Below are 115,343 nucleotides of genomic sequence, written 5' to 3'. Positions count from 1 at the left end.
CTTCTACTGTGGCGGACACGGCGCCGCGGATGGCGTCGGCGTCGGCGCTGTCGGCCTTGATTGCCAGGGCCTTGCCGCCCTTGGCGATGATGCTGTCTTGCAGTTCTTCGGCTTTGGCCGTGGAGCTGACGTAGGTGAAGGCAACGGTGGCGCCTTCAGCAGCCAGGCGCTTGACGATGGCTGCGCCGATGCCGCGGGAACCACCTTGAATCAAGGCCACTTTACCGCTGAGGTTCTGAGTAGTCATATCGATCTCCAAGTCCCGAGGCGAGATGTCCCGGTTGATGGAGGCTAGTATCGATTCAGGATTACGTGCTGTGTAGACCATAGTTGCGATAGTCTGTGTAAACCAAAAGTTTATAGTGGCATCTATGGAAACCTTCAGCAGTATCGAATGCTTTGTGCGCAGTGCCGAGGTCGGCAGCTTTGCAGAGGCGGCGCGGCGCTTGAGCCTGACACCGGCGGCGGTGGGCAAGAGCGTTGCCAAGCTCGAAGCGCGCCTGGGTGTCAGATTGTTCCAGCGCAGCACTCGCAGCCTGACCCTGACGGAAGCCGGTCAGTTGTTTCTCGGCGAAGTCAGCGGCAGCCTGCACACGATCCAGAATGCCGTGGCCAATCTCGCCAGCGCCGGAGGGCAGCCGGCGGGTACCTTGAAAGTCAGCATGGGGACAGTATTTGGCTGCCTGTACATTGTACCGATGCTCGGCGAGTTTCTGCGGCGATTCCCGGCCATCAACCCGGACTGGCACTTCGACAACCGCCAGGTCGATCTGATCGGGCAGGGTTTCGACGCGGCCATCGGCGGCGGCTTCGAATTACCCCAGGGCGTGGTGGCACGCCAGCTGAGTCCCGCGCATCGGGTGTTGGTGGCTACGCAGGACTACCTGGAGACACATGCAGCGATCAGCGAGCCGGATGACCTCAAGCACCATGACGGGATTCTGATCCGCTCACCGCAGACCGGTCGGGTACGCTCCTGGCAGTTGACCCATCGCAATCAGCAACACAGCCCGTTGATGCTCAAGGCGCGGATGACCATGAGCGATTCCGAGGCTGCCTGCGCCACGGCCGCGCAGGGTCTGGGCATTGCGCTGGTGAGCATGCCGTTTGCCGCGGGTTATCTGGAGTCGGGCAGGCTGCAACGGGTGTTGCCGGACTGGTACATCGACGACGGCTACACCTCCATCTATTACGCCGAACACAAACTGCTGCCGGGCAAGACCCGGGCGTTTGTCGAATTCGTCATTGAGCAGTTTGCCGAACGGGGGTTGGGGCAGAGGTTCAGTGCGGTTTGAGTCAGGCTCAGGTCCGAGTTGCCTCCTTCGCGAGCAAGCCCGCTCCCACATTTGATCTGTTGTAGACACAATGTCTGTATTCAACGGAGATCCAGTGTGGGAGCGGGCTTGCTCGCGAAGGGGGCACCGCGGTCTACCGGGCAAACCGCCCCGGCCAACCAATGATGTTTTTCGGCCGTGGCGTCGCATAAGTTCGCACCTTCGATGTCGACAGCCCCAGTCGCACCAATGATTCGGCAATGGTCACCGCCGCTGTCACCCCATCCACCACCGGTACCCCGGTACGTCGGCGAATCTGCTCGTCCAGCCCGGCCATGCCGCCGCAGCCCAGGCAAATCACTTCGGCCTTGTCCTGGGTCACCGCCAGTTCTGCCTGATGGACGATGGCCTCCAGTGCGCGCTGCGGTTGGTGTTCCAGCTCCAGTACGGCCAGCCCACTGGCCCGCACCGAGGCGCAACGATCCCAGAGGCCGGAGAGCTTGAGGCGATCTTCGATCAGCGGCACGGTGCGGTCGAGGGTGGTGACCACGGAATAGGCGTGACCGAGGAACATCGCCGTGCTGGCGGCGGCGTCGGTGATGTCCACCACCGGCACATTGAGCAGTTCCTGCAAGCCTTCACGGCCATGTTCGCCATAACCGGCCTGGATCACCGCATCGAAGGGTTGGTCGTAGGACATCACCCGGTCCATGACCGCGATGGCCGCCAGGTAACTCTCGAAATTGCCTTCGATGGAGTCGGCACCGAAGTGCGGGGTGAGGCCGACGATTTCCGTGCCGGGTGACGCGACGGCCTGCGCCGATCGGGCGATGGCCTGGGTGATGGATTCGGTGGTGTTGACGTTGACCACGAGAATGCGCATGGGGAGTCCTTATTGCAGTTGGTTCTGCGGCCCGACAACGCCGGGCCGCGACAGGATCAGTGGCTGACGTTGTCGACCGCGATGGCTTCGCCGCTAACATCGACGTAATGCGGTTGGCGCTTGGCGATGATCAGGTAGAGCATCCCGGCGATACCGGCCCCAATCAGCCAGGAGAATGGCGATACGCTGTGGAAACCCGGTACCAATGCCAGGACGATGGCGATCAACGCTGCAGGAATGAACGCTGCCACCGCGCGCAAATTGACACCGTGGCTGTAGTAATACGCGCCGTCAGGGTCTTCGCTGTACAACTGCGGTACGTTGATCCGGCCTTTGCGTACCAGCCAGTAGTCGACCATGATCACCCCGTACAATGGGCCGAGCAGGGCACCGAGGCCGGACAGGAAGTACACGATCACCAGCGGGCTGTTGTAGAGGTTCCACGGCAGGATCAGTACGGCGATGGTCGCGCTGATCAAGCCGGCGCGGCGGAAGGTCAGGTACTTGGGTGCCAGGTTGCTGAGTACGAACGCCGGGGCGACGAAGTTGGCCATGATGTTCACCGCCACGGTGACGATCAGGAATGCCAGGCAGCCGAGCACCAGGAAGAAGGTGTTGGGGATCGAGGCGATGATTTCGGTCGGGCTTTCGATGATCCGGCCATTGATCTGAAATTGTGCGCCGCACAGCAGGACGGTAATGCCGGCGAACACCAGGATATTCACCGGCAAGCCCCAGAAATTTCCGACCTTGATGGTTTTGCGGCACGGCGAAGAACGGGCAAAGTCGCAGAAGTTGAGGATCAAGGTGCCGTAGATCGCCAGCCACAGTGCGCCACCGGCAAAGATGTTGCGCCACATCTCACCTCCAGTCAGCGGCTCACGGATAGACCAGGCGATGGTCGCATCGGCCTGGGTGTACATCCACGCGGCAAGGGCGGCGACGGTCAGCAGAATCACCGGGCCGGCAAATGCCTCATAGCGCCGCACCATCTCCATGCCATAGGCCAGGATCGCCAGTTGCACGAACCAGATCGCGACGAAACACACCCAGCCCAGGGTCGACAGGCCGAGGATCGAGTCGTGGTCGTAGTCGGCGAACCCGGGATGGACCGCCGTTAACAGCACGCGAAAGACCACGGACGCAAGATACGTCTGGATACCGAACCAGGCGATGGCGATAACGGCGCGGATCAATGCAGGAATCTGCGCACCGTGAATGCCGAAACTGATCCGGCTGATGACCGGAAACGGCACCCCGGTTTTCTGGCCCATGTAGCCAGACAGGTTCATGAAAAAGTAAACCAGCGCGGCGCCGATCCCCAGGGACAGGAGAATTTGCCAGCCACCCAGACCCAAGGCGTACAGGCCTATGGCAAACGAGTAGTTGGCAATGTTGTGCACGTCGTTGGTCCACAGGGCAAAGATGCTGTAGCGGCCCCAGCGCCGACCTTCGGACTTGGTCGGTGCCAGGTCTTTGTTGTGCAATCGGGGGCTGAGCACCACGGGAGCGTGATGCGCCTGATTGTCGACGGTGTGGATGGAATGGGAGGAGGGTAGATCCAGCGCGATGTTGTTATTGGAGAGACTAGTACGCATTCCGGCAGGCTCCTGATGCTCGACATCGCGATGACTGTGCATGAGCGTTGGCTCGACAAATCTTCGTCGCGGATGGTGAATATCATTGGTTACGGGGCATCTGCAGCCTGTACGGGATAGGGCGCTTCAGGCTTGCGGATCTAAAGTGTGTGTATGTTTTGAATTGATTGTATACAAAACATGTATGCACTTAAGCCAGAACTGTGCCAGCTGGCAGTTCTATGAAACGCGCTGCTCATTTCGTTTTGTTATGGTTTTTCGCCAAATTACTGAAAAATAGGCAATTAAAATTGACCGATTGAACAGGTATTTATTTTCCGGAGGGGATTCAGGAGGGCATGGCGGTGTATGTCAGGCAGGGGGATGTAACTTTTGGGGGCGCAGAAACGAAAAGTGCACACATAAATGGCACCGATGGTGACATTCCTGTGTACACATTTTTGTGGGGGCGAGCTTGCTCGCGATGGTCGTCAATGAAAACGCTGTATTCCTGACACCCCATGGCGCTCTTGGGTTTATCGCGAGCAAGCTCGCTCCTACAGGGGCATTTACGCTTTCGACTTGCTGATGATATTCCCCGCATGCAGCCCGCATTCCTTCTGCGTCGCTTCTTCCCACCACCAACGGCCTTCACGCTCATGCTGGTTCGGCAGTACCGGGCGGGTGCAGGGTTCGCAGCCGATGCTAATGAAGCCGCGCTCGTGCAGGCTGTTGTAAGGCAGTTCCAGCATGCGGATGTAGCCCCAGATCTCTTCACTGGTCATTTGCGCCAGTGGGTTGAACTTGTACAGAGTGCGTTCCGGGGTGGAGAACGCGGTGTCGATTTCCATCACCGCGACTGCGCTGCGGGTGCCGGGGCTTTGGTCCCGACGCTGGCCGGTCGCCCAGGCCCTCACGCCTGACAGCTTGCGGCGCAGCGGTTCGATCTTGCGTATGCCGCAGCATTCGCCATGGCCGTCCTTGTAGAAGCTGAACAGGCCTTTTTCCTTCACGAACGGCTCAAGTTTCGTGTAGTCCGGCGACACCAGTTCGATGTCGATCTTGTAGTGCTCGCGCACCTGATCGATGAAGCGGTAGGTCTCGGGGTGCAAGCGACCGGTGTCGAGGCTGAACACTTTGACGTTCTTGTTCAGCTTCCAGGCCATGTCCACCAGCACCACGTCTTCGGCGCCGCTGAAAGATATCCACAGGTCATCGCCGAACTCGGCAAACGCGAGTTTCAGAATGTCCTGGGCGGATTTGTTGGCATAGGTCGTGGCGAGTTCCACGACGTCGAACGTTGGGCTCATCAGGGCGGCTTCCTACAGGTCGGTGGCGCTGGGCGCTCTATATGGGGTCGATGGTAACAAAAAGCTGCACGGGCCGGGGCATCCTCTGCGTTGCGCAGGCAGGCCCGAATCGCTAGAGTTCGGCAGTCTTTTTGCTCGCTCGACTCAATAATCAATACAAATGGGAGTGTCTTGTGGAAATTGCCTGTCTGGATCTTGAAGGTGTGCTGGTTCCGGAAATCTGGATCGCCTTCGCCGAAAAAACCGGGATCGAATCCCTCAGGGCCACTACCCGGGACATTCCCGACTACGACGTGCTGATGAAGCAACGCCTGCGCATTCTCGACGAGCACGGCCTGAAGCTCTCCGACATTCAGGAAGTGATCGCCACGCTCAAGCCGCTCGATGGTGCCATCGAGTTCGTCGACTGGCTGCGCGAGCGCTTCCAGGTGGTGATCCTGTCGGACACCTTCTATGAATTCTCCCAGCCGCTGATGCGTCAGCTGGGCTTCCCGACCTTGCTCTGCCATCGCCTGATTACGGACGACACTGGGCGAGTCACTGACTATCAACTGCGTCAGAAAGATCCCAAGCGTCAGTCGGTACTGGCCTTCAAGAGTCTCTACTACCGGGTGATCGCGGCGGGGGATTCCTACAACGACACCACGATGCTGGGCGAGGCCGATGCCGGGATTCTGTTCCATGCACCGGACAACGTGATTGCGCAGTTCCCGCAGTTCCCGGCGGTGCACACGTTTGAAGCGTTGAAGCAGGAGTTCATCAAGGCATCAAACCGGACCCTGAGCTTGTAATCACATTCCCTGTATGTAGGAGCGAGCCTGCTCGCGATGGTCGTCAACGATAACGCGGGGCACCAGACAGCCCGCGTCGTCAGTTGCTCCATCGCGAGCAGGCTCGCTCCTACAGGTTTTGCAGGGTATCGAGCAGCACCTTCACCTTGGTAATCGACTCCTGATATTCGGCCTGCCACTGCGAGTCCGCGACAATCCCGCCACCGCCCCAGCAACACACCTGCCCGTCCTTGACCAGCAAACTACGGATGGCGATGGAGCTGTCCATTTCGCCGCGTACGTCCAGGTACAGCAACGAACCGCAATACAGGCCGCGCCGGGTCGGCTCCAGTTCGTCGATGATCTGCATGGCACGAATCTTTGGCGCGCCGGTAATCGAGCCGCCGGGGAAGCTGCCGGCGATCAGGTCCAAGGCATCGCGCTCATCCGCCAGTTCACCGGTGACGCTGCTCACCAGGTGGTGCACGTTCGGATAGCTTTCCAGGCTGAACAATTCCGGCACCCGCACCGAGCCTGTGCGGCAGGTGCGACCGAGGTCATTGCGCAGCAGGTCGACAATCATCAGGTTTTCCGCGCGGTCCTTGGGGCTGGCCAGCAATTCGGCGGCGTTCGCGGCGTCCTGCTCGGGCGTCAGGCCCCGGGGGCGGGTGCCCTTGATCGGGCGGGTTTCCACATGGCCGTGGCTGACTTTGACGAAGCGTTCCGGCGACAAGCTGAGTACGGCATCGCCATCAGGCAAGTTCTGGAAACCGGAAAAAGGCGTCGGGCAAGCAGCGCGTAGCGCACAGTAAGCGGCCCACGGATCACCCAGGCAGGGTGCGCGAAACCGTTGGGCGAAATTGACCTGATAACAGTCGCCAGCCTGAATGTATTGCTGGATGCGCTCGATGGCCTGTTGATACTCATCGGCGCTCAAGTCGGCAGTCATCGGGGTGAGCAGCTTGAAGGGCGCGCTCGTTTGCGGCGCAGGCTGGCTGAGCAGTTCGATCAGGCGCTGACGCTCGCTGTCGGGCAGGGTCGGGTGGAACACCAATTGACTGGTCTGCAAAAGGTGATCGCTGATCAAGGCCCAACCGTACAAGCCGAAGCGCGCGTCAGGCAGATGCAGGTCGTCACTGGCCTGGCTCGGCAGGCGCTCCAGATGTCGGCCGAAGTCGTAACTCAGGTACCCAATCAACCCACCGGCAAACGGCAACTCATAATTTGCCGGCAGAATGGCTTCGCCCAGACGTGTCAGGTTGTCGCGCAGGCGTTGCAGGAAAGCATCGCCACTTTCGTCGGGCGACACCGTCAGTTGCTCCAATGGCCAGGCGCTGAGCAGGTCATAGCGACCGCGGTCGGCGCTGGGGCGGCCACTGTCGAGCAGGACGGCACCAGGTGCATGGCGAATCGCCGCGAAATATTCGGCGGGGTTGGCGCGATAGGGCAGCGGGTGTACGGAACAGGTCAACATGGGCGGGGGAAGTCAGCCATCGAGGCGGGTTGGCGATTGTAGTCCCCTCGGAGAATTGCTCCTAGAGGGGATTGTAGGAGCGAGCTTGCTCGCGATGGTCGTCAACGATGACGTGGGCTGTCTGAATCCCCGCGTTGTCCTGGCGTTTTTCGCGAGCAAGCTCGCTCCTACAAGAGATGGGCCTCAGCCCTCGACCGCAGGAATATGCCCAAACATCTCCTGCACAAACGCCACGCGCTCTTCGACCGATTCACTCACGCCACGCGCCTTCAGGTCTTCCAGCCGTGCTTCCACCGCATGAGTGCGCAACGTCAGGCCGCAGTCATTGGCAATCTGGATATTCAGCCCCGGCCGGGCATTGAGCTCCAGAATCAGCGGGCCTTTTTCCTGGTCCAGGACCATGTCGACACCGATGTAGCCCAGGCCGCACAACTCATAGCAACCCGCGGCGAGTTTCATGAAACCGTCCCAGTAGGGCAGTTGCACGCCATCCACCGCATTGGTGGTGTCCGGGTGTTTGTTGATGATGTTGTTCAGCCAGGTGCCGCGCAGGGTCAAGCCGGTGGCCAGGTCCACACCGACGCCGATGGCGCCCTGGTGCAGGTTGGCCTTGCCGTTGGACTGGCGCGTCGGCAGGCGCAACATGGCCATCACCGGGTAGCCCATCAAAACAATGATGCGAATGTCCGGAACGCCTTCGTAACTGATACTCTTGAAGATCTGGTCCGGAATCACGCGGTATTCGATCAGCGCCCGGTCGCGGTGACCGCCCAGGGAGTACAGGCCGGTCAGGATGCTGGAAACCTGGTGTTCGATTTCTTCATGGCTGATGATCCGGCCGGACACCGTGCGATAACGCCCTTCAAAGCGGTCGGCGATGACCAGGATGCCATCTCCGCCAGCGCCCTGGGCCGGTTTGATCACGAAGTCATTGCGTGCGCCGATGATCTCTTCGAGATTGTCGATTTCTTTCTCGGTGGAGATCACGCCATACAGTTCGGGCACATGGATGCCGGCGGCGATGGCGCGTTCCTTGGTGATGATCTTGTCATCGACGATCGGGTACAGGCTGCGCTTGTTGTATTTGAGCACGTAGTCTGCGTTGCGCCGATTGATCCCCATGATGCCCCGGGCTTCCAGGGCCTTCCAGGTCTTCCAGAGGCCGAACATCAGGCGTCAGCCTTTTTCAGGAAGGCCTTGAAGCGCACCAGTTCGGTCAGGCGGTAACCGCGATAACGACCCATGGCCAGCATGAAGCCCACCAGGATCAGCAGGATCGCCGGGAAAGTGAACACGAAGTACACCAGTTCCGGCACGCTCATGATCAGGTGCGCCAGGGACGCGGCGAACAGCGTGCCGACGGCCACTTTCATGGCATGGCCACCGCCGCGCTCTTCCCAGGTGATCGACAGGCGTTCGATGGTCATGGTCAGGATCACCATCGGGAACAGCGCCACCGACAAACCGCGTTCCAGGCCGAGTTTATGGCTGAGCAGGCTGATGGCCGCAATCAGCACCACCACGAACGTCAGCACCACCGACAGCCGCGGCAGCATTTGCAGTTTCAGGTGTTCGAGATAGGAGCGCAGCGACAAGCCCAGCGCCGTAATGATGGTAAACAGCACGATACCGAAGCCGAGCTGGGTTTCGCGGAAGGCCAGGGCGATCAGCACCGGGGTGAAGGTGCCCAGGGTCTGTATGCCGATCAGGTTGCGCAGGATCAGGATCACCAGCACGCCGATCGGGATCATCACCATGATCATGAAGGTCTGCTGGGTTTGCAGCGGCAGGCCGTACAGCGAGTACTCAAGGAAATTGGCGTCGGTGTTTTCGTCGGTCAGCTTGGCCAGGCGAATGGCGTTCATTTCGCTGTTGTTCAGGCTGAAGGTCACGTTGGCTTTCTTGCCACCATCGACGGTGATCAGGTTTTCGTCGCCGGTCCACCACAGCAGGCGGTCGGTCGGCAGGCCCTGTTCACCGGTTTCCGGGTTGAAGTACAGCCAGTCGGCGCCATTGAAGCTGCGCAGCCACAGTTCCGGCATTTGCGGCTGGTCGGCCACCAGGCGGATGGTGTGGACCTTCTCGATCGGCACGTGGGCGATGGACAGCAGCAGCTCGACGATTTTCGCCTTGTGCGCCGCGGATGGGTCACCAGCCAGCAGCAGCTTCACGTTGTCGTCATTGAGGTTGTTGACCCGCTTGATGGCTTCGCCAACGAAAGTTTCGACATCGGCTGAGTGTTGGCGAATCGGTGCGAGCAGGGCTTCGGCGGCGATTTTTTCCGGGCCTTCGATGGTCATGCTGTCGCGAAAGGTCGGGCCTTTGATCTTGGCTTTCTCACCGGAATAACGCTTGGTCAGCACCAGGCGGTAATACAGCGTCTGATTGCCTTTGGCCCGGCGTGCCGACCAGGTGACCTTGCGGTTGCCGTCGACCCGATTCACGGCCACGCCGTAGTTGTTGGAGATGAAGCTCTCGTTGAGGCTCACGAAGTCGCGGCTCAGCGGAGGCACGAACATCTGGATCTTGACCGGGTCCTTGGCACTGGCGACGAACTCGACCTTGGCGTCGATGTTCCACAGGTCGTCGGTGGCGTCTTCGGTCACCGGGATGCCCAGCACGAAGATCTGATAGGCCGTAACTGAAATGCCCAGCACCACCAGGATGGCGATCAGCAGTTTCAGGTGAAGGGTAAGAGAGCGCATTTGAATTACTCGGCGGTATGAGCGTCGGTGGTGCAGGCAGGTTTGCCGGCAGCATATTTAAGGCTGGGGTCAACCAGAGCATCGAAACGTTTGAGGGCTTCGGAGCCAATCAGTAACGGGTATTGGAAAGCGCTGCGGTCGGTCAGGTTCACTTCGATGCTGCGCAGGGCCGAGCCCATGCAGATGTCCAGTTCGATCACCGGGCGGGCGGTGTACTTCTTGCCTTCCTCCGGATCGTAGTCGCCGGCCCGGCGCTTGATCTTGCTGACACGGGCCAGCGGGCGTTCGATCGGGTGCGAATGGGCGGCGTCGATGGCCAGGTAAAAGCGCACCCACGACTCGCCGTTGCGTTTGAAACGTTTGATATCCCGTGCACTCAGGGATGCGGTTTTCGCCCCGGTGTCGAGTTTGGCCGCCACTTCCAGATCGATGCCATTGAGCGATGCGTACTCGTTAAGGCCATACACGGTCTTTTCCCCGGCCATTGCGAAGCCGGGCAGGCAAAGGAAAAAAAGGAAGGTGGGGTAGGGCTTGAGTCTCATAAATCCTGATGCGCAGCGGTCCGACTTGATTCAAGGCCCTGGCATCGCTGCGCAAGCTCCCTCGTATGCCTGTCAGGTTTTTATGACAGGCAGTGCAGATGTGACAAACAAATGCGGGCGGCATTCTAGCACGGTGGTTTGATGGCGCCAGCGCTGGCCGGTGGCTATAAATAGACCGGTTGCTTCGTGATGCTGCAACCGGTTATCAGAAGATTGTCGACAATATCGATTTATGCTTTGACTGTTACGCCAGTATTCGCTAGTTTTTGCGGCACTGGCTTACAAGGTGTCGACAATATGCTGGATCAACTCGATCCCCCGGTTTCTACGCAAGACGATACGGAGACGCTTTCCGAGAACGTCTTCCGACGCATTCAGGCGGCTATCGTCAAAGGCGATATCGCGCCGGGCAGCAAAATCTCCGAACCGGAACTGGCGCGCACCTATGGCATCAGCCGAGGCCCGTTGCGCGAGGCCATCCACCGTCTGGAAGGCCAGCGCCTGCTGGTTCGCGTGCCGCACGTCGGCGCACGGGTGGTGTCGCTCAATCACGCCGAATTGATCGAGCTGTACGAAATCCGCGAATCCCTGGAAGGGATGGCCTGTCGCCTGGCCGCCGAGCGCATGAGCCTCGAAGAAATCGACGAGCTGCGTCGAGTCCTGGAAACCCACGAGCGCGATGAGGCGTTTCAGGCAGGTCGGGGCTACTACCAGCAGGAAGGCGATTTCGACTTCCACTACCGAATCATCCAGGGCAGCGGCAACCGCACGCTGACCCAAATGCTCTGTGGCGAGCTGTATCAACTGGTGCGCATGTACCGCATCCAGTTTTCCACCACGCCCAATCGCCCGCACCAGGCGTTTGCCGAGCACCACCGAATTCTCGATGCCATCGCCGACCGTGACGGTGAACTGGCCGAGTTGTTGATGCGTCGTCACATCGGCGCCTCCAAACGCAACATCGCCCGTCATTACCAGGACGGCGCTAACCCGACAGCCAAACGAGGTGAGTCATGAGTTTGAACAAGAGCACTCCAGGCCAGCGTTTCCGCGATGCGGTCGCCAGCGAGCATCCATTGCAAGTGGTCGGCGCGATCAATGCCAACCATGCGCTGCTGGCCAAGCGCGCCGGTTTCAAGGCGATCTACCTGTCGGGTGGTGGGGTGGCTGCCGGCTCCCTGGGCGTGCCTGACCTGGGTATCACCGGTCTGGATGACGTGCTGACTGACGTGCGCCGTATTACCGACGTTTGCGACCTGCCGTTGCTGGTGGACGTGGACACCGGTTTCGGTTCCTCGGCGTTCAACGTCGCTCGCACCGTCAAGTCGATGATCAAGTTCGGCGCGGCAGCGATTCACATCGAAGACCAGGTTGGCGCCAAGCGTTGCGGTCACCGCCCTAACAAGGAGATCGTGACCCAGCAGGAAATGGTCGACCGCATCAAGGCTGCCGTCGATGCGCGTACCGATGACAGCTTCGTGATCATGGCCCGTACCGACGCCCTGGCGGTGGAAGGTCTGGAGTCTGCCCTGGATCGCGCCGCCGCGTGCATCGAGGCCGGCGCTGACATGGTGTTCCCGGAAGCCATCACTGAACTGGAAATGTACAAGCTGTTCGCCAATCGCGTGAAAGCACCGATCCTGGCCAACATCACCGAATTCGGCGCGACGCCGCTGTACACCACCGAGCAACTGGCCGCTGCCGACGTATCGCTGGTGCTGTACCCGCTGTCGGCGTTCCGTGCCATGAACAAGGCTGCAGAAAACGTCTACACCGCGATCCGTCGCGATGGCACACAACAGAACGTCATCGACACCATGCAGACCCGCATGGAGCTTTACGATCGCATCGACTACCACACCTTCGAGCAGAAGCTCGATGCGTTGTTCGCCGCGAAAAAATAATGAACACCGTGTACCTGTAGGAGCGAGCCCGCTCGCGATGGTCGCCAACGATAACGCGGGAAATCTGATGCCCCGCGGCGATTTGATGTTTATCGCGAGCAAGCTCGCTCCTACAGGCTAGTTTCCCTAAAAAATTCAAGAATTGGAGACAGCAATGGCCGAAGCAAAAATACTCAGTGGCGCCGGGCTCCGTGGCCAGGTAGCCGGGCAAACCGCACTGTCCACCGTGGGCCAGTCGGGTGCCGGTCTGACCTATCGTGGTTATGACGTACGTGAACTGGCGGCTGACGCACAGTTCGAAGAAGTTGCCTACCTGCTGCTGTACGGTGAACTGCCGAGCAAGGCGCAACTGGCAGCCTACGTTGCCAAACTGAGCAAGCTGCGCGACCTGCCGCAAGCGCTCAAAGAAGTGCTGGAACGCATCCCCGCCGACGCTCACCCGATGGACGTGATGCGCACTGGCTGCTCGTTCCTGGGCAACCTGGAGCCGGAGAACAACTTCTCCGAGCAACACGACAAGACCGACCGCCTGCTGGCCGCGTTCCCGGCGATCATGACCTACTGGTATCGCTTCAGCCACGAAGGCAAGCGCATCGATTGCGTGAGTGACGAGCAGTCCATCGGCGGCCACTTCCTGCACCTGCTGCACGGCAAGAAGCCGAGCGAGCTGCACGTCAAGGTGATGAACGTTTCGCTGATCCTCTACGCGGAGCATGAGTTCAACGCGTCGACCTTCACCGCACGGGTTTGCGCATCGACCCTGTCCGACCTGTATTCGTGCATCACCGCGGCCATTGGCTCGCTGCGCGGTCCGCTGCACGGCGGCGCCAACGAAGCGGCGATGGAAATGATCGAGCGTTTCTCGTCGCCGGAAGACGCGATCAAGGGCACCCTCGGCATGCTCGAGCGCAAGGACAAGATCATGGGCTTCGGCCACGCGATCTATAAGGACAACGATCCACGCAACGAGGTGATCAAGGGCTGGTCGAAGAAGCTCGCTGACGAAGTGGGTGACACGGTGTTGTTCCCGGTATCCGAAGCCATCGACAAGACCATGTGGGAGCAGAAGAAACTGTTCCCGAACGCCGACTTCTATCATGCCTCGGCTTACCACTTCATGGGCATCCCAACCAAGTTGTTCACACCGATCTTCGTCTGCTCGCGCCTGACCGGCTGGGCCGCCCATGTGTACGAACAACGTGCCAACAACCGCATCATCCGTCCAAGCGCCGAATACACCGGCGTTGAGCAGCGCAAGTTCGTACCAATCGAACAACGCTGAATGGTGGAGGCCGGCACCGGGATCTGAAATCAACGCAGATCCCTGTAGGAGCGAGCAAGCTCGCTCCTACAGTGGAATGCATTGGCTTCGAAACCAGTGCCAGGCCCCACCTTTTGTAACTACCGTGACCGAGTCCTGACGATGAACACACAATTCCGCAAACCGCTGCCCGGCAGCCACCTGGATTACTTCGATGTCCGCGCAGCGGTCGAGGCGATCCAGCCTGGCGCCTACGACACCCTGCCGTACACTTCCCGTGTGCTGGCGGAAAACCTTGTGCGTCGCTGCGACCCGGCCACGCTCACTGAATCCCTGAAGCAATTCATCGAGCGCAAGCGCGACCTCGACTTCCCGTGGTTCCCGGCCCGCGTGGTGTGCCACGACATTCTCGGCCAGACCGCGCTGGTCGACCTCGCCGGCCTGCGTGACGCCATCGCCTTGCAGGGCGGTGATCCAGCGCAAGTGAACCCGGTGGTACCGACCCAACTGATCGTCGACCACTCCCTGGCCGTCGAGCGCGGTGGCTTCGATCCGGAAGCGTTCGAGAAGAACCGCGCCATCGAAGACCGTCGCAACGAAGACCGTTTCCACTTCATCAACTGGACCAAGAAGGCGTTCAAGAACGTCGACGTGATCCCGCCGGGCAACGGCATCATGCACCAGATCAACCTGGAGAAAATGTCTCCGGTGATCCAGGTGCGTGACGGCGTGGCCTTCCCTGATACCTGCGTCGGCACCGACAGCCACACCCCTCACGTCGATGCGTTGGGCGTGATTGCCATCGGTGTCGGTGGCCTGGAAGCCGAAAGCGTAATGCTCGGCCGCGCATCGTGGATGCGTCTGCCGGAAAGCGTCGGCGTCGAGCTGACCGGCAAGCTGCAGCCGGGCATCACCGCCACCGACATGGTGCTGGCGCTGACCGAGTTCCTGCGCAAGCAAAAAGTGGTTGGCGCGTGGCTGGAATTCTTCGGTGAGGGTGCTGCGGCGCTGACCCTCGGCGACCGCGCGACCATCTCCAACATGGCCCCGGAATACGGCGCCACCGCGGCGATGTTCTACATCGATCAGCAGACTATCGACTACCTCAAACTCACCGGACGTGAAGACGAGCAGGTGCAGTTGGTCGAGAACTACGCCAAGACCACTGGTCTGTGGGCCGACAGCCTGAAAGGCGCGCAATACGAGCGCGGCCTGACGTTCGATCTGTCCTCGGTAGTGCGCAACATGGCTGGCCCGAGCAACCCGCACGCCCGAGTGGCGGTTTCGGATCTGGCCGCCAAAGGCATCTCCGGTCAGTGGGACGACGTACCGGGCCAAATGCCGGACGGCGCGGTGATCATCGCCGCCATTACCAGCTGCACCAACACCAGCAACCCGCGCAACGTGATCGCCGCCGGCCTGCTGGCGCGCAACGCCAACAAGCTCGGCCTGACCCGCAAGCCGTGGGTCAAGTCGTCCCTGGCACCGGGTTCCAAAACCGTGGCGCTGTACCTCGATGAAGCCGGTTTGACCGATGAGCTGGAACAGCTCGGTTTCGGCGTCGTGGCCTTCGCCTGCACCACCTGCAACGGCATGTCCGGCGCACTGGACCCGGTGATCCAGCAAGAGATCATCGACCGTGACCTGTACGCCACTGCTGTGTTGTCCGGTAACCGTAACTTCGACGGCCGGATTCACCCGTACGCCAAGCAGGCGTTCCTCGCATCGCCGCCATTGGTCGTTGCTTACGCCATTGCCGGTACCATCCGTTTCGACATCGAAAAAGATGTGCTGGGCGTGGTGGATGGCAAGGAAATCCGCCTGAAAGACATCTGGCCGAGCGACGAAGAAATCGACGCAGTGGTGAAAGCCTCGGTCAAACCTGAGCAGTTCCGTCAGGTCTACATCCCGATGTTCGCGATTCACGAAGACACAGGTCCCAAAGTCGCGCCGCTGTACGAGTGGCGCGAGATGAGCACCTACATCCGCCGCCCGCCTTACTGGGAAGGTGCGTTGGCCGGCGCCCGCCCGCTCAAGGGCATGCGCCCGCTGGCGGTGCTGCCGGACAACATCACCACCGATCACCTGTCGCCGTCCAACGCCATCATGCTCGACAGCGCCGCGGGCGAATACCTGGCGAAAATGGGCCTGCCGGAAGAGGACTTCAACTCCTACGCGACTCACCGTGGTGACCACCTGACCGCGCAGCGCGCGACCTTCGCCAACCCGAAACTGTTCAACGAAATGGTTCAGGAAAACGGCAAGGTCAAGCAGGGTTCGCTGGCCCGTGTCGAGCCGGAAGGCAAAGTGATGCGCATGTGGGAAGCCATCGAGACCTACATGGATCGCAAGCAGCCGCTGATCATCATCGCAGGTGCCGACTACGGTCAGGGTTCGTCCCGCGATTGGGCGGCCAAGGGCGTGCGCCTGGCGGGTGTGGAAGCGATTGCCGCCGAAGGTTTCGAGCGCATTCACCGCACCAACCTGGTGGGCATGGGCGTGTTGCCGCTGGAATTCAAGCCGGGCACCAACCGCCACACCCTGGCCATCGACGGCAGCGAAACCTACGACGTGATTGGCGACCGCACCCCGCGTGCCGAGCTGACCCTGGTGATCCATCGCAAGAATGGCGAGCGCGTCGATGTGCCGGTGACCTGCCGCCTCGACACTGCTGAAGAAGTGTCGATCTACGAAGCCGGTGGCGTGCTGCAACGCTTCGCCCAGGACTTCCTCGAAGAATCGGCGGTTGCTGTTTAACACACGCTTTGCAGACACGGGACTTTGAGTCCCGTGTCTGTTTTCAGATTAGGAGTAACGAGCACCATGGCTCATGCACCGCAGATCAAAATTCCAGCGACATACATGCGCGGCGGCACCAGCAAAGGCGTGTTTTTCAGCCTGAAGGATTTACCTGAAGCTGCACAGGTCCCGGGCCAGGCCCGCGACGCTTTGCTGCTGCGGGTGATTGGCAGCCCCGACCCGTACGACAAACAAATCGACGGCATGGGTGGCGCGACTTCCAGCACCAGCAAAACCGTGATCCTGTCGAAAAGCATCAAGGCCGATCACGATGTCGATTATCTGTTCGGTCAGGTGTCCATCGACAAGCCCTTCGTGGACTGGAGCGGCAACTGCGGCAACCTGTCGGCGGCGGTCGGTTCGTTCGCCGTCAGCAATGGCCTGGTGGACGCCAGCCGCATCCCGCACAACGGCGTGGCAGTGGTTCGCGTGTGGCAGGCCAACATTGGCAAGACCATCATCGCCCACGTGCCGATCACCAATGGTGAAGTACAGGAAACCGGCGATTTCGAACTCGACGGCGTGACCTTCCCGGCGGCCGAAGTGCAGATCGAGTTCCTCGATCCGGCGGCGGACGAAGAGGGCGGCGGCGGTTCGATGTTCCCTACCGGCAACCTGGTGGACGACCTGGAAGTGCCCGGCGTCGGCACTTTCAAGGCGACCATGATCAACGCCGGCATCCCGACGATTTTCGTCAATGCCGAAGACATCGGCTACAAGGGTACCGAGTTGCAGGGCGCGATCAACGGCGACCCGAAAGCCTTGCTGATGTTCGAAACCATCCGCGCTTACGGCGCATTGCGCATGGGCCTGATTTCGAATATTGACGAAGCGGCCAAGCGCCAGCACACGCCAAAAGTGGCCTTCGTCGCCAAACCGGCGGATTACGTATCGTCCAGTGGCAAAGCCATTGCGGCGGGTGATGTCGACCTGCTGGTGCGTGCGCTGTCCATGGGCAAATTGCACCACGCGATGATGGGTACTGCTGCGGTGGCAATCGGCACGGCGGCAGCGATCACCGGTACGCTGGTTAACCTCGCGGCAGGCGGTATCGAACGCAACGCGGTGCGTTTCGGCCACCCGTCCGGTACCTTGCGCGTCGGCGCCGAGGCCAGCCAGGTCAACGGTGAGTGGACCGTGAACAAGGCGATCATGAGCCGCAGTGCACGGGTGTTGATGGAAGGTTTTGTGCGGGTGCCGGGGGATTCTTTCTGACCCATACCCTATGTAGGAGCGAGCCTGCTCGCGATGGACCTGAGAGCACCACGGGGTGTCAGGCACCCAGCGTTATCGTTGACGACCATCGCGAGCAAGGCTCGCTCCTACAAGAGTGAATCGAACATGAGTGCCAACGTCGACCTGAACAACCGCCCCGACTACGACAAGGTCCTGCAGGACATTGCCGATTACGTCCTCAACTACAAGATCGAGTCAAAAGAGGCGCTGGATACTGCGCGCAACTGCCTGATCGATACCTTGGGTTGCGGCCTGCTGGCCTTGCGTTTTCCCGAGTGCACCAAGCATCTGGGGCCAGTGGTAGAAGGCACTGTCGTGCCGTTCGGCGCCCGGGTGCCGGGGACCAGTTACCGACTCGATCCTGTGAAGGCGGCGTGGGACATCGGCTGCATCGTGCGCTGGCTCGACTACAACGATACCTGGCTCGCTGCGGAGTGGGGGCATCCATCGGACAACCTCGGCGGTATTCTCGCGGTAGCCGACCATTTATCACAAAAGCACCTGGCTAATGGTGTGGCACCGCTGACCGTGCGTACAGTGCTTGAAGCGATGATCATGGCCCATGAGATTCAAGGCGTGATTGCCCTGGAAAACTCGTTCAACCGTGTCGGCCTCGATCACGTCATTCTGGTGAAAGTGGCCTCGACCGCAGTCACCGCCAAGCTGATGGGTGCCAATCGCGAGCAGTTGTTGTCGGCGTTGTCGCACGCCTTTGCTGACGGTCAGGCATTGCGCACCTATCGACATGCGCCGAATGCCGGTTCGCGTAAATCCTGGGCGGCGGGGGATGCGTCCAGTCGTGGCGTGCGTTTGGCGGACATGGCGATGCGCGGCGAAATGGGTATTCCCGGTGTATTGAGTGCCCGGCAGTGGGGGTTTTACGACGTATTGTTCAGCCACACCAACAATGATCTGGCGCTCAAGCCTGAAGACAAGCGTGTGTTCAGTTTCTCGCGACCGTACGGCAGTTATGTGATGGAAAACGTGTTGTTCAAGATCAGTTTTCCGGCCGAGTTCCATGCGCAAACGGCCTGTGAGGCGGCGGTAACCCTGCATCCACAGGTGCGCAATCGTCTGCACGAAATCGACCGGATCGTGATCACCACTCACGAGTCGGCGATTCGCATCATTTCCAAGGTCGGCCCGCTGGCCAATGCCGCTGATCGCGATCACTGCATCCAGTACATGACTGCAGTGCCGCTGGCCTTTGGCAATCTGGTTGCCGAGTATTACGAAGATGATTTCCACAAGGCGCATCCGATCATCGATGTGCTGCGCGACAAAATGGTGATAGTTGAGGAGCCGCGTTTCACCCGTGAGTATCTGGAGCCCGACAAGCGCTCCATTGCCAATGCGGTGCAGGTGTTTTTCAAGGACGGGTCGAGTACGGAAAACGTGGTGGTGGAATACCCGATTGGGCATCGTCGACGTCGGGTCGAAGGCATTCCGTTGCTGGAAGACAAGTTCAAGACGAACTTGCTGACGCGATTCACCGGACAGCGCAGCGGGGAGATTTTTGAGTTGTGCAAGGATCAGGCGAAGCTTGAGGCGACGCCGGTGAACCGGTTTGTGGATTTGTTTGTTATCTAGGAGACCGAGTTATCGTTCATCGCGGGCAAGCTCGCTCCCACAGGAGATCTGCGGTGAACACAAATCAACTGTGGGAGCGAGCTTGCTCGCGATGAGGGCCGAACAGGCAAAAAAGAACTACTTGAAACGCCGCTCCACACCTTTCTCCACGAGAATCTTCGCGGAGATTTCTTCTACGGAAAAGTGCGTGGAGTTGATGTTCGGAATGTTCTCGCGGCGGAACAGGTTTTCCACTTCGCGCACTTCGAACTCGCACTGGGCGTAGCTCGAATAGCGGCTGTTGGGCTTGCGCTCGTTGCGGATCGCGGTGAGGCGGTCCGGGTCGATGGTCAGGCCGAACAGCTTGTGCTGGTGGGCGCGCAGGGCAGACGGCAGTTGCAGGCGCTCCATGTCGTCTTCGGTCAGCGGGTAGTTGGCTGCGCGGATACCGAACTGCATCGCCATGTACAGGCACGTCGGCGTCTTACCACATCGCGACACGCCCACTAGTATCAGGTCGGCCTTGTCGTAATAGTGCGTGCGGGCGCCGTCGTCGTTGTCGAGGGCGAAGTTAACGGCCTCGATACGCTCCATGTAATTGGTGTTGGCGCCGATGGAGTGGGACTTGCCCACAGTGTAGGAAGAATGCTCGGTCAGTTCCTGTTCAAGCGGTGCCAGGAACGTCGAGAAAATGTCGATCATGAAACCATTCGAGGTTGCGAGAATCTCACGAATGTCCTGATTGACGATGGTGTCGAAGATAATCGGACGGAAGCCGTCGGTTTCGGCGGCTTTGTTGATTTGTTGTACCATGGCCCGCGCTTTGTCCACGTTGTCGATGTACGGCCGCGTGACTTTGCTGAAGGTAATGTTTTCGAACTGCGCCAGAAGGCTTTGACCCAGGGTTTCGGCGGTAATGCCGGTACCATCGGAGATAAAGAAAGCAGATCGTTTCATTTGCACCTTGGGCCTTAAGTGAGTGTCATGTATCACAAATGCGTTCCCTTTTGACGGCGCCTGTTGTCGCCATACTGCGTTGCCGCTCCTCGCCATAGCCAGCTATGACTCGTCGCGGCGCCTTGTCTGGCAACAACAGTCACTCGACAAAAGGAAACGCATTTGCGACACAGGACACTTGTGACGAATCTTGGATATGATAGGCGCGATTTGCCGGCCGCCATTGGCCCGCATTCTCACTTATTTTCCAGGTCCAGGCCATATAACCGGCAAATGCTCACTTAAGCAGCCGGTTTCTGAGCTTTTCCAACACAGTTAGTGGAGAGATCACCTTGGTAGAGTACGTAGTTTCCCTCGATAAGCTCGGCAAACACGATGTTGAGCATGTGGGGGGCAAGAACGCATCCCTGGGCGAGATGATCAGCAACCTTGCAGGTGCCGGTGTATCGGTGCCCGGCGGCTTCGCCACGACCGCTCAGGCTTATCGTGATTTCCTGGAACTGAGCGGCCTGAATCAGCAGATTCATGATGCGCTCGATGCCCTGGACGTCGATGACGTGAATGCGCTGGCCAAGACCGGTGCCCAGATCCGCCAATGGATCATGGAAGCCGAGTTCCCTGAAAAACTGAATGCCGAAATTCGTACCGCGTTCGCCACGCTGTCCGCCGGTAACCCTGACATGGCCGTGGCCGTGCGTTCTTCCGCCACTGCCGAAGACTTGCCCGACGCATCCTTTGCCGGTCAGCAGGAAACCTTCCTGAACATCCGTGGTGTCGAAAACGTCATTCGCGCCGCCAAAGAGGTGTTCGCCTCGCTGTTCAACGACCGTGCCATTTCCTATCGCGTGCACCAGGGCTTCGACCACAAGCTGGTTGCCCTGTCCGCTGGCGTGCAGCGCATGGTCCGTTCCGAAACCGGCACCGCCGGCGTGATGTTCACCCTCGATACCGAGTCGGGCTTCCGTGACGTGGTGTTCATCACCGGCGCCTACGGCCTGGGTGAAACCGTCGTACAAGGCGCGGTGAACCCGGATGAGTTCTACGTTCACAAAGGCACGCTGGCCGCGGGTCGCCCGGCGATCCTGCGCCGCAACCTGGGCAGCAAGGCCATCAAGATGATCTACGGCGACGAGGCCAAGGCCGGTCGTTCGGTCAAGACCGTCGACGTGGACAAGGCTGAGCGCGCACGTTTCTGCCTGACCGACGCGGAAGTCAGCGAACTGGCCAAGCAGGCGATGATCATCGAGAAGCACTACCAGTGCCCGATGGACATCGAGTGGGCCAAGGACGGTGACGACGGCAAGCTGTACATCGTGCAGGCCCGTCCGGAAACCGTGAAGAGCCGCACCCAGGCCAACGTCATGGAACGTTACCTGTTGAAAGAAACCGGCACCGTGCTGGTGGAAGGTCGCGCCATCGGCCAGCGCATCGGCGCCGGCAAGGTCCGCATCATCAAGGACGTGTCCGAGATGGACAAGGTCCAGCCAGGCGACGTACTGGTGTCCGACATGACCGACCCGGACTGGGAACCGGTCATGAAGCGCGCCAGCGCGATCGTCACCAACCGTGGCGGTCGTACCTGCCACGCGGCGATCATCGCCCGTGAGCTGGGTATTCCAGCGGTAGTAGGTTGCGGCAACGCCACCCAGCTGTTGAAAGATGGTCAGGGCGTGACCGTTTCCTGCGCTGAAGGCGACACCGGCTTCATCTTCGAAGGCGAACTGGGCTTCGACATCAAGAAGAACTCCGTGGACGCCATGCCGGAGCTGCCGTTCAAGATCATGATGAACGTCGGTAACCCGGACCGCGCTTTCGACTTCGCGCAGTTGCCGAACGCCGGTGTGGGCCTGGCCCGCCTGGAGTTCATCATCAACCGTATGATCGGCGTGCACCCCAAGGCACTGCTGAACTACGACGGCCTGCCGCTGGACATCAAGGAAAGCGTCGACAAGCGCATCGCCGGCTACAACGATCCGGTGGGTTTCTACGTCGAGAAACTGGTCGAAGGCATCAGCACCCTGGCGGCGGCGTTCTGGCCGAAAAAGGTCATCGTGCGTCTGTCGGACTTCAAGTCCAACGAATACGCCAACCTGATCGGCGGCAAGCTGTACGAGCCGGAAGAAGAGAACCCGATGTTGGGCTTCCGCGGTGCCTCGCGTTACATCAGCGAATCGTTCCGCGACTGCTTCGAGCTCGAATGCCGCGCCCTCAAGCGCGTGCGCAACGAGATGGGCCTGACCAACGTCGAAATCATGGTGCCGTTCGTCCGTACCCTGGGCGAAGCGAGCCAGGTGGTGGATCTGCTGGCGGAAAATGGTCTGGCTCGTGGCCAGAACGGCCTGCGCGTGATCATGATGTGCGAACTGCCGTCCAACGCCATCCTGGCTGAAGAGTTCCTCGAGTTCTTCGACGGTTTCTCCATCGGCTCCAACGACCTGACCCAGCTGACCCTGGGCCTGGACCGTGACTCCGGCATCATCGCCCACCTGTTCGACGAGCGTAATCCGGCGGTCAAGAAGCTGCTGGCCAATGCGATTGCCGCGTGCAACAAGGCCGGCAAATACATCGGTATCTGCGGTCAGGGTCCTTCGGACCACCCGGACCTGGCCAAGTGGCTGATGGAGCAGGGCATTGAAAGCGTTTCGTTGAACCCTGACTCCGTACTGGAAACCTGGTTCTTCCTGGCGGAAGGTCAAGCTTCGGCCTGATCCGGTGTAAACGGGCCGCTCTCTCTGTAGGAGCGAGCTTGCTCGCGAAAAAACTCAGGACACCGCGTTTATCCAGGATGAACGCGTTATCGTTGACGTCCATCGCGAGCAAGCTCGCTCCTACAGGGAGCGGTCTTTATGAGATTCAAGCAGGGCGGGCTCCATCTGGATGCCGCCCTTTTTTGTGCAAGAGATTATGCAAAGCAGCAGCAACCTATTTCCTGTCGCCCTGATCAGTGCCGAACGGCGCGGTGATCTGAGCGAAGATGTGTATCGTTTGAAACCCGGTAACAGTCCCGACTTCACCGTCGAATTGGCTGTGACACGCCTTGGCATGGCCGATGAGTCGTCCTCCCGTGGCGTGCCGGTGATCCTGCTGCACGGCAGCTTTTCCAATCGCCGGTTCTGGTTTTCTCCCAAAGGCCTGGGGCTGGGCGCTTATCTGGCCCGTCTGGGGTTCGATGTCTGGATTCCGGAAATGCGCGGTCACGGCCTGTCCCAGCGTAATCACGACTACCGCAAGAACCGTGTTGCCGACTACGCACGCTATGACCTGCCGGCCATTGGCGCATTCGTGCGCGAACAGAGTGGGCAGGTGCCACACTGGATCGGTCACTCACTGGGCGGTATTACACTGGCCGCAGCGTTGGGTGGCGAGTACATCGGTGAGCCGGTCGTGGCCTCGGCGGCGTTTTTCGGTACACAAGTCAGTCGAACCTACTGGCCATTGAAGATTCCGCCGGTGGAGTGGAGCGGTCGCTTCATTCTCAAGCGTTTTGCCCAGTTGTCCGGCTCAAGGCTCAAGCGCGGTCCGGAGGACGAGCCCATCGGCCTGGCCCTGGAAGGCATGCGCTGGTACGGTCTGTTCGGGCGCTTTGGCGATGCCGATAAAAACTGGTGGGCGGGTTTGGCTGAGGTCAAGTTGCCAGTGCTTGCCGTGAGCGCTGCGGGTGATCATCAGGATCCTGCGTGGGCGTGTCGCAAGCTGTTCGAGCAGTTCGGTTCCGAGCACAAGCAATTCATCAACCTGGGGCGCGAGCAGGGTTTCGGCGACAATTTCGGTCACGTGGAAATGCTCGTCAGCAAGGCAGCCCAGGCTGAAGTCTGGCCTTTGGTGACTCGCTGGTTGGCCGATCAGCAGACACCTTTGCCAGGAGCGCAACAGGATTTGGTCGCGGCAGTCCGAGCCTGACGCTCTAAGAAGGGCATTTCGCTCCGGTCGGCTTGCGGCTAAGATATGACGCATTGAGCTGTTCTGGTCACTTTCCGACATCCTCGATTGTCTTCCTCTTACAGGAGTTTCTCGATGAACCATTACATCACGCCTGACCTGTGCGACGCCTATCCGGAGCTGGTGCAGGTGCTGGAACCGATGTTCAGCAATTTCGGCGGCCGTGATTCCTTCGGCGGCGAAATCGTGACCATCAAATGCTTTGAAGACAACTCGCGGGTCAAGGAGCAGGTCGAGCTCAAGGGGAATGGCAAAGTGCTGGTGGTAGACGGTGGCGGTTCCCTGCGCCATGCGTTGCTCGGTGACATGCTGGCCGAGAAAGCCGCGAAAAACGGTTGGGAAGGGCTGGTAATCTACGGTTGCATCCGCGACGTCGATATCATCGCGCAGACCGATCTGGGCGTTCAGGCCCTCGCCAGCCACCCGAGGAAATCCGACAGGCGCGGGCTCGGCGATCTCAACGTTGTGGTGACGTTTGCCGGCGTGACGTTCCGTCCAGGCGAATACATTTATGCGGACAACAACGGCGTGATCATCTCGCCCAGCCCGCTGAAAATGCCTGAATAAAGCGCCGGTTGACCAAAGGAGTGCGGATGTTCGAGGAAGAAAACGCGCAATGGGGGCTGGTGCATGCCCTGGTGCTGGACGGTAAAGGCAGCGCGCGTTCGATTGCCCGGACTGAACTCGATGACTTGCAGCTGCAGGCCCATGAAAGCCTGTGGCTGCACTGGGATCGCAGTCATCCACAAACCCGGACTTGGTTGCGCAAATCCAGCGGTCTGAGCGAATTCAGCTGTGACCTGTTACTTGAAGAAAACACCCGTCCGCGACTTTTGCAGCTTTCGGACAGCGAACTGCTGCTATTTTTGCGCGGGGTCAATCTGAACCCTGGCGCCGAACCGGAAGACATGGTGTCGGTGCGGATTTTCGGCTCTGCCCAGCGTGTCATTTCCCTGCGTTTGCGTCCGTTGCGTGCCACTGACGAGTTGCTGGTGCAACTGTCCGAGGGCAAGGGGCCGAAAACTGCCTCCGAACTCATCCTTTGCATGGCGCAGTACCTCACCAACAAGGTGCAGGATCTGGTCAGCTGCCTCTCGGAAGTGGTCGATGAGGAAGAAGAAAAGCTGGATGCCGACGAACGGTATACTCCTGAGCACGGGGCGGTTCTGCAGATTCGTCGCCGGGCCGCTGCGTTGAAGCGCTTTCTGGCTCCGCAGCGGGACATTTTCGGGCAGTTGACGCGAATCAAGTTGCCCTGGTTCGTCGAGGATGACGGTGATTACTGGAACGAATTGAACAACAGCCTGACCCGCTACCTCGAAGAGCTCGAATTGACCCGGGAGCGGGTGGGACTGGTCCTTGAGGCTGAGGACCGTCGATTAAGCGTGCGCATGAACCGCACGATGTATCGATTCGGGATCATCACCGGGATCTTTTTGCCGATGAGTTTTCTGGCCGGGCTTTTGGGGATCAACGTCGGTGGAATTCCATTCTCTGCCAGCCCTTACGGCTTTCTGATCGCTTGCCTGATGATGGTCTCGGTGGCGCTGGGGCAGTGGTGGTTGTTCCGACGCTTGCGCTGGGTCTGAGGGAAACCATGTGACCCGACCAAAACTGACCGCGTCTCCCACAGACATCACGAGAGGTGCGTATGCACGATCCGTTTGAACAGTCTTTACGCGACATGCTCAATGCCTCACCGTCCACCCGGGACGACGATGCGTGCTTGGGGCGTGTGCTGAAAACCGCCAACCGCCAGGTCGGCGCAGGTGATCTGTTCAGCCTGCTGGGGCGCTGGTTGCCCGCACTGATGATCGCCCTGAATAATGGATCGGCCCATGTCGCGCCGGTATCCCGTCTTCGTAAACCTACTGCTCGCACTGCTGATAAGGCTGATTGAATATGGAACTTGATCTCTGGACTCAGAGCCTCGTCACTGCAATGACTGCGTTGTGGACCAAGGTTGCGAACTTCATTCCGAACCTGTTCGGCGCACTGGTTGTGCTGCTGTTGGGTTTTGTTGTGGCCAAACTGCTGGACACCTTGCTCTCGAAGTTGCTCGCCAAACTGGGCCTTGATCGCTTGATGGGTGGCACCGGCCTGACCAAATTGCTGTCCCGTGCAGGGTTGCAAGTTCCTATTTCGACGCTGATCGGCAAAATCGTCTATTGGTTCGTTCTGCTGATTTTTCTGGTTTCTGCCGCAGAATCCCTTGGCCTTGAGCGAGTTTCAGCTACGCTGGACATGCTTGCGTTGTATTTGCCGAAAGTGTTCGGTGCGGCGCTGGTGTTGCTGGTCGGTGTCTTGCTGGCGCAACTGGCCAACGGGCTGGTGCGCGGAGCGGCAGAAGGCGTGGGGCTGGACTATGCTTCAGGGCTTGGACGGATTGCCCAAGGCTTGGTGATCATCATCAGTATTTCTGTTGCGATCAGCCAGCTGGAGGTCAAGACTGACCTGCTGAATCATGTGATCGTGATTGTGTTGATAACCGTTGGTCTGGCAGTAGCGCTGGCCATGGGGTTGGGAAGCCGGGAAATTGCCGGCCAGATTCTTGCGGGAATCTACGTGCGTGAGCTGTACCAGGTTGGGCAACAAGTGCGTGTTGGCGAGGTCGAAGGCCAGATCGAAGAGATCGGCACGGTTAAAACCACATTGCTGACCGATGAGGGTGAGCTAGTCTCTCTTTCCAATCGGATCCTCCTTGAGCAGCATGTGAGTAGCCGCTAACCCGGCAAACCCTGCTAATGTATGCCGCCGCAAAATGCCTGCTCACGCTGGCTGCGGCGGACATTGACCTGACTGTCGGCCCGACTTGTTTTGAATAAAGCCCAATCGTTATCCATGCGCTACGACCCCCGCGAGCTCTCTGATGAGGAGTTGGTCGCGCGCTCGCATACCGAGCTGTTTCACGTAACACGCGCCTATGAAGAACTGATGCGGCGTTACCAGCGAACATTATTTAACGTGTGCGCACGATATCTAGGGAACGATCGCGACGCAGACGATGTCTGTCAGGAGGTCATGTTGAAGGTGCTGTATGGCCTGAAGAACTTCGAAGGTAAATCGAAGTTCAAGACGTGGCTATATAGCATCACGTACAACGAGTGCATCACACAGTATCGAAAGGAACGGCGAAAGCGTCGCTTGATGGACGCATTGAGTCTTGACCCCCTCGAGGAAGCGTCCGAAGAAAAGACGCCGAAACCTGAGGAAAAAGGCGGACTTGATCGCTGGTTGGTGTATGTGAATCCGATTGACCGTGAAATTCTGGTGCTACGATTTGTCGCAGAACTGGAGTTTCAGGAAATCGCAGACATCATGCATATGGGCTTGAGCGCAACAAAAATGCGGTACAAACGCGCTCTAGATAAATTGCGTGAGAAATTTGCAGGCATTGCTGAAACTTAGTTCAGCGCAAATATCTCTTACGTGTAGGCAAGTTCTGTTAGACTTGCCGCCGAGTTGTCCCCCGGTTTGCGGGACTGCTTCACAATCACCAGATGGGGATTTAACGGATGAAACTGAAAAACACCTTGGGCTTGGCCATTGGTTCTCTTATTGCCGCCACTTCCATCGGCGCTCTGGCACAGGGCCAAGGCGCAGTTGAAATCGAAGGCTACGCAAAGAAGCAATATTTCGATAGCGACCGTAACTTCAAGAACGACGGCATCCTGCCGGGTGGTTCGATCGGTTACTTCCTGACAGACGACGTAGAACTGCGTCTGGCCTACGACGAAGTGCACAACGCCCGTGCAAACGACGGCAAGAACGTTAAGGGCGCGAACACCGCTCTGGACGCTCTGTACCACTTCAACAACCCAGGCGACATGCTGCGTCCTTACGTCTCGGGCGGTTTCTCCGACCAGAGCATCGACCAGAACGGCTCGAACGGTCGTAACCGTTCCACCTTCGCCAACGTTGGCGGCGGTGCCAAGCTGTACTTCACTGACAACTTCTACGCCCGTGCTGGCGTTGAAGCTCAGTACAACATCGACCAGGGCAACACCGAGTGGGCTCCTAGCGTCGGTATCGGTGTGAACTTCGGCGGCGGCAGCAAGCCAGCTGCTGCTCCAGTTCCAGCTCCGGAAGTTTGCTCTGACAGCGACAACGATGGCGTTTGCGACAACGTTGACAAGTGCCCAGACACCCCAGCCAACGTAACTGTTGACGCTGACGGCTGCCCGGCAGTTGCTGAAGTTGTTCGTGTTGAGCTGGACGTGAAGTTCGACTTCGACAAGTCGGTAGTCAAGCCAAACAGCTACGGCGACATCAAGAACCTGGCTGACTTCATGAAGCAGTATCCATCCACCACCACTACTGTTGAAGGTCACACTGACTCCGTCGGTCCTGACGCTTACAACCAGAAACTGTCCGAGCGTCGTGCAAACGCCGTTAAACAAGTTCTGACCAACCAGTACGGTGTTGAATCGTCCCGCGTTCAGTCTGTTGGCTACGGCGAATCCCGCCCAGTTGCTGACAACAAAACTGACGCTGGTCGTGCAGTTAACCGTCGCGTAGAAGCGCAGGTTGAAGCTCAAGCTAAGTAATTAGCTCGCAGCTCTGAAAAGCCCGGCTCAGGCCGGGCTTTTCTTTGTCTGCAATTTGGTGAAACAGCTGAAACTACGCTGACTGATCTGCCGCCATCACAGGCAATTCACGCTCCCACAGCGATTGAGTTGCACAGGCTGCCACTGCACCGATCACCATTATGGCAGGGCTTTTCAGTTGGAATCTGTAGGCCGCTTCATCCATGTCTGTGAGAGTGCTCCGACATTCCCGTTGATGGGGCAAAGAGGCATTTTCAATCATGGCCACGGGCGTATCCGTCGCCATGCCGCCGGCCAATAGCTGCTCACGGATTTCACCGAGCTTGGCCACTCCCATGTAAATCACCAACGTCGTTCCACCTTGGGCCAATGCCTGCCAGTTCAATTGGCTGTCGTCCTGGGTGTGTGCAGTGACCAGCGTGACACCACGGGCTACACCGCGCAAAGTCAGCGGAATATCGCATTGCGTTGCCCCTGCCAGTCCGGCAGTGATGCCGTTGACCAACTCGGCTTCGACCCCACGCTCACGCAGCCACTGCGCCTCTTCACCACCGCGTCCGAAAATGCATGGATCGCCGCCCTTGAGTCGCGCTACGCATTTACCCTGACGGGCATAACGAAGCATCAGGCGATGGATGAACGCTTGCGGGGTAGAGCGGCAGCCGCCACGCTTGCCCACCGGAATGATCCGCGCCCCAGGGCAATGCTCGAGTACCGCGACATTGACCAGGTCATCGATCAGCACCACATCTGCCTCGCGCAAGGCACGTACCGCCTTCAACGTGAGCAACTCCGGATCACCCGGGCCCGCACCTACCAGCCAGACTTTTGCACTCATAGTGTTTTCCTCACGAGAAGACGGTGACTGGCTGCGCCGTAGCAGCCAGCAGGCGTTTGATTTCCGGAACGCAGGACCCGCATTGAGTGCCGCAACCCAGTTCTTGCTTGAGCCCCTGCAAGTCCAGGCCACGGCTGATGCCGGCGCAGATCGCGTTCTGGCCGACGTTCTTGCAATTGCACAGGATCTTGTTCGAGTTGAAGGGTGTGTCGAGATTGCCCGGTGGTGCGCTCAGCGGCGCAAGCAGCCAGCGCCGCAGTTGCTGGTCCGCGCGACCTTCGAGCCACAGCCCCTGTAGCCAGTGCTGGGCAAGGGTCTCACCGGCCAGTCGAATGGCAGTGATCCGACCATTTTCGATCCGCACGCGCTTGCCTATGGCCCGTCGAGGGTCGTCGTAAGCCAGTACCGGGCCGTCATCGAGCGCCAGGGTTTTATCGATTTCGCTTAGCAACTCTGCCGAAGGTGCTGAAGTATTGGCAGCCCGTACAAGCAGGGCAGGGCGCTCACGGCCAACCAGACTGAGACTGACGTAGGAAAACGCCTCGCAGAGCGGTCGTAGCGTCTCAAAATGCCGTTGAACATCGCCCTCGATCAGTGCGAATAGTTTCCAGGGCAAATCCACCGGATCCAGGCGAACGCCGCTGTGTTTAAGTTCGGGCTGTTTCGACAAAGGATCGAATGCGGGCAGGGTGAGGCTGTTCACCCCGCCCTTGAGAAAACGGTCGCCCCAATGCATCGGCAAAAAGGCCTGGCCCGGACGCACGCTGTCATCGCTGGCAACCGCGACGACGATTGCACCGCGCCTGCTTTTCAGGCTGACCAGATCCCCCGGCTGCAGGCGATGGCGGCGCAGTTCGTCCGGGTGCAGGCTCAACTCCGCTTCGCTGACATGACCGAACAGCTGCGCAGCGGTGCCGGTGCGGCTCATGCCGTGCCATTGATCGCGCAGGCGACCGGTGATCAGGGTCAGCGGAAAGCGTGCATCGCGTTGCTCTTTGGCGGCACGGTATGGATCGGCAACGAACTGCGCGCGCCCATTGGCAGTGGCAAATACTCCGTCGACGTACAGCCGGGCCGTGCCTTCAACGGCACCCGCAGGGAAGGGCCACTGTTGCGGGCCGAGACGATCGATCAGTGCATGGCTGATACCGGACAGATCCAGGTCGCGACCTTGAGTCAGTTGTTTATATTCGTCAAAGACCTGAGCGGGATTATCAAATTCAAACAGGCTGGCTTGGCCGGGACGCAGGTGTTTTTCCAGGCGTTGTGCGAAATCTACGGTGATTGCCCAGTCCGGCCGCGCCTCACCCGGTGCGACAATTGCCTGGCGTACGTGGGAAATGCGCCGCTCTGAGTTGGTCACGCTACCTTCCTTTTCCCCCCAACTGGCGGCGGGCAGCAGAAGGTCGGCGAACTTCGCGGTTTCAGTGGTGCTGAAGGCTTCCTGCAACACCACGAACGGGCAGGCTTGCAGAGCTGCGCGCACGGCCGCCTGGTCCGGCATGGATTGCGCGGGGTTGGTGCAGGCGATCCACAACGCCTTGATCTTGCCGTTACGCACTTGCTCGAACAATTCGATCGCAGAGAGCCCGGGGCTTTCCGGTAGTTGCTCGACGCCCCAGTAGGACGCCACTTGCGCACGGTGTTGTGCATTGGCAGCGTCACGGTGACCGGGCAGCAGGTTGGACAAACTGCCGGTTTCCCGTCCGCCCATGGCGTTTGGCTGACCGGTGAGGGAGAAAGGTCCGGCGCCGGGACGACCGATCTGCCCGGTGGCCAGGTGCAGATTGATCAATGCACTGTTTTTCGCGCTGCCGGCGGTGGATTGGTTAAGCCCCATGCACCACAGCGACAGAAAGCTCGGTGATGTGCCGATCCACTCGGCACATTGCTGCAATTGCCCGAGGCTGATACCGCAGAGCTGTGAAACCATTTGCGGCGTGTAGTCACGCACCAGGTTTTTCAGCTCGGCCAGGCCTTCGGTGTGGTCCCTGATGAAGTCACGATCTATCCAGTCTTCCCACAGCAGCAGATGTAAAATCCCATGGAACAAGGCGACATCGGTGCCCGGCAAGATCGCCAGGTGCAGATCAGCCAGATCGCAGGTATCTGTGCGACGTGGGTCAATGACGATGACCTTCATCTGCGGCCGGCGGGATTTGGCTGCTTCCAGGCGGCGAAACAGCACCGGGTGGGCGTAGGCCATGTTGCTGCCGACGATCATCACGCAATCGCTCAGTTCCAGGTCTTCGTAGCTGCAGGGCGGGGCGTCTGCACCCAGGCTGCGCTTGTAGCCGACCACCGCCGAGGACATGCACAGGCGCGAATTGCTGTCGATGTTGTTGGTGCCTACCAGGGCTCGCGCCAGCTTGTTGAAGGCGTAGTAGTCCTCGGTCAACAGTTGCCCGGAAATGTAGAACGCCACGCTGTCCGGGCCATGTTCGGCAATGGTCGCGGCAAACATGCTGGTGGCGTGATCGAGGGCGGTATCCCAATCGGTGCGGTGGCGGGCCAGGCTTTTACCGAGGCGCAGTTCGGGGTACAACGCCCGCGCCGTCAAGTCACCGGTCAGGTGCAGGGTCGAACCCTTGCTGCACAGTTTGCCGAAATTGGCCGGGTGCACCGGGTCGCCGCTGACGCCGAGGATGCGTGAACCGTCGTGCTCGATCAGCACCCCGCAGCCGACCCCGCAGTAACAGCAGGTGGACGCAGTGATCTGGCGGTCCATCAGCCTGCATCCCGCAGTGCCAGCATCACCCGCCCATTTTCCACCCGGGCGAGATGGTGATGGGCACAGCCGATGTCCGGGGCCAGGGCTTCGCCGCTTTCCAGGTCGATCTGCCAGTTGTGCAGCGGGCAGGCCACACGCTTGCCGTAGACCAGACCTTGGGACAACGGGCCGCCCTTGTGCGGGCAGCGGTCGTCGAGGGCGAACACTTCGTCGTCGCTGGTACGGAAAATCGCGATGTCTCCCTTTGGCCCGGCGATGATCCGCGAGCCCAGGGCATTGATCTCTTCCAGTGCACAGATATCCAGCCAGTTCATGCCAGCACCTCCAGGTTTTTCACGGGGATGACGTCGAATTCTTTTTTCAGCTGAGGCTGCTCGAGGCGCTCTTTCCACGGGTCCTGTTCGAACGACAGGGAGAATTGCAGACGATCGTTGAGCGCCTTGCGACGCTCCGGATCTTCCAGCACGGCTTTCTTGATGTGTTCCATGCCGACCCGTTGCAGGTAGTGCACGGTGCGTTCGAGGTAGAAGGCTTCTTCGCGATAGAGCTGCAGGAATGCACCGTTGTATTCGCGCACTTCTTCGGCGGTTTTCAGTTTGACGAAGAATTCCGCGACTTCGGTCTTGATCCCGCCGTTGCCACCGATGTACATCTCCCAGCCGGAGTCCACACCGATAATTCCCACATCCTTGATACCGGCTTCCGAGCAGTTGCGCGGGCAACCGGAGACAGCCAGCTTCACTTTGTGTGGCGACCACATGTTGAACAGGTCATGTTCCAGTTCAATGCCCAACTGTGTGGAGTTCTGTGTGCCAAAGCGGCAGAACTCGCTGCCGACGCAGGTTTTCACTGTGCGGATGGATTTGCCGTAGGCGTGGCCGGATGGCATGTCCAGGTCTTTCCACACCCCGGGCAGGTCTTGCTTGCGGATGCCCAGCAAGTCGATGCGCTGGCCACCGGTGACCTTGACCATTGGTACGTTGTACTTGTCGGCGACGTCGGCAATGCGCCGCAGCTCTGAAGGGTTGGTCACACCGCCCCACATCCGCGGGACTACAGAGTAGGTGCCGTCTTTCTGAATATTGGCGTGTGCGCGTTCATTGATCAGGCGCGATTGCGGATCGTCCTTGGCTTCCCCAGGCCAGGTGGAAATCAGGTAGTAGTTGAGCGCCGGGCGGCAGGTGGCGCAGCCGTTGGGTGTGTGCCAGTTCAGGTAGCTCATGGTGCCGGCGATGGTCAGCAGGTGCTGCTCGCGGATGGCCTGGCGGATCTGCCCGTGGTTGAGATCGCTGCAGCCGCAGATGGCCTTTTCGCTTTTCGGCTTGACGTCGGCGGCGCCGCCCACGGTGTTGATCAGGATCTGCTCCACCAAACCCGCGCACGAGCCGCAGGAGCTGGCAGCCTTGGTGTGTTTCTTGACTTCGTCGACACTGAACAGCCCGTGCTCCTGGATCGCCTTGACGATGGTGCCTTTGCACACACCGTTGCAGCCGCAGACTTCGGCGTTGTCGGCCATGCTCATGGCTTTGTCCTGGCCTTGATGTCCTACGTCGCCAAGCGCATTTTCACCGAACATCAAGTGATCGCGAATCTCACTGATGGCATGGTTTTCACGGATCTGCCGGAAATACCAGCCGCCATCCGCCGTATCGCCATACAGGCAGGCGCCCACCAGCACGTCATCCTTGATCACCAGTTTTTTGTAGACGCCGCCAATCGGGTCCGAGAGGGTGATGGTCTCGGTGCCTTCACCGCCCATGAAGTCGCCGGCGGAAAACAGGTCGATACCGGTAACCTTCAATTTGGTCGAGGTCACTGAACCCTTGTAGGTGGCAAAACCCAGTTGGGCCAGGTGGTTGGCGCAGACTTTGGCCTGTTCGAACAGCGGCGCCACCAAACCATAGGCGATACCGCGGTGGCTGGCACACTCGCCGATGGCATAGATCCGTGGGTCGTAGGTTTGCATTGTGTCGTTGACCAGAATCCCGCGGCTGCACGGAATGCCGGATTTCTCCGCCAGTTCGGTATTGGGGCGAATGCCGGCGGCCATCACTACCAGGTCAGCGGGAATGATGTCGCCGTTCTTGAATTGCACCGAACCGACCCGGCCGTTGCCAGCGTCGTGCAAGGCCTGGGTCTGCTCGCACAGGCGAAAGTGCAGGCCGCGAGATTCCAGCGCGGTTTGCAGCAACTGGCCGCTGGTCTTGTCCAGTTGCCGCTCCAGCAACCACTCGCCGATATGCACCACGGTGACGTGCATGCCCCGCAGCATCAGGCCGTTGGCGGCCTCCAGGCCGAGCAGGCCGCCGCCGATCACCACGGCGTGCCGGTGGGTTTTCGCGGTGTCGATCATGGCCTGGGTGTCGGCGATGTCGCGGTAGCCAATCACGCCGTCAAGGGTGTTGCCGGGAATGGGCAGGATGAAAGGCGTCGAGCCGGTGGCGATCAGCAGGCGATCGTATTCGGCTTCGCTGCCGTCTTCGGCAATGACCCGGCGCTTGACCCGGTCGATCTCCACCACCTTGCGGTTGAGCAGCAGCTTGATGTTGTTTTCCAGGTACCAGTCCAGGTCGTTGAGCACGATTTCTTCGAAGGTCTGTTCGCCCGCCAGCACCGGCGACAGAAGGATGCGGTTGTAGTTGGTGTGCGGTTCGGCACCGAAGACCGTGATGTCGTACAGCTCCGTGCTCAGTTTGAGCAGCTCTTCCAGGGTCCGGACCCCGGCCATGCCGTTACCGATCATCACCAGTTTTAGTTTTTTCATCAGGTTCTCCGGGGAGCTCGGGCCTGCCTCATCAGGGTCAGGCCGTGCTCGACAAATTTTGCGCAAACAAAAAAAGGCGTCCCGCTAGTTGCCTAGCGAGGACGCCTTTGTCCTGGTCCCGTTCTCTCGGGAAGTGCAACCTTCGTCGTTGAAGCCTGCGCTGTATGTCTGTTGAAGGAGGTAATGCAGTGGTTATGCCAAGTCGCTCATATCCCGTGTTTGTTGGCATTTTCCCCGTTCACAAGGGCAGAACCGTGAGGGAGTGCACCGATTCAAGGCGCTTTGCCCGCTAATGGAGCGCAACCATCAGCAGCACCAGATTGAGCAGCAACGATATCAGCGCCAATGTTCGCCAGACTTTCAGCGGTTCGCGCTCCAGCAAGGGCCTGGGGCGCACGCTCAAGCTGTGGCGCTCGCCCTGTTCGATCAGCAGCAGCCATTCTTCCGCTGTTTCGAAACGCTGGTCGGGGGCCGCCGCCACGGCGCGCTCCAGGCTATGGGCGATCCAGTCCGGCAGGTCGGGCCGGTAGCGGCTGGCATTGACCGGGAGGCCAAACCTCGGGCGCTGGAAGGCTTCGATTTCGCCATAGGGGTAATGCCCGGTGAGCAGGAAATACAGGGTTACTCCGACGGCGTACAAGTCCTGCTGTGGCGTTGGTACTTCGCCGCGAAAGGCTTCGGGTGCGATGTAACTGGGTGTACCCGGCAGCGCCCAGGGCAGATCTTGCGAAAGCCCGGGGCAGTAGGCGAGGCCGAAATCCAGCAGGCGCAACTCACCATCGTCCCCCAGCAGCAGGTTTTCCGGTTTGATATCGCGATGCAGGATCTGTCGTCGATGCAACAGGCCGACCGCTCGCAGCAAGCGTTCGGCGATGTCTTGCCACTGGGGCAGCGGCAGCGGTCCGCCTTGCTCATGTCGTTGGGCCAGGGTAGCGCCCGAATATTCACGCATCACGTAGTACAAATGCTGACGCTGACTGGCGGAGTGGACTTCAGGAAAATGTCGACCGGCCACGCGTTTGAGAAACCATTCTTCCGACAGTAACGCTTGCCCGGCCTGGTGATCGTCGTGCAGGCGACCGGGCAGGGTTTTCAACAGCCAGGGTTGTTGCTGGCTGTCGCGAACGCGATAAAGCAGCGATTGCTGGCTCTGTGCGACGATCCCCTCGACCTGCCAGCCCTCGAACGCCTGACCCGGTTTCAGGGCAGGCGGCAGTGGCCATTGCTGTAAGTGCATCAACGCATCGCCAATGCTCGCTTCGCCGAGGGCATCGACCCGCACCAGCAGGGCGCTGGCGTTGTCCTGGCTGCCCGCCAAGTGCGCAGCATTGACCAGGGTGTTCGCAGCACTGTGCAAGTCCGGTTGATCGCGCAGGATCGCGGCAATGGCGGTATCGCCCAGGACGGCCCAGACGCCGTCGCTGAGCAGGACGAAGCTCTCATCGGGGCGCAACTCACCGTCGAGAAAATCCAGCACCAGGTGTTGATCGAGCCCCAGCGCCCGTTTCAGCACATGCTGCATGCCCGGCTGGTCCCAGACGTGATCCTCGCTGATTCGCTGCAATCGATCGGCGTGCCAGCGATACACCCGACAATCGCCGACATGGGCCAGGGTAAAACGCCGGCCACGCAGGACCAGTGCACTGAGGGTGGTCAGTAGCGGTTGTCCGCCGCCATTGGCTTGCAACCAGCGGTTTTGCGCCAACAACAGACGATCAAGTGCCTGTGCAACGCTCCAGGTTTCCGGCGTGGCGTAGTAATCCAATGCCAGCGCCTGCAACGTCGAACGAGCAGCCAGACCGCCATCGGCGCACTGACTGACACCGTCGGCAATCGCGAACAGGTAACCCTTGCTCGCGGCCAGCGCCGGAGCCGGCGTGACCAGGCGCAGGGCATCCTGGTTTTCCTCGCGAGGACCGATGGCGCTGGCTTCGGCGAAACTCAGTTGCAGGCTCATCGGGGCGTCAGACTCGCGCTGCCGTCACGGCGGCCGAACCCCAGGTGGTTCTCCAGCGGCGTTTTACGCCGTGCAGACCGAACCAGGCCAGAATGCCGAGACTGGCGAACAACCACAGTGCCAGTTGATAGCTGCCGGTGCTTTGCTTGATCGCGCCCATGCCGGCCGCGAGGGCAAAGCCACCGATACCGCCGGCCATGCCGATCAGGCCGGTCATCACGCCGATTTCCCGGCGAAAACGCTGGGGCACCAATTGGAATACCGCGCCATTGCCTGCGCCCAGACCGAGCATGGTGCAGACGAAAAGTGCCAGTGCGGCGTAGGAACTCGGCAGATTGAAGCCGACCACGGCAATGCAGATCGCTGCGACTGTGTACATGGCCAGCAGAGTCCGAATGCCGCCGAACCGGTCAGCCAGCGCGCCACCCAAGGGACGCATCAGGCTGCCGCCGAACACGCAGGCTGCGGTGTAGTAGCCAGCAGTCACCGGGCTCAAGCCGTACTGGTCGTTGAAATAACCGGGCAGGGCACTGGCCAGACCGATGAAGCCGCCGAATGTCACGCTGTAGAAAAACATGAACCACCAGCTGTCACGATCGCCCAAGGCCTTGAAGTAGTCGGCCATGGATTTGGCTTTTGGCCGCTCGGGGGCATTGCGGGCCAGCCAGGCGAAGACGATCAGGGTCAGAATCAGCGGAATCAGGGCGAAACCGAACACGTTGCTCCAGCCAACCGCCGCCGCCAGCACCGGGGCGATCAATGCGGCGAGGACCGTGCCCGAGTTCCCCGCGCCGGCGATGCCCATGGCCTTGCCTTGATGCTGCGGCGGATACCACTGCGAGGCCAGGGGCAGGGCGACGGCGAACGAAGCACCGGCCATGCCGAGGAACAGGCCCAGCAGCAACGCCTGCTCGTAGCTGTGGATTCCGAGTTTCCAGGCGCCGAACAGCGCGCAGATCACGATGACCTGACCGATCAGGCCGGCGGTTTTGGGCGACAGGCGATCAGCCAGCATCCCCATCACAAAGCGCAACACCGCCCCGGCCAGAATCGGCGTGGCGACCACCAGCCCCCGTTGCTGCGTTGTCAGGTGCAGGTCGGCGGCGATCTGTACCGCCAAAGGACCGAGCAGGTACCAGACCATGAAGCTCAGGTCGAAATAGAGGAAGGCTGCGAACAATGTGGGTGTATGGCCGGATTTCCAGAAGCTTGAATTCATTGCGCACCTCAGCTGTGAAGAGTCTCGAAAGGAGTCATGAGCTTGCAGGTGGGGAGCCGATACGGCCGCACCACCGGCCCCGTGCTGTGGGGCCAAAACGAAAAAACGCCGCTACCCGATCCGCCAAGGGCAAATGAGGTGAGCGACGTCTTTGTCGTAGGTGGGGCAACCGCCGTTGGTTACCTGTGGTGATTACTTAGCGAGATTTGTGCCAACAACCGAAACCGGGTTACCGCCATTCGCGAGCAAGCCCGCTCCCGCAGGTGATTCGTGTTCGGCGTAGCTCCCTTGTGGGAGCGGGTTTGCTCGCGAAGGCGATAGAACATTCGCCACAGAACTTCAGCCGAGCAACTCGCTCATGGCAATAATCTGCTCCGCCACTTGAATCAGCTTCTGCTGGCGGCTCATCGCCTGGCGGCGCATCAGTGTGTAGGCCTCTTCCTCGTTGCAGTCCTTCATTTTCATCAGCAGTCCCTTGGCCAGTTCAATGCGCTTGCGCTCGGCCAATTGCTGGTCGCGGGCATGCAGTTGGGCACGCAAGGCCTGATCGCTTTCGAAGCGTGCCATGGCCACATCGAGAATCGGCTGCAGGCGTTGTGCGTGAATGCCTTCGACGATATAGGCGCTAACACCGGACTTGATCGCCTGTCGCATCACATCGGGGTCGTGTTCGTCCGTGAACATCACAATCGGTCGTGGCTGGTCGCGAGTCACCAGCACCACTTGTTCCATGACATCGCGGCCCGGTGACTCGGTATCGATCAGAATCACATCCGGACGCACCGTTTCGACGCGTTCGGGCAGGTCGATGGTCAGGCCGGATTCATCGATCACTTCGAATCCGGCCTCGGTCAGGGCGGCCTTCAGGCGCCCGACTTTTTTAGCGGTGTCATTGATCAGCAGGATACGCAGCATGTTCATGGTCTCCTGTCAGCGGCTGGCGGATCGGTGCGAGCTGTCGCTCATGGCGTGCAGTTTGAAACTGCGGGCATAACCGGCCGGGTCCGAGCCGTCCCAGGTCTTGCCGTCGATCAACTGACTGCTGCGCATCTCCTTGCCCCGTACCGCGACACCTACAGCGCTGGCCGCTTCACGATACAAGTCTAGTTGCTGGACTTGACGGGCCACGGCGAGGTAGTCCGGGTCGTCGCGCAACAAACCCCAGCGACGGAACTGGGTCATGAACCACATGCCATCGGACAGGTACGGCAGATTGACCTCGCCTTCACCGTGGAAGCGCAGGGCGTGTGGGTCTTGCCAGCGATTGCCCAGACCATCGACATAGTCGCCCAGCAGGCGCGGCTCGATGCATTCCAGCGGCGCATCGAGGTATTGCGCTGCACTGAGCAATTGCGCGGTGCCGCGACGATTTTCGCTGCTTTCTTCGATGAAGCGACTGGCGTCCAGAATCGCCATCACCAACGCGCGGGCAGTGTTGGGGTATTGCTCGACGAAGGCGCGGGTGCAGCCCAGGACCTTTTCCGGATGATCGGGCCAGATGGTCTGGGTCGTGGCCAAGGTGAAGCCGAGGTCCTGTTGCACGGCGCTGGCGGACCAGGGTTCGCCGACGCAGAACCCGTCGATACGCCCGGCCCGCAGGTGCGCGACCATTTGCGGCGGCGGCACCACCACGCTGTCGACATCCAGGAGCGGGTGAATACCCTGGCTGGCGAGCCAGTAATACAACCACATGGCGTGGGTGCCGGTTGGAAACGTCTGAGCGAAGGTGAATTTTGAGCGAGTTTGGTGCACGTGCCGTTCCAGTGCATCAGGACTGGTCACTCCAAGCGCTTGCAAACCACGGGACAGGTTGATGCTCTGGCCGTTCTGATTCAGGCCCATCAGCACGGCCATGTCGGTCGCGGCCACGCCACCGATGCCCAGGTGAACGGCGTAAACCAGACCGTAGAGGCTGTGGGCGGCATCGAGTTCGCCGCTGACCAGTTTGTCCCGCAGGTTGGCCCAGGACGACTGACGCTTGAGGTTCAGGGTCAATCCATGGGGTTGGGCGAAGCCTTGGGTGGCGGCGACAACCACTGAGGCGCAGTCGCTCAGAGCCATGAAGCCGAGATTGATTTCGGTTTTTTCCGGGGCATCGCTGCCATTGACCCAGGCCAGAGGGCCGGCTGATGGTTCGTTCATCGCGTGTTCACCTTGCAAAAAAAACGTCGTCCCGAGTTCTTGCATGAGCAGGCCGGGGACGACGCCATTGTCTTTGCACACATTCGGTCGTTGGCATGGGTGCTGGTGCCCAGAGTGGTGCAAGGCATATGCCATTATCCGTTGATTTGATCACGCGCCTCGCTTGCCACCCCGTTGCCCGGCTATAATCGCCGCCTCAATTCGCCGCCAATCGAGTCAAATCCGCCCATGTACACCCTGGCCCGTCAGCTGTTGTTCAAACTCTCCCCGGAAACCTCCCACGATCTGTCCCTGGACCTGATCGGCGCGGGCGGTCGTCTTGGGCTCAACGGCTTGCTGTGCAAGGCCCCGGCGAAGATGCCGGTGAATGTCATGGGCCTGGACTTCCCGAATCCGGTGGGGCTGGCCGCCGGCCTGGACAAGAACGGCGCGGCCATCGATGGTTTCGCCCAACTGGGTTTCGGCTTTGTCGAAATCGGCACCATCACGCCGCGTCCGCAACCAGGCAACCCGAAGCCACGCCTGTTCCGTCTGCCGGAAGCCGAGGCGATCATCAATCGCATGGGGTTCAACAACCTCGGCGTCGATCACCTGCTGGCCCGCGTGGCGGCGGCCAAATACAAGGGCGTGCTGGGCATCAACATCGGCAAGAACTTCGACACGCCGGTCGAGCGTGCCGTGGACGACTACCTGATCTGCCTGGACAAGGTCTACGCCCATGCCAGCTATGTGACGGTCAACGTCAGTTCGCCGAACACGCCGGGCCTGCGCAGCCTGCAATTCGGTGACTCGCTCAAGCAGCTGCTGGCCGATCTGGCCGAGCGCCGTGCGGAACTGGCATTGCGTCATGGCAAACATGTACCGCTGGCGATCAAGATCGCGCCGGACATGAGCGACGAAGAAACCGCACAAGTTGCGCAAGCGCTGATCGAAACCGGGATGGATGCGGTCATTGCGACTAACACCACCCTGAGCCGTGTAGGCGTCGAAGGCATGGAACACGGCGAAGAGGCCGGTGGTCTGTCCGGAGCGCCGGTTCGCGACAAGAGCACCCACACCGTGAAGGTGCTGGCATCGGAGCTGGGTGGTCGGCTGCCGATCATCGCTGCCGGCGGTATTACCGAAGGCAAGCACGCAGCGGAGAAAATCACCGCGGGCGCGAGCCTGGTGCAGATCTACTCGGGCTTCATCTACAAAGGCCCGGCGCTGATTCGTGAGTCTGTAGACGCCATCGCAGCCCTGCGCTGAGCCCTTGTAGGAGCGAGCCTGCTCGCGATGGTCGATAACGATAACGCGTACTTTCTGGATACACGCGGTGTTCTCGGGTTCATCGCGAGCAGGCTCGCTCCTACAGGGGGATTGTTCCGGGTCAATGAGCAGGCATAAAAAGGGCCCCTTTAAAGGAGCCCCTGGGCCGGAGCCCGCCGTCCGGATGGGACGTGCATGGTTAATTCAGTACAAATCAGATTGTCGTGTCGGAGTGTTGTGCCCTGTAATTAGCCGACGGCGTGAAGTTCGTTGAGTCTGTGGATTCCCGCAGTGCCGGTCATACCGTCCCAGTTGTCGCCGCGTCCTTCTCGCCAGCCGTTAATCCAGGCTTGACGTACCGACGGTAGAGTAAATGGGCAAAGCTCACGGGATTTACCACCAACGCCATATTGATATCCGCGCAAAAATGCTCTTTCCAACGGATCACGCTTAAGTCTTCTCATAGGGTGTTGCCCTCACTTGTTGACTGTATTTATCGCGTCGACCTCTATTGAGGTCTGGCAGAAAAACTCTGCCGTTGGGGGCTCGTTGCCGGCGTGACGAGCCAAGGTGTTGGCGTCATTGCGGCGCCAACCTGTATTGAGTTCTAACCAATGCGTCACATCGAGGGAATGATCGTTTTGTCATAAGGACGTAACCGTTCATGTGCTAACGCCATAAGTAACAAAGCGTTTGTAGCGTATTTATTGGCCAAACCCCGGTATGATCGGCTCTGCGCTGGATGATGGGCTTAATCCTTTAGTGAGAATGGCTCCCGTTGCCGGGAAGCACTATTCGACGAAGGGTCGACTTATGACATTTTGTTGCATCAACTTTTTTATCTGTCCTTGCATCTAAGCTCATTTAACCCGAGCAGCAGGGGTGGAACGGCACACCTTCGTGCCACGCGGGCGCTCTTCGAGAAAAGCGCCTGATTGAAAACCGGACCGGCAATGCGTTGCCCGGTCACTTAGCTAAAGGTTCTGGAATTCCCATGTCCGATCGTTTCGAACTCTTCCTCACTTGCCCAAAAGGCCTTGAAGGCCTGCTCATCGAGGAAGCCGTCGGGCTTGGCCTTGAGGAAGCGCGGGAGCACACCTCTGCCGTACGCGGCATGGCCACCATGGAAACCGCTTATCGCCTGTGCCTGTGGTCGCGCCTGGCCAACCGCGTGCTGCTGGTACTCAAGCGTTTCCAAATGAAGGACGCCGAAGACCTGTACCACGGCGTGCTGGACATCGAGTGGCAAGACCACATGCTCAATGACGGCACCTTGGCCGTCGAATTCAGCGGCCATGGCTCAGGTATCGACAACACCCACTTCGGCGCGCTGAAGGTCAAGGACGCCATCGTCGACAAACTGCGCACCCCGCAAGGCGACCGTCCGTCCATCGACAAGCTCAACCCGGACCTGCGCATTCACCTGCGCCTGGATCGTGGCGAAGCCATTCTGTCTCTTGACCTGTCCGGTCACAGCCTGCACCAGCGCGGCTATCGCTTGCAGCAAGGCGCGGCGCCGCTCAAGGAAAACCTCGCGGCCGCCATCCTGATCCGTTCCGGCTGGCCCCGTATTGCAGCCGAAGGCGGCGCTCTGGCCGACCCGATGTGCGGTGTCGGCACGTTCCTGGTGGAAGCCGCCATGATCGCCGCCGACATGGCGCCGAACCTGCGTCGCGAGCAGTGGGGCTTCACCGCCTGGCTCGGTCACGTGCCGGCGCTGTGGAAAAAACTCCACGAAGAAGCCACCGAACGCGCCGCAGTCGGCCTGGCCAAGCCGCCGCTGTGGATTCGCGGTTACGAAGCCGACCCGCGCCTGATTCAACCGGGCCGCAACAACGTCGAACGTGCTGGCCTCAGTGAGTGGATCAAGATCTACCAGGGCGAAGTCGCGACCTTCGAGCCGCGTCCGGACCAGAACCAGAAAGGCCTGGTGATCTGCAACCCTCCATACGGCGAGCGCCTGGGCGACGAGGCGAGCCTGCTCTACCTCTACCAGAACCTTGGCGAACGCCTGCGTCAGGCTTGCCTCAACTGGGAAGCCGCGGTGTTCACCGGCGCCCCGGACCTGGGCAAGCGCATGGGCATCCGCAGCCACAAGCAGTATTCGTTCTGGAACGGCGCCTTGCCGTGCAAGCTGTTGCTGATCAAGGTGTTGCCGGATCAATTCGTCACCGGCGAGCGTCGTACTCCGGAGCAGCGCCAGGTCGAGCGCGAGCAAGCCGCCTACGATCAGGCGCCGAACGAACCGCAGGAACGCAAGTTCAACAAAAACGGCAACCCGATCAAACCGGTGCCGGCACCGGCTCCAGTGGTCGAGCAGCCGCGCCTGAGCGAAGGCGGGCAGATGTTCGCCAACCGCCTGCAAAAGAACCTCAAGGCCCTGGGCAAGTGGGTCAAGCGTGAAGGCATCGACTGCTACCGCGTGTACGATGCCGACATGCCGGAATACTCCATGGCCATCGACCTGTATCACGATTGGGTGCATGTCCAGGAGTACGTCGCGCCGAAATCAATCGATCCGGAAAAGGCTTCGGCCCGTATGTTCGATGCCCTGGCAGCCATCCCGCAGGCGTTGAACATCGACAAGAGCCGTGTGGTGGTCAAGCGCCGCGAGCGCCAGAGCGGCACCAAGCAGTACGAGCGCCAGGCGGCACAGGGCAAGTTCGTCGAGGTCAATGAGGGGGGCGTGAAGCTGCTGGTGAACCTCACCGACTACCTCGACACCGGTCTGTTCCTCGACCACCGGCCGATGCGCATGCGTATCCAGAAAGAGGCGGCCGGCAAGCGCTTCCTCAATCTGTTCTGCTACACCGCGACGGCCAGTGTGCATGCGGCCAAGGGCGGCGCGCGCAGCACCACCAGTGTCGACCTGTCGAAAACCTATCTGGACTGGGCGCGTCGCAACCTGTCGTTGAACGGTTTTTCCGACAAGAACCGTCTGGAGCAGGGTGATGTGATGGCGTGGCTCGAAGCCAGTCGTGACGAGTACGACATGATCTTCATCGACCCGCCGACGTTCTCCAACTCCAAGCGCATGGAAGGTGTCTTCGACGTGCAGCGCGATCAGGTGCAATTGATCGACCTGGCCATGGCGCGACTGGCGCCCGGCGGCGTGTTGTATTTCTCCAACAACTTCCGCAAGTTTGAACTGGAAGCCAATCTCGGCGAGCGTTATGCAGTCGAGGAGATCACCGCCCAAACCATCGATCCGGATTTTGCCCGCAACGCCAAGATCCATCGCGCCTGGAAAATTACGGCTCGTTGAATAGCTGTGCTGATTCACTGTAGGAGCGAGCCTGCTCGCGATGAACCCGAAAGCGCCGCGTGTATTCAGAAAGCACGCGTTATCGTTATCGACCATCGCGAGCAATCGAGCGTCGACCGGCTGCTCCTACAGGGGTGTTCAGTGCTGGTCAAATTAGTGGCTAATAGCTATAACTCAGTTCATGGCCAAAGGGCTTCTCCGCACCTGGCGTTTTGAGTTTGCGTTTTATGTCGTTGCACGCCGTGCGCCCCAAGATCCTGGGAATAATCAGCGAAGATGCCTCGGCCTGGTTGGTCGCGCTGCTGGTATTGCTGGTTGGCGGGGTGCTCACCGGGTTGCTGGCATGGTCGACGCTGAATCTGTTTCACCATCAATTGCGGCAACGTTTCCAACTGCTGGCCAGCGAACGTTATAGCCGTATCGAAGAGCGTTTCGAAGATCAGGAGCAGCGCCTCGACGGCCTGCGCCGATTTTTCGCCAATTCCAATTCGGTGTCCCGAGCGGAATTCGACGGCTACACCCAACCTTTGCTGCTGCGAACCCAGGCGTATTCCTATGCCCAGCGGATCACTCGTGACGAGCGGGTGGCGTTCGAGCGTCGGGTGCGAGACGAGGGCTTGAACAACTTCACCCTGAGAGAGCTTAACGCCGAGGGCCAATTGCAACTGGCCGGCGAACGAGATGAGTACGTGGCAGTGCTGTACAGCCAGACGCAAAGCAAACTCGGCGCTCCCATCGGTTACGATTTGCTGGCCCAGCCATTGCGGCGTGCCACGCTCGCTCGGGCCGATCAGCGTGGCGGTATGGCCGTATCACAACCGATGCATCTGGTGAGTATCGAACCGGCTTATGCGCGCGGCGTGCTGCTGGTCGCGCCGCTCATGCAGCGCAGCAGTCAGGACCGAAAATCCACGAAGCCCTACGGTTATGTCATGGCCGTGATCAGCATGCGCCAGTTGTTGGCGGACGGACTGCCGGACGCCAGCCATGACTATCTCTCGGTGCGTATCCTCGATTTGTCGATCGATGACCAGCACGAGGTGCTGTTCGAATCACCCAACCCGCCGGCCATCAGCGAGCTGTCGGCCACGCGCCTGTTGCGCATGGCCGACCATGACTATCAAGTCGATATCCAGCCCAGCGATGCGTTCGTGAAGGCCAATCATTCCTCCGTGACCAGTGTGGTGGTGTTGGGTGGAATGCTCAGCGTGATGCTCAGTGCCTTGCTGTATGTGTTGGTCAGCCAGCGGCAGCGGGCGTTGAAAATGGTCGAGCAACGCACCCAGGAGCTACGGGATCGAGAGCAGGAGCTGCGCGGCACCCATGGTCAGTTGCGTGGTGTGCTGAATGCCGCCACCCAGGTCGCGATCATCGCCACCGACCTGCGCGGTGTCATCAGCACCTTCAACGCCGGTGCTGAGCAGATGCTTGGCTATACCAGTGCCGAGGTGGTGGGGCATATGACCCTGGAGAGCCTGCACCTGCCCCGGGAGCTGGTCGCTCGCTCGGCAGAGTTGAGCGCACGCTATGGTAAACCGGTGCCGACCTGCCAGGCGATGCTGGTCGAAGGCGATGCGCAGGGCAGCCACGAAGCTCGGGAGTGGACGCTGGTACGTGGCGATGGCAGCCATTTGATAGTCAACATGCTCGCCACGCCAGTGCTCGACGAGCAAGGCCTGTGGGTCGGGCACCTGGCGGTGTGCATCGATATCACCGAGCGCAAGCGGGTCCATGAGGCGCTCGCGGCGCGGGATCTGTTGTTGAAGAAACTCAGCGCTCACGTGCCCGGTGGCATCTACCAATTCAAGATGGAGTTCGACGGGCGTTTCAGCGTGATATACGCCAGCGACGGTATTCGCGAGATCTACGAGCTGGAACCTGACGTGCTGCTGCTCAATGCCGAAGCGATCTTCACCCGGATTCACCCCCAGGACAGCACCCGTGTCCGTGCCTCGATCCGCGCCTCGGCCGACACCCTCAGCCCCTGGCGCGAGGAATACCGCGTGCAATTGCCACAACGGGGTCTGCGTTGGGTGCGTGGCGAGGCCACGCCAGAGGAACTGCCCGGTGGCGGTGTGCTGTGGCACGGCTACATCTCGGACATTTCCGATAGGAAGCGGGTGGAAGAAGAGTTGCGCGCGTTGTCGGTCACCGATTCCCTGACCGGTATCCACAACCGGCGTTATTTCCAGGAGCGCTTGACCATCGAAATGGCCCGAGTGGAGCGTGGCGGTGGGGATCTGTCGGTGATCATGCTCGATATCGACCATTTCAAGCGCATCAATGACCTGCATGGTCATGCCATCGGTGATCGGGTGTTGCAGGCCGTGTGCCAACGGATAGGCCACCGGCTGCGTCGCACTGATGTGTTCTGCCGCTTGGGCGGTGAGGAGTTCATGGTGCTGTGCCCGGATATCAGCGGTGAACAGGCCTATATGTTGGCCCAGCAATTGTGGCAAGGCCTGCGCAGTTCACCCATTGAAGGCGTCGGTACGGTCACTGCCAGTTTCGGGATTGCCAGTTGGCGGGTCGGGGAGGGCGCCGATGCCTTGCTGTTGCGCGCGGATTCCGGGGTTTACGCGGCGAAGCAGGCAGGAAGGGACCGGGTAGAAGGGGAGATGAGTTAACCCGGGTTGTACGCAGACCCTGTGGGAGCGAGCTTGCTCGCGATAGCGGTTTTACATTCAACATTGATGCTGACTGTCATGCCGCCATCGCGAGCAAGCTCGCTCCCACAGTAGATCTCTGGAGCTTTCTAGATTCGGTTACAACACCGACGCCGTTTGCGGCGTTTTCGGTTGGCGGTACAGATCCAGCAGCACCTGATCGAGCACCGACGAGGCGCCGAACGGGGCCTTGTCGTTGAGGATCGCCACCACCGCCCAGGTGTTGCCGTTGACGTCGCGACTGAAACCGGCGATCGCCCGCACGGTGTTCAGGGTGCCGGTCTTGACGTGGGCTTCACCGCGCATTGCAGTGGTCTTCAGGCGTTTGCGCATGGTGCCGTCGGTGCCGGCGATCGGCATCGAACTGATGTATTCGGCGGAATACGGACTGTGCCAGGCAGCTTCCAGCATCGAGGCCATTTCTCGGGCGCTGACACGCTCGGCACGGGACAGGCCGGAGCCGTTCTCCATCACCAGGTGCGGCGCGGTGATGCCCTTTTTCGCCAGCCACTGACGCACGACACGCTGGGCAGCCTTGGCGTCGTCACCATCGGCATCGGTGCGGAAGCGTTGGCCCAGGCTCAGGAACAACTGCTGGGCCATGGTGTTGTTGCTGTACTTGTTGATGTCACGGATGATTTCCGCCAGGTCCGGCGAGAAGGCCCGGGCCAGGACCTTGGCGTCTTTCGGTGTTGGCGCCAGCACATCCCTGCCCTGAATGCTGCCACCCAGTTCCTTCCAGATCGCGCGGACGGCGCCGGCGGTGTAGGTCGCGTGGTCGAGCAGCGACAGGTAAGTCTGCGAGCTGCAGCCTTCCCCCAGTTGGCCGCCGACCGTCACGGTCACGCTGCCGTCGGCCTGAGTCACCGGGTTGTAGCGCACGCCACCGGTGCATTGCTTGGAGTTGAGGGCCTTGACCTGGTTGTCGATGCGGATGCTCGCAATCGGCGGCTCCACCGAGACCAGCACCTTGCCCGAGTCATTGCGCGCGACGAAGCGCAGCGCCTTGAGGTTGACCAGCAGCGAGTCGGGCTTGACCAGGAACGGCTTGTTATCGTCGTTGCCGTCGTCATTGAACTCCGGCAGTTGCGGTTGCACGAAGAAGGTTTTATCCAGCACCAGGTCGCCGGTGACCTGGGTCACGCCGTTAGCGCGCAGGTCGCGCATCAGCAACCAGAGTTTTTCCATGTTCAGCTTCGGATCGCCGCCGCCCTTGAGGTAGAGGTTACCGTTGAGAATGCCGCCACTGAGGGTGCCGTCGGTGTAAAACTCGGTTTTCCACTGGTGGTTTGGGCCGAGCATTTCCAGCGCCGCATAGGTAGTGACCAACTTCATGGTCGATGCCGGGTTGACCGACACGTCGGCGTTGAACACCGTCGGGGTGCCGGGGCCTGTGAGCGGGATCATCACCAGCGACAGGGCGTTGTCCTGCAACTTGCTGGCTTTCAGCGCTTTTTCAACGTTGGGCGACAACGCGGTATTGACTGGAGCGGCGGAAACGGGGAGGGCCAGGGGGAGTAGAAAACCGGCCAACAGCAAAGGACGCAAAGATTTGATCATCTGAAATAAAACCCTACAGCCGAGGGGGAAATATAAAGAGGGCATGGAAATAAATTCCCTCAATGGTCATGAAAGTGTCGGCATTATGCCCCAAGGTGTCACGGCTTGTGCCGTGCGCGAGCATCCTGATCGGCTATTTTTTTACCGACGGTAGGCGTGGTGGCCCAGAGAGTCAGGCAATCGATGGCTTAAGCTGCTAAAGTGCCGCCCGTTATTACTTAAGAGGATTGTTCCAATGGCGACTAACCGTTCCCAGCGTCTGCGCAAAAAACTGTGCGTCGATGAATTTCAAGAGCTGGGTTTCGAACTGAACCTGGATTTCAAAGAAGATTTGGCTGATGAAGCCATTGATGCTTTCCTCGACGCGTTCCTCAAAGAAGCCATGGAAGCCAACGGTCTGGGCTATGTTGGCGGCGACGACTACGGTCTGGTTTGCCTGCAGAAGCGTGGCTCGGTCAGCGCTGAACAGCGCGCTGCCGTTGAAGCCTGGCTCAAAGGCCGCACCGAGCTGACCAGCGTTGAAGTCAGCCCGCTGCTGGACGTCTGGTACCCGGAAAAGCCGATCAATCCGGTAGCTTGATGTTCTGAAAAAAACGGCGACCCGAGGGTCGCCGTTTTTTTTGCTTTTTTTTGCAGGAGCGAGCTTGCTCGCGATGAACCTGAGAGCGCCGCGGGGCCTCAGGTTTCCAGCGTTATCGTTGACGACCATTGCGAGCAGGTTCGCTCCTGCAGTTCAGGATCAGCAGTGTCACCACCCCCGCGACAATCCCCCAGAACGCCGAACCGATGGAAAACAGCGTCAGCCCCGATGCCGTGACCATGAAGGTGATCAGCGCCGCTTCACGTTCCTTCACTTCGCTCATGGCGATGCTCAAGCCATTGATGATCGAGCCGAACAGCGCCAGCGCCGCAATCGACAGCACCAGTTCCTTGGGCAGCGCGGCAAACAATGCCGCGAGCGTTGCGCCAAACACGCCGGCAATCCCGTAGAAAATCCCGCACCAGACCGCCGCGGTGTAGCGCTTGTTACGATCTTCATGGGCGTGGGGACCGGTGCAGATCGCAGCGCTGATGGCCGCCAGGTTGATCCCGTGGGAACCGAACGGTGCCAACAGTAAACTGGCGATGCCGGTGGTGGTGATCAGCGGCGAGGCGGGTACCGTGTAACCATCGGCGCGCAATACGGCGATGCCGGGCATGTTTTGTGAGGTCATGGCGACGACAAACAGCGGGATGCCGATGCTGATGGTCGCGGCCAGGGAGAAGTGCGGTGTGGTCCAGACCGGCGTGGCCACTTCCAGGTGGAAGCCGCTGAAGTCCAGTAACCCCATGAACCCTGACAATGCCGTGCCGATCAGCAATGCCGCCAACACCGCATAGCGCGGCGACAGGCGCTTGACCACAAGATAAGTGACGAACATCCCCAGTACCAGGGCAGTGCGGTGTTGCGCTGCGACGAAAATCTCGCTGCCGATCTTGAACAGGATTCCCGCCAGCAGGGCGGCGGCCAGGGATGCCGGAATCTTTTTCACCAGTCGTTCGAAGCTACCGGTCAGCCCGCAAATCGTCACCAGCACCGCGCAGGTAATATAGGCACCAATGGCTTCGCCGTAGCTCACGCCGCCCAGGCTGGTGATCAAAAGCGCTGCGCCCGGGGTCGACCAGGCAATGGTGATCGGCGTGCGATAACGCAAGGACAGGCCGATGGAGCACACCGCCATGCCGATGGAAATCGCCCAGATCCACGAAGAAATCTGCCCGCTGCTCAGGCCCGCCGCTTGCCCGGCCTGGAACATCAGCACCAGGGAGCTGGTGTAGCCGGTCATCATGGCGATGAACCCGGCGACGATGGCCGAGGGCGAGGTGTCGGCCAGTGGGCGGAGCTGCGCGTGCGTGGCGTCGTTCATGACGGCGGTGTTCCTTTTACCTGTAGGAGCGAGCTTGCTCGCGATGGTCGTCAACGATGACGTTGGGGGCCTGACACCCCGCAGCGTCTGCGGTTTTTTCGCGAGCAAGCTCGCTCCTACAATGAGTGGGAAATTGCGGGTTCAAGCCTAAACTCAAACGTAAGGGATCATTGCAATACAGCCGAGACAACATTCAGCCGTACAGTCGTGTTGCCACCCTCCATTGTGTACAATCGCAGTGTTTTTTACGCGATACTTGCCAGCGACCCACTGTGCCGTATTACAGTCACGGTCAATTCGCCGCAGTTCTTCCGACTCGAGTGCCCATGAACGAACAGTTGCAACCCCTAAAGAAACAACCGCGAGCAGGCAAAGCCGGCCGCAGCGGTACCCAGGACGATATTGTCTACGCGCATATCTTCGAGGCCATCCTCGAGCAGCGTCTGGCGCCCGGCACCAAGTTGAGCGAAGAAGCGCTGGGGGAAATTTTCGGGGTCAGTCGCACCATCATTCGCCGCGCCTTGTCGCGCCTGGCCCATGAAGGCGTGGTGCTGCTGCGTCCGAATCGCGGCGCCGTGGTCGCCAGCCCGAGCGTCGAAGAGGCCCGTCAGGTGTTCATGGCCCGCCGTCTGGTCGAGCGTGCGATCACCGAATTGGCGGTTCAGCACGCTACCGCCGAGCAGATTGCCGAGTTGCGCCAGATGGTCAACGACGAGCGCGACAGCTTCTCCCGTGGCGATCGTGGTGCCGGCATCCGCCTGTCGGGTGAATTCCACCTGAAACTCGCCGAAGCGGCGAAAAACGCCCCGTTGATCAGCTTCCAGCGCAGCCTGGTGTCCCAGACGTCGCTGATCATCGCCCAGTACGAAAGCGGCAACCGTTCCCATTGCTCCTACGACGAGCACACCCAGTTGATCGATGCCATCGAAAAGCGCGACGCTGAACTGGCGGTGGACCTGATGATGCATCACATGGATCACATCGACAGCAAACTCAACCTCGATGAGGAAAGTGCGTCGGATGATCTGCATGCGGTGTTCTCGCATTTGTTGCAGACCAAGAAGCCTGGGCGTTCGCCAGCGAAAATCTGATCTGTGGGGCGAGCTTGCTCGCGATGGTCGTTAACGATTACGCGGGAAGCCTGACAACCCGTGGCGCCCTCAGGTTCATCGCGAGCAAGCTCGCTCCTACAACAGGACATAAAAAATCCCCCGGAATCTGATGATCACGGGGGATTTTTTATGTCCGGAGAGCTTTACCGCTGATGCACCAGATTCCCCGCCGCATAAGTCTGCAGCACAGTCCGGTCATCCCCCAGGGTCATCAACACAAACAATGTCTCGGCGATGTTATTGGCCTGCTTCAGGCGATAGCTCAGCAGCGGCGTGGCGTTGTAGTCCAGCACCAGGAAGTCGGCGTCGGTGCCCGGTTGCAGGTTGCCGATCTTGTCTTCCAGGCGCAGCGCACGGGCGCCGCCGAGGGTTGCCAGGTACAGCGACTTGAACGGGCTCAGGCGTGCGCCCTGCAGCTGCATGACCTTGTAGGCTTCGTTGAGGGTTTGCAGCAGCGAGAAACTGGTGCCGCCACCCACATCGGTGCCGATACCGACATTGAGCTTGTGCTTCTCGGCCATCGGCAGGTTGAACAGGCCGCTGCCGAGGAAGAAGTTCGAGGTCGGGCAGAACGAGATGGCCGAACCTGTTTCGGCCAGTCGCGCGCACTCGTCATCGCACAGGTGCACACCGTGGGCGAACACTGAGCGTTCGCCGAGCAACTGGTAGTGATCGTAGACGTCCAGGTAGCCCTTGCGCTCCGGGAAAAGCTCTTTGACCCACTCGATTTCCTTGAGGTTTTCGCTGATGTGGGTCTGCATGTACAGATCCGGGTACTCGGTCAGCAGCTGACCGGCCAGGGTCAGTTGTTCCGGGGTGCTGGTCGGTGCGAAGCGTGGGGTGACCGCGTAGTGCAGGCGACCCTTGCCGTGCCAGCGCTCGATCAGCGCCTTGCTTTCGACGTAGCTGGATTCGGCGGTGTCGGTCAGGTAGTCCGGGGCGTTGCGGTCCATCATCACCTTGCCGGCGATCATCCGCAGGTCGAGCTGCTCGGCCGCTTCGAAGAACGAGTTCACCGATTGCGGGTGCACGCTGCCGAATACCAGCGCAGTGGTGGTGCCGTTGCGCAGCAGTTCCTTGATGAAAATGTCCGCGACCTGGTCGGCGTGGGCCTTGTCGGCGAACTGGCTTTCGCACGGGAAAGTGTAGGTGTTGAGCCAGTCCAGCAGTTGCTCGCCATAGGCGCCGACCATGCCGGTTTGCGGCAGGTGGATGTGGGTGTCGATGAAGCCGGGGGTGATCAGTGCATCCTGGTAGTGGGTGATTTCGACGTCAGCCGGCAGGGTCGGCAGCAGTTCGCTGGCGTGACCGAGGGCGCTGATCTGGCCGTTATCCACAACCAGCAAGCCGTCTTCGAAATACTCGTAGGAGGCTTCGATGCCAACGACGGCTGGGTCGGCGATGCTGTGCAGGATGGCGGCGCGGTAGGCTTTGCGAGTCAGAGGCATGAGAATTCTCAGTTGGAGGCTTGGCTGCGGCGTGAGGCAGGCAGCAGTTTGGCAATCGATCCGGCGCTGGAGGTTTGCTGGCCGAAATTGGCGTTGTAGGTGGCGATGATTTCGCCCGCGATGGAGATGGCGATTTCCACAGGCAGCTTGCCTTTGACTTCACCGATGCCCATCGGGCAGCGCATGCGTTGCACGACGCTGTTGTCGAAACCGCGATCGCGCAGGCGATGTTCGAACTTCACCCGTTTGGTCTTCGAACCGATCAGGCCGAAGTAGGCGAAGTCGTTGCGCTTGAGGATCGCAGCGGTCAGTTCTAGGTCGAGTTGGTGGTTGTGGGTCATCACGATGTAGTAGCTTCCGGCTGGCAGATCATCGATTTCATCCACCGGTTCTTCGCTGACGATCTTGCGCACGCCATGGGGGATCTGCTCGGGGAATTCATCCTCCCGCGAATCGATCCAGCGCACCCGGCAAGGCAGGCTGGCCAGCAGTGGCACCAGCGCCCGGCCCACGTGGCCGGCACCGAACACGGCGATCTGCGCCTGTACCTGGCCCATCGGTTCGAACAGCAATACGGTCGCGCCACCGCAGCATTGGCCGAGGCTGGCGCCCAGGCTGAAGCGCTCCAGATGGGTGTCCTGCTTGCCGCTGGCGAGCATCTCGCGAGCGATCTTCATGGCCTTGTATTCCAGGTGCCCGCCACCGATGGTGTCGAAGCTCTGGCTCGCGCTGATGACCATCTTCGAGCCAGCGTTGCGCGGCGTCGAGCCGAGCTCTTCGATGATGGTAACCAGCACGCAGGGCTCACCCTGGTTTTGCAGGTCGGCGAGGGCGTCGATCCAGTTGTACATGTTCACCTCGACATCTGTGTGTCTGTTAGTCCGCCATCGCGAGCAAGCTCGCTCCCACATTGGATTTGTACAGGTCCATCAGTCAGCACATAACCCTGTGGGAGCGAGCTTGCTCGCGATAGCCGCACCTCGGTCCTAGAGCGAAGCCAACTCGGTCTCAGCCTCGACAGCCTTCGCCGCCTTCAACTGGCGCATCTGCTCACAGCCCCACAACACTCGCTCCGGTGTCGCCGGGGCGTCGATTTTCGGCTGATGCCTGTAATCGCCCAGGCTCGCCACGGCGTCCTTGATCGCACACCACGAGGCGATGCCGAGCATGAACGGCGGCTCGCCCACGGCCTTGGAATGGAACACCGTGTCTTCGGGGTTCTTGCGGTTTTCCACCAGCTTCACCCGCAGGTCCAGCGGCATGTCCGCCACGGCCGGGATCTTGTAGCTGGCCGGGCCGTTGGTCATCAGCTTGCCCTTGTTGTTCCACACCAGCTCTTCCATGGTCAGCCAGCCCATGCCCTGGATGAATCCGCCCTCGACCTGACCGATGTCGATGGCCGGGTTCAGCGAGGCGCCGACGTCGTGGAGAATGTCGGTGCGCAGCATCTTGTATTCGCCGGTCAGGGTGTCGACCAGCACTTCGCAGCACGCCGCACCAAAGGCGTAGTAGTAGAACGGCCGGCCACGGGCCTGGCTGCGGTCGTAGTAGATTTTCGGGGTCTTGTAGAAGCCGGTGCTCGACAGCGACACCTGGGCGAAATACGCCTGCTGGATCAGCGCTTCGAAGGTCAGGATGTGATCGCGAACCCGCACGTGGCCGTTGTGGAATTCCACGTCCTCTTCGCTGACCTTGTACTGGCGAGCCGCGAATTCCACCAGGCGTTGCTTGATGGTTTCAGCGGCGTTCTGCGCGGCCTTGCCGTTCAGGTCGGCGCCACTGGAAGCGGCAGTCGGCGAGGTGTTCGGTACTTTGTCGGTGTTGGTCGCGGTGATCTGCACGCGGTCCATTTCCACCTGAAACACTTCGGCCACGACTTGCGCGACCTTGGTGTTCAGGCCCTGGCCCATTTCGGTGCCACCGTGGTTCAAGTGGATGCTGCCGTCGGTGTAGACGTGCACCAGGGCGCCGGCCTGGTTGAGGAAGCTGGCGGTGAAGGAAATACCGAATTTCACCGGGGTCAGCGCCAGGCCCTTTTTCAGGATCGGGCTGTTGGCGTTGTAGCGACGGATCGCTTCGCGGCGCTCGGCATATTGGCTGCTTTCTTCCAGTTCCGCGGTCATTTCCTCGAGCATGTTGTGCTCGACAGTCTGGTAGTAGTGGGTGACGTTGCGCTCGGTCTTGCCGTAGTAGTTGGCCTTGCGCACCGCCAACGGATCAAGGGCCAAGTGACGGGCGATGGCATCCATCACTTCTTCGATGGCGACCATGCCTTGCGGGCCGCCGAAACCACGGTAGGCGGTGTTCGACGCGGTGTTGGTCTTGCAGCGGTGACCGTTGATGGTCGCATCGCCCAGGTAATACGAGTTGTCCGAGTGGAACATAGCGCGGTCGACGATCGACGCCGACAGGTCGGGGGAGCAACCGCAGTTGCCAGCCAGTTCCAGGTTGATACCGTGCAGGCGGCCGGTGCTGTCGAAGCCCACGTCGTACTCGACATAGAACGGGTGACGCTTGCCGGTCATCAGCATGTCTTCGACCCGTGGCAGACGCATCTTGGTCGGCTGGCCGGTGAGGTGCGCGATCACCGCGCACAGGCACGCAGGGCTGGCCGCCTGGGTTTCCTTGCCGCCGAAACCACCGCCCATGCGGCGCATGTCAACAACGATCTTGTTCATCGACACGTCCAGAACTTCGGCCACCAGCTTCTGCACTTCGGTGGGGTTCTGCGTGGAGCAGTAGACGATCATGCCCCCGTCTTCGGTCGGCATCACCGAAGAGATCTGGGTTTCCAGGTAGAAGTGTTCCTGGCCGCCAATATGCAGCGTGCCCTGGATGCGATGTTCGGCAGTGGCCAGCGCAGTGGCCGAATCGCCGCGTTTGTGGGTGTGGCTGTCGAGTACGAAGTGGCGCTTGCGCAGGGCTTCGACCACGTCCAGCACAGGTTCCAGGTCTTCGTATTCGATGATTGCGGCCATCGCTGCCTTGCGCGCGGTTTCCAGGTCTTTTGCTGCCACGGCGATCACTGGTTGACCGACGAATTGCACGGTATCGATCGCCAGCAGTGGATCGCCCGGCAGCAATGGACCGATGTCCTTCAGGCCCGGCACGTCTTCGTGGGTGATGGCGATGCGCACGCCTTCAAAGGCGTAGCAGGGCGAAGTGTCGATGCTGATGATCCGGGCGTGGGCACGGTCCGACATGCGCGCATAAACGTGCAACTGGTTCGGAAACTCCAGGCGGTCGTCGATGTACTGCGCTTCACCGGTCACATGTTTGGCGGCGCTGTCGTGCTTGACGCTGCGGCCGACACCGGTGGTCAGGTCCTTGGCGAACAGTTCAGCCAATTCGGCTTGGGTCTTCTCTACGGCGTGATGATTAGACATAAGCGGTCACTCGAGTCTCGATGTGCGGTGTTTGCAGTTCGATGAAGTACTTGCGCAGCAGGTTCTGTGCGCTGAGCAGGCGATATTCCTTGCTGGCACGGAAGTCCGAGAGCGGCGTGAAGTCTTCGGCCAGGGCAGCGCAGGCGCGTTCGACAGTGGCGTTGTTGAATGGCGAGCCGAGCAACGCGGCTTCGCAGGCAGCGGCGCGTTTCGGGATGGCGGCCATGCCGCCGAAGGCGACGCGGGCTTCAGCGACGACGCCGTTTTCCAGGCAAATGCTGAAGGCGGCGCAGACTGCCGAGATGTCATCGTCCAGGCGCTTGGAAACCTTGTAGGCGCGGAACAGTTTTTCGACGCTGGCGCGGGGCACGATGATCTTCTCGATGAACTCGCTTTCCTGGCGTGCCGTGACACGGTAATCGATGAAGTAATCTTCCAGCGCCAGGGTACGGCGGGTTTCGCCTTTGCACAGCACGATTTGCGCGCCGAGGGCGATCAGCAGGGGCGGCGAGTCACCAATTGGCGATGCGTTTCCGATGTTGCCGCCCAGGGTGCCTTGGTTGCGGATCTGCAAGGACGCGAAGCGGTGCAGCAATTCACCGAAGTCCGGGTACTCGGCGTTCAAGGCCTCGTAGCAATCGGACAGGGACGTGGCGGCGCCGATTTCCAGGCGATCGTCAAAGCGGTCGATGCGCTTCATCTCGGCGACGTTGCCGACGTAGATCATCACCGGCAGGGTGCGGTGGAACTGCGTGACTTCCAGCGCCAGGTCAGTACCGCCGGCCAGCAGGCGGGCTTGTGGATAAGCGTCGTAGAGGTCGGCCAGGTCGGCCACGGTCAGCGGCACCAGGCAGCGCTTGTCGCCGCTGTTGAGTTCGCCGATATCGGTCGGGGCAATGGCTTTGAGGCGTGCGATGGTGTCGGCCTCGCGGGCGTCGAACTGGTCCGGTTGCTTGGCGCAGCAGGACTGCTCGGCGGCTTCCAGGATCGGCCGGTAGCCGGTGCAACGGCAGAGGTTGCCGGCCAGTGCTTCGTGGGCCTTGGCATGATCCGGTGCATCGCTGTTCTTTTGCAGGGCAAACAGCGACATCACAAAGCCTGGGGTACAGAAGCCGCATTGCGAGCCGTGGCACTCGACCATGGCTTTCTGCACGCTGTGCAGTTCACCTTTGTGCTTGAGGTCCTCGACGCTGATCAGTTGCTTACCGTGCAGGGACGACACGAAGGTCAGGCACGAGTTGAGGCTGCGATAGCGAATGTGTTCGCGGCCGTCGTCATCAGTCTGCAATTCGCCGACCACCACGGTGCAGGCGCCGCAGTCACCGCTGGCGCAGCCTTCTTTGGTGCCGGGCTTGCCCACATGGTCGCGCAGATAATTGAGCACGGTCAGGTTCGGGTCCAGGGCGTGCTCGCTACGGAGTTCCTGGTTTAGTAAAAACTGGATCACGGAAGGCCTCGCAGACTCATTATTGTTGTTAACCGATAGGAACTGAATTTAGCAGGTCTGACTTTTCGGTCAATGATTTTCTGACTTAAAGGTCAGGAAATTGCAGTTTGTCGATTAACCACTTGTTCCTTAATTATTGTCGCTGGTTCGATAGCCTGCCTTTTTGCTTGAATTTGCTTGAATCGTGCCAAAAACCTCCGGGCGGGCACTCCGCCCTGACGCAGCAATTGCGCTACACTGCGCCGCTTGTACAGATCAAAGAGTTTGAAGGACAACCATGACGTTCAAGGCGCCGGACAGCCTCGCCGAGCAAATCGCTCACCACCTCGCCGAACGCATCATTCGCGGTGAAATGAAGCCCGGAGAGCGCATCCAGGAACAGAAGGTCACGCTGGCCCTCAACGTCAGCCGCGGTTCGGTCCGCGAGGCCTTGCTGATCCTCGAGCGTCGGCACCTGATCGCGATCCTGCCGCGACGTGGCGCCCACGTCACCGAGCTCACGCCGCACAAGGTGCAGAGCCTGTGCACGCTGATGAGCGAACTCTATATCCTGCTCGGTAACTCCGTGGCCAGCGGCTGGAAAACCCAGGCCGACATGGCGCCGTTCGTGCAGATCCAGCAACGCCTGACTGCCAGCTACGAGCGTCAGGACATCCGCACTTTCGTCGACGACAGTTTCAACGTGATGCGCGCCGCGTATCCGTTCGCCAACAACCCGTACTTGCAGGAGACAGTCGAGAATCTGCAGCCGGCCATGAGCCGTGCATATTTCCTCGCGCTGGACCAGCGCAAAGCGTCGATGAGCGAATTCCTCGAGCTGTTCGAGCGCTTGCTCGCTGCCGTGCTGGCCCGTGACTTTGTGCAGATTCGCGAAGTGCTGACGGCTTACGCCCAGCGCAGTTGCGATCTGGTGATATCCGCCTTGACGGACGCCTGATCTTGCGGCTCAAGTGCATCAAGCTGGCGGGGTTCAAATCCTTCGTCGACCCGACCACGGTGAACTTCCCCAGTAACATGGCGGCGGTGGTCGGGCCCAATGGCTGCGGCAAATCGAACATCATCGACGCCGTGCGCTGGGTGATGGGCGAGAGTTCGGCGAAGAACCTGCGCGGCGAATCGATGACCGACGTCATCTTCAACGGTTCCACCAGCCGCAAGCCGGTGAGCCAGGCGAGCATCGAACTGGTGTTCGACAACTCCGACGGCACCTTGCTCGGGGAGTACGCCGCTTATGCGGAAATCTCCATTCGCCGCAAAGTGACCCGCGACAGCCAGACTACCTATTACCTCAACGGCACCAAATGCCGGCGCCGCGACATCACCGACATCTTCCTCGGCACCGGCCTTGGCCCGCGCAGCTACTCGATCATCGAGCAGGGGATGATCTCCAAGCTGATCGAGTCCAAGCCCGAAGACCTGCGCAACTTCATCGAAGAAGCCGCGGGTATCTCCAAGTACAAGGAACGCCGGCGCGAGACGGAAAACCGCATCCGCCGCACCCACGAAAACCTTGAGCGCCTGACCGACCTGCGCGAAGAGCTTGAGCGTCAGCTCGAACGCTTGCACCGCCAGGCCGAGGCCGCCAAGAAGTATCAGGAACTCAAGGGCGAGGAGCGTCAGCTCAAGGCCCAGCTGTCGGCCCTGCGCTGGCAGGCGCTGAACGATCAGGTCGGCCAGCGTGAAGCGATCATCGGCAACCAGGAAGTTTCTTTCGAAGCCTTGGTGGCCGAACAGCGCAATGCCGACGCAAGCATCGAGCGCCTGCGTGACGGGCACCACGACCTGTCGGAGTGCTTCAACCTGGTGCAGGGGCGCTTCTACTCGGTCGGCGGCGACATTGCCCGGGTCGAGCAGAGCATCCAGCACGGTCAGCAGCGTTTGCGCCAATTGCAGGATGACCTGAAAGAGGCCGAGCGCGCGCGCCTGGAAACCGAATCGCACCTGGGCCACGACCGCACGTTGCTGCTGACCCTCGGCGAAGAGCTGGACATGCTCACCCCAGAGCAGGAAGTCACCAGCGCCGCCGCCGAAGAGGCCGCTGCCGCGCTGGAAGAATCCGAAACCACCATGCACGGCTGGCAAGAGCAGTGGGATACGTTCAACCTCACCGCCGCCGAGCCGCGCCGTCAGGCCGAAGTGCAGCAATCGCGGATCCAGCAGCTGGAAACCAGCCTGGAGCGCCTGGCCGATCGCCAGAAACGTCTTGGTGAAGAACGCGCTTTGCTCTCGGCGGACCCGGAAGACGCGGCGATCATGGCGCTCAGCGAGCAGCTCGCTGAATCCGAAGCGACCCTTGAGGATTTGCAGACCAGCGAAGAAGCTCAGGTCGAAAAGCTTGAGCAATTGCGTCAGGAGCTGCAGCAGGCGCTGTCGGCGCAACAACAGGCCCAGGGTGATTTGCAGCGGCTCAACGGTCGGCTGGCTTCGCTTGAAGCCTTGCAGCAAGCCGCGCTCGATCCGGGTACCGGTACCGCCGAATGGCTGCGCGAACAGAATCTTGCGAATCGCCCGCGCCTGGCCGAAGGCCTGAAGGTTGAGGCCGGTTGGGAACTGGCGGTGGAAACCGTGCTGGGTGCCGACCTGCAAGCGGTGCTGGTGGACGACTTCAACGATTTCGATCTGTCCGGGTTTGCCCAGGGCGACTTGCGCTTGCTCAGCCCGTCCAGCGATGGCGTACGGGTGCCGGGCAGCCTGCTGGACAAGGTCGAGGCGCAGCTCGATCTGTCGCCATGGCTGGGGCAGATCAAGCCGGTGGACAGTCTCGAACAGGCCTTGGCCTTGCGCAGTCAATTGGCTGCTGGGCAGAGCCTGATCAGCCGTGACGGTTACTGGGTCGGTCGGCATTTTCTGCGGGTCCGTCGGGCCAGTGAAGCGGAAAGCGGCGTGCTCGCCCGGGGTCAGGAAATCCAGCAATTGGGCCTGGAGCGCGAAGAGCGTGAAGCCGCTGTCGAAACCCTGGAAACCCGACTGCAGAATCTCAGGGCACAGCAGCGTCAGCAGGAGAACGGTCGCGAACATCTGCGCCGTTTGCTGCAGGACGAAGCCCGTCAGCAAGGTGAGTTGAAGGCTCAATTGTCTGCCGGCAAGGCCAAGGCCGAACAATTGACCCTGCGCCGTACCCGCCTCGACGAAGAGCTCCTCGAACTCGATGAGCAGCGAGCGCTGGAACACGAAAACATCGGCGAAGCGCGCCTGCAATTGCAGGAAGCCCTCGACAGCATGGCGCAGGACACCGAGCAGCGTGAGTTGCTGCTGGCCCAGCGCGACAGCCTGCGTGAGCGTCTGGACCGGGTGCGTCAGGAAGCGCGGCAGCACAAGGACCACGCCCATCAGCTGGCGGTGCGTCTGGGCTCGCTCAAGGCGCAGCATGATTCGACGCGCCAGGCGCTGGAGCGGCTGGAGATGCAGTCCGAGCGCCTGACTGAAAAACGCGAGCAACTGAGCCTCAATCTGGAGGAGGGCGAAGCGCCACTGGAAGAGCTGCGCCTGAAACTCGAGGAGTTGCTCGACAAGCGCATGACCGTCGACGAAGAGCTCAAGACCGCGCAGATCGCCCTCGAAGATGCCGACCGCGAACTGCGCGACGCCGAGAAGCGCCGCAGTCAGGCTGAACAGCAATCCCAGTTGATTCGCAGCCAGCTCGAAACCCAGCGCATGGAATGGCAAGCACTGACAGTGCGTCGCAAGACTTTGCAGGACCAATTGCTGGAAGACGGCTACGATCTCCACGGCGTACTCGCGACCCTGACTGCCGAGGCCAGCGAGAAGGAAGCAGAGGAAGAACTCGAGCGCATCGCCGCCAGGATCCAGCGTCTGGGCGCGATCAACCTGGCGGCCATCGATGAGTACCAGCAACAATCGGAGCGTAAGCGTTATCTGGATGCGCAGAACGACGATCTGGTGGAAGCCCTTGAAACCCTTGAGAACGTGATTCGCAAGATCGACAAGGAAACCCGCAACCGTTTCAAGGATACCTTTGATCAGATCAATGGCGGTTTACAGGCACTTTTCCCAAAAGTTTTCGGTGGAGGCCGCGCGTATTTGGAACTGACGGGCGAAGATCTACTCGATACAGGGGTAACAATCATGGCGCAGCCGCCAGGAAAGAAGAACAGCACCATCCATTTGCTCTCCGGCGGCGAAAAGGCCCTGACCGCATTGGCTCTGGTTTTTGCGATCTTCAAGTTGAACCCGGCGCCGTTCTGCATGCTCGATGAGGTTGACGCGCCACTGGATGACGCTAACGTTGGACGCTACGCGCGATTGGTAAAAGAGATGTCACAGACAGTGCAGTTCATCTATATCACCCACAACAAGATCGCCATGGAAATGGCCGAACAACTGATGGGTGTGACGATGCACGAACCCGGTTGTTCACGTCTGGTGGCGGTGGATGTCGAGGAGGCGATGGCGATGGTGGATGCCTGAGTCGTGGTTGTAGGAGGAGTGTTTGCGGTTTGTAGGACTCTCTTCCTGGCTTCGACTTGCTGGCCAATCGACATATTCGCGCTAGCCAACGTGGTAGACGGTGTAAAGTTGCCTTTGGTCGTGCTAGTTTAATGTCAATTTTTCGTATACGTGGGCAAAACGCCTGTCAGAACATAGAGTTGGCGCCACGTTTTAAAGCGGTTTGCAGGTTGTAAACCCCTTATTTTTCAGCATTTTTTATAGAGGCACGGGATTACATGGAAATCGGTCTGCGCGAGTGGCTGATCGTCATCGGCATTATTGTCATTGCCGGTATTCTTTTCGATGGCTGGCGCCGTATGCGCGGTGGCAAGGGAAAACTGAAGTTCCGTCTTGATCGAAGTCTGTCCAACCTGCCGGACGAGGACAGCAGCGCCGAGCTGCTGGGCCCGCCGCGCGTGCTGGACGCACATAAAGAGCCGCAACTGGACGAGCAGGATCTGCCATCGGTGAGCATGCCGGCCCGGGAGCCTCGCGAGTCGGGCTCCAAACGCGGCAAGCGTGGCCACAGCGAGCCTTCCCAGGGCGACATGAACCTCAGCCTGGATCTGGACGGCGGCCCGAGCTTCAGCAGTCGCGACGACGATTTCCCGGACGACACCAAATCCGCACCAGCGGTTAACGACAAGGATCAGCCGCAAGCCGAAGAAGTGCTGGTGATCAGCGTGATCTGCCGCGACGCTGCCGGCTTCAAGGGCCCGGCGCTGTTGCAGAACATTCTGGAAAGCGGCCTGCGTTTCGGCGAGATGGACATTTTCCACCGTCACGAAAGCATGGCCGGCAACGGTGAAGTGCTGTTCTCCATGGCCAACGCCGTCAAGCCTGGCGTATTCGACCTGGACGACATCGACCACTTCAGCACGCCGGCGGTGAGCTTCTTCCTGGGGCTGCCAGGCCCTCGCCATCCGAAGCAGGCCTTCGACGTGATGGTGGCAGCGGCGCGCAAATTGTCCCAGGAGCTCAACGGTGAGCTGAAGGACGACCAGCGCAGCGTACTGACCGCCCAGACGATCGAGCACTACCGTCAGCGCATTGTCGAGTTCGAACGCCGCGCCCTGACCCAGAAACGTTGATTGAAATGGTTATTCCCGCGCGGTGCGCGGGATGATCGGCAAAACAGATTGAGCAGCCTCGGCTGCTCTTTTGCTTTATGAGAGAACACCCATGACCGCCGCCAAGAACCGTATTTTAGAGCTGCGCGCTGAGCTGGATCAGCACAACTATCGTTACCACGTGCTTGATGAACCGAGCATTCCGGACGCCGAATACGACCGCTTGTTCAGCGAGCTCAAGGCGCTGGAAGCAGCCAATCCCGAACTGATCACCAGCGACTCGCCAACCCAGCGAGTGGGCAGCGCGGCGCTGTCGGCGTTTACCCAGGTGCGTCACGAAGTGCCGATGCTCAGTCTCGGTAACGCCTTCGAAGAAACCGACATGCGTGAGTTCGACCGCCGGGTGACCGAAGGCCTGGACCTGCCGGCGGGCGACCTGTTCGGTGGCGGCGCAACCGTTGAATATAGCTGTGAGCCCAAGCTCGATGGCCTGGCCGTCAGCCTGCTGTATCAGGATGGCGTGCTGGTGCGCGGCGCGACCCGCGGCGATGGCACCACCGGCGAAGACATCAGCGTCAACGTGCGCACCGTACGCAACATTCCGCTCAAGCTTCACGGCACCGGCTGGCCGGCGACCCTGGAAGTGCGCGGCGAAGTGTTCATGTCCAAGGCCGGTTTCGAGCGGCTCAACGCCACGCAACTGGAAGTCGGCGGCAAGACCTTTGCCAACCCGCGCAACGCGGCGGCGGGCAGTTTGCGCCAGCTGGACTCGAAGATCACCGCCAATCGCCCGCTGGAGTTCTGCTGCTACGGAATCGGCCAGGTGTCGGCGGACATCGCCGATACGCACATCGGTAATTTGCAGCAACTCCAGGCCTGGGGCATGCCGATCAGTCATGAGTTGAAACTGGCGCACGGCATCGCCGAGTGCCTGGATTACTACCGTGACATCGGTGAGCGTCGCAGCGCGCTGCCGTATGAAATCGACGGCGTGGTGTTCAAGGTCAACAGCATTGCCTCCCAGCGCGAACTGGGTTTCCGCGCCCGCGAACCGCGCTGGGCCATCGCCCACAAATTCCCGGCGATGGAAGAACTCACCGAGCTGCTCGATGTGGAATTCCAGGTCGGCCGCACCGGGGCGGTGACGCCGGTGGCGCGTCTGAAACCGGTCAAGGTCGCGGGCGTCACGGTGGCCAACGCCACCTTGCACAACATGGACGAAGTCGCGCGCCTGGGCCTGATGATCGGTGACACAGTGATCATCCGCCGTGCCGGTGACGTGATTCCGCAAGTGGTGCAAGTGGTCATGGAGCGTCGTCCGGAAAACGCCCGGCCAGTACAGATTCCCGAGCAATGTCCGGTGTGCGGTTCCCATGTCGAGCGCGCGCAACTGATCAAGCGCAGCAAAGGCCGCGAGACGGTCAGCGAAGGCGCGGTGTATCGCTGCGTCGGGCGTCTTGCCTGCGGTGCGCAATTGAAGCAGGCGATCATTCACTTCGTGTCGCGACGTGCGATGGACATCGAAGGTTTGGGCGACAAGAGTGTCGAGCAATTGGTGGATGAGGGCCTGGTAAGTTCGCCGGCCGATCTCTACGCGCTCAAGTTCGAAGACATTGTCGATCTTGAAGGTTTTGCCGAGGTATCGAGCAACAAACTGCTCAGTGCCATAGAAGACAGCAAGAAACCTGGCCTGGCGCGATTCATCTACGCCCTCGGGATTCCTGATGTCGGCGAGGAGACAGCCAAGGTGCTGGCACGCTCCCTGGGTTCGCTGGAGCGGGTGCAGCAGGCCTTGCCGCAGGTGCTGACGTACTTGCCGGATGTTGGCCTGGAAGTCGCGCATGAGATCCACAGCTTCTTCGAGGATGCGCATAACCGGCAGGTGATCGCTGATTTGCTCAAGCATGGTTTGCAGATTCAGGATCAGGGCGAATTGGGCGCCGAGTTTTCGGCGAGCACCACGCTGGGTGGTTTCCTCGACAAGCTGCATATTCCATTGGTCGGTCCAGGGGGCGCGCAGAAACTGGCGGACAAATTCGGCTCGCTGCAGGCGGTGATCGGCGCGGACTGGCTGGACATGCGCCAGGCGCTGCCGGAGAAACAGGCCAATTCCGTGCGTGAGTTCTTTGCGGTCGAGGCCAATCGCCAATTGGCCGAAGCGGCCGAAAAACAACTGGCCGATTTCGGCATGCATTGGCAGAGCGAGAAGAAGGTCGTCGAAGGCTTGCCGCTGGCCGGGCAGACCTGGGTGCTGACCGGCTCGCTGGAGCTGATGAGTCGCGATGTGGCCAAGGACAAACTCGAAAGCCTCGGTGCCAAGGTAGCGGGCTCCGTATCGGCCAAGACTCATTGTGTGGTGGCTGGACCGGGTGCCGGTTCGAAGTTGACCAAGGCCAATGAGCTGGGGTTGAAGGTGCTGGATGAAGAGGCGTTTGTCGAGTTTCTGCGCAAGCACGATATTTCGGTGTGAAGCCTTCGCGAGCAAGCCCGCTCCCACATTAGACCGCATTCCTCTGTGGGAGCGGGCTTGCTCGCGAAGGCGATTTCAGCAGCCCCGCAGAAAGCGGGAACGATCACCTCTCGGAAATGATCTAGTCTTGGCAAGCCCAGGGAGAGATCGCCATGTACCGTTTCTTCGAACAGCTCAGCTCGCGCATCGCCGCGCCGTTCATGGGCGAAAGTTCGCGCAACAGCAAGGTCTGGCCGTGTCGTTGCGGGCAGTCGCTGTTTTTTCGCAACAGTCAGTGCCTGGCCTGTTCGGCGGCGTTGGGTTATCAGCCGGAGCAAAGCCGTTTATCTTCGCTGCAACCGGCTGAACACCCCGACACCTGGTTGCTCGACGCCGATCCTGAGGCTGGTGCGGTCCGCCGCTGCGCCAATCTCGATTCACCTGCGGCGTGTAATTGGCTGCTCCCAGCCAATCATCACGAAACCTTGTGCATGGCTTGTAGCTTGAATCGCACGATTCCTGACCTGTCGATCACAGAAAACCACGAGCGCTGGCGCAAGGTGGAAACCGCCAAGCGGCGTCTGGTCGCGCAACTGCTCAGCCTGGGGTTACAGGTGATTCCCAAAACCGTCGATGAAGACACGGGCCTTGCCTTCGATTTCATCGGCGTGGACCTCGAAGACAAACCGCCCACTACCGGGCACGCCAATGGCCTGGTCACCCTCGATATCAAGGAAGCCGACGATGCGCACCGCGAGCAGGTGCGGGTGCAAATGCACGAACCCTATCGCACGCTGCTCGGGCATTTTCGTCACGAAGTCGGGCACTACTACTGGGATCGGTTGATTGCCCATGGCCAGTGGCTTGAGCCTTTTCGCGGATTGTTTGGCGATGAGCGCGCCAGCTATGCCGAAGCCCTCGAGCGGCATTATCAGCAGGGAGCACCGCTCGACTGGCAGCAGCACTGCGTCAGCGCCTACGCCACCATGCACCCGTGGGAAGACTGGGCGGAAACCTGGGCGCATTACCTGCACATGATGGATGCGGTGGACACCGCGCTGGGGTTTGGCATGAGTGCCCGGGAAATGGACTTCGACTATCAGCCGTTTCCGCCTCAAACCCTTTACGATCCGCAGCATCCCGGCGGCGCGGCGTTCCTGTCGTTCGTCAATGCCTGGATCGAACTGGCGGGCATGCTCAACGAATTGTCACGCAGCATGGGGCAGCCGGATTTCTATCCGTTCGTCCTGCCGCCATCGGTCATTGCCAAGCTGCACTTTATTCACCTGGTGATTCAGCAGGAGGGCGGCAGGGCGGACGAGGTGCTTGAGGCGCAATAGCAAGTGCTTGAAGCTCCTCATGTTTTTAATCCGAAACCAACGGTTGTAACTTCGCCTCAGATAGGTACAATGGCGCGGCTCGCCGACAGGTGAGCGTCGTTATGGTGACCCTATCGGTCCCCCCGCAACGATCAACCGTGAACCCGGTCAGGCCTGGAAGGGAGCAGCCGCAGCGGTGACATTGTGTGCCGGGGTGTGGCTGGTAGGGTTACCACCTATCTCTAGGTCCTTGAATTCTCAAGGATTTCTCGGTCAAAAAACTCGAAGTGTGACAGCGTTTAGGTACGTCGAAATGGTGCGCCGCACAGACGATCATAGCTGACCCTTTCTCGCCTCCAAGTGCTTCCATTCAAAGTTTAGGCTCCCCACCATCGCCTTTGCCTCCGCTGTGCGTTACCTAAAGTGTTCTAGAGAGCTTTTATCGTCTAAGCTTTGGGCGTGATATCGTTGAGCTATCATTGATCTGAAAAAGGGGGAGGGCTGCATGAGAAAGGTGTTGTTTTTGGCGGCTGTAGCGGCAGCAGTGGCGCTTTCAGGGAATGTTTATGCTCGTGGTAGTAGTTACGGCGGGAATTCTTCGTACAAATCTAGTTATTCTTATGGAAGTCGTTCTGATCATACTATCAGTGGGTATACGCGAAGCAATGGAACGTATGTCCGACCTTCCCATGCTACAAATCCAGATGCAACTAGGAATAATAACTATAGTACGAAGGGAAATTTGAATCCGTACACCGGAAAATACGGCACCAAGCCTCGCGATTGAGGGTGGTAATGAACTGCTGGTAAATCCTTCAAATAGTGCAGCATCGTGGGTGGCCCAAGCGGGCCTCCTCGAAGCATTGCTTGTTGCGAACTTTTTCTGTCCCTATTCCTGTTGGTTACCCTCCGAAAACTCCTCGGCTCAGGGTGTCTTTCTGTTGTTTATCCATCTGTCTCGATGTTCTTTGGTGCTGACCCGCAGGTATCCCCTTTTGGGTATTTTTTGTAGGAAGACCGCCTCGTAGTTAGATGTTTCACGCTCTAAAGAAAAGCCCTACATCAATCAAAGAAACATCCGATTTATCCCTGCCTTCTCCTTGCCTACCGTGCCCGTCCCTGCAGACAACACAAGGACAGATCAGGCATGAGGCGCTATCACATCACCGTCGGGGCAAAAACCACTGCCGACGGCACCGTGCGTACCGGTTGGGACTGCAGCACGATCAATGGTCAGGCTATGGCCCGCGAAGGCGATGAGGTCGATTGCCCGAAATGCGACAGCATCGGAAGGATTGTCTGTGACGGCCCGCGTCTGGTGGACCTGCTGGAGGAGCGTAACGCCGCTCTGGACGGTGACCTGTGCAAGTGCAAGTGCGACCCACCGCCGCGGCTGATTGCCAACCAGACCCTCAGTTGTCAAGAGATCGAGGGCGGCTTCGCGCCGCGTGCCCGAGCCACCGCTCAACCCGCTGCAGCGCCGCCCCCCAATCCCTCGCCAGTCGCACCGCAACAAACCGGCTTTTCGCCAACGCGGACAGCCCCCTCACCGTCTTTCAGCGAACTGCCAGGACTGGTCTGCCAGAACCTTTGGCGCGGGTATCAGCAACGAGCCGAAGCCATCGTCGCGCCAGGCGGCATTTTGATCGCCGACCCCAAGGCGCGAAATCGCGCGATCAATGCCGCTTACGCCCGGTTGTGGCTGGAGGATCAGCGTTTCCAGTGGGCGGGGCTGGCGGCCTTCGCCTCCAAGCAGGTGGGTTGTGGCCTGCTGCATGCCGCTGAATCGGTTGACAAGATGCAGGCGGAACATGAGGCGGTACAACGCTTGAAGAACAGCGCTAGGAAAGGCTTCTTTGGCTTGTTCGGCCAGAGTGAGCGAGACCGGCAGACAAAGTTGCGGGAGTTTGAGCAGGCGCAGCGGGACTACGAGCTAGCTGGCCGCAATAACCCGGTGCCGGGCAGCGACCTCGGGCGCGACGGTGAATCGTTGTCGTACGCGCAGCGGACTTACCAGTTCGTTTACGAAATGCTGGCCATGGGTAATACCACGCTGTTTCTGGATGTGTTTCCGCTGCATGCTTTTTACAAGGAGCGAGGGTTGAAGGCGCTTGAAACCTGCCTGCCTTCACGTAGCGACATATATGGGCATGGGCAGCATCCGGTGCTGTGGCCAATCACGCAGGAAACGCTAGAGTTCGGTATTGACCACGAGCAAATCCTGCAAGCATTCGAAGCCATTGAGGTTGGCAATATCGCCGAAAGTGTCGTGCACCTCGCTTGGCACGAACAGCAGAACATCCTGCAACCGGCGATGTACAGCGACCGAGGACTGGTGTGGTTGCTGCGCAGCAACCATGTTTCCTACATCACCGGCATCCCGTCCGGCGCCGCCGAAGCCATAGAACTGACGCTTGCCAGCCAGTGCCGCCCCAGCGCTGATGGGCGCACCATTGGCTTCGGCAGCAACCCCATTGCCGACCTGTCCGACATCCAACAACGCATGGCCTTCGTGCTCAGTGCCGCAGCGCAATTTGATGAGCTGCTACGGCGCTCTGATCGCCACTTGATCGAAAAGGCGATTCTGGACATCTGTGCTGGCCGGGGCGTGCGGTGAGCCTAAGACAGCGCATGGACTGGCGACGAGGCCTCCTTGCCCTGGCAGTCGCTGCCATTGTTACGGTGGTGGCGATTCAGGCGCTTTCGGATGATCCGGAAATTGCGCTGATGATTGGTGAGCCTTGGGAAAACATGCGACAGCGCTCCAGCGCGGCGATTGATCCAGCCATACCCGGGCATTTTTGGGGGGGAATGCCCAGATCAGATGCGCGCCTTCGTTTCCTGGATCCCCAGTTCGGATTCGTGACCCCACTCGCTCGTTTTTTCACGATCAGTTTCAACAGCGATCAATCAATCAGCAGTGTGCGGATGTCTCCGCAAATTGAGCCGCTACTGCTCGACGAAACGCTCAAGGTCGTACTGAATCTGCAGGAGCAATGGCGCCGAGGAGGCTGGACGCCAATTCGGACCGAGGACTTCCCGTCGTTCGAAGACACACAGCAATGGCGTGCTCGATTGCGAGATGTGAACAAAGGGGGCAAAGCTTATTGGCGAGCGGAGGACAAGTACCAGGTGATGCTGGTGGTTAATCGCTTCAGAGATTATCGGCATCCGTCCGAAGAGCGTTATCTCATCAAGCTGGGACTTGGCAAGGCGCGGGTTAGACCATAATCATGTATATGAATGCAGGGCGCATCGTTGGCTTCAGTATTGATCTCCTTGCTGGCATGTCCGATATCCTTCAGCGCATGCCTTTCGTACTCCAAGCGGCGGCGTGGTTCGATGAGCTGCTGCGGCGCTCTGATTGGCACCTGATCCAGCAGGCGATTCTGGACATTGCCGCAGGCCGGGGCGTGCGATGAGTCGGACGCAGTGCGTGGGCTGGCGACGGGGCGTGCTTGTACTGGCAGTCGCTGCCGTTGTTACGGTGGTAGTGACTCAAGCGCTTTCGGATGATCCGGAAATTGCGCTGATGATTGGTGAGCCTTGGGAAAACATGCGACAGCGCTCCAGCGCGGCGATTGATCCAGCCATACCCGGGCATTTTCGGGGGGGAATGCCCAGATCAGATGCGCGCCTTCGTTTCCTGGATCCCCAGTTCGGATTCGTGACCCCACTCGCTCGTTTTTTCACGATCAGTTTCAACAGCGATCAGTCAATCAGCAGTGTGCGGATGTCTCCGCAAATTGAGCCGCTACTACTCGACGAAACGCTCAAGGTCGTGCTGAATCTGCAGGAGCAATGGCGCCAAGGAGGCTGGACGCCAATCCGAACCCAGGACTTCCCGTCGTTCGAAGATACACCACAATGGCGCGCACAGTTGCGAGATGTAAATAGAGGCGGAAAAGCCTACTGGCAAGTGGACAAACAGTATCGGGTGATGTTGGTGGTTAATCGCTTCAAGGACAACAAGCGCCCAACAGAGGAGCGTTACCTCATCACCCTGGAACTTGCTACACCGTGACTCTGTATTTTGATGACGGGCACGCCATTGGCTTTGGCACCAATCCCATTGCCGAGCGGTCCGATGTCCAACAATGCATGGCCCTCGTGCTCAAGGCCGCAGCGCAGTTCGATGAGCTGCTGCAGTGCTCTGATCGCCCTCTGATTGAGCGGGCGTGTTGCCGACATAAAGCCGAATGATGTCATCGATCTCCCCGGACATCTTCATCCGCACCAGGGTGCGCAGAATGCGCTCCACCGGCACTTGCGGGTCGTTGCGTACGTAGCAGCCGACATTCTGCTCCTGCAGCACCGCCACGCTGTGCAGCTGTTGCTCCGGTAGCAGGCGCTGATTGAACCAGTCCAGGCTCCATCGATTGCTGACCGCATAGCGGTTGCGGCCGGCGAGGAGTTTTTCCAGCACCTGTTCCTGGCTGCGTGCGTCGTCGCGATGCAATTGATCGGTGTCGAACAACGGTTGCAGGGTCGTGTAGCTGTAGCTCAGCACGGTGCCGATGGACTGGTTTGGCAGATCCGCCGGGTTCACGGCTGCGGGTTGCGCATGCCGGGCGATCAACAGGTCGGGCTGGGTAAAGAGCGGGATACTCCAGAGATAATCGTCAGGCCGATCGGGCAGCCACGATTGCGCGGCATAACAGCGGACATCGACCTCGCCTTGCTCCATGGCGTTTTCCACCCGCCCGCGGGGCAATACATGGAATTCGGCCGGCACGCCGACCTGGGTCGCAAGGCTGAGCATCACGTCATACAGGATGCCCTGGGTCGGTTTGCCCCGTTCAAGCTGCACCATGGGCATGGTCCAGCTGTCGGATATCACGAAGCGCAGCGGTGCTTGCGCAGCCACGCCGTCCAGGCTGATCAACAGCAATGCCCCCAAGGCCAGCCGCATAAACACTCCGCTAAAAGCCCCCGATGTGCAGCTTAGCCACAATACACGAGCGCACCGGATGCAATTTGTCCCTTGCTCCGCTAGCATTAGCCGCTTCTGCTTCCTTCGCTGCGACGGTTTTCGATGAGTTATCAGGTTCTTGCACGTAAATGGCGTCCGCGCTCGTTCCGCGAAATGGTCGGCCAGACCCATGTGCTCAAGGCTCTGATCAATGCCTTGGACAGCCAGCGGCTGCACCACGCCTACCTCTTTACCGGTACCCGCGGGGTCGGCAAGACCACCATCGCGCGGATCATTGCCAAATGCCTTAACTGCGAGACAGGTATCACTTCGACCCCTTGTGGCGAATGCTCGGTGTGTCGCGAAATCGACGAAGGACGCTTTGTCGACCTGATCGAGATCGACGCCGCTAGCCGCACCAAGGTCGAAGATACTCGCGAATTGCTCGACAACGTGCAGTACGCCCCGAGCCGCGGGCGCTTCAAGGTCTATCTGATCGACGAAGTGCACATGCTCTCCAGTCATTCCTTCAACGCGCTGCTCAAAACCCTTGAGGAGCCGCCACCCTACGTCAAGTTCATCCTGGCGACCACTGACCCGCAGAAACTTCCGGCAACGATTCTGTCGCGGTGCCTGCAGTTCTCCCTGAAGAACATGACGCCGGAACGCGTTGTCGAGCACCTGACCCACGTACTGGGTGTCGAGAACGTACCGTTCGAAGACGATGCGCTGTGGCTGCTGGGCCGTGCCGCCGACGGGTCGATGCGTGATGCCATGAGCCTGACCGATCAGGCCATTGCCTTCGGTGAAGGCAAGGTCATGGCCGCCGACGTGCGGGCGATGCTCGGGACCCTCGATCACGGGCAGGTCTACGACGTCCTGCATGCGCTGATCGAAGGCGATGCCAAGGCGTTGCTCGAAGCTGTCCGCCACCTGGCCGAACAAGGCCCGGACTGGAACGGCGTGCTTTCGGAAATTCTCAATGTGCTGCACCGCGTTGCCATCGCCCAGGCCTTGCCGGAAGGTGTCGATAACGGTCATGGCGACCGTGATCGCGTGCTGGCACTGGCCCAGGCGTTGCCGGCCGAAGACGTGCAGTTCTACTACCAGATGGGCCTGATCGGACGCCGCGACCTGCCGCTGGCGCCGGATCCCCGGGGCGGTTTTGAAATGGTGCTGCTGCGGATGCTGGCGTTCCGGCCCGCAGACACCGCGGATGCCCCGAGGCAACCGCTAAAGCCAGTGGGGATCAGCCAGGCCACAGTTGATTCCGCAAACTCAGTGGCTGCCGCGCCGGTTGTTGCGCCGGTAGTCGCTGCGGCCGTTGCACCGATAGCGGCTGCGCCAGTGGCAGCTCCAGCGCCTGCACCGGAACCGGTTGCGCCGGTCGTTGTGCCAGAACTTGTGCCTGTGGTTGAAGCGGTCGTGGTCGAAGAGGTTGTCGACCTGCCGTGGAATGACCCGGTCGAGCCAGCGCCCGTCCAGCAACCGGCGGCAGAGCCGGTGTTGGAAACCGCCAGCGAACAACCCGAATTACCGCCAATGCCTTTGCCGACGCCGGACAGCGTGGTGCCGGATGCCCCGGAGTGGACCGCTGCGCCGATCCCGGAACCTTCGGTGGTCGCCGTTGATGCCGCGACGCCGGGCATGGACCTGGATGACGAGCCGCCGCTGGATGAGGATTACATCGAGCCGGACATGGATTCGGCCTACAGTTACCTCGACGAACTGGCCAGCGAGCATGCCGCCGACCCGGCTCCGGAGCCCGAGCCTGAGCCCGCGGCGATGCCGGCCACCGGTCTGGCCCTGCAATGGCTGGAGCTGTTCCCGAAATTGCCAATCTCCGGCATGACCGGCAGTATCGCCGCCAATTGCACGTTGATCGCGGTCGATGGCGACAATTGGCTGATGCACCTGGACCCGGCCCACAGTGCCTTGTTCAACGCCACGCAACAGCGTCGCCTCAACGATGCGCTGAACCAGTATCACCAGCGCACGCTGACCCTGAGCATCGAGCTGATCAAGCCCGAGCAGGAAACCCCGGCACAAGCGGCTTCTCGCCGCCGTGCCAACCGTCAGCGCGAGGCGGAGGAATCGATCCACGGTGATCCGTTCATCCAGCAAATGATGCAGCAGTTCGGTGCGGTGGTCCGTAACGATACTATTGAACCTGTCGACGCCCTGGTCACTCAGGGCTAATAACTGAAGGCACCTGGCCGCATGGGCCGGGCGCTGTTTTAATCCAAGTACTTTTGAGGTGATTACCATGATGAAAGGTGGCATGGCCGGCCTGATGAAGCAGGCGCAGCAGATGCAGGAAAAAATGGCCAAGATGCAGGAAGAACTGGCCAACGCCGAAGTCACCGGTAAGGCCGGTGGCGATATGGTCACCGTGGTGATGACCGGTCGTCATGACGTCAAGAGCGTGACCATCGACCCAAGCCTGGTCGAAGGCATGAGCGAAGACGACAAGGAAATGCTCGAAGCGGTCATCGCATCCGCGGTCAACGATGCCGTGCGCAAGATCGAAGCCAACAGCCAGGACAAAATGGGCAGCATGACTGCCGGCATGCAACTGCCGCCGGGCATGAAACTGCCATTCTGATTCGCCATCAGGCGGCAGATGAGTTACAAAAATGCCAGGCATAGCACCTGGCATTTTTGTTTCTGGCTGACAGGGATGCGGTGCCTGTGAAGTCGCCTCGGTCTTGCTGAATAAACATCGAACGCCATACCGCCACAAAGGTCTGCTCCCTACATCACTGAACCTCATCGATCACAGGAGACGCTGCCATGTCCGACCCCATGACCCTCAATCAACGCATTGTCCTGGCTTCTCGCCCGGTGGGTGCGCCAACGCCGGAAAACTTCCGTATGGAGCGGGTGGCGCTGCCGGACCTGGCCGACGGTCAGGTGCTGCTCAAGACCGTTTTCCTGTCGCTGGATCCCTACATGCGCGGACGCATGAGTGACGCACCGTCCTACGCCGCACCGGTGGAAATCGGCGAAGTCATGACCGGGGGCGCTGTCAGCCGGGTCGAGCGGTCGCTCAATCCGAAGTTTCAGGAAGGTGACCTGGTGGTCGGTGCCACCGGTTGGCAAAGCCACAGCATCAATGACGGTCGCAGCATCATTCCGATTCCCGCGCTGCCAAGCCCTTCGATGGCCCTCGGGGTGCTGGGTATGCCGGGTATGACCGCGTACATGGGCCTGATGGACATCGGCCAGCCGAAGGCCGGCGAAACCCTGGTGGTCGCAGCGGCGTCCGGGGCAGTGGGCTCGGTGGTCGGCCAAGTGGCGAAGATCAAGGGGCTGCGCGTGGTCGGTGTGGCCGGTGGTGCGGAGAAGTGCCGTTATGTGGTCGACGAGTTGGGTTTCGACGCCTGCATCGACCACAAGAGCCCGGACTTTGCCGACGAACTGGCGCAAGCCTGTCCCAAGGGCATCGACATCTATTATGAAAACGTCGGCGGCAAGGTGTTCGACGCCGTGGTGCCATTGCTCAATCCCAAGGCACGGATTCCGCTGTGTGGTTTGATCGCATCCTATAACGCCCATGAGGCGCCGAGCGGCCCGGATCGCCTGCCACTATTGCAGCGCACCCTGTTGACCAAGCGAGTGCGCATCCAGGGCTTCATCGTGTTCGATGACTATGGTGATCGCCAGCCGGAATTCCTCAGTGCCATGGCGCCCTGGGTACGCGATGGCAAGGTGAAGTTCCGCGAAGACGTGGTCGATGGCCTGGAGCAGGCACCTGATGCGTTCATCGGCTTGCTGGAAGGGCGCAATTTCGGAAAATTGGTGGTTCGGGTTTCCCGGGACTGAGTAATTGACGCTGCAATTTGACGCTCAACCGAGGCGCGGGTATAAACCGCGTCTCGTTGTTTTGTCGGACTTTTCCACCATGAGCTTCAGCCCTTTGATTCGCCAACTGATCGACGCCCTGCGAATTTTGCCTGGCGTGGGTCAGAAAACCGCCCAGCGCATGGCGTTGCAGTTGCTCGAGCGTGACCGCAGCGGCGGCTCGCGACTGGCGCTGGCCCTGAGCCAGGCCATGGAAGGGGTCGGTCACTGCCGCTTGTGCCGTACGCTGACGGAAGATGACCTGTGCCCGCAATGCGCCGATACCCGTCGCGACGACACCTTGCTCTGCGTGGTGGAAGGGCCGATGGACGTCTATGCGGTGGAGCAGACCGGTTTTCGCGGGCGCTATTTCGTGCTCAAGGGCCATCTGTCGCCGCTCGACGGCTTGGGGCCGGAAGCCATCGGCATTCCGCAGTTGATGGCACGGATCGAAGAGGCCGGCACCTTCACCGAAGTCATCCTGGCCACCAACCCGACCGTGGAAGGTGAAGCCACGGCGCACTACATCGCCCAATTGCTCAGCAGCAAAGGCCTGATCGCCTCGCGCATCGCCCATGGCGTACCGCTGGGTGGCGAGCTGGAGCTGGTGGATGGCGGGACGCTAGCGCATTCGTTTGCCGGGCGTAAGCCGATCACCCTGTAATTTGTGTTGTTCGGGCTGACGCCATCGTCGGATCGCCGCCCGGAGCAAGCTCGCTCCCACATTGGTTTTGTGTGCACCGCAGAACCCCTGTGAGCGAGCTTGCTCGCGATGCAGGCGGCGCGGTCCGTCTGAATGACACAATCCTGTTGAAAACCAAGCAAGCGCTCGGTTAACTTCACTGACCCCTTCAGTGGAGCTCGCCGATGTCTGCCTTTCAGGAATACTTCGACCCCAGCCACCAATTGGTCCGCGACAGCGTCAGACGTTTCGTCGAGCGCGAGATTCTTCCTGACATCTCGCAGTGGGAAGAAGCCGAAAGCTTTCCTCGCGAGCTCTACCTCAAGGCCGGCGCGGCGGGGATTCTCGGCATCGGGTACCCGGAGGCCTACGGAGGCAGCCACGAAGGGGATCTGTTCGCCAAGGTTGCCGCCAGTGAAGAGTTGATGCGCTGCGGCTCAGGCGGGTTGGTCGCCGGCCTGGGGTCGCTGGATATCGGCTTGCCGCCCATTCTCAAGTGGGCCCGACCCGAAGTGCGGGATCGAGTGCTGCCCCAGGTGCTGTCGGGAGAGAAGATCAGCGCCCTGGCCATCACCGAGCCTGGCGGTGGCTCCGACGTCGCCAACCTGCAAACCCGAGCGGTGCGCGACGGCGATTTCTACCGGGTCAGTGGCAGCAAGACCTTTATCACCAGCGGCGTGCGCGCGGATTTCTATACCGTCGCAGTGCGAACGGGCGAACCGGGTTTCGGTGGCATCAGCCTGTTACTGATCGAGAAGGGCACACCGGGTTTCACCGTAGGACGGCAGCTGAAGAAAATGGGCTGGTGGGCGTCAGACACCGCTGAACTGTTCTTCGATGATTGCCGCGTACCCGCAGGCAATCTGATTGGCGTCGAGAACATGGGCTTCGCCTGCATCATGGGCAACTTCCAGAGCGAACGCCTGGCGTTGGCATTGATGGCCAACATGACCGCACAGCTGGCGCTGGAAGAGAGCCTGAAATGGGCGAGCGAGCGCGAAGCCTTTGGCAAACCGATCGGCAAGTTTCAGGTGATCAAGCATCGCCTCGCCGAGATGGCGACCGCGCTGGAGGTGTCCCGGGAGTTCACATACCGCCAGGCCGCGAAAATGGCTGCGGGGCAGAGTGTGATCAAGGAGATTTCCATGGCCAAGAATTTTGCGACAGATACTGCGGACCGGATCGTGAACGATGCGGTGCAGATACTCGGTGGGCTGGGTTACATGCGCGAGAGCCTGGTGGAGCGGCTGTATCGCGATAACCGGATCCTGTCGATTGGCGGCGGGACGCGGGAGGTGATGAACGAGATCATCAGCAAGCAGATGGGGCTTTGAAGTGATGTGGTGAGGCGACTGACGCCATCGCGAGCTTGCTCGCGATGGCGGTCTGACAGGCGCCGCTTACTTGTCGCTCAACGCAAACTGCGTCAGGCAGAACGTAGGAATGCCCATATCTTCCAGACGCTGCGAGCCACCCAGTTCCGGCAGATCGATGATCGCCGCCGCTTCATGCACCCGGGCGCCCATGCGGCGGATCAGATTGGCGGCGGCAATCAAGGTGCCGCCGGTGGCGATCAGGTCATCGAACATCACCACCGAATCCCCCTCGCACAAGCTGTCGGCGTGCACTTCCAGGAAGGCTTCGCCGTATTCGGTCGCATAGCCCTCGGCCAGCACGTCGGCTGGCAGCTTGCCTTGCTTGCGGAACAACACCAGCGGCTTGTTCAACTGATAGGCCAGTACCGAACCGATCAGGAAGCCACGGGCGTCCATCGCGCCGATGTGGGTGAAGTCAGCTTCGACATAACGGTGGGCAAAGCTGTCCATCACCAGGCGCAGGGCCGTAGGCGACTGAAACAGCGGGGTGATATCGCGAAAGATCACACCCGGTTTCGGGAAGTCGATGACAGGGCGGATGAGGGATTTGATGTCGAAGGAGTCGAAGACCATCGTCGTGGTGTCCTGGCAGGCTGCAAACGACGCAGTATAACGGCGGCTGAACCGTTTCGCTCAGCCGCAACGTTTTGTTTCAGCCTTCCAGTGAGCCACCGGCCAGGGCGCACAGCTGGATCGGGTCGATAATCCGGATTTCCTTGCCTTCTGCCGCAATCAGCTCGTTTTGCTGGAAGCGGGTAAAGACGCGGGACACGGTCTCCACCGCCAGGCCCAGGTAGTTGCCGATTTCGTTACGCGACATGCTGAGGCGGAACTGATTGGCGGAAAAACCTCGGGCGCGGAAACGTGCCGAAAGGTTGACCAGGAAGGTGGCGATGCGTTCGTCGGCGGTCTTTTTCGACAACAGCAGCATCATCTGCTGGTCGTCACGGATTTCGCGACTCATCACCCGCATCAGCTGACGGCGCAACTGCGGCAGTTGCAGAGCCAGTTCGTCGAGGCGTTCAAAGGGGATTTCACACACCGAGGTGGTTTCCAGGGCTTGTGCCGACACAGGGTGCTTTTCCGTGTCCATACCCGAAAGGCCGACCAGTTCGCTGGGCAGGTGGAAGCCGGTGAGCTGTTCTTCGCCGGTGTCGCTCAGGCTGAAGGTCTTGAGGGCGCCAGAACGGACCGCGTAGACAGAATCGAAGGTATCGCCCTGGCGGAACAGAAATTCGCCTTTTTTCAGCGGCCGGCCACGTTTGACGATTTCGTCCAGCGCCTCCATGTCTTCCAGATTCAGCGAAAGTGGCAGGCAAAGAGGGGCCAGGCTGCAATCCTTGCAATGGGCTTGATTATGAGCACGCAGTTTTACTGGCTCGGACATTTCTTCAATCCTTGTGGGAATTCACACATAAGACGTAAGGGTAACTCACCATAGGATATCGAGGCCAGTCTGGGGCGCTAGCTTGCAGAATTAGATTACCCGTGAAAATCGCTGGCGACTGTGTTGTTCCAGGTACGCGTCGAACACCATGCACACCGAGCGCACCAACAGTCGCCCGGCGGGCAGAATGGTGATCCTGTCGCGATCGAGCTCGATCAGCCCGTCTTTGGCCATGTATTGCAACTGGGGCCAGAGATCGCCGAAATAGCCTTGGAAGTCGATGTTGAAGGCCTGTTCGATGTCAGCGTATTCGAGACTGAAATTGCAGATCAATTGCTGGATGACCGCACGCCGCAGCCGGTCATCGGCATTGCACAGCAGGCCGCGGCTGGTGGCCAGTTGCATGGATGCGAGCGCGTTCTGGTATTGGTTCAGGTCGCTGCTGTTCTGGCAGTACAGGTCGCCGATCTGGCTGATCGCCGACACGCCGAGGCCGATCAAATCGCAATGACCGTGGGTGGTATAGCCCTGGAAATTGCGTTGCAGGGTCGATTCTTCCTGGGCAATCGCAAGCTCGTCGTCGGGCAGGGCGAAGTGGTCCATGCCGATATAGCGGTAGCCGGCGGCGATCAGTTGCTCAATGGTGCGCTGCAGCATTTCCAGTTTCTGCGCAGGTGTCGGCAGTTCATCGCTGTTGATGCGTCGCTGGGGCATGAAGCGCTCCGGCAAGTGTGCGTAGTTGAACACCGATAACCTGTCCGGTTGCAGGTTGATGACCTCCTCGACGGTGCGGGCGAAATTCTCCGGCGTCTGTCTGGGCAGGCCGTAGATCAGGTCGATATTGATCGAGCGAAACTGCAAGGTGCGGGCGGCATCGATTACCGCGCGGGTTTCTTCCAGGCTTTGCAGGCGATTGACTGCACGTTGCACCGCCGGGTCGAGGTCTTGCAGACCGATGCTGACCCGATTGAAACCTAGTTCGCGCAGCAGGCCCATGGTCGACCAGTCGGCCTCGCGCGGGTCGATCTCGATGCCGTAGTCGCCGGTGTCGTCGTCCAGCAAATTGAAGTGTTTGCGCAAATGCGCCATCAACTGGCGTAGTTCATCGTGGCTGAGAAAGGTCGGCGTGCCGCCACCGAAGTGCAGTTGCTCGACTTTCTGCGTAGGGTCGAGGTGGCAGGCGATCAACTGGATTTCCTGTTCCAGGCGCTGCAAATACGGCTGCGCCCGCCCGCGATCCTTGGTGATGACCTTGTTGCAGGCGCAGTAATAGCAAATGTTCGCGCAGAACGGCACGTGTACGTACAGCGACAACGGGCGTTGGGCCTTGCGGCTGTCGCGCAGGGCATGAAATAGGTCGAAGGTGCCGACCTGGCTGTTGAATTGCACGGCGGTCGGGTACGAGGTGTAGCGTGGTCCCGCCAGGTCATAACGGCGGATCAGATCGGTGTCCCAACGAATGGCGTCGAGCATCATGCGGGCATTCCCCGGATAGGCTGGCATTGTCAGCCACTTTATGCGAGGGCGGGGTGGGGCATCTTGATTTGCATCAAGGTCAGAATCTATGTCGTTTGTGAGGGCCTCATCGCGAGCTTGCTCGCGATGGGCGCGCCGCCGATCTAGTGCCCCATGAGCCAATGCTGATGCGGCCCCGGCAAGGTCCAGATGCCGAACAGTATCACCAGCAATCCGCCCGCCATCCGCACGCTGCGCTTGCGCAACAACGCGGTGATGCGCTCGGCGGCAAGGCCTGTCGCCAGCAGCACCGGCCAGGTGCCGAGCCCGAACGCCAGCATCAACAAAGCACTGTCCAGTGCGTTGCCCTGGCTGGCCGACCATAGCAAGGTGCTGTAGACCAGGCCACACGGCAGCCAGCCCCAGAGCGCGCCCAGCAGCAGCGCGCGCGGAACGTTCGACACCGGCAGCAACCGGTTGGCAACTGGCTGAATATGCCGCCACAGGCCTCGACCGAGGCTTTCGATACGGGTCAGGCCGCTCCACCAGCCGGCCAGGTACAGGCCCATGGCAATCAGCAGCAAGCCGGCTAGGATGCGCAGGAACATCGCCGCCGGGCTGCTGGCCACGGCCCATCCGGCCAGGCCGATCAGCAGTCCGGCACAGGCATAGCTCAGAATCCGGCCCAGGTTATAGGCCAGCAGCAGACGAAAGCGGCGGCTGCGTTGCTCCTTGGGAATCGCCAGGGTCAGCGCGCCCATCAGGCCGCCGCACATGCCCAGGCAATGGCCGCCGCCGAGCAAACCGAGGATCACCGCAGACACCAGCAGTGGCGTCAATTCAAGCATGGGGCGGGGCCTTGTCGTCCGTTTTGGCAGGTTGGCCGCTGGCCTCGTCGACGGCGGCGGTGTGGTTCGGGTCCTGGTCGTCGAACAGGATGCTGTGGGCCGGGCCGTCAAGATCGTCGTACTGACCGCTATCCACCGCCCAGAAGAAGATATAGACGGCGATGGCCACGATCAGCAGCGCAGCGGGAATCATCACGTAAAGAGCTGGCATCTGGACTCCATGCCCGCGCGGCTCAGGCCGGCAGCGGGCGGGTTTCTGGCGTGGTGCCGTGGGCGGGCGCGCTCGGCATGCGAGTCAGGCGCAGCGCGTTCAACACCACGGTCAACGAACTGATCGACATGCCCACCGCCGCCCATACCGGAGTGATCCAGCCGAGGGCGGCGAAGGGCAACATGAGGCCATTGTACAACCCGGCCCACAGAAGGTTCTCGATAATGACCCGACGGGTGCGCCGCGCCAGACTGAAGGCTTGCACCAGCGCGTCGAGGCGGTTGGACAGCAGCACGGCGTCGGCATTGGTTTTCGCCAGGTCGGTGGCCGAGCCCATGGCGACGCTAATATCCGCAGCCGCCAGCACCGGTACGTCATTGACCCCGTCACCGAGCATCAACACCTTGCGACCTTCCTTGTGCAGTTGTTGCAGGACCTGCAGTTTATCGTCCGGACGCAAGCCGCCGCGGGCTTCATCAATACCCAGTTCCGCCGCCACGCTGGCGACCATAGGCGAGCTGTCGCCGGACAGCAACAGCGTGCGCCAGCCGCGGGCCTTGCACGCGGCGAGCAGTGCGGGCGCATCGGCACGCAAGCGATCATCGAGGACGAGCCAGGCCAGCGGCCGCTCGCTGTCGCCGAGTAGCAGCCATTGGCCGGGTTCTTCGGGCATCGATGGCACCATGGCACCGCTGAGTTCGCAGACAAAACGCGGTTGGCCGATCCGCAGGCGCCGCCCATCAACCAGCCCCTCCAGGCCAAGACCTGGTGTGCTGTGGACTTCCTCGGCAGCCGTCGGCGCACGACCGAAAGCGCGGGCGATCGGATGTTCGGAGCGGTTTTCCAGGGCGGCAGCGAGGCTCAGGCATTGATCGCTGTCGAGCGCGCCGAGGGGGCGGATCGAGCGCAGCGCCAGGCGTCCTTCGGTGAGGGTGCCGGTCTTGTCGAAAATCACCGTGTCGATCTGGTTCAGGCCTTCCAGCACATGGCCGCGGGTCAGCAACAGACCGAGCTTGTGCAGTGTGCCCGTGGCGGCGGTGAGGGCGGTTGGCGTCGCCAGCGACAAGGCGCACGGGCAGGTCGCCACCAGCATCGCCAGTACGATCCAGAAGGCTCGCGAGGCGTCCAACTGCCACCACAACAGGCCAATCGCGGCGGCGGCGACCAGCGACAACAGCAGGAACCATTGCGCGGCGCGGTCGGCGATTTCCGCCAGGCGCGGTTTTTCGGCCTGGGCACGATCGAGCAGGCGCACGATGGCCGAGAGGCGAGTGTCCTGGCCCAGGGCCTGGACCTCGACGGTCAGTGCGCCTTCGACGTTCATTGTGCCAGCGGTGACGGCGTCGCCGAGGGTGCGTGGTTGCGGCAGGTATTCGCCGGTCAGCAGCGACTCGTCGACACTCGACTGGCCGTCGAGGATCTTGCCGTCAGCCGGGAGAATGGCGCCCGGATGAACCAGCACCTGATCGCCGACACGCAGTTCACTGAGCAGAATGCGTTCGCTCTGGCCATCGGCTGACAATCGCAGGCACGAGGCAGGCAATAGGTTCACAAGCTGCGCGGTGGCGGCGGCGGTGCGCTCGCGGGCGCGACGTTCCAGATAACGCCCGGCCAGCAGGAACAGGGCAAACATGCCGACGGCATCGAAATACAGTTCGCCGACCCCGGTGATGGACGTCCAGATCCCGGCGATGTAGGCGCTGCCGATGGCCAGCGACACCGAAACGTCCATGGTCAGGTGGCGGGTGCGCAGATCGCGCATGGCGCCTTTGAAAAACGGCGCGCAACTGTAGAACACAATCGGGGTGGTGAGGAACAGGGCGACCCAGCGCAGGATGGTGTGAAGTTCGGGGCTGAGGTCGATGTTGAATTCAGGCCAGGTGGCCATGGTTGCCATCATCGCCTGGAACCACAGCAGCCCGGCCACGCCGAGCTGGCGCAGGGCCAGGCGGTTTTCGCTGGCCAGTTGTTCGCTGGCCCGGTCGGCCTGATACGGGTGTGCGGCGTACCCGATGTGACGCAGTTCGCTGAGGACCTGGCTCAGCGGTAACTGCCCATCGGCCCAGCGTACGTGCAGGCGATGGTTGGACAGGTTCAGGCGCGCTTCGGCCACGGCCGGCAGGGCGCGCAGGTGCTTTTCAATCAGCCAGCCACAGGCTGCGCAACTGATACCTTCCATCAACAGCGTGGTTTCGGCGAGTTCGCCATCGTGGCGGACAAAGGGTTGCTGCACATCGGCGCGGTCGTACAGCGCCAGTTCATCCACCAGTTGCACCGGCAGCGCTTCAGGGTTGGCCGAGGCTTCGCTGCGGTGCTGGTAATAGCTTTCCAGGCCACCGGCGACAATGGCCTCGGCCACGGCTTGGCAACCTGGGCAGCAGAATTCGCGGGTTTGCCCCAGGACTGCAGCGGTGAAGCGGCTGCCGGCCGGGACGGGCAGGGCGCAGTGATAGCAGGGGAGTGGGGTGGTGGTCATGGAGTATTCACTAGTACTGCTGAATCTCTATCGTCGGATAGGGCCTCATCGCGAGCAAGCTCGCTCCCATAGGGATCATGGGTGTACTCAGGTTCTGAGCACGGCGGTGATCAACTGTGGGAGCGAGCTTGCTCGCGATGCGCGAAGCGCGCTTTTACTTCTTCAGGTCTTCAGCACCTTGCAGCGGTTCGTCACCCAGCAGCAGATCCTTGTCATGGCTGACCGGTTCCTCTTCGAACATGCGCCAGATGTGCTCGTCCTGAGTGCCAAGCAACTCGACAAAACGCCGGCCTTCGATCTTGTCACTCAACTGGCCGATGTAGCGGCCCTGTTCCGTTTCGCTGCGGGTCAGGGTGATCTTGCGATCCTTTTCCGGCTGGGTCGGCGAGATCAGGTTCAGCTCCAGGGTCTTGGGCTGGCTGTCGCCGCTCAGGCGCAGGTCAACCTCGCCAGTCATGCCGTCGAGATGAACACTGGCGCGCATTTTCAGGGTCTGGGCCAGTAATTCACGGTCGAGGGAGCGGTTGATGCCTTTGCCAGCCTCGTAGTAGTTGTCGTTGACCAGGTTGTCCGGGTTCTTCACCGCGATGGTCACCATGGACAAGGTCAGGGCCACCGAGCAGGCCAGGATCCCGATGATGATCCACGGCCAGAGGTGCTTGTACCAGGGACTTGCGGCATTTGCTGCGGGCATGTTCAGTTCTCTCAACGATTCTGTGGGCCGATGAACCGGCTCTTGGCTTCAATGTGGACGCTGTCGTCATCGGCGTCCTTGAGGATGAATCTCACCTCGTTGGTGCTCGACGGCAGTTTTTCCGGTGCAACGGACAGTTCGGCAGGCTGGCTGATGATCTCGCCGGCCGCGACCTTGATCTCGCGTCGACCCTGCAATTTGAGATCCGGCAGGCCGGATGCTTCGAGCAGGTAGGTATGGTCGCGTTGGTCCTTGTTCATGATTTTCAGGCTGTAGACGTTTTCGATCCGGCCTTCGGCGTTCTCGCGGTACAGCACGCGGTCCTTGCTGACATCGAAACCCACCAGCGCACGCATGAAGAATGCCGTCACCAGCAGGCTGATCATCGCCAGCAGCACAATGGCATAGCCAATCAGGCGCGGGCGCAGTTTATGGGTTTTCTGTCCGGACAGGTTGTGCTCGGTGGTGTAGCTGATCAGTCCGCGCGGGTATTCCATCTTGTCCATGATGGCGTCGCAGGCATCGATGCAGGCGGCGCAACCGATGCATTCGATTTGCAAGCCGTCGCGGATGTCGATGCCCGTCGGGCAGACCTGGACGCACATGGTGCAGTCGATACAGTCACCCAGGCCCTGGGCCTTGTAGTCGATACCTTTTTTACGCGGTCCACGGCCTTCGCCACGGCGTGGATCGTAGGAAACGATCAGGGTGTCCTTGTCGAACATCACGCTCTGGAAGCGTGCGTACGGGCACATGTAGATGCACACCTGTTCGCGCAACCAGCCGGCGTTGCCGTAAGTGGCGAGGGTGAAGAAACCGACCCAGAAGTACGACCAGCCATCCGCCTGGCCGGTGAAAAAGTCGAACACCAGTTCGCGGATCGGTGAGAAGTAGCCAACGAAAGTCATGCCGGTGACGAAACCGATCAACAGCCACATGGTGTGCTTGCTGAACTTGCGCAAGAACTTGTTGGCGCTCATTGGCGCCTTGTCGAGCTTGATGCGTTGGTTGCGGTCACCTTCGGTGACTTTTTCGCACCACATGAAAATCCAGGTCCAGACGCTTTGCGGGCAGGTATAGCCGCACCAGACCCGTCCGGCGTACACGGTGATGAAGAACAGGCCGAAGGCGGCGATGATCAACATGCCGGACAGCAGAATGAAGTCCTGAGGCCAGAAAGTGGCACCGAAAATGAAGAACTTGCGCTCCGGCAGGTTCCACCAAACGGCCTGATGACCGCCCCAGTCCAGCCACACCGTGCCGAAATACAGCAGGAACAACAGGGCTCCGCCGGTCATCCGCAGGTTGCGAAACAGGCCGGTGAAGGCGCGGGTGTAGATTTTTTCCCTGGAGGCGTAGAGGTCGACGCTGGCGTTCGCGTTCTTGGTGGGTGGAGTGACGTCGTGTACCGGAATCTGGTTGCTCATCATTGCATCCCACGGCAGTGGAAAAATGCCTCGGTCAGTACGTGCCGACCGCGGTCAAAAAGGGGTGTTGCAGTGGCGCAATGATACGCCTGTCGCTCTAGCCTGCGGGTGCGACCTTTGGTCGCGTTGGGGAAAAATCATGAATGGTGTAGCGGATGTAACAAAACATGATGCAGGTCAATTGACTATAGACGATTTATCATTTTCTCCGTCGAGCGTCGGCGGGTGCCTGGGTGGAAAGAGATATCAAAAGTCTGCTGTATAAAGAATATGTTTTTTACTTTGGTCATACTTTGTGATTGTTGGTCGATGGATGTTTGGTTCTTGGTTTAATAAGTTGTCACTGCGAAAGCAATAAGATTTGATTGTAGTGTTGCGCGTCGTATATTTGAAAATTTACTTAAGGATAAGTAAAAATGTCTATTAATGATAAAGATTGCACTTGGGCAACTCAGTCTGTTGGACCAGTCACTGTCGAAGCTCATGAGCCTGGTACAGACTGCACGATTCCGGCACCAGCCACGGCTGTGGATATGGTGGCGCCGACGGCGCAAAAAGTTCAAGAAAATCGCTCTTCAGGCAACAAGAAAGGGACTGGCGGTCTGGACAGTCTGGGTGGCGGTAACATTCCTTGATTACAACCAATACGCATGAGCACGAAGTGGGTTCATGAGCGTCTTAAACGGTTTCACCAACTAAAAATGGCGAAGCCGTTTTACATTGGTTGATAGAAGAATGCGTGAAAAATAATAACCCGGATGGCTCGCCAGCAAGTCCACGGAACTATGCGCAAATAAGCGTGCGTAGACTTGAAATGAAAACGGCCCCGCCAATTCACATTGGCGGGGCCGTTTTTTGTTGCTTCAAGCGTTTGCCTTATTCGGCGTCCGCTGCCTTCTCTCCGTGAGACAGGCTGTAGACGTAAGCGGCCAGCAGGTGAACCTTGTCGTTACCCTGCATTGCCTCTTGCGCAGGCATCTGGCCCTGACGGCCGTAACGGATGGTCTGCTGCAGTTGAGCGAAGCTCGAGCCGTAGATGAACGCTGCCGGGTGAGTCAGGTCAGGTGCGCCCATCGCTGGCGTACCCTTGCCTTCCGGACCATGGCACGCCACGCAGTTGGTGGCGAACAGTTTCTGCCCGGCAACCGGGTCGGCCTTGGCGCCTTCCGGCAGCTTGCGGCCATCGAGGTTGGTCAGGACAAACGCGGACACGTCGGCCACGCCTTGCTCGCCGATCACTTCAGCCCATGCAGGCATCACCGCGTGACGGCCGCCCATGATGGTGGTCTTGATGGCTTGCGCGTCGCCGCCCCAGCGCCAGTCGGCGTCGGTCAGGTTAGGGAAACCGTAGGCGCCCTTGGCGTCGGAACCGTGGCAAACCGAGCAGTTGGAGGCGAACAGGCGGCCGCCCATCTTCAAGGCTTGCGGGTCCTTGGCCACTTCTTCGATTGGCATGGCCGCGAACTTGGCGAAGATCGGACCGAACTTGGCGTCCGACCTGGCCATTTCCTTTTCCCACTCGTGAACGCCGGTCCAGCCGGTCTGGCCGTTGGCGAACGGGGTCTGCTTCTCGTTGTCGAGGTAGCCATAACCCGGCAGCAGGCCTTTCCAGTTACCCAGGCCCGGATACAGCACCAGGTAGCCCAGTGCGAAGATGATGGTGCCCACGAACAGCATGAACCACCATTTCGGCAGCGGGTTGTCGTACTCCTCGATGCCATCGAAGGAGTGCCCGACGGTCTCGTCTGTCTGCTCGCTGCGCTGGCCCTTGCGGGTCGACAGCAGCAGCCAGGTCAGGGAAAAGATCGTACCGAGACTGAGGACTGTGACGTACAGACTCCAGAATGTAGTCATTCTTTGTTACTCCTAGAAGCTTGCTCGACGTGCTTGATGGCTTCGGGATCATCCGCAAAAGGCAGCAAGGTCGCGTCTTCAAACTCAGACTTGCGCTTGGGGCTGAATACCCACAGCGCCAGACCGATGAAGGCCACCATCACAACGACGGTGCCCAGGCCACGAATCATCCCGATATCCATTTAGATCACCGTTTGCTTTTGATGATGGTGCCCAGGCCTTGCAGATAGGCCACCAGCGCGTCCATTTCGGTTTTGCCCTTCACAGCATCCTTGGCGCCGGCGATGTCTTCGTCGGTGTAAGGGACGCCGAGCGTGCGCAAGACTTCCATTTTCTTGGCGGTGTCTTTGCCGTCGAGCTTGTTTTCCACGAGGAACGGGTAGGCCGGCATTTTCGACTCAGGCACCACGTTGCGCGGGTTGTACAAGTGCGCACGCTGCCAGTCATCGGAGTAACGACCGCCGACGCGGGCCAGGTCCGGACCGGTACGCTTGGAACCCCACAGGAACGGGTGGTCCCAGACGCTTTCACCGGCGACCGAGTAGTGGCCATAGCGTTCGGTTTCAGCACGGAACGGGCGGATCATCTGCGAGTGGCAGCCGACACAACCGTTGGCGATATAAACGTCCCGGCCTTCCAGTTCAAGGGCGGTGCGGGGCTTCATGCCCTCGACCGGCTTGTTGGTGACATCCTGGAAAAACAGCGGAACGATCTGGGTCAGGCCGCCGATGCTGACGGCGATGACCATGAAGAAGGCCAGCAGGCCAATATTCTTCTCGACTGCTTCATGCTTCATCAGTGAGCTCCAACTACGGCAATCTGTTCGGCGGCTTTGGCTTCAGCCGGGTTCGAGGCGCGTACGGTACGGAATACGTTGTAGGCCATGAACAACATGCCGGCGGCGAAGAACGCACCGCCCAGGGCACGGACGATGAAGCCCGGGTGGCTGGCTTGCAGCGCTTCGACGAACGAGTAGGTGAGGGTGCCGTCATCGTTGATTGCACGCCACATCAGGCCCTGGGTGATGCCGTTGACCCACATCGAGGCGATGTAGAGCACGGTACCGATGGTCGCGAGCCAGAAGTGGGTGTTGATCAGGCCGGTGCTGTGCATCTGCGCACGACCGAACAGTTTCGGGATCATGTGGTAGATGGCGCCGATCGAGATCATCGCAACCCAGCCCAGAGCGCCGGCGTGTACGTGGCCGATGGTCCAGTCGGTGTAGTGCGACAGGGAGTTGACGGTCTTGATGGCCATCATCGGGCCTTCGAAGGTCGACATGCCGTAGAACGCCAGGGAGACGACCAGGAAGCGCAGGATCGGGTCGGTGCGCAGCTTATGCCAGGCGCCCGACAGGGTCATCATGCCGTTGATCATGCCGCCCCAGCTTGGTGCCAGCAGGATGATCGACATTGCCATGCCCAGGGACTGAGCCCAGTCCGGCAGCGCGGTGTAGTGCAGGTGGTGCGGACCGGCCCAGATGTACAGGGTGATCAGCGCCCAGAAGTGCACGATCGACAAGCGATAGGAGTAGATCGGACGTTCGGCTTGTTTCGGCACGAAGTAGTACATCATGCCCAGGAAGCCGGTGGTCAGGAAGAAGCCCACGGCGTTGTGGCCGTACCACCACTGGATCATCGCGTCCGTCGCGCCCGAGTAGGCCGAGTAGGACTTGAACAGGCTGACCGGCAGCGACATGTGGTTGACGATGTGCAGCATCGCGGTCACGACGATGAACGCGCCGTAGAACCAGTTACCCACATAGATGTGCTTGGTCTTGCGCTTGACGATGGTGCCGAAGAACACCAGACCGTAGGTGACCCAGACAATGGCCAGCAGAATAGCCAGGGGCCATTCCAGTTCCGCGTATTCCTTGGTGGTGGTGAAACCCATCGGCAAGGTAATGATCGCGCCGACGATCACCGCTTGCCATCCCCAGAAGGTGAAGGCGGCGAGGCTGTCGGAAATCAGTCGCGTTTGGCAGGTTCGCTGCACGACGTAATAAGAAGTGGCAAACAGTGCACATCCACCGAAGGCGAAAATCACCAGGTTGGTGTGCAACGGGCGCAGGCGTCCAAAGCTCGTCCATGCCAGACCGAAGTTCAACTCCGGCCAGACCAGTTGCGAGGCGATGAAGACACCAAGCCCCATGCCAAGGATCCCCCAGACCACCGTCATGATGGCGAACTGGCGGACTACCTTATAGTTATAAGCAGTCGGACTGATTGCTGTGCTCATTCTAAGGTTCCACGGTTTGGGTGTTTTATTAGGATTAAAAATCGGCCGCAAGTATGGAGAAAGCAGGGGGTCATTGCAACGCGCCATGACCTGGGTCAATGCTTTCAAAAGCTGATTCTGCGGCCTTTCCATGCGCCGCGTAGGGACAAAATTGCCCGTGGGCAAAACGTCCCGGCGGACCGATCAGGCGAGGGGGTCAGGTCGGATGTAACGGGGTGTGTTCAAACGCAACGTTTGGCTGACCGAAGGCAACTGGCGCGACAGCCGGTATCTACCAGCCTTTGCGGCCTGTCATCGGGCAGATTCGTCGAACACATCGTTCAGGGTCGACCTGGAACCGGCACCGGCCAGTCCGCATCGGGGGAAGCTTAGACCTGAATCCGGTGATCCGAAAGAAAGTCTGTGCGGGGGTGCGACAATGGGTCGCAAAGGGGCAGGGAACTGCCGCATCCGGGAGAATGCGGCAGCAGAGCGCTCGGGATTTATTTGCGGTTGTCTTCAGCCTGCAGGCGCTCGGTATTCAAACCGTGTGACAAGCTGTACACATACGCGGCCAGCAGTTGCACCTTATCGTTGCCCAGCAGTTCGTTCTGCGCCGGCATATGGCCTTGGCGACCATGCCGAATCGTCTGTTCAAGTTGCGTCAGGCTTGTACCGTAAATGAAGCCGGCCGGGTGGGTCAGGTTCGGTGCGCCCATGGCTTCAGTGCCTTGGCCGTTAGCTCCGTGACAGGCGACACAGGTAGTGCTGAAGGCTTGCTGCCCGGCTTGCAGGTCGGCTTTGCTGTCGGTAGGTAATGGCAGCTTGGCCAGGCCATGGCGCACATACGCAGCGACGTTTTTCACACCTTCCTCCCCCAGGACTTCACCCCAGGCCGGCATCATCGCCACCCGGCCACCCATGACGGTGGTCTTGATGGTTTCCGGGTTGCCGCCCCAGCGCCAGTCGCTGTCGGTCAGGTTGGGGAAGCCGAATGCACCCTTGGCGTCCGAGCCGTGGCACACCGAGCAGTTGGAGGCAAACAGGCGGCCGCCCATTTTCAGAGCCTGCGGGTCCTTGGCCACTTCTTCCACGGGCATTGCCGCGAATTTGGCGAAGATCGGCCCGAACTTCGTGTCAGCCTTGGCCATTTCCTTTTCCCATTCGTGCACTCCGGTCCAGCCGTTTTCGTAGCCGGGGAGGATGCCTTTCCAGTTGCCCAGGCCCGGATAGAGGATCAGATAGCCGACGGCAAACACCAAGGTGCCAACGAATAGCATGAACCACCATTGCGGCAACGGATTGTCGTACTCCTCAATACCGTCGAAGCTGTGGCCCATGGTCTGGTCGACACTGCCCTTGGTTTCACCTTTACGGGTGCTGAGCAGCAACCAGGTCAGGCCGATCAGGCTGCCAATGGTCAGTACGCAGATCCACGTACTCCAGAAGGTGGTCATGGCCGGGTACTCCTTGTTGCTGATTCTTCAGTGATGTCGGGTTGTGGCTCGTCGGCGAACGGCAGCAGGCGCGCTTCAGCGAATTCCGGGCTGCGCTTGCCGTTGAATACCCACAATGTCAGGCCGACGAAGGCCACGAACACCACGACGGTGCCCAGGCCGCGGATCATTCCAGTGCTCAATTCGATCTCTATAAAAGACAGGGGCATGGCTCACCTCTTGCTCTTGATGGCAGTGCCGAGCACTTGCAGGTAGGCGACCAATGCATCCATTTCGCTCTTGCCCTTGAGTGAAGCGACGGCGCCGGTGATGTCTTCGTCGGTGTACGGCACGCCCAGGGTACGCATGGCCTTGATCTTGGTTTCGGTATGGCTGCTGTCGACCGGGTTGGCCACCAGCCACGGGTACGCCGGCATCTTCGACTCCGGCACGACGTTGCGCGGGTTGTACAAGTGCGCGCGGTGCCAGTCATCGGAGTAGCGCGCACCGACACGGGCCAAGTCCGGCCCGGTGCGTTTCGAGCCCCACAGGAACGGGTGATCCCACACGCTTTCGCCAGCCACCGAGTAGTGCCCGTAGCGTTCGGTCTCGGCGCGGAACGGTCGGATCATCTGTGAGTGACAGCCGACGCAGCCTTCGCGGATATAGATATCGCGACCTTCCAGTTGCAGCGCGGTGTAGGGCTTCATGCCTTCCACCGGTTTGTTGGTCACGTCCTGAAAGAACAGCGGGACGATCTGGGTCAGGCCGCCGATGCTCACGGCCAGGATCATCAGCAGCAGCAACAGGCCGACGTTTTTCTCGATAGTTTCGTGTTTCATGGCGGACTCCTCAGGCCATCTGCGCGGCAGCGGCGACTTCGGCAGGCTGCGAGGCCCGCACGGTGCGCCAAGTGTTGTAGGCCATCAGGAACATGCCGCTGAGGAATATCGCGCCACCCACCAGCCGCACGACGAAGCCTGGGTGGCTGGCCACCAGGGTTTCGACGAAGGAGTAGGTCAGCGTGCCGTCCTCGTTCACCGCACGCCACATCAGGCCCTGGGCGATGCCGTTGACCCACATTGAGGCGATGTACAGAACGGTGCCGATGGTGGCGAGCCAGAAGTGCGCGTTGATCAGGCCGATGCTGTGCATCTGCTCGCGTCCGAAGACTTTCGGGATCATGTGGTACAGCGCGCCGATGGAGATCATCGCCACCCAGCCCAAGGCGCCTGCGTGTACGTGGCCGATGGTCCAGTCGGTGTAGTGGGAGAGGGCGTTGACCGTCTTGATCGCCATCATCGGCCCTTCGAAGGTCGACATGCCGTAGAACGCCAGCGACACCACGAGGAAGCGCAGGACGGGGTCGCTGCGCAACTTATGCCAGGCACCGGACAGGGTCATCATGCCGTTGATCATCCCGCCCCAGCTCGGCGCCAGCAGGATCAGCGACATCACCATGCCCAACGACTGCGCCCAGTCCGGCAGTGCCGTGTAGTGCAAGTGGTGCGGACCGGCCCAGATGTAAAGGGTGATGAGTGCCCAGAAGTGCACGATGGACAAACGATAGGAGTACACCGGACGTTCGGCCTGTTTTGGCACGAAGTAATACATCATCCCGAGGAAACCGGCGGTGAGGAAGAAGCCTACGGCGTTGTGCCCGTACCACCATTGCACCATCGCATCGGTGGCGCCGGAGTACAGCGAGTAGGACTTGGTGAAACTGACCGGCAGTTCCATGTTGTTGACGATGTGCAGGATCGCCACGGTGACGATGAACGCACCGAAGAACCAGTTGCCGACATAGATATGCTTGGTCTTGCGCTGCATGATCGTGCCGAAGAACACGATGGCGTAGGCGACCCATACGATGGTGATCAGGATGTCGATCGGCCATTCCAGCTCGGCGTATTCCTTGGAGCTGGTGTAGCCCAGCGGCAGGCTGATGGCTGCCAGGAGAATCACAAGCTGCCAGCCCCAGAAACAGAACGCGGCGATTTTCGGCGCAAACAATTGGGTCTGGCAGGTGCGTTGCACCGAGTAGAACGAACTGGCGAACAGCGCGCAGCCGCCGAATGCGAAGATCACCGCGTTGGTGTGCAGCGGGCGCAAACGGCCGAAGCTGGTCCACGGCAGATTGAAGTTGAGTTCGGGCCAGACCAACTGGGCAGCGAGAAAAACCCCGAGGCCCATGCCGACGATGCCCCACACCACCGTCATAATGGCGAATTGGCGGACCACCTTGTAGTTGTAGGCGGTACTGATAGAAGTGTTCATGGTTCCCCATCCACGGTTCAGCCGAAGTGAGCGCGCAGCGCAAGGCAGTGCACCCTTCGGCCGGAGTTATAGGCAGACTAAAAGCGAGGCAAGCATGGACAAAGGGCACAAGGCCGGTATTGACGGGGATCAATGGGCGCAGTGCGTGCGGGATCATGGATGGTTGTGGAATGCCGCCGCTGGCAAGGCAGTGGCGACGCTGATCCTTGCCCATGGCGCCGGCGCACCGATGGACAGCGACTGGATGAGCGACATGGCTGCACGCCTCGCCGCTCAAGGCGTCAACGTGTTGCGCTTCGAGTTTCCCTACATGGCGCAACGGCGCCTTGATGGCGGTAGACGCCCGCCGAACCCGGCGCCGAAACTGCTGGAATGCTGGCGAGAGGTGTATGCCCAGGTGCGACGCCATGTCACTGGGCCCCTGGCCATCGGCGGCAAGTCCATGGGCGGGCGCATGGCCAGTCTGCTGGCGGACGAATTGGGCGCGGATGGGCTGGTGTGCCTGGGGTATCCGTTCTATGCGGTGGGTAAACCGGAAAAGCCACGGGTTGAGCATTTGGCGGCGCTGAAGACGCGGACCTTGATCGTGCAAGGTGAGCGTGATGCGTTGGGCAACCGGGAGGCGGTCGAGGGTTACGCGCTATCGCCGAGTATCGAGGTGTTCTGGCTGGTGGCGGGGGATCATGACTTGAAGCCGCTGAAGGCTTCGGGGCTTACGCATGAGCAGCATTTGGCGGCTGCGGCGCAGAAGGTGGTTGCATTTCTGTAGGAGCTGGCTTACCAGCGAAGGCGGCCTCACAGGCAATATGCTTTTCAGATTGGTAGCAAAAACCCGGAAGCTCTCACTGTCCGGGTTTTTATCATTCCATCAGTAATCAGCGGTTAAACCGCTCCACCAACGAATACTGTGTATTGGCAGTCTTGGTCAGCTCTTCACTCAGCAATGCCGAGTTCTGTGCCTGTTCCGAGGTCTGATCCGCCAGATCCGAGATGTTGCTGATGTTGCGGCTGATTTCTTCGGCCACGGCGCTTTGCTCTTCGGTCGCCGCCGCGATCTGGGTGGTCATGTCGGTGATGTTGGCCACCGCTTCGCTGATCCCCACTAGCGCCTGGTCCGCTTCCAGTACCCGCGCCACGCCTTCTTCCGCCTGACGATGCCCGGCTTCCATGGTTTGCACGGCAGTGCCGGCGGTGTGCTGGAGCTTGGCGATCAGCGCGTGAATCTGCCCGGTGGACTCGCTGGTGCGTTGAGCCAACTGACGGACCTCGTCGGCCACCACCGCAAAACCACGACCCATTTCGCCGGCACGGGCCGCTTCGATGGCGGCGTTCAGGGCCAGCAGGTTGGTCTGGTCGGCGATGCCTTTGATCACGTCGACCACACCACCGATTTCGTTGCTGTCCTTGGCCAGTTGGGTCACGGTCACGCCGGTTTCACCGACGACTACCGACAGGCGCTGGATGGCTTCGCGGGTTTCCCCGGCGATGTCACGACCACGACCGGTCAGGCGGTTGGCCTCCTGGGTGGCGTCGGCAGTGCGCTGCACGTGGCTGGCGACTTCCTGGGTGGTCGCGGCCATCTGGTTGACCGCGGTGGCCACTTGCTCGGTCTCGACCCGTTGACGTTCCAGGCCGCTGGAGCTGTTATGCGCCAGGGCGTCGGACTGTCGAGCCTGATCGGTCAGGTGTTCGGCCGTGTCCTGCAGACGCGTCAGGCAGGTTTTCAGGCGTGCTTCCTGACTGAGAATGGACATTTCCAGGCGCGCCTGGGCGCCGCGACTATCGGTGTACATTTGTGCGATCAACGGATCGGAGGTGGTCTGCTCGGCCAGGCGCAGCAAACGCTTGAGGCCACGCTGTTGCCACTGGAGGCCCAGCAGGCCCAGTGGCACCGAAAGACCGGCAGCCAGGGCAAACCCCCAGTGGGAGTTCAGCGATGCACCGATCATGAAGCTCAATTGGCTGACCAGGATAAACGGCAGCCAGTCCTGCAGAATCGGCAACCATTTATCCGAGGAGGGAATGGCTGACTTGCCCTGATTGATGCGCTGGTAGAGCGCTTCGGCCCGGCGGATCTGTTCGGCGGTGGGCTTGACTCGCACCGACTCATAACCGATCACCTGATTGCCTTCGAAGATCGGTGTTACATAGGCGTTCACCCAGTAATGATCACCGGTCTTGCAGCGATTCTTGACAATGCCCATCCATGGCAAGCCTTGTTTCAGCGTGTCCCACATGTGTGCGAACACCGCCGCCGGGACGTCGGGGTGACGGACCAGGTTGTGCGGTGCACGGATCAATTCCTCTCGGGAAAACCCGCTGATCTCGACGAAAGCATCGTTACAGTAGGTGATCATGCCCTTGGCATCGGTGGTGGAAATCAACCGTTGCTGAGCCGGGAAGGTCCGCTCGCGTTGTGTAATTGGCTGGTTGTTACGCATGGCTTTTTTAATCCGCAAGGCTTTCATGTGCTGTATCGGCAAGGCTGGCGGATTGTTGAGTTTATTTTTTGATAATCGGCAATGCGTCGCAAAATGACCCTTGCGTCAGCCGGCGAGCATCGGATAAGTGAACAGACCGAAGTGCAGCAGGTTCAGGCCAAAGTGGCTGGCGATGGCGGCGCCCAACCCCCCGAACCGATAGGCCAGGCCATAGCCGACCCCGGCCAGCGTTGCCAGCAATACCCACCGCCATCCCGCGCCGGCATGGGCCAGGCCAAAGACCAATGACGCCAGCAGCAGGGCGAGGTTTTTACCGTAGGGCCGGTCTTTGAGATACCGGGTCAGGCCGCCCTGGATGTACCCACGGAACAGCGCCTCTTCGACCAGCGTCACCAGCAGCAGATTGTTCAGCAACCACAGCCAGGCTTGATCCGGCCATTTCGGCGCCCAGGCGATTACGCCCAGCAACAGCGCGCCACCCAATGCCAGTATGGCGCTCAAGGTCAGGGCCAGTACGGTGGCATACAGTGACAATCGAAGCGAACGGCGGCCGACAATCCACGGACAAACCAGTAACAGCCAGAAGCCGATCAGCGGTTTGTCCAGATTAAGATGCATGGCGAATGACGCGGCATTGTCGGTAAAGCGCTGGGGATCGATAACGCGACCATTGTAGAAACCGGGTAACCAATGCGTGGCCAATGCCAGGGCCAGGACGATGAACAGGCCGTGGCCGAGGTAGCGGGCAAAAGGGATCTCGCGCTGGCGGACGGCGACACCCGCAACCAGCAACAGGAACACCGAAATGGCCGAGAGCCAGCCGAGATGGCCGTAGGTCAGCGCCAGGCCGAAGCCGAAGGAAAGCAGGGCCAGAAACGTCCATGGCAGGGCAATCATTTGAAGTCCTTGTGCAGGAATGTGCGATGTACACAAAACCCTGTGGGGGCGAGCTTGCCCGCGATAGCTTACTGACTGTCGGCAACAATGTTGAATGTTATGTCCATATCGCGAGCAAGCTCGCGCCCACATGGATTTTCGTGACTCAAACAAAAACACCGCCCGAAGGCGGTGTTTTGGCCGGCGATAGATCAGGACGCGATCAACTGCCGTAACACGTAATGCAAAATCCCTCCGGACTTGAAGTACTCGACCTCATTGAGCGTATCGATGCGACACAACACCTCGATCTTCTCGCTGCTGCCGTCTTCGCGGGTGATGACCAGCGTCAGGTTCATCCTTGGCGTCAGCTCGACACCGGTCAAGCCGAGGATGTCCAGGGTTTCGCTGCCGCTCAGGTTCAGGCTCTTGCGGTTCTGATCCAACTTGAACTGCAGCGGCAGCACGCCCATGCCCACCAGGTTGGAGCGGTGAATCCGTTCGAAGCTTTCGGCGATGACCGCTTTCACCCCCAGCAGGTTGGTGCCCTTGGCGGCCCAGTCGCGGCTCGAACCGGTGCCGTATTCCTGGCCGGCGACCACCACCAGCGGTGTGCCTGAAACCTGATAGCGCATGGCGGCGTCGTAGATCGACATTTTCTCGCCGGTGGGAATGTAGCGGGTGTTGCCGCCTTCTTCGCCGCCGAGCATTTCGTTACGTATGCGAATGTTGGCGAAGGTGCCGCGCATCATTACTTCATGGTTGCCACGCCGCGAGCCGTAGGAGTTGAAGTCCCGCGGTTCGACGCCTTTGTCGCGCAGGTATTGCCCTGCCGGGCTGTCGACCTTGATGTTGCCTGCCGGGGAGATGTGGTCGGTGGTCACCGAGTCGCCCAGCAGTGCGAGGATCCTGGCGCCGTTGACATCCTTGACCACGGGCGGCGGGCCGCCGATGTCGTCAAAGAACGGTGGGTGCTGGATATAAGTCGAGTCGTCCTGCCAGACATAAGTTGCCGCCTGCGGTACTTCAATCGCCTGCCATTGTTCGTCACCGGCAAACACTTCGGCGTATTCCTTGTGGAACATGGCGGTGTTGACCTGACTCACGGCGTCGGCAATTTCCTTGCTGCTTGGCCAGATGTCCCGCAGGTAAACCGGTTTGCCGTCCTTGTCCTCGCCCAACGGCTCGCGGCTGAGGTCGGTGCGCACCGTGCCGGCCAGTGCGTAGGCGACCACCAGCGGCGGGGAGGCCAGCCAGTTGGTTTTTACCAGTGGATGCACCCTGCCTTCGAAGTTGCGATTGCCCGAGAGCACGGAGGCCACGGTGAGGTCGGCTTGCTGGATGGCTTTCTCGATGGGCTCCGACAGCGGCCCCGAGTTGCCGATGCAAGTGGTGCAGCCATAGCCGACCAGGGCAAAGCCCAATTCATCGAGGTACTGGGTCAGGCCGGCCGCCTTGTAGTAGTCGGTGACCACTTTCGAGCCGGGGGCCAGCGAGCTCTTCACCCAGGGTTTGCGTTTCAGGCCTTTTTCCACGGCCTTTTTCGCCACCAGCCCGGCGGCCATCATCACGCTGGGGTTGGAGGTGTTGGTGCAGGAGGTGATCGCGGCGATGACCACGGCGCCGTTTTTCAGGCGATAGGTCTGGCCTTCGTAATCGTAATCCGCTTCGCCGGCCATATCGGCATTGCCGACAGCAACACCGCCACCGCCTTCACTTTCCAGACGGCCTTCTTCCTTGCTGGTGGGCTTGAATTGCAGGTCGGTGAAATCGCTGAACGCTTGCGCGACGTTGGGCAGCGACACCCGGTCCTGTGGACGTTTGGGACCGGCAAGGCTGGCTTCGACGCTGCCCATGTCCAGCGCCAGGCTGTCGGTGAACACCGGTTCCTGGCCGGGCAGGCGCCACAGGCCCTGGGCCTTGCTGTAGGCCTCGACCAGTTGCACCGTTTCCAGGGTCCGGCCGGACAGGCGCAGGTATTCCAGCGTGATGTCGTCCACCGGGAAGAAACCGCAGGTGGCGCCGTATTCCGGGGCCATGTTGGCGATGGTCGCGCGGTCGGCCAAGGGCAGGTCGGCAAGGCCGTCGCCGTAGAATTCGACGAATTTGCCTACCACGCCTTTCTTGCGCAGCATCTGGGTCACGGTCAGCACCAGGTCGGTGGCGGTGATGCCTTCCTTGAGCTTGCCAGTGAGTTTGAAACCGATGACTTCGGGAATCAGCATCGACACCGGTTGCCCGAGCATTGCCGCTTCCGCCTCGATACCGCCGACACCCCAGCCAAGCACGCCGAGGCCGTTGATCATGGTGGTGTGGGAATCGGTGCCAACCAGTGTATCCGGGAAGGCGTACGTGCGACCGTCCTCGTCCTTGGTCCAGACTGTGCGGCCGAGGTATTCAAGATTCACCTGGTGGCAGATCCCGGTGCCTGGCGGCACCACGCTGAAATTGTCGAAGGCACTCTGGCCCCAGCGCAGGAACGCATAGCGCTCGCCATTGCGCTGCATTTCAATGTCGACGTTCTGCTCGAAAGCGCTGCTGCTGGCGAACTTGTCGACCATTACCGAGTGATCGATCACCAGGTCCACCGGCGACAGCGGGTTGATCCGTTGCGGATTGCCGCCGGCCTTGGCCATCGCCGCGCGCATCGCGGCCAGGTCGACCACCGCCGGTACGCCGGTGAAGTCCTGCATCAGCACCCGCGCGGGGCGGTACTGGATCTCGCGGTCGGAACGACGCTCCTTGAGCCACGCGGCCAGTGCCTTGAGGTCGGCACCGGTGACGGTTTTTTCGTCCTCCCAGCGCAGCAGGTTTTCCAGCAGGACTTTCAACGACATCGGCAACTTGTCCAGATCACCCAAGCCTTTGGCGGCCTCAGGCAGGCTGAAGTAGTGGTAGGTCTTGTTGCCGACTTGCAGGGTTTTCAAAGTCTTCAGGCTATCGAGGGACGGCATTGCAATCACTCCTTTGAGTCCGCACGGCTACGGACTGAGGGGATGGGCAGAACATTAAACCTAGCTCTGTTTTCAGTAGCTGGCTAATAACCGGGTTCTATCGACAAGCTCCAGCTTCCGATCTCGGCTATCATGCGCCGGTTTTCGTGACAGGCTTTGCTTCAGGGCAAGCGGTCTCTCTTTGTGGGAGCGAGCAGGCTCGCTCCCACAGGGTCCAGGAGTATTAATGAACACCCTCTTTATGCATTGCCGGCCAGGCTTCGAAGGCGAAGTCTGTTCCGAGATTTCCGACCTCGCCGCGCGTTTGAACGTGGCCGGTTATGCCAAGGCCAAGGCGGCAACTGCCTGCGCCGAGTTTGTCTGCACCGAAGAAGATGGCGCCGAACGCCTGATGCGCGGGCAGCGTTTTGCCGAGCTGATCTTCCCGCGCCAGTGGGCCCGGGGGATTTTCATCGATCTGCCGGAAACCGACCGCATCAGCGTGATCCTCGCCCATATGGCGGATTTTCCGCTGTGCGGCAGCCTGTGGCTGGAAATGGTCGACACCAACGACGGCAAGGAACTGTCGAACTTCTGTAAGAAATTCGAAGTGCACCTGCGCAAGGCGCTGATGGCTGCTGGCAAATTGGTGGAGGACGCGCACAAGCCGCGCCTGCTGCTGACCTTCAAAAGCGGCCGTGAAGTGTTCATGGGCCTGGCGGAGTCGAACAACTCGGCGATGTGGCCGATGGGCATTCCCCGTTTGAAGTTCCCCCGCGAGGCGCCGAGCCGCTCGACCCTCAAGCTGGAAGAGGCCTGGCACCACTTCATCCCGCGCGACCAGTGGGACGAGCGCCTGCATGGCGACATGACCGGCGTTGACTTGGGGGCCGCCCCTGGTGGGTGGACCTGGCAACTGGTCAACCGTGGCATGCTGGTCACGGCCATCGACAACGGCCCGATGGCCGAAAGCCTGATGGACACCGGTCTGGTGCAGCACTTGATGGCTGACGGTTTCACCTTCAAGCCCAAGCAACCGGTGGACTGGATGGTCTGCGACATCGTCGAGAAGCCGGCGCGCAACGCCGCGATGCTGGAAGAGTGGATCGGCGACGGCCATTGCCGCGAGGCGGTGGTCAATCTCAAGCTGCCGATGAAACAGCGCTATGCCGAAGTGAAGCGTTTGCTCGAGCGCATTGCCGATGGCTTCAAGGCCCGGGGTATCAAGGTCGAGATTGGCTGCAAGCAGCTGTACCACGACCGCGAGGAAGTGACTTGCCATTTGCGTCGACTGGACGTGAAGAAACCCAAGTCCCGCTGAAACACCGCAATCCCCTGTAGGAGCGAGCCTGCTCGCGATGGACCTGAGAGCGCATTGGGGTGTCAGGCATCCAGCGTTATCGTTAACGACCATCGCGAGCAAGCTCGCTCCTACAGGGGAGCGGCGTAATGCCACAGATGACGTTGCACCCGGCAATGCGCGACAATGCCGGCCAGTTTCAGGAGTGAATCATGAGTGAAATGCTTGATACGCCGGTAGACGGCACCCTCGACGCCACCGGCCTCAACTGCCCCGAGCCGGTGATGATGCTGCACCAGCACATTCGTGACCTGGTGCCCGGCGGCCTGCTCAAGGTGATCGCCACTGACCCGTCGACCCGTCGCGACATTCCCAAGTTCTGTGTGTTTCTCGACCACGAACTGGTGGGGCAGCACGAGGAGGAGGGCACCTACCTCTACTGGATTCGCAAGAAGTCTGATTAAGCTCACACCATGACGCCACTGTAGGAGCGAGCTTGCTCGCGATGGACCTGAGAACACCACGGGGTGTCAGGACTCCCGCGTCATCGTTCACGACCTTCGCGAGCAAGCTCGCTCCTACAATTTTCGCAAGTCAACCTGCCGGGCGGCTGATACGAATCCGCCGGCGCGCACTGAGCGTCAGTCGGATCGACAGCATCAGCGCCGCACAGCTCAAACCGGCAATCAACCCTTCCCACAGCCCGCTCGGGCCGCTGGCCGGACCGAACCAATCGGTCAATCCCAGCACGTAGCCGACCGGCAGGCCGATGCCCCAATAGGCGAACAAGGTCAGGATCATCGTCACCCGGGTGTCCTGGTATCCACGCAGCGCGCCGGCGCAGATCACCTGGATGGCATCGGAAAACTGATACAGCGCGGCATACACAATCAACATCGACGCAATCTGGATCACGGCCTTGTCAGGTGTGTAGATCGAGGCGATAGGTTCGCGCAGTAGCAGGATCAGTGCCGCCGAGAACGCCGCGAACACCAGGGCCGCACCGAGTCCGACCTTCGCCGCGAAGCGCGCCTGCCAGGGATTGCCGGCCCCCAGTGCCTGGCCGACGCGCACGGTCACCGCCATGCCCAGCGAATAAGGAATCATGAACAGCAACGAGCTGATATTCAGGGCGATTTGATGCCCTGCCACCACGGTGGAGCCGAGACTGCCGATCAACAGGGCGATGACCGCGAAGATGCTGGACTCGGCGAAGACGGCGATACCGATCGGCAGGCCAATGCTGACCAGGCGCTTGATCACGGCCCATTTCGGCCGGTCGAAGCGCACCAGCACACGGGTGCGGGCATAGAACGGGGCCCAGAAGGTCCAGCCGGCCATGCTCAACGCCATGAACCACATCACGATGCCGCTGGCCCAGCCGCAACCGACGCCGCCCAGGGCCGGTGCGCCGAAATGGCCATAGATCAACGTGTAGTTCAGCGGGATGTTCAGCAGTAGCCCGCATAAGCCGATGACCATGCTCGGACGGGTCCGGCCCATGCCATCGCTGTAGCAGCGCAGAACGTAATAGAACGCCATGCCCGGCAAGCCGAAGGCGATTCCGTGCAGGTAACCCATGCTCGGTTCGATCAATTGCGGATCGACTTTCATCCAGTGCAGGATCGGCTCGGCGCCGAGCAACAGGCCGCTGCCGATCAACCCGACACACAATGCGAGCCACAGCGCCTGACGGACCAACGGGCCGATTTCGTCAAACTGCCTGGCGCCAAAGCGTTGGGCGACCTTGGGTGTGGTTGCCAGCAGGACGCCGGACATCAACAGGTAGACCGGAATCCAGATCGAGTTGCCCAGGGCCACCGAGGCCAGGTCCCGTGGGCTGACGCGGCCGGCCATCACCGCATCGACGAAGCCCATGGCCGTGGTGGCCAGTTGCGCGATCATGATCGGCAGGGCCAGGCCGAGAAGGCCCTTGAGTTCCAGGCGTATGGGTGTTTTCCGCGCAGGCGCAATGGCGGCGGTATTTTCGATTACAGGATTCAATGGCGAAACGTCCAAAAGGTTTTGAAGCACAGGCGCGCATTCTACGCGTTGACGCGGCAGTCAGGAAAAGACCCGTGTTACCGATTTGTAATCAACCCCTCTGTAGGAGCGAGCTTGCTCGCGATGGACGTCAACGATGACGCGGGATGCCTGAATGAACGTGGCATCCCTGCGTCCATCGCGAGCAAGCTCGCTCCTACAGTGAGATGCGTCTAGGCGTGATGCATCATCTACGCCTAAACTGCCGATCCGCCAAAGGAGCCTGCCATGCTGATTGTTGCCGACGAAAATATCCCTCTGCTCGATGCCTTCTTCGAAGGCTTCGGTGAAATCCGCCGGGTACCGGGTCGCGCCATCGACCGTGCCACGGTCGAGCAGGCCGATGTGCTGTTGGTGCGCTCGGTGACCAACGTCAATCGCGCGCTGCTTGAGGGCAGCAAGGTGCGCTTTGTCGGTACGTGCACCATCGGCACCGATCATCTGGACCTGAATTACTTTCAGCAGGCCGGTATCACCTGGTCCAGCGCGCCGGGCTGCAATGCCCGTGGTGTGGTCGACTATGTGCTCGGCAGTCTGCTGACCCTGGCCGAAATCGAAGGTGTCGACCTGACCCGGCGTACCTACGGCGTGGTCGGTGCCGGCGAAGTGGGTGGACGCCTGGTCAAGGTCCTGCAAGGCCTGGGCTGGAAGGTGCTGGTGTGCGATCCACCACGGCAAGCTGCCGAAGGTGGTGACTACGTCAGCCTCGAGCAGATCATCGAGGCGTGTGACGTCATCAGTCTGCACACGCCATTGACTAAACAGGGCCCGCAGTCGACCTGGCATTTGTTCGATGAAAAACGTCTGAACCAGCTCAGGTCCGGCACCTGGCTGATTAATGCCAGTCGCGGGCCGGTGGTCAACAACGCGGCACTGCGCAATGTGCTGCTGGAGCGCGAAGACCTGCAAGCGGTGCTCGATGTCTGGGAGGGCGAGCCTGAAGTAGACGTGGCGCTGGCCGAACTCTGCGTGCTGGCAACGCCGCACATTGCCGGCTATAGCCTCGACGGCAAGCAGCGGGGCACCGCGCAGATTTATCAGGCCTATTGCGATTTCCTTGGGCATCCAGCCCGTGTCAGCCTGGGCGATTTGCTGCCGGCGCCGTGGTTGTCGCAGGTGACCCTCAATGCGCAAAGTGACCCGGCCTGGGCGTTGGCGATGCTGTGCCGTGGCGTGTATGACCCGCGACGTGACGATGCGGACTTCCGTCGCAGCCTTGTGGGCAGTGTCAGCGAGCAGCGAGCGGCATTTGATGTGTTGCGCAAGCAATACCCGTCGCGCCGTGAGATCGACGGGTTACAGGTGCGGATCGAGGGCGACTCGGCTGAGTTGCAGAGGATTGTGGCGGCGTTGGGGGCAACGGCAATCTGATATGGCCCCTTCGCGAGCAGGCCCGCTCCCACACTGGATCTTCATGCACCAAAAATCCCCTGTAGGGGCGAACCCTGCTCGCGATGGTCGTCAACGATGACGTGGGAGACCTGACACCCCATGGTGCTCTCAGGTTCATCGCGAGCAAGCTCGCTCCTACAGAGAGGGGGTAATTGCCTTTTTTGCCGGCAATAAAAAACCCGGCCAACAATGGGCCGGGTCAAGAAGACGGTGGCTATATCACTTTTGTTCGGCAGGCTTGACCAATCGCTTCTCCAGTTCGCTGCAAGCTTTCTGGATCATTTCTTCAGTGATCGGTACTTCGCGGCCGTGCTCGTCAATAATCGAGCAACCCAGAGACTGGTCTGGTTGCGTGCGGATCACTTGAATCTTGTCATCGCTGCTGTGTTGCAAGGACATGGCCTGTCTCCTCATCAGGTTGGTAGCTTACTGTAGAACCGCCAGGTGACCGGGCTATGACAACTCCCTGCGATCTTTCCGGGGGGGCAGAACCAGTGCAGCAGAAATGACCACGCGTGGCTACCCGAACTTTAGACCAATAGCGTCTAGCCTCTAGTGTTGGTGGACATAATTAACCTGACTCATTGTGATTTGCAGCGAGCCACCCCATTGAGCGGTATAGGCTGACCCTAATGACTGCCTTGTCCAGGATGATAACGATGCTCTCCGCCCGTCACCGCCGTGCCATTCGCCTGGCCAGTCGCTTCATTGCGCCATATCGCTGGCAGGCCTTTGGCGCCTTGCTGGCGTTGATCGTCACCGCTGGCATCACCTTGTCCATGGGGCAAGGCATCCGACTGCTGGTGGACGAGGGGTTCATGACCCAGTCACCGCATCTGCTCAATCAGTCCATCGGTCTGTTCATGTTACTGGTGGTGGGATTGGCGATCGGAACCTTTGCACGGTTTTACCTGGTGTCGTGGATCGGCGAGCGCTGCGTCGCCGATATCCGCCGCAACGTGTTCAATCACCTGATTTACCTGCACCCGGGGTTTTACGAAGACAATCGCAGCTCGGAAATCCAGTCCCGTCTGACCGCCGACACTACGCTGCTGCAATCGGTCATCGGTTCTTCGCTGTCATTGTTCCTGCGCAATTTGCTGATGGTGATCGGTGGGATCGTCTTGCTGTTCATCACTAACCCCAAACTCACCAGCATCGTGGTGGTTGCCTTGCCCCTGGTGATCGCGCCGATCCTGATCTTCGGGCGCCGGGTGCGTAACCTCTCACGCCTGAGTCAGGACCGGATTGCCGATATCGGCAGTTATGTGTCCGAAACCCTGGGGCAGATCAAGACCGTTCAGGCCTACAACCATCAGGTCCAGGACGAGCGACGGTTTGCCGTGACGGTGGAAGAGGCGTTCAACACCGCGCGCAAGCGCATCTTCCAGCGGGCCTGGCTGATTACCCTTGTGATCGTGTTGGTCTTGGGTGCGGTCGGGGTGATGCTCTGGGTTGGCGGCATGGATGTCATCGCCGGGCGAATTTCCGCTGGCGAGCTGGCGGCGTTCGTGTTCTACAGCCTGATTGTCGGCAGCGCGTTCGGCACGTTGAGCGAAGTGATTGGCGAGTTGCAGCGGGCAGCCGGTGCGGCCGAACGGATTGCCGAGTTGCTGCGTTCCGAAAACATCATCCTGCCGCCGATGGCGGGCGCGGTGAAGCTACCGGAGCGGGTCAATGGCCAACTACAACTGCACAATGTGCGTTTTTCCTACCCGTCGCGGCCGGAAAATTATGCTGTCGACGGGTTGAGCCTGACCGTCAATGCCGGTGAGACGCTGGCGCTGGTCGGGCCATCGGGGGCCGGAAAATCCACGGTGTATGACTTGCTGCTGCGTTTTTACGACCCGGCCGAGGGGCGCATCCTGCTCGATGGCGTGCCGTTGACTCAACTCGACCCGCTGGACCTGCGTCGCTGTTTTGCCTTGGTGTCGCAAACCCCGGCGCTGTTTTTCGGCAGCATTGAAGAAAACATTCGCTACGGCAATCCGCAGGCGACGTTGGCCGAGGTAAAGGAAGCGGCAAAAATCGCTTACGCCCATGACTTTATCGAAGCCATGCCCAATGGTTACCAGACTCATCTGGGGGACGGTGGCCTCGGCTTGTCCGGCGGTCAGCGCCAGCGCCTGGCCATTGCCCGTGCGCTGCTGGTAGACGCGCCGATCCTGCTCCTGGACGAAGCCACCAGCGCCCTCGACGCCCAAAGCGAACACCTGATCCAGCAGGCGCTGCCGAGCCTGATGAAAAACCGGACCACCCTGGTGATCGCCCATCGCTTGGCCACGGTGAAAAACGCCGACCGAATAGCGGTGATGGACCAAGGGAAGCTGGTGGCGGTGGGCACGCATCTGGAGCTGATTGCCAGCAATGCGTTGTACGCGCGGTTGGCGGCGTTGCAGTTCAGTGATGGATTGATTAACGCTGGGGTGCTCTTGTAGGAGAGAACCTGCTCGCAATGGTCGTCAACGATGACGCGGGATGCCTGACACCCAGCGGCACTCTAATGTCCATCGCGAGCCTGCTCGCTCCTTCAGTGATCATTGATCATCAAAGTATCGCTCATGCCAATCCACGATTGGCTGCGGTGAGTTGAGCTTCTCGCCATAGATCACCGAATACGACAGCACGTTTTGCACGTACTGGCGGGTTTCGTCGAACGGAATGCTTTCCACCCACACGTCGAAACTCAGGTGGTCCGCACCACGCAGCCATTGGCGCACTCGGCCCGGGCCGGCGTTGTAGGCGGCGGAAGCGAGGACGCGGTTGCCGTTGAACTGGCTGTGCACCTGGCTCAGGTACGCGGCGCCGAGCTGGATGTTCTTGTCCGGGTTGAACAGTTGCTGTGGCGAGCTATAGGGAATGCTGAACTTGCGTGCGGTTTCCTTGGCGGTGCCGGGCATCAGTTGCATCAGGCCCGAGGCGCCGACCCCGGAGCGGGCATCTTCCATGAAGGCGCTTTCCTGGCGGGTAATGGCAAACGCCCAGCTCGGATGCAGGCCGCGATTCTTCGCTTCACGCACCAGCGTGTTACGGTGGGCCATCGGGAAACGGATATCCAGATCGTCCCAGTACTGCGCCTGGCTGATGGTGCGAATAGCCGGGAAATACCATTTCAGGTCATAGGCCAGCTTGGCCTGGGCGACCATTTCGTCGCGGCTGAAGTGACGGCTGACGTGGTACCACTCACGGCGCCCGTCGACGATTTGCCCTCGAGCGTGGAACTCCAGGGCGCGACGTATGCCGGGGGTATTGCGCACTTTGTTGATCAGCACCTGGCTCATCACCAGCGGCTTGTTGTTCAGCGAATAGGGTGACTGCGAGCGATCCGCCGCGAGGAACCCATAAAAGTCGCGCTCACGGGCCACGTTTCGATAAAGGGTCTGGGCTTCCGGATTCTGCGGTTGCGCCAGCTCCAGGGTGCGGGCCTGCCAGTAACGCCAGCGGTTGGTGGTTGCCAGGTCCTGGGGCAGGCGGCGGGTCAACTGATAGGCATCGTCCCAGCGCGCCAGGCGCAGGAGCAGGCGCAAGCGCCATTCGGAAACCGTGTTGTCGCGCAGTTCCGGATCGTATTTGGTCATGACGTCCAGGGCTCGGCCGTCGAAACGTTTGGCGAGGGTAAGCCCGATTTCCCGGGCGATCGCCACTTTTTCATCCCGGGAGAAATGCATGCTGCTGGCGTAACCGTCGAGCAGATTCATGGCCCTGTCCGGGTCCTGGCGAGCCAGACGGCGCAGGCCGAGGCTGACCACGTCGGACATGGCTTCATCGGCCGGGGTAAAGCGTGACGGCTGGTTGAGCAGTTCTGGTTTCTGCGCCACGTCCACCAACAAGCGACCGCGAGGGGCGAGGGTGGTCATGCCGTTGACCAGGCTGTTGGCCAGTGGGTAGTTGCGTGCCTGGGCGGCGAGTTTCGCGCGTTCCCAACGCTTTTGCTCGGTCAACTGGCCATCGGCGGCCCACATGCCGAACAGGGCATCACAGGCTTCGGGCTGGGATTTACCGGTCAGCCAGAGCTTTTCAGTGTTGGCGTAACCTTCGGCTTTGAGGTTGTGGCTGATCTGGTACTGCGCATTCAGGCAGTCCAGTTCGGTGAAGTTCATTTTCGGGTCGTAGTACTTGACGAAGGTCGCCCAGTCACCCCGTTCCGCCAGCCAGCGCAACCAACGCAACTTCATCCAGTTGGCCTGGGGCAGGTCGCCGTGTTCGGCGAGGAACTTCTCGATTTCGGCGTTGCTCGCGGTTTTCAGGCGCGCGGTCAGTTCGTCATACGCCAGGTAGGGTTCCAGCGGATAGTCGGCGAGAGCCTGGCTGTAACGGAAATACGGGCCGCTATCGCCCTTGGCCAGGGCGCGCTTGGCTTCATCGTAATACTGGCGTTGGGTGGACAGGTCCACCGCCTGGGAGGATTGAACGGCAGCGGCAGACAGTAAAAAAGCAGATAAAAGATTGAAAAGGCGACTGCGCATGAGACGTCCGGGCAGAGAAAAATCATGACAAGCGCGGGCCAGGCCCACGCTGAATTGTCTGTAGCTTAGCCTTTTGCCAGCAGCCGGTGAAAGCTTTGCGGGTCTTCCCGCATCAGTTCGCAACATTTGTCATGCAGAGTGCGACGAGAGTGAAATTGCCGGCCTTCTGAAGCCTCAAGTCAGGTAGAATGCGCGCCCGGTTTTTGGAGAAGCTCATGACCCTGCTCAAATTCAGCGATGTGTCCCTTGCTTTCGGCGCTATGCCGTTGTTGGACAAGGTGTCCTGGCAGATCGCCCGTGGTGAGCGGGTGTGCATCATCGGCCGCAACGGCACTGGCAAGTCCAGCATGATGAAGCTCGTCAAGGGCGACCAGAAGCCCGATGACGGCTCCGTTTGGCGCGCACCCGGGCTCAAGATCGGCGAATTGCCGCAAGAATTGCCGGTGGCCGACGAGCGGACAGTGTTCGACGTGGTGGCCGAAGGCCTGGACGGCGTTGGCGCCTTGCTTGCCGAATATCACCATCTGAGCCAGAACATCGTCACTGACGCCGATCTGGACAAGCTGATGCACGTCCAGCACGACCTCGAAGCCCGCGATGGCTGGCGCTTGCAGACCCTCGTCGACAGCACCCTGAGCCGCCTGCAACTGCCGGCCGACAAGACCCTCGCCGAGTTGTCCGGCGGCTGGCGTCGTCGCGTCCTGCTGGCCCAGGCCCTGGTGTCCGAGCCGGACCTGCTGCTGCTCGACGAACCGACCAACCACCTGGACATCGGTGCCATCGCCTGGCTTGAAGAAGCGCTGAAGGATTTCCAGGGCGCCGTGCTGTTCATCACGCACGACCGTTCTTTCCTGCAGAACCTGGCAACCCGAATCCTCGAACTGGATCGCGGCGGCCTGATCGACTGGAACGGCGACTACGCCAGTTTCCTCGTGCACAAGGAAGCCGCACTGGCGGCCGAGGAGACCGCCAACGCGCTGTTCGACAAGCGCCTGGCCCAGGAAGAAGTGTGGATTCGCCAGGGCATCAAGGCCCGTCGCACCCGTAACGAAGGTCGCGTGCGTGCACTCAAAGCCTTGCGTGTCGAGCGCAGCGAGCGTCGTGAACGTACCGGCAAGGCCAATATCCAGCTGGAAACCGCCGACAAGTCCGGCAAGCAGGTAATGGTCCTCGATAACGTGAGTTTCGCTCACCCGGACGGTCCGTTCCTGATCAAGGACTTCTCCATGGTGCTGCAGCGCGGCGACCGTATCGGTCTGCTCGGCGCCAACGGTACCGGCAAGACCACCCTGTTGAAGCTGATGCTCAGCGGCTTGCAGCCGACCAGCGGCAAAGTGGAAGAGGGCACCAGGATCGATGTCGCCTACTTCGACCAGTTGCGCCATCAGCTGGACCTGGAAAAAACCGTGATCGACAACGTGGCCGAAGGTCGCGACTTCATCGATATCGACGGCCAGAGCCGCCACGTGCTGAGCTACCTCGGCGACTTCCTGTTCAGCCCGCAGCGTGCCCGCACGCCAGTCAAGGCGCTGTCGGGTGGTGAGCGTGCCCGTCTGTTGCTGGCCAAGCTGTTCAGCAAGCCGGCGAACCTGCTGGTACTCGACGAACCGACCAACGACCTCGACGTCGAAACCCTCGAACTGCTTGAAGAGGTCTTGCTGACCTTCAACGGCACCGTACTGATGGTCAGCCACGACCGGGCATTCCTCGACAACGTGGTCACCAGTACCCTGGTCTTCGAAGGTGAAGGCAAGGTTCGCGAGTACGTCGGTGGTTACCAGGACTGGCTGCGCCAAGGCGGCTCGCCGCGTTTGCTGGGCGTGACCGAGAGCAAGTCCGGCAAGGCCGACCTGAACTCTGCGGTGGTGAAGGCCGAGCCTGCGCCGGTTACGGCAGCTGTCGAAGCGCCAGTGGCGAAGAAAAAGCTCAGCTATAAATTGCAGCGCGAACTGGAAGCGTTGCCGGGGCAGATCGAGGCCATGGAGCAGCAGATTGCCGCCGTTGAGGCACAGATGGCGGATGCCGGCTTCTATCAGCGTCCGGCGGCCGAAACGGCTGCGGTGATTGCTCAATTGGAGCAGTTGCAGGCTGAACTCGACATCATGGTCGAGCGTTGGGCCGAGCTGGATGCCTGATTGATCTGGTAACAAAAAAAGCCCGGCGTTCAGTGATGAACGCCGGGCTTTTCATATGAAATGCAATTCCCTTGTAGGAGTGAGCTTGCTCGCGATGAGCCTGAGAGCGCCACGGGGTGTCAGGCTGCCCGCGTCATCGTTGACGACCATCGCGAGCAGGCTCGCTCCTACAAGGGCGTGTTGTCAGCTTTTGTTTTGCAGGCGCACCGCCAGCACATCGCAAGGCGCGCCATGCAGCACGTCATTGGCGGTGGAGCCCAGTAACAGTGCCAGACCATGCCGGCCATGGCTGCCCACCACGATCAGATCGCAGGTTTGCTCCTTGGCCAGGTGGTGGATCTCCTGGCGTGGCTGGCCGTAGGTCAGGTGGCTGTATTCCCTGGAGAGTTCCGGGTATTTCAGGATCAGGCGGTCAAGGCGCTCCTTGGCCTGATCGAACTGCTGCTGTTGCAGTTGTGACAGGTCCATTGGCACGTCGCCGCCGAAGGCCATCGCCATCGGCTCGACAATGTGCACCAGCGACAATTTCGCACCGTTGCTCACCGACAGTTCGCGAGCGCGGTGAATCACAGGGTCGCACTCTTCGGTCAGATCTACAGCGACCAGAATATGGTTGTAGGGCATGAGGTGCTCCTCCTGAGGGATGCAATATTGGTAAGTATGGCTGGTTTCAAGCGCATTGGTTCCAAAGTGACACAATGGGCTCATTCAAATTCGGGAGTACAGATATGACGGTCTGGATAGTGGTGTCAATCCTGCTGGTGGTGCTGAGTCCGCTGGCATGGTTGCGGCCGTCGCGAGTTCAGAGCGGGCGCATCGCCTTGCGGATGGAGGCTCGGCGCATCGGGCTGGCCATGCAATTGGCGCCTCAGGAGTGGCCGCACTGGCTCAGCCAGGAGCCGCCGAGCCCCTGCGCCCAGTACCATCGTCCTCGACGTGGCAATCAGCCGGCGTGCTGGAGTTACTGGCAAAAATCACCAGGTGTCTGGGTCAATCAATGGCAGGAAATCTGTGAAGATCGCTCGCTGCTCGATCATTTCGAAAAATTGCCGGGCAATGTCTTCAAAGTCGAAGCCAACAAGCAAATGATCGCCTTGTATTGGGGCGAGAAGGGCGAGGCTGAGGTGTTGCAGCAGATCGACGCCACCCTCAAAGCCCTCGCCTGAACCCCGATCCCCTGTAGGAGTGAGCCTGCTCGCGATGGTCGTCAACGATGACGTGGGGAAGCCTGACACCCCGTGGCGCTCTCAGATTCATCGCGAGCAGGCTCGCTCCTACAGGCGTTTTTCGCAGGCAATAAAAAGCCCGACATCATCATCGGGCTGGAGTTGGCCAGGCAGGCCGGTAAAACGGTGTGGGCTGATCTTACGCTGGGCATTCGCCAAAAGCGTTCACAATTTTTCCCTGGGTTCCGCCAGCGTAGCTTGTTAAACACGGGCTGCAGCGAATTAGGGCGAACTTTCTAACAATTGATTCTATGAATGATCTTGCATGCTCAAGCGTGTTTAAGGTCTTCGCAGTACGGATATGACCGGAAAGTCGCGTTTCAACCCGTGTTTCGGGCGATTGACAATTGTCGGAAATTCCGTGAAGGTGACGTACCCAAATCAAACGGGCGTATGAATTGAGCGTTTGTATTTCAGACCGCTCCTACAGAATCCCGACTATCGCGTTGGCGGGTGTGCCGGGGGAATGGGCGTAGCATTGACGATCAACGTCCCTGCCAAGCCATTCGCCTGCGTCCGACGTGTACTGTTCAGCTTCCATATCGTGGAGATCAGTTGATGATTTACGAAGGTAAAGCCATCACGGTTAAGGCTCTTGAAAGTGGCATCGTCGAACTGAAGTTCGACCTCAAGGGTGAGTCCGTCAACAAGTTCAACCGTCTAACCCTGAACGAACTGCGTCAGGCCGTAGACACCATCAAGGCAGATGCTTCGATCAAGGGCGTGATCGTCAGCAGTGGCAAGGACGTGTTCATCGTCGGCGCCGACATCACTGAATTTGTCGACAACTTCAAGCTGCCGGATGCAGAACTTGTTGCTGGCAACCTCGAAGCCAACAAGATTTTCAGCGATTTCGAAGACCTCAACGTCCCGACCGTCGCCGCGATCAATGGCATCGCGTTGGGTGGCGGTCTGGAAATGTGCCTGGCGGCGGACTACCGCGTCATGTCCACCCAGGCCAAGATCGGTCTGCCGGAAGTCAAGCTGGGCATCTACCCGGGCTTCGGCGGTACTGTGCGCCTGCCGCGCCTGATCGGTGCCGACAACGCCATCGAATGGATCGCCGCTGGCAAGGAAAACCGTCCTGAAGACGCGTTGAAAGTCGGCGCTGTCGACGCCGTAGTTGCTCCAGAGCAGCTGCAAGATGCCGCGCTGGAACTGATCAAGCGCGCCATCTCCGGCGAGTTCGACTACAAGGCCAAGCGCCAGCCGAAGCTGGAAAAGCTGAAGCTGAACGCCATCGAACAAATGATGGCTTTCGAAACCGCCAAAGGTTTCGTCGCCGGCCAGGCTGGCCCGAACTACCCGGCGCCGGTTGAAGCGATCAAGACCATCCAGAAAGCCGCGAACTTCGGTCGCGACAAGGCGCTGGAAATTGAAGCTGCAGGTTTCGTCAAGCTGGCCAAGACCTCTGCCGCGCAGAGCCTGATCGGCTTGTTCCTGAACGATCAGGAACTGAAGAAAAAGGCCAAGGCCTACGACGAAATCGCCAAGGACGTGAAGCAGGCCGCCGTACTGGGCGCCGGCATCATGGGTGGCGGTATTGCCTATCAGTCGGCCTCCAAAGGCACGCCGATCCTGATGAAGGACATCAACGAGCACGGTATCGAGCAGGGGCTGGCCGAAGCCGCCAAACTGCTGGTCGGCCGCGTTGATAAAGGTCGCATGACCGCTGCGAAAATGGCTGAAGTGCTCAACGGCATCCGTCCAAC

92 protein-coding genes, 1 other RNA gene and 1 pseudogene (2 of these 94 running past the window's edge) are annotated in these 115,343 nt (G+C 60.2%); 45 read left to right on the top strand and 49 right to left on the bottom strand.

Annotated features, from left to right (window positions below; translation table 11 throughout):
* Positions 1-247 carry the 5' end (the start) of a 3-oxoacyl-ACP reductase family protein gene (locus tag AC3WTM_RS09540; RefSeq protein WP_102672842.1) on the bottom strand. Its footprint begins 500 nt before the window's first position, so 247 of the gene's 747 nt are visible here — the first part of the coding sequence; the start codon lies at positions 245-247; its stop codon lies beyond the left edge, outside the window.
* A 124-nt stretch (positions 248-371) separates the two neighbouring features.
* Here AC3WTM_RS09540 and AC3WTM_RS09535 point away from each other — a divergent pair, with 124 nt between their 5' ends.
* Positions 372-1,295: a LysR family transcriptional regulator gene (locus AC3WTM_RS09535; RefSeq protein WP_102672841.1), complete on the top strand. Its 924-nt coding sequence runs from the start codon at positions 372-374 to the stop codon at positions 1,293-1,295.
* Between the two features lie 133 nt (positions 1,296-1,428).
* Here AC3WTM_RS09535 and AC3WTM_RS09530 read toward each other — a convergent pair whose 3' ends face one another.
* The 3 genes from AC3WTM_RS09530 to AC3WTM_RS09520 all read right to left on the bottom strand — a co-directional run bounded on the left by AC3WTM_RS09530 (position 1,429) and on the right by AC3WTM_RS09520 (position 5,044).
* Positions 1,429-2,157, bottom strand: coding sequence for an aspartate/glutamate racemase family protein (locus AC3WTM_RS09530; protein WP_095964049.1), 729 nt, complete (start codon positions 2,155-2,157; stop codon positions 1,429-1,431).
* 56 nt (positions 2,158-2,213) lie between these two features.
* Entirely contained in the window at positions 2,214-3,755 is a 1,542-nt protein-coding gene (locus AC3WTM_RS09525) for an NCS1 family nucleobase:cation symporter-1 (protein ID WP_102672840.1), read from the bottom strand.
* 548 nt (positions 3,756-4,303) lie between these two features.
* Positions 4,304-5,044, bottom strand: a complete 741-nt coding sequence (locus AC3WTM_RS09520; RefSeq protein ID WP_102672839.1) for a phosphoadenylyl-sulfate reductase — start codon at positions 5,042-5,044, stop codon at positions 4,304-4,306.
* Positions 5,045-5,217: 173 nt separating this feature from the next.
* On the opposite strand from AC3WTM_RS09520, the gene thrH reads away from it, so the two are divergent.
* Complete coding sequence (gene thrH / locus AC3WTM_RS09515) at positions 5,218-5,835, top strand: bifunctional phosphoserine phosphatase/homoserine phosphotransferase ThrH (protein ID WP_057715714.1); 618 nt, start codon at positions 5,218-5,220, stop codon at positions 5,833-5,835.
* 109 nt (positions 5,836-5,944) lie between these two features.
* Here thrH and pabB read toward each other — a convergent pair whose 3' ends face one another.
* The 4 genes from pabB to rloA form a co-directional block, all read right to left on the bottom strand.
* A complete protein-coding gene (gene pabB / locus AC3WTM_RS09510) occupies positions 5,945-7,288 on the bottom strand; it encodes an aminodeoxychorismate synthase component I (RefSeq protein ID WP_102668990.1) in 1,344 nt (447 codons plus the stop codon).
* Positions 7,289-7,471: 183 nt separating this feature from the next.
* Positions 7,472-8,458: an alpha-L-glutamate ligase-like protein gene (locus tag AC3WTM_RS09505; RefSeq protein ID WP_057715712.1), complete on the bottom strand. Its 987-nt coding sequence runs from the start codon at positions 8,456-8,458 to the stop codon at positions 7,472-7,474.
* The gene (gene rloB / locus AC3WTM_RS09500) at positions 8,458-9,993 is read right to left on the bottom strand and encodes an osmotic stress tolerance membrane protein RloB (protein ID WP_102668989.1); all 1,536 of its coding nucleotides are present in this window, start codon (positions 9,991-9,993) and stop codon (positions 8,458-8,460) included. The genes AC3WTM_RS09505 and rloB overlap by 1 nt, the downstream gene beginning before the upstream one ends.
* A 5-nt stretch (positions 9,994-9,998) precedes the next feature.
* Positions 9,999-10,535, bottom strand: coding sequence for a retropepsin-like aspartic peptidase RloA (rloA, locus tag AC3WTM_RS09495; protein WP_102668988.1), 537 nt, complete (start codon positions 10,533-10,535; stop codon positions 9,999-10,001).
* Between the two features lie 297 nt (positions 10,536-10,832).
* On the opposite strand from rloA, the gene AC3WTM_RS09490 reads away from it, so the two are divergent.
* The 6 genes from AC3WTM_RS09490 (at position 10,833) to prpD (ending at position 19,325) form a co-directional block, all read left to right on the top strand.
* The gene (locus tag AC3WTM_RS09490; RefSeq protein WP_008048579.1) at positions 10,833-11,552 is read left to right on the top strand and encodes a GntR family transcriptional regulator; all 720 of its coding nucleotides are present in this window, start codon (positions 10,833-10,835) and stop codon (positions 11,550-11,552) included.
* Complete coding sequence (gene prpB, locus AC3WTM_RS09485; RefSeq protein ID WP_008017616.1) at positions 11,549-12,439, top strand: methylisocitrate lyase; 891 nt, start codon at positions 11,549-11,551, stop codon at positions 12,437-12,439. Before AC3WTM_RS09490 ends, prpB begins: the two co-directional genes overlap by 4 nt.
* Before the next feature lie 154 nt (positions 12,440-12,593).
* Positions 12,594-13,721: a bifunctional 2-methylcitrate synthase/citrate synthase gene (prpC, locus tag AC3WTM_RS09480; RefSeq protein WP_102668987.1), complete on the top strand. Its 1,128-nt coding sequence runs from the start codon at positions 12,594-12,596 to the stop codon at positions 13,719-13,721.
* Between the two features lie 141 nt (positions 13,722-13,862).
* The gene (acnD, locus tag AC3WTM_RS09475; RefSeq protein ID WP_102668986.1) at positions 13,863-16,457 is read left to right on the top strand and encodes a Fe/S-dependent 2-methylisocitrate dehydratase AcnD; all 2,595 of its coding nucleotides are present in this window, start codon (positions 13,863-13,865) and stop codon (positions 16,455-16,457) included.
* Between the two features lie 66 nt (positions 16,458-16,523).
* On the top strand, positions 16,524-17,714 hold the full coding sequence (gene prpF / locus AC3WTM_RS09470) for a 2-methylaconitate cis-trans isomerase PrpF (protein WP_102668985.1): 1,191 nt from the start codon (positions 16,524-16,526) through the stop codon (positions 17,712-17,714).
* Positions 17,715-17,840: 126 nt separating this feature from the next.
* Positions 17,841-19,325: a 2-methylcitrate dehydratase gene (gene prpD, locus AC3WTM_RS09465; protein WP_102668984.1), complete on the top strand. Its 1,485-nt coding sequence runs from the start codon at positions 17,841-17,843 to the stop codon at positions 19,323-19,325.
* A 117-nt stretch (positions 19,326-19,442) separates the two neighbouring features.
* On the opposite strand, the gene ppsR is transcribed toward prpD, so the two are convergent.
* Positions 19,443-20,261, bottom strand: a complete 819-nt coding sequence (gene ppsR / locus AC3WTM_RS09460) for a posphoenolpyruvate synthetase regulatory kinase/phosphorylase PpsR (protein WP_008048584.1) — start codon at positions 20,259-20,261, stop codon at positions 19,443-19,445.
* 332 nt (positions 20,262-20,593) lie between these two features.
* Between ppsR and ppsA the strand changes: the two genes are divergently transcribed.
* The 8 genes from ppsA to AC3WTM_RS09420 all read left to right on the top strand — a co-directional run bounded on the left by ppsA (position 20,594) and on the right by AC3WTM_RS09420 (position 28,747).
* Positions 20,594-22,969, top strand: coding sequence for a phosphoenolpyruvate synthase (gene ppsA, locus AC3WTM_RS09455; RefSeq protein ID WP_007988920.1), 2,376 nt, complete (start codon positions 20,594-20,596; stop codon positions 22,967-22,969).
* Positions 22,970-23,165: 196 nt separating this feature from the next.
* Positions 23,166-24,161, top strand: a complete 996-nt coding sequence (locus AC3WTM_RS09450) for an alpha/beta fold hydrolase (protein ID WP_102668982.1) — start codon at positions 23,166-23,168, stop codon at positions 24,159-24,161.
* Positions 24,162-24,275: 114 nt separating this feature from the next.
* Entirely contained in the window at positions 24,276-24,767 is a 492-nt protein-coding gene (rraA, locus tag AC3WTM_RS09445) for a ribonuclease E activity regulator RraA (RefSeq protein ID WP_008027412.1), read from the top strand.
* Between the two features lie 26 nt (positions 24,768-24,793).
* Positions 24,794-25,789, top strand: coding sequence for a zinc transporter ZntB (locus AC3WTM_RS09440; RefSeq protein ID WP_102668981.1), 996 nt, complete (start codon positions 24,794-24,796; stop codon positions 25,787-25,789).
* Between the two features lie 62 nt (positions 25,790-25,851).
* Entirely contained in the window at positions 25,852-26,100 is a 249-nt protein-coding gene (locus tag AC3WTM_RS09435) for a hypothetical protein (RefSeq protein ID WP_008017601.1), read from the top strand.
* Positions 26,101-26,102: 2 nt separating this feature from the next.
* Positions 26,103-26,927: a mechanosensitive ion channel family protein gene (locus AC3WTM_RS09430; protein WP_008048604.1), complete on the top strand. Its 825-nt coding sequence runs from the start codon at positions 26,103-26,105 to the stop codon at positions 26,925-26,927.
* 90 nt (positions 26,928-27,017) lie between these two features.
* Positions 27,018-27,608, top strand: coding sequence for an RNA polymerase sigma factor SigX (gene sigX, locus AC3WTM_RS09425; RefSeq protein ID WP_015096065.1), 591 nt, complete (start codon positions 27,018-27,020; stop codon positions 27,606-27,608).
* A gap of 107 nt (positions 27,609-27,715) precedes the next feature.
* Positions 27,716-28,747 carry an OmpA family protein gene (locus AC3WTM_RS09420; RefSeq protein ID WP_102668980.1) on the top strand — a complete coding sequence of 344 codons (1,032 nt, stop codon included), beginning with the start codon at positions 27,716-27,718 and terminating at the stop codon, positions 28,745-28,747.
* A gap of 73 nt (positions 28,748-28,820) precedes the next feature.
* Here the strand turns inward: AC3WTM_RS09420 and cobA are convergent, their stop codons facing one another.
* From cobA to AC3WTM_RS09380, 8 genes are all read right to left on the bottom strand, one after another.
* Entirely contained in the window at positions 28,821-29,585 is a 765-nt protein-coding gene (gene cobA, locus AC3WTM_RS09415) for a uroporphyrinogen-III C-methyltransferase (RefSeq protein ID WP_102668979.1), read from the bottom strand.
* Between the two features lie 10 nt (positions 29,586-29,595).
* Positions 29,596-32,313 carry a nitrate reductase gene (locus AC3WTM_RS09410; protein WP_102668978.1) on the bottom strand — a complete coding sequence of 906 codons (2,718 nt, stop codon included), beginning with the start codon at positions 32,311-32,313 and terminating at the stop codon, positions 29,596-29,598.
* Positions 32,313-32,630 (bottom strand): nitrite reductase small subunit NirD, encoded by a 318-nt coding sequence (nirD, locus tag AC3WTM_RS09405; RefSeq protein ID WP_046042889.1) that lies wholly within the window; start codon positions 32,628-32,630, stop codon positions 32,313-32,315. Before nirD ends, AC3WTM_RS09410 begins: the two co-directional genes overlap by 1 nt.
* Positions 32,627-35,080 (bottom strand): nitrite reductase large subunit NirB, encoded by a 2,454-nt coding sequence (gene nirB / locus AC3WTM_RS09400; RefSeq protein ID WP_102668977.1) that lies wholly within the window; start codon positions 35,078-35,080, stop codon positions 32,627-32,629. Before nirB ends, nirD begins: the two co-directional genes overlap by 4 nt.
* Positions 35,081-35,369: 289 nt before the next feature.
* Entirely contained in the window at positions 35,370-37,037 is a 1,668-nt protein-coding gene (locus AC3WTM_RS09395) for a bifunctional protein-serine/threonine kinase/phosphatase (protein ID WP_102668976.1), read from the bottom strand.
* Between the two features lie 7 nt (positions 37,038-37,044).
* Positions 37,045-38,256 carry a nitrate/nitrite transporter gene (locus AC3WTM_RS09390; protein WP_102668975.1) on the bottom strand — a complete coding sequence of 404 codons (1,212 nt, stop codon included), beginning with the start codon at positions 38,254-38,256 and terminating at the stop codon, positions 37,045-37,047.
* A 339-nt stretch (positions 38,257-38,595) separates the two neighbouring features.
* Positions 38,596-39,171 (bottom strand): ANTAR domain-containing response regulator, encoded by a 576-nt coding sequence (locus tag AC3WTM_RS09385; protein WP_008048624.1) that lies wholly within the window; start codon positions 39,169-39,171, stop codon positions 38,596-38,598.
* A gap of 15 nt (positions 39,172-39,186) precedes the next feature.
* Positions 39,187-40,398: a CmpA/NrtA family ABC transporter substrate-binding protein gene (locus AC3WTM_RS09380; protein ID WP_102668974.1), complete on the bottom strand. Its 1,212-nt coding sequence runs from the start codon at positions 40,396-40,398 to the stop codon at positions 39,187-39,189.
* A 228-nt stretch (positions 40,399-40,626) separates the two neighbouring features.
* On the opposite strand from AC3WTM_RS09380, the gene AC3WTM_RS09375 reads away from it, so the two are divergent.
* Entirely contained in the window at positions 40,627-41,646 is a 1,020-nt protein-coding gene (locus AC3WTM_RS09375) for a quinone-dependent dihydroorotate dehydrogenase (RefSeq protein ID WP_102668973.1), read from the top strand.
* 248 nt (positions 41,647-41,894) lie between these two features.
* Here the strand turns inward: AC3WTM_RS09375 and rmf are convergent, their stop codons facing one another.
* Positions 41,895-42,110, bottom strand: a complete 216-nt coding sequence (gene rmf, locus AC3WTM_RS09370; protein WP_003223300.1) for a ribosome modulation factor — start codon at positions 42,108-42,110, stop codon at positions 41,895-41,897.
* Between the two features lie 530 nt (positions 42,111-42,640).
* On the opposite strand from rmf, the gene rlmKL reads away from it, so the two are divergent.
* Together rlmKL and AC3WTM_RS09360 are read left to right on the top strand one after the other, a co-directional pair.
* Positions 42,641-44,911, top strand: coding sequence for a bifunctional 23S rRNA (guanine(2069)-N(7))-methyltransferase RlmK/23S rRNA (guanine(2445)-N(2))-methyltransferase RlmL (gene rlmKL, locus AC3WTM_RS09365; RefSeq protein WP_102668972.1), 2,271 nt, complete (start codon positions 42,641-42,643; stop codon positions 44,909-44,911).
* A gap of 227 nt (positions 44,912-45,138) precedes the next feature.
* Positions 45,139-47,538 carry a sensor domain-containing diguanylate cyclase gene (locus AC3WTM_RS09360; RefSeq protein ID WP_102668971.1) on the top strand — a complete coding sequence of 800 codons (2,400 nt, stop codon included), beginning with the start codon at positions 45,139-45,141 and terminating at the stop codon, positions 47,536-47,538.
* Positions 47,539-47,676: 138 nt separating this feature from the next.
* Here the strand turns inward: AC3WTM_RS09360 and dacB are convergent, their stop codons facing one another.
* Complete coding sequence (gene dacB, locus AC3WTM_RS09355) at positions 47,677-49,137, bottom strand: D-alanyl-D-alanine carboxypeptidase/D-alanyl-D-alanine endopeptidase (protein WP_102668970.1); 1,461 nt, start codon at positions 49,135-49,137, stop codon at positions 47,677-47,679.
* A gap of 235 nt (positions 49,138-49,372) precedes the next feature.
* Here dacB and AC3WTM_RS09350 point away from each other — a divergent pair, with 235 nt between their 5' ends.
* A complete protein-coding gene (locus AC3WTM_RS09350; RefSeq protein ID WP_007971486.1) occupies positions 49,373-49,717 on the top strand; it encodes a YggL family protein in 345 nt (114 codons plus the stop codon).
* A 112-nt stretch (positions 49,718-49,829) separates the two neighbouring features.
* Here AC3WTM_RS09350 and AC3WTM_RS09345 read toward each other — a convergent pair whose 3' ends face one another.
* The gene (locus AC3WTM_RS09345) at positions 49,830-51,044 is read right to left on the bottom strand and encodes a benzoate/H(+) symporter BenE family transporter (protein ID WP_102668969.1); all 1,215 of its coding nucleotides are present in this window, start codon (positions 51,042-51,044) and stop codon (positions 49,830-49,832) included.
* Between the two features lie 326 nt (positions 51,045-51,370).
* Here AC3WTM_RS09345 and AC3WTM_RS09340 point away from each other — a divergent pair, with 326 nt between their 5' ends.
* Complete coding sequence (locus AC3WTM_RS09340) at positions 51,371-52,135, top strand: GntR family transcriptional regulator (RefSeq protein ID WP_008021853.1); 765 nt, start codon at positions 51,371-51,373, stop codon at positions 52,133-52,135.
* Between the two features lie 164 nt (positions 52,136-52,299).
* On the opposite strand, the gene guaD is transcribed toward AC3WTM_RS09340, so the two are convergent.
* The 4 genes from guaD to xdhA all read right to left on the bottom strand — a co-directional run bounded on the left by guaD (position 52,300) and on the right by xdhA (position 58,437).
* A complete protein-coding gene (gene guaD / locus AC3WTM_RS09335; RefSeq protein ID WP_102668968.1) occupies positions 52,300-53,604 on the bottom strand; it encodes a guanine deaminase in 1,305 nt (434 codons plus the stop codon).
* Positions 53,605-53,612: 8 nt separating this feature from the next.
* Positions 53,613-54,455, bottom strand: coding sequence for a xanthine dehydrogenase accessory protein XdhC (gene xdhC, locus AC3WTM_RS09330; protein ID WP_102668967.1), 843 nt, complete (start codon positions 54,453-54,455; stop codon positions 53,613-53,615).
* 135 nt (positions 54,456-54,590) lie between these two features.
* On the bottom strand, positions 54,591-56,990 hold the full coding sequence (xdhB, locus tag AC3WTM_RS09325; RefSeq protein ID WP_102668966.1) for a xanthine dehydrogenase molybdopterin binding subunit: 2,400 nt from the start codon (positions 56,988-56,990) through the stop codon (positions 54,591-54,593).
* The gene (gene xdhA, locus AC3WTM_RS09320) at positions 56,983-58,437 is read right to left on the bottom strand and encodes a xanthine dehydrogenase small subunit (RefSeq protein ID WP_102668965.1); all 1,455 of its coding nucleotides are present in this window, start codon (positions 58,435-58,437) and stop codon (positions 56,983-56,985) included. The genes xdhB and xdhA overlap by 8 nt, the downstream gene beginning before the upstream one ends.
* A gap of 277 nt (positions 58,438-58,714) precedes the next feature.
* Between xdhA and AC3WTM_RS09315 the strand changes: the two genes are divergently transcribed.
* The 10 genes from AC3WTM_RS09315 to AC3WTM_RS09270 all read left to right on the top strand — a co-directional run bounded on the left by AC3WTM_RS09315 (position 58,715) and on the right by AC3WTM_RS09270 (position 71,748).
* Positions 58,715-59,374 carry a GntR family transcriptional regulator gene (locus tag AC3WTM_RS09315; RefSeq protein ID WP_102668964.1) on the top strand — a complete coding sequence of 220 codons (660 nt, stop codon included), beginning with the start codon at positions 58,715-58,717 and terminating at the stop codon, positions 59,372-59,374.
* 2 nt (positions 59,375-59,376) lie between these two features.
* Positions 59,377-62,865, top strand: a complete 3,489-nt coding sequence (gene smc / locus AC3WTM_RS09310) for a chromosome segregation protein SMC (RefSeq protein ID WP_102668963.1) — start codon at positions 59,377-59,379, stop codon at positions 62,863-62,865.
* A 257-nt stretch (positions 62,866-63,122) separates the two neighbouring features.
* Complete coding sequence (gene zipA / locus AC3WTM_RS09305) at positions 63,123-63,977, top strand: cell division protein ZipA (protein WP_008050196.1); 855 nt, start codon at positions 63,123-63,125, stop codon at positions 63,975-63,977.
* 91 nt (positions 63,978-64,068) lie between these two features.
* Entirely contained in the window at positions 64,069-66,426 is a 2,358-nt protein-coding gene (gene ligA / locus AC3WTM_RS09300) for an NAD-dependent DNA ligase LigA (protein ID WP_102668962.1), read from the top strand.
* 152 nt (positions 66,427-66,578) lie between these two features.
* Positions 66,579-67,745, top strand: coding sequence for a zinc-binding metallopeptidase family protein (locus AC3WTM_RS09295; RefSeq protein ID WP_102668961.1), 1,167 nt, complete (start codon positions 66,579-66,581; stop codon positions 67,743-67,745).
* A gap of 111 nt (positions 67,746-67,856) precedes the next feature.
* Positions 67,857-67,953, top strand: an RNA gene (gene ffs / locus AC3WTM_RS09290) — signal recognition particle sRNA small type.
* Between the two features lie 918 nt (positions 67,954-68,871).
* Positions 68,872-70,341 carry a PAAR domain-containing protein gene (locus AC3WTM_RS09285; RefSeq protein WP_102668959.1) on the top strand — a complete coding sequence of 490 codons (1,470 nt, stop codon included), beginning with the start codon at positions 68,872-68,874 and terminating at the stop codon, positions 70,339-70,341.
* Positions 70,338-70,955, top strand: a complete 618-nt coding sequence (locus AC3WTM_RS09280) for a hypothetical protein (RefSeq protein ID WP_102668958.1) — start codon at positions 70,338-70,340, stop codon at positions 70,953-70,955. The genes AC3WTM_RS09285 and AC3WTM_RS09280 overlap by 4 nt, the downstream gene beginning before the upstream one ends.
* A 2-nt stretch (positions 70,956-70,957) precedes the next feature.
* The gene (locus AC3WTM_RS09275; protein ID WP_102668957.1) at positions 70,958-71,146 is read left to right on the top strand and encodes a hypothetical protein; all 189 of its coding nucleotides are present in this window, start codon (positions 70,958-70,960) and stop codon (positions 71,144-71,146) included.
* Complete coding sequence (locus AC3WTM_RS09270; protein ID WP_102668956.1) at positions 71,143-71,748, top strand: hypothetical protein; 606 nt, start codon at positions 71,143-71,145, stop codon at positions 71,746-71,748. Before AC3WTM_RS09275 ends, AC3WTM_RS09270 begins: the two co-directional genes overlap by 4 nt.
* Before the next feature lie 90 nt (positions 71,749-71,838).
* On the opposite strand, the gene AC3WTM_RS09265 is transcribed toward AC3WTM_RS09270, so the two are convergent.
* Entirely contained in the window at positions 71,839-72,636 is a 798-nt protein-coding gene (locus tag AC3WTM_RS09265; RefSeq protein WP_102668955.1) for a substrate-binding periplasmic protein, read from the bottom strand.
* A 123-nt stretch (positions 72,637-72,759) separates the two neighbouring features.
* Here AC3WTM_RS09265 and dnaX point away from each other — a divergent pair, with 123 nt between their 5' ends.
* The 5 genes from dnaX to AC3WTM_RS09240 all read left to right on the top strand — a co-directional run bounded on the left by dnaX (position 72,760) and on the right by AC3WTM_RS09240 (position 78,495).
* A complete protein-coding gene (gene dnaX / locus AC3WTM_RS09260; RefSeq protein WP_102668954.1) occupies positions 72,760-74,835 on the top strand; it encodes a DNA polymerase III subunit gamma/tau in 2,076 nt (691 codons plus the stop codon).
* A gap of 67 nt (positions 74,836-74,902) precedes the next feature.
* Positions 74,903-75,241, top strand: a complete 339-nt coding sequence (locus AC3WTM_RS09255) for a YbaB/EbfC family nucleoid-associated protein (RefSeq protein ID WP_007971455.1) — start codon at positions 74,903-74,905, stop codon at positions 75,239-75,241.
* A 188-nt stretch (positions 75,242-75,429) separates the two neighbouring features.
* The gene (gene curA, locus AC3WTM_RS09250; RefSeq protein WP_102668953.1) at positions 75,430-76,461 is read left to right on the top strand and encodes an NADPH-dependent curcumin/dihydrocurcumin reductase; all 1,032 of its coding nucleotides are present in this window, start codon (positions 75,430-75,432) and stop codon (positions 76,459-76,461) included.
* A 79-nt stretch (positions 76,462-76,540) separates the two neighbouring features.
* The gene (gene recR, locus AC3WTM_RS09245; protein ID WP_057396224.1) at positions 76,541-77,143 is read left to right on the top strand and encodes a recombination mediator RecR; all 603 of its coding nucleotides are present in this window, start codon (positions 76,541-76,543) and stop codon (positions 77,141-77,143) included.
* A gap of 203 nt (positions 77,144-77,346) precedes the next feature.
* A complete protein-coding gene (locus AC3WTM_RS09240) occupies positions 77,347-78,495 on the top strand; it encodes an acyl-CoA dehydrogenase family protein (RefSeq protein WP_102668952.1) in 1,149 nt (382 codons plus the stop codon).
* A gap of 66 nt (positions 78,496-78,561) precedes the next feature.
* Here the strand turns inward: AC3WTM_RS09240 and AC3WTM_RS09235 are convergent, their stop codons facing one another.
* The 8 genes from AC3WTM_RS09235 to ccoG all read right to left on the bottom strand — a co-directional run bounded on the left by AC3WTM_RS09235 (position 78,562) and on the right by ccoG (position 87,035).
* Positions 78,562-79,110: an adenine phosphoribosyltransferase gene (locus AC3WTM_RS09235; protein ID WP_008057870.1), complete on the bottom strand. Its 549-nt coding sequence runs from the start codon at positions 79,108-79,110 to the stop codon at positions 78,562-78,564.
* 79 nt (positions 79,111-79,189) lie between these two features.
* Positions 79,190-79,924: a fumarate/nitrate reduction transcriptional regulator Fnr gene (fnr, locus tag AC3WTM_RS09230; protein ID WP_102668951.1), complete on the bottom strand. Its 735-nt coding sequence runs from the start codon at positions 79,922-79,924 to the stop codon at positions 79,190-79,192.
* A gap of 90 nt (positions 79,925-80,014) precedes the next feature.
* Positions 80,015-81,397: an oxygen-independent coproporphyrinogen III oxidase gene (hemN, locus tag AC3WTM_RS09225; RefSeq protein WP_102669003.1), complete on the bottom strand. Its 1,383-nt coding sequence runs from the start codon at positions 81,395-81,397 to the stop codon at positions 80,015-80,017.
* 146 nt (positions 81,398-81,543) lie between these two features.
* Positions 81,544-82,227, bottom strand: a complete 684-nt coding sequence (locus AC3WTM_RS09220; RefSeq protein ID WP_102668950.1) for a sulfite exporter TauE/SafE family protein — start codon at positions 82,225-82,227, stop codon at positions 81,544-81,546.
* The gene (ccoS, locus tag AC3WTM_RS09215; protein ID WP_056721958.1) at positions 82,220-82,438 is read right to left on the bottom strand and encodes a cbb3-type cytochrome oxidase assembly protein CcoS; all 219 of its coding nucleotides are present in this window, start codon (positions 82,436-82,438) and stop codon (positions 82,220-82,222) included. The genes AC3WTM_RS09220 and ccoS overlap by 8 nt, the downstream gene beginning before the upstream one ends.
* Before the next feature lie 22 nt (positions 82,439-82,460).
* On the bottom strand, positions 82,461-84,914 hold the full coding sequence (locus AC3WTM_RS09210; protein WP_102668949.1) for a heavy metal translocating P-type ATPase: 2,454 nt from the start codon (positions 84,912-84,914) through the stop codon (positions 82,461-82,463).
* A 154-nt stretch (positions 84,915-85,068) separates the two neighbouring features.
* Positions 85,069-85,608 carry a FixH family protein gene (locus AC3WTM_RS09205; RefSeq protein WP_102668948.1) on the bottom strand — a complete coding sequence of 180 codons (540 nt, stop codon included), beginning with the start codon at positions 85,606-85,608 and terminating at the stop codon, positions 85,069-85,071.
* An 11-nt stretch (positions 85,609-85,619) separates the two neighbouring features.
* The gene (ccoG, locus tag AC3WTM_RS09200) at positions 85,620-87,035 is read right to left on the bottom strand and encodes a cytochrome c oxidase accessory protein CcoG (RefSeq protein WP_102668947.1); all 1,416 of its coding nucleotides are present in this window, start codon (positions 87,033-87,035) and stop codon (positions 85,620-85,622) included.
* A gap of 416 nt (positions 87,036-87,451) precedes the next feature.
* Here ccoG and AC3WTM_RS09195 point away from each other — a divergent pair, with 416 nt between their 5' ends.
* Positions 87,452-87,670, top strand: a complete 219-nt coding sequence (locus AC3WTM_RS09195) for a hypothetical protein (RefSeq protein ID WP_146023680.1) — start codon at positions 87,452-87,454, stop codon at positions 87,668-87,670.
* 241 nt (positions 87,671-87,911) lie between these two features.
* Here AC3WTM_RS09195 and ccoP (AC3WTM_RS09190) read toward each other — a convergent pair whose 3' ends face one another.
* The 8 genes from ccoP (AC3WTM_RS09190) to ccoN (AC3WTM_RS09155) all read right to left on the bottom strand — a co-directional run bounded on the left by ccoP (AC3WTM_RS09190) (position 87,912) and on the right by ccoN (AC3WTM_RS09155) (position 94,819).
* Positions 87,912-88,889, bottom strand: a complete 978-nt coding sequence (gene ccoP / locus AC3WTM_RS09190; protein ID WP_102668945.1) for a cytochrome-c oxidase, cbb3-type subunit III — start codon at positions 88,887-88,889, stop codon at positions 87,912-87,914.
* Entirely contained in the window at positions 88,886-89,071 is a 186-nt protein-coding gene (locus tag AC3WTM_RS09185) for a CcoQ/FixQ family Cbb3-type cytochrome c oxidase assembly chaperone (RefSeq protein WP_003175465.1), read from the bottom strand. Before AC3WTM_RS09185 ends, ccoP (AC3WTM_RS09190) begins: the two co-directional genes overlap by 4 nt.
* A 5-nt stretch (positions 89,072-89,076) precedes the next feature.
* Positions 89,077-89,685 (bottom strand): cytochrome-c oxidase, cbb3-type subunit II, encoded by a 609-nt coding sequence (gene ccoO, locus AC3WTM_RS09180; protein ID WP_009042961.1) that lies wholly within the window; start codon positions 89,683-89,685, stop codon positions 89,077-89,079.
* Entirely contained in the window at positions 89,685-91,127 is a 1,443-nt protein-coding gene (gene ccoN, locus AC3WTM_RS09175) for a cytochrome-c oxidase, cbb3-type subunit I (protein ID WP_102668944.1), read from the bottom strand. The genes ccoO (AC3WTM_RS09180) and ccoN (AC3WTM_RS09175) overlap by 1 nt, the downstream gene beginning before the upstream one ends.
* Before the next feature lie 482 nt (positions 91,128-91,609).
* Positions 91,610-92,563, bottom strand: coding sequence for a cytochrome-c oxidase, cbb3-type subunit III (gene ccoP, locus AC3WTM_RS09170; RefSeq protein WP_102668943.1), 954 nt, complete (start codon positions 92,561-92,563; stop codon positions 91,610-91,612).
* The gene (locus tag AC3WTM_RS09165) at positions 92,560-92,757 is read right to left on the bottom strand and encodes a cbb3-type cytochrome oxidase subunit 3 (protein ID WP_102669002.1); all 198 of its coding nucleotides are present in this window, start codon (positions 92,755-92,757) and stop codon (positions 92,560-92,562) included. The genes ccoP (AC3WTM_RS09170) and AC3WTM_RS09165 overlap by 4 nt, the downstream gene beginning before the upstream one ends.
* Positions 92,758-92,775: 18 nt before the next feature.
* Positions 92,776-93,384 carry a cytochrome-c oxidase, cbb3-type subunit II gene (ccoO, locus tag AC3WTM_RS09160; RefSeq protein WP_057715669.1) on the bottom strand — a complete coding sequence of 203 codons (609 nt, stop codon included), beginning with the start codon at positions 93,382-93,384 and terminating at the stop codon, positions 92,776-92,778.
* Positions 93,385-93,394: 10 nt separating this feature from the next.
* Positions 93,395-94,819, bottom strand: a complete 1,425-nt coding sequence (ccoN, locus tag AC3WTM_RS09155; RefSeq protein ID WP_102668942.1) for a cytochrome-c oxidase, cbb3-type subunit I — start codon at positions 94,817-94,819, stop codon at positions 93,395-93,397.
* A 94-nt stretch (positions 94,820-94,913) separates the two neighbouring features.
* Here ccoN (AC3WTM_RS09155) and AC3WTM_RS09150 point away from each other — a divergent pair, with 94 nt between their 5' ends.
* A complete protein-coding gene (locus AC3WTM_RS09150; RefSeq protein ID WP_102668941.1) occupies positions 94,914-95,588 on the top strand; it encodes an alpha/beta family hydrolase in 675 nt (224 codons plus the stop codon).
* Positions 95,589-95,694: 106 nt separating this feature from the next.
* Here AC3WTM_RS09150 and AC3WTM_RS09145 read toward each other — a convergent pair whose 3' ends face one another.
* The 3 genes from AC3WTM_RS09145 to acnA all read right to left on the bottom strand — a co-directional run bounded on the left by AC3WTM_RS09145 (position 95,695) and on the right by acnA (position 101,090).
* On the bottom strand, positions 95,695-97,260 hold the full coding sequence (locus tag AC3WTM_RS09145; RefSeq protein ID WP_102669001.1) for a methyl-accepting chemotaxis protein: 1,566 nt from the start codon (positions 97,258-97,260) through the stop codon (positions 95,695-95,697).
* Between the two features lie 105 nt (positions 97,261-97,365).
* Positions 97,366-98,157 carry a CPBP family intramembrane glutamic endopeptidase gene (locus AC3WTM_RS09140; RefSeq protein ID WP_102668940.1) on the bottom strand — a complete coding sequence of 264 codons (792 nt, stop codon included), beginning with the start codon at positions 98,155-98,157 and terminating at the stop codon, positions 97,366-97,368.
* 191 nt (positions 98,158-98,348) lie between these two features.
* Positions 98,349-101,090, bottom strand: coding sequence for an aconitate hydratase AcnA (gene acnA, locus AC3WTM_RS09135; RefSeq protein WP_102668939.1), 2,742 nt, complete (start codon positions 101,088-101,090; stop codon positions 98,349-98,351).
* Between the two features lie 226 nt (positions 101,091-101,316).
* Between acnA and rlmM the strand changes: the two genes are divergently transcribed.
* Positions 101,317-102,390, top strand: coding sequence for a 23S rRNA (cytidine(2498)-2'-O)-methyltransferase RlmM (rlmM, locus tag AC3WTM_RS09130; protein ID WP_057715663.1), 1,074 nt, complete (start codon positions 101,317-101,319; stop codon positions 102,388-102,390).
* A 191-nt stretch (positions 102,391-102,581) separates the two neighbouring features.
* Positions 102,582-102,833 (top strand): sulfurtransferase TusA, encoded by a 252-nt coding sequence (gene tusA, locus AC3WTM_RS09125; protein WP_102668938.1) that lies wholly within the window; start codon positions 102,582-102,584, stop codon positions 102,831-102,833.
* A gap of 130 nt (positions 102,834-102,963) precedes the next feature.
* On the opposite strand, the gene AC3WTM_RS09120 is transcribed toward tusA, so the two are convergent.
* A complete protein-coding gene (locus AC3WTM_RS09120; protein ID WP_102669000.1) occupies positions 102,964-104,373 on the bottom strand; it encodes an MATE family efflux transporter in 1,410 nt (469 codons plus the stop codon).
* A gap of 267 nt (positions 104,374-104,640) precedes the next feature.
* Here AC3WTM_RS09120 and pdxB point away from each other — a divergent pair, with 267 nt between their 5' ends.
* Entirely contained in the window at positions 104,641-105,783 is a 1,143-nt protein-coding gene (gene pdxB / locus AC3WTM_RS09115) for a 4-phosphoerythronate dehydrogenase PdxB (protein WP_102668937.1), read from the top strand.
* A gap of 240 nt (positions 105,784-106,023) precedes the next feature.
* Here the strand turns inward: pdxB and AC3WTM_RS09110 are convergent, their stop codons facing one another.
* Positions 106,024-106,203: a PA1571 family protein gene (locus AC3WTM_RS09110; protein WP_102668936.1), complete on the bottom strand. Its 180-nt coding sequence runs from the start codon at positions 106,201-106,203 to the stop codon at positions 106,024-106,026.
* 251 nt (positions 106,204-106,454) lie between these two features.
* Here AC3WTM_RS09110 and AC3WTM_RS09105 point away from each other — a divergent pair, with 251 nt between their 5' ends.
* Positions 106,455-108,242, top strand: coding sequence for an ABC transporter transmembrane domain-containing protein (locus AC3WTM_RS09105; RefSeq protein ID WP_173677892.1), 1,788 nt, complete (start codon positions 106,455-106,457; stop codon positions 108,240-108,242).
* Positions 108,243-108,341: 99 nt separating this feature from the next.
* On the opposite strand, the gene AC3WTM_RS09100 is transcribed toward AC3WTM_RS09105, so the two are convergent.
* Positions 108,342-110,270, bottom strand: a complete 1,929-nt coding sequence (locus tag AC3WTM_RS09100) for a transglycosylase SLT domain-containing protein (protein ID WP_102668934.1) — start codon at positions 110,268-110,270, stop codon at positions 108,342-108,344.
* Between the two features lie 215 nt (positions 110,271-110,485).
* On the opposite strand from AC3WTM_RS09100, the gene AC3WTM_RS09095 reads away from it, so the two are divergent.
* Positions 110,486-112,405 (top strand): ATP-binding cassette domain-containing protein, encoded by a 1,920-nt coding sequence (locus AC3WTM_RS09095; protein WP_102668933.1) that lies wholly within the window; start codon positions 110,486-110,488, stop codon positions 112,403-112,405.
* 72 nt (positions 112,406-112,477) lie between these two features.
* On the opposite strand, the pseudogene AC3WTM_RS09090 reads toward AC3WTM_RS09095, so the two are convergent.
* Both AC3WTM_RS09090 and AC3WTM_RS09085 read right to left on the bottom strand, forming a co-directional pair.
* Positions 112,478-112,555: pseudogene (locus AC3WTM_RS09090) on the bottom strand (outer membrane lipoprotein carrier protein LolA); the annotation flags it as partial.
* Positions 112,556-112,588: 33 nt separating this feature from the next.
* Complete coding sequence (locus AC3WTM_RS09085) at positions 112,589-113,029, bottom strand: universal stress protein (protein ID WP_046041383.1); 441 nt, start codon at positions 113,027-113,029, stop codon at positions 112,589-112,591.
* A gap of 104 nt (positions 113,030-113,133) precedes the next feature.
* Here AC3WTM_RS09085 and AC3WTM_RS09080 point away from each other — a divergent pair, with 104 nt between their 5' ends.
* Together AC3WTM_RS09080 and fadB are read left to right on the top strand one after the other, a co-directional pair.
* Entirely contained in the window at positions 113,134-113,571 is a 438-nt protein-coding gene (locus tag AC3WTM_RS09080; protein ID WP_102668932.1) for a hypothetical protein, read from the top strand.
* 618 nt (positions 113,572-114,189) lie between these two features.
* On the top strand, positions 114,190-115,343 hold the 5' portion of the coding sequence (fadB, locus tag AC3WTM_RS09075) for a fatty acid oxidation complex subunit alpha FadB (RefSeq protein ID WP_102668931.1). It continues 994 nt past the right edge of the window; only the first 1,154 of its 2,148 coding nucleotides appear in the window; its start codon is at positions 114,190-114,192; its stop codon lies off the right edge, out of view.

This window comes from Pseudomonas sp. EU05-FHT14B02, from assembly GCF_058791055.1.
This window is presented reverse-complemented; position numbering and strand designations above follow the sequence as displayed.

Excerpts from the sequence above, each read along its gene's own strand:
- AC3WTM_RS09375 (WP_102668973.1), top strand. The coding sequence starts at position 40,627 with ATGTACACCCTGGCCCGTCAGCTGTTGTTCAAACTCTCCCCGGAAACC.
- AC3WTM_RS09525 (WP_102672840.1), bottom strand. The coding sequence starts at position 3,755 with ATGCGTACTAGTCTCTCCAATAACAACATCGCGCTGGATCTACCCTCC.
- ligA (WP_102668962.1), top strand. The coding sequence starts at position 64,069 with ATGACCGCCGCCAAGAACCGTATTTTAGAGCTGCGCGCTGAGCTGGAT.
- AC3WTM_RS09535 (WP_102672841.1), top strand. The coding sequence starts at position 372 with ATGGAAACCTTCAGCAGTATCGAATGCTTTGTGCGCAGTGCCGAGGTC.
- AC3WTM_RS09275 (WP_102668957.1), top strand. The coding sequence starts at position 70,958 with ATGTATATGAATGCAGGGCGCATCGTTGGCTTCAGTATTGATCTCCTT.
- ccoP (WP_102668945.1), bottom strand. The coding sequence starts at position 88,889 with ATGACTACATTCTGGAGTCTGTACGTCACAGTCCTCAGTCTCGGTACG.
- ccoN (WP_102668942.1), bottom strand. The coding sequence starts at position 94,819 with ATGAACACTTCTATCAGTACCGCCTACAACTACAAGGTGGTCCGCCAA.
- dacB (WP_102668970.1), bottom strand. The coding sequence starts at position 49,137 with ATGATCAAATCTTTGCGTCCTTTGCTGTTGGCCGGTTTTCTACTCCCC.
- AC3WTM_RS09345 (WP_102668969.1), bottom strand. The coding sequence starts at position 51,044 with ATGAACGACGCCACGCACGCGCAGCTCCGCCCACTGGCCGACACCTCG.
- AC3WTM_RS09220 (WP_102668950.1), bottom strand. The coding sequence starts at position 82,227 with ATGCTTGAATTGACGCCACTGCTGGTGTCTGCGGTGATCCTCGGTTTG.
- AC3WTM_RS09235 (WP_008057870.1), bottom strand. The coding sequence starts at position 79,110 with ATGGTCTTCGACTCCTTCGACATCAAATCCCTCATCCGCCCTGTCATC.
- xdhB (WP_102668966.1), bottom strand. The coding sequence starts at position 56,990 with ATGTCTAATCATCACGCCGTAGAGAAGACCCAAGCCGAATTGGCTGAA.
- ccoG (WP_102668947.1), bottom strand. The coding sequence starts at position 87,035 with ATGAGCAACCAGATTCCGGTACACGACGTCACTCCACCCACCAAGAAC.
- AC3WTM_RS09295 (WP_102668961.1), top strand. The coding sequence starts at position 66,579 with ATGTACCGTTTCTTCGAACAGCTCAGCTCGCGCATCGCCGCGCCGTTC.
- AC3WTM_RS09410 (WP_102668978.1), bottom strand. The coding sequence starts at position 32,313 with ATGGACCGCCAGATCACTGCGTCCACCTGCTGTTACTGCGGGGTCGGC.
- hemN (WP_102669003.1), bottom strand. The coding sequence starts at position 81,397 with ATGCTCGACGCCATTCGTTGGGACACCGATCTGATCCGCCGTTATGAC.
- AC3WTM_RS09420 (WP_102668980.1), top strand. The coding sequence starts at position 27,716 with ATGAAACTGAAAAACACCTTGGGCTTGGCCATTGGTTCTCTTATTGCC.
- prpD (WP_102668984.1), top strand. The coding sequence starts at position 17,841 with ATGAGTGCCAACGTCGACCTGAACAACCGCCCCGACTACGACAAGGTC.
- pabB (WP_102668990.1), bottom strand. The coding sequence starts at position 7,288 with ATGTTGACCTGTTCCGTACACCCGCTGCCCTATCGCGCCAACCCCGCC.
- guaD (WP_102668968.1), bottom strand. The coding sequence starts at position 53,604 with ATGCCTCTGACTCGCAAAGCCTACCGCGCCGCCATCCTGCACAGCATC.
- recR (WP_057396224.1), top strand. The coding sequence starts at position 76,541 with ATGAGCTTCAGCCCTTTGATTCGCCAACTGATCGACGCCCTGCGAATT.
- rloA (WP_102668988.1), bottom strand. The coding sequence starts at position 10,535 with ATGAGACTCAAGCCCTACCCCACCTTCCTTTTTTTCCTTTGCCTGCCC.
- AC3WTM_RS09380 (WP_102668974.1), bottom strand. The coding sequence starts at position 40,398 with ATGAACGAACCATCAGCCGGCCCTCTGGCCTGGGTCAATGGCAGCGAT.
- AC3WTM_RS09505 (WP_057715712.1), bottom strand. The coding sequence starts at position 8,458 with ATGTTCGGCCTCTGGAAGACCTGGAAGGCCCTGGAAGCCCGGGGCATC.
- rraA (WP_008027412.1), top strand. The coding sequence starts at position 24,276 with ATGAACCATTACATCACGCCTGACCTGTGCGACGCCTATCCGGAGCTG.
- AC3WTM_RS09080 (WP_102668932.1), top strand. The coding sequence starts at position 113,134 with ATGACGGTCTGGATAGTGGTGTCAATCCTGCTGGTGGTGCTGAGTCCG.
- AC3WTM_RS09085 (WP_046041383.1), bottom strand. The coding sequence starts at position 113,029 with ATGCCCTACAACCATATTCTGGTCGCTGTAGATCTGACCGAAGAGTGC.
- ccoP (WP_102668943.1), bottom strand. The coding sequence starts at position 92,563 with ATGACCACCTTCTGGAGTACGTGGATCTGCGTACTGACCATTGGCAGC.
- AC3WTM_RS09185 (WP_003175465.1), bottom strand. The coding sequence starts at position 89,071 with ATGGATATCGGGATGATTCGTGGCCTGGGCACCGTCGTTGTGATGGTG.
- prpC (WP_102668987.1), top strand. The coding sequence starts at position 12,594 with ATGGCCGAAGCAAAAATACTCAGTGGCGCCGGGCTCCGTGGCCAGGTA.
- nirB (WP_102668977.1), bottom strand. The coding sequence starts at position 35,080 with ATGAAAAAACTAAAACTGGTGATGATCGGTAACGGCATGGCCGGGGTC.
- acnA (WP_102668939.1), bottom strand. The coding sequence starts at position 101,090 with ATGCCGTCCCTCGATAGCCTGAAGACTTTGAAAACCCTGCAAGTCGGC.
- AC3WTM_RS09195 (WP_146023680.1), top strand. The coding sequence starts at position 87,452 with ATGTCTATTAATGATAAAGATTGCACTTGGGCAACTCAGTCTGTTGGA.
- AC3WTM_RS09145 (WP_102669001.1), bottom strand. The coding sequence starts at position 97,260 with ATGCGTAACAACCAGCCAATTACACAACGCGAGCGGACCTTCCCGGCT.
- prpF (WP_102668985.1), top strand. The coding sequence starts at position 16,524 with ATGGCTCATGCACCGCAGATCAAAATTCCAGCGACATACATGCGCGGC.
- pdxB (WP_102668937.1), top strand. The coding sequence starts at position 104,641 with ATGCTGATTGTTGCCGACGAAAATATCCCTCTGCTCGATGCCTTCTTC.
- AC3WTM_RS09340 (WP_008021853.1), top strand. The coding sequence starts at position 51,371 with ATGAACGAACAGTTGCAACCCCTAAAGAAACAACCGCGAGCAGGCAAA.
- curA (WP_102668953.1), top strand. The coding sequence starts at position 75,430 with ATGTCCGACCCCATGACCCTCAATCAACGCATTGTCCTGGCTTCTCGC.
- rlmKL (WP_102668972.1), top strand. The coding sequence starts at position 42,641 with ATGTCCGATCGTTTCGAACTCTTCCTCACTTGCCCAAAAGGCCTTGAA.
- AC3WTM_RS09270 (WP_102668956.1), top strand. The coding sequence starts at position 71,143 with ATGAGTCGGACGCAGTGCGTGGGCTGGCGACGGGGCGTGCTTGTACTG.
- AC3WTM_RS09430 (WP_008048604.1), top strand. The coding sequence starts at position 26,103 with ATGGAACTTGATCTCTGGACTCAGAGCCTCGTCACTGCAATGACTGCG.
- AC3WTM_RS09490 (WP_008048579.1), top strand. The coding sequence starts at position 10,833 with ATGCTGGATCAACTCGATCCCCCGGTTTCTACGCAAGACGATACGGAG.
- dnaX (WP_102668954.1), top strand. The coding sequence starts at position 72,760 with ATGAGTTATCAGGTTCTTGCACGTAAATGGCGTCCGCGCTCGTTCCGC.
- nirD (WP_046042889.1), bottom strand. The coding sequence starts at position 32,630 with ATGAACTGGCTGGATATCTGTGCACTGGAAGAGATCAATGCCCTGGGC.
- ccoO (WP_009042961.1), bottom strand. The coding sequence starts at position 89,685 with ATGAAGCATGAAGCAGTCGAGAAGAATATTGGCCTGCTGGCCTTCTTC.
- AC3WTM_RS09530 (WP_095964049.1), bottom strand. The coding sequence starts at position 2,157 with ATGCGCATTCTCGTGGTCAACGTCAACACCACCGAATCCATCACCCAG.
- cobA (WP_102668979.1), bottom strand. The coding sequence starts at position 29,585 with ATGAGTGCAAAAGTCTGGCTGGTAGGTGCGGGCCCGGGTGATCCGGAG.
- ccoN (WP_102668944.1), bottom strand. The coding sequence starts at position 91,127 with ATGAGCACAGCAATCAGTCCGACTGCTTATAACTATAAGGTAGTCCGC.
- AC3WTM_RS09150 (WP_102668941.1), top strand. The coding sequence starts at position 94,914 with ATGGACAAAGGGCACAAGGCCGGTATTGACGGGGATCAATGGGCGCAG.
- AC3WTM_RS09390 (WP_102668975.1), bottom strand. The coding sequence starts at position 38,256 with ATGAATTCAAGCTTCTGGAAATCCGGCCATACACCCACATTGTTCGCA.
- zipA (WP_008050196.1), top strand. The coding sequence starts at position 63,123 with ATGGAAATCGGTCTGCGCGAGTGGCTGATCGTCATCGGCATTATTGTC.
- AC3WTM_RS09435 (WP_008017601.1), top strand. The coding sequence starts at position 25,852 with ATGCACGATCCGTTTGAACAGTCTTTACGCGACATGCTCAATGCCTCA.
- AC3WTM_RS09315 (WP_102668964.1), top strand. The coding sequence starts at position 58,715 with ATGACGTTCAAGGCGCCGGACAGCCTCGCCGAGCAAATCGCTCACCAC.
- AC3WTM_RS09440 (WP_102668981.1), top strand. The coding sequence starts at position 24,794 with ATGTTCGAGGAAGAAAACGCGCAATGGGGGCTGGTGCATGCCCTGGTG.
- AC3WTM_RS09450 (WP_102668982.1), top strand. The coding sequence starts at position 23,166 with ATGCAAAGCAGCAGCAACCTATTTCCTGTCGCCCTGATCAGTGCCGAA.
- AC3WTM_RS09100 (WP_102668934.1), bottom strand. The coding sequence starts at position 110,270 with ATGCGCAGTCGCCTTTTCAATCTTTTATCTGCTTTTTTACTGTCTGCC.
- AC3WTM_RS09350 (WP_007971486.1), top strand. The coding sequence starts at position 49,373 with ATGGCGACTAACCGTTCCCAGCGTCTGCGCAAAAAACTGTGCGTCGAT.
- AC3WTM_RS09285 (WP_102668959.1), top strand. The coding sequence starts at position 68,872 with ATGAGGCGCTATCACATCACCGTCGGGGCAAAAACCACTGCCGACGGC.
- ppsR (WP_008048584.1), bottom strand. The coding sequence starts at position 20,261 with ATGAAACGATCTGCTTTCTTTATCTCCGATGGTACCGGCATTACCGCC.
- AC3WTM_RS09140 (WP_102668940.1), bottom strand. The coding sequence starts at position 98,157 with ATGATTGCCCTGCCATGGACGTTTCTGGCCCTGCTTTCCTTCGGCTTC.
- rlmM (WP_057715663.1), top strand. The coding sequence starts at position 101,317 with ATGAACACCCTCTTTATGCATTGCCGGCCAGGCTTCGAAGGCGAAGTC.
- AC3WTM_RS09255 (WP_007971455.1), top strand. The coding sequence starts at position 74,903 with ATGATGAAAGGTGGCATGGCCGGCCTGATGAAGCAGGCGCAGCAGATG.
- prpB (WP_008017616.1), top strand. The coding sequence starts at position 11,549 with ATGAGTTTGAACAAGAGCACTCCAGGCCAGCGTTTCCGCGATGCGGTC.
- AC3WTM_RS09395 (WP_102668976.1), bottom strand. The coding sequence starts at position 37,037 with ATGAGCCTGCAACTGAGTTTCGCCGAAGCCAGCGCCATCGGTCCTCGC.
- AC3WTM_RS09520 (WP_102672839.1), bottom strand. The coding sequence starts at position 5,044 with ATGAGCCCAACGTTCGACGTCGTGGAACTCGCCACGACCTATGCCAAC.
- AC3WTM_RS09110 (WP_102668936.1), bottom strand. The coding sequence starts at position 106,203 with ATGTCCTTGCAACACAGCAGCGATGACAAGATTCAAGTGATCCGCACG.
- AC3WTM_RS09265 (WP_102668955.1), bottom strand. The coding sequence starts at position 72,636 with ATGCGGCTGGCCTTGGGGGCATTGCTGTTGATCAGCCTGGACGGCGTG.
- ccoS (WP_056721958.1), bottom strand. The coding sequence starts at position 82,438 with ATGCCAGCTCTTTACGTGATGATTCCCGCTGCGCTGCTGATCGTGGCC.
- AC3WTM_RS09105 (WP_173677892.1), top strand. The coding sequence starts at position 106,455 with ATGATAACGATGCTCTCCGCCCGTCACCGCCGTGCCATTCGCCTGGCC.
- acnD (WP_102668986.1), top strand. The coding sequence starts at position 13,863 with ATGAACACACAATTCCGCAAACCGCTGCCCGGCAGCCACCTGGATTAC.
- AC3WTM_RS09360 (WP_102668971.1), top strand. The coding sequence starts at position 45,139 with ATGTCGTTGCACGCCGTGCGCCCCAAGATCCTGGGAATAATCAGCGAA.
- AC3WTM_RS09385 (WP_008048624.1), bottom strand. The coding sequence starts at position 39,171 with ATGCTGCGTATCCTGCTGATCAATGACACCGCTAAAAAAGTCGGGCGC.
- xdhC (WP_102668967.1), bottom strand. The coding sequence starts at position 54,455 with ATGTACAACTGGATCGACGCCCTCGCCGACCTGCAAAACCAGGGTGAG.
- AC3WTM_RS09095 (WP_102668933.1), top strand. The coding sequence starts at position 110,486 with ATGACCCTGCTCAAATTCAGCGATGTGTCCCTTGCTTTCGGCGCTATG.
- rmf (WP_003223300.1), bottom strand. The coding sequence starts at position 42,110 with ATGAGAAGACTTAAGCGTGATCCGTTGGAAAGAGCATTTTTGCGCGGA.
- rloB (WP_102668989.1), bottom strand. The coding sequence starts at position 9,993 with ATGCGCTCTCTTACCCTTCACCTGAAACTGCTGATCGCCATCCTGGTG.
- fnr (WP_102668951.1), bottom strand. The coding sequence starts at position 79,924 with ATGTCCGAGCCAGTAAAACTGCGTGCTCATAATCAAGCCCATTGCAAG.
- ccoO (WP_057715669.1), bottom strand. The coding sequence starts at position 93,384 with ATGAAACACGAAACTATCGAGAAAAACGTCGGCCTGTTGCTGCTGCTG.
- AC3WTM_RS09205 (WP_102668948.1), bottom strand. The coding sequence starts at position 85,608 with ATGCCCGCAGCAAATGCCGCAAGTCCCTGGTACAAGCACCTCTGGCCG.
- tusA (WP_102668938.1), top strand. The coding sequence starts at position 102,582 with ATGAGTGAAATGCTTGATACGCCGGTAGACGGCACCCTCGACGCCACC.
- AC3WTM_RS09240 (WP_102668952.1), top strand. The coding sequence starts at position 77,347 with ATGTCTGCCTTTCAGGAATACTTCGACCCCAGCCACCAATTGGTCCGC.
- AC3WTM_RS09210 (WP_102668949.1), bottom strand. The coding sequence starts at position 84,914 with ATGACCACCACCCCACTCCCCTGCTATCACTGCGCCCTGCCCGTCCCG.